The following is a 115,343-nucleotide window of genomic DNA, read 5'->3' on the forward strand; positions in this document are numbered from 1 at the left end:
GCGCAGCCGCTCGGGACCGTGTGGGTGCAGGAGGGCAGCCATCCGCTGGCCGAGCACGCCGACCGGGCGCTGCTCGGCGCCGCCCGGATCACCGCGCTGTACCTCGTGCAGCACCGCAACACCACCAGCGCCGGCCTGCGGCTGCGGGAGAACCTCCTGGCCGGGGTGCTCGACGGGCGGATCACCGGCGCCTCCGTGGCCGGCCAGATCGGCGCCGACCCCTCGAAGCCCGCCGCTGTCGTGGCTTTCCTGTTGCGCAGCACCGATCGCACCCGTAGCGAGGTCGAACTCCACCGGGCGGAGATGGTCAGCATCATCTCCGTGCACGCCGCCTCGTATCGACGCTCCGCGCTCGTCACCCCCATCGGCGGCCGGGTGTACGTGCTGCTGCCCGAGGTCACCGACGCCGCCACCGTCACCGCCATGACCCGTGACGCCGTCGCCGCCACCCGGCGGCACCTGGGCGTCTCCGTGCAGGCCGGCATCGGCTCCGTCGTCGCCGGGCTGGAGGATGTGCCCGTCTCACGACAGGAGGCCGACCGGGTCCTCGACGCCATCGCCGGCCGTCCCGAGGTCGACGTCGCCGCCCTTGCCGACGTGCGGACCCAGGTCCTGCTCAGCGAGACCCTGACCCTGCTCGCCGAGCATCCCCGTATCCGCGACCCCCGGCTCGATCCCTTGGCCGGCACCGACATCGGCCGTTCCCTGCTCGCCTACCTCGACGCCTTCGGCGACGTCCGCACCGCCGCCGCCGGCCTGCACGTGCACCCCAACACCCTGCGCTACCGCGTGCGGCGGGCCTGCGAGCTCAGCGGCCTCGACCTCTCCGACCCCGACCAGCGCCTCGTCGCCCAACTCCAACTCAGGCTGACCAGGCCGTGAACGGACGCAACAGGACCTCCAAGAAGCGCCCACGTAGTCCCGAACGACGTGGGCGGCCCTGCTGCTCGACCCGCTTCGCCACGCGATCCTGACGTCGGTGCGAGCGCAGCAGGCGCACCAGCCGGCGGTGGCGAGCGCATCGCTCCGCTTCACGCATGTGGGCCTTGACCAGATCCTCGTACAGCATCATCTCGAACATCACGGGAACCTCTTCCGGGGCTGGATCAGCAATCGGCCATGCGCCGTACGGTGTTGGTCGCGTGGTATTCATGCGGCGGCCTGCCGGCGGGCGCTCATCAGTGCCGCGAGTACGACGTGGCCGGGGGCGGTGAGTTCGGCGGGAACGCGCTGCCCCTCCTGGGCGGGGCCGGCGGCGCGCACGAGACCCGCATGCGCGAGGTGGTGGGCGGCGCTCTGGTCGCAGCAGGCCAGACCGTCGATGAACAGGTCGGGTTCGCAACTGGTGGTGGTCTCGGCACGGCCGGCGGCGATGGCATGGAGCATCGCCAATTCACGGTGAGACAAGCTCACATGTGTCGGCGTCGCGGTGAACACTGGCCGACCTCCTCGGAGTTGTGGTGTTTCCCGGGAACGACGGCGAGCGCCCGGCGAACTGTTCATGGATCACTCCTCTGCGAATGGGACACCGCACTTTCCTCGGCGCCCCGGAATGAGCGACGCCAGGATGCCGTTGCCGCCGATGTCAGGTCGACAACCTTGAGCGAGGCGGAAAACGCTGTGGCCACCAATGGCCGTAGCGGATGTCGCACACCTGCGCCACGCTCACTGGCAAGCCCCACCCTTGTCGGCGGAGAGGAGAAGTCCCGGCGATGGCGTCCCAACCGCTCACGTTCGCTCCGGGCGACGACCCGATCGGCCGTGTGCGCGAGTTCGTCGGCAACCCCGCGCTGCGCGCGTTGGTCGAGCAGTTCGGCGGGAGCTGGCCCGCGGGAGACCTGCCGGAGATTCTGCGGGCACTGGTCGAGTTCTCCGCCGTGTGGGACCGCCGCAGGGGCGCGAGTCGGCTGGACATCCCGGACGATGCCGACTCCGACAGCGAGCGGGCCATGGCCGCGGTCGAGCAGCTGGGCCTCTGCGACTGCGCACCACCGCAGGAAAGGTCCTACGACTGGGTGCTCGTTCTCGGCGGCCTGGCAGCGGGCTGCCACAGGCGAACCAAGCACTTGGCCGGACTCCTGGCGGAGGGCGTCATCGAGACCGGCGGCATCTGCCTGCTCGGCTCGTTCCGTGCCCTACGGAAGGACGAACTCACATCGAGCACCCGCTTCGCCTCGAGCGCCACGACCGAAGCGGACCTGCTGCTGGAGTTGGCCACGCGGGAGTTCCGGTCCGAACGGACGTGGACGGTCGACGTTGACGGCGATCGGACAGTGACACCGCGCGTGACTCAGCTGCACGCACGGCGCGCCGGCAAACCCGAGGTGCACGTGTTCGCTGCCCGTAGCAGCCGGCCCGAGCAGCGCGCCGCCAACACCGCTGACACCTACGAGCAGGCCGCCCACGCGTTGAGGTTCCTCCCGAAAGCACGACTGCTACTGGTGACAACGCACTTATATGCGCTCTACCAACACTTCGATGCCGTTCGCGTGTTGGGCCTACCGCACCAGGTGTGCCTGGAGACCATCGGCACGCCACCGAGGACCGGCGACAGGATCTGGCCCGCCACCTGGTATCTACAGGAAGTTCGCAGCACACTCCAAGCAGGTCTTCGACTTGTCACCGCGGCCGAGTCGAGAAGGCCAACGCGATGAGCGACTCCGCCGGGCCTGCGCTCTGGCCGCCATGGTCCTCAGTGGGCTGATGCGTTGCCGCCGCAGTGCCGGTGGGACAGGGCGGGCCAGGCGAACTTGAGCCGCTGTCGCGTCTGGTTCCGGCGCCCCCCTCGGCGCGCCGGAACCAGACTCATGACAGGTACGTCGCAGGGGACACACTGTCACGTCCGGCTCCGGAACTCCCCCTCTGTCTTCAGCCCTCGGAACCGGCCACACCAGAGTGCCGCTGCATCCGATTGGAGGTCGACAACGTTGAACGAGATGGAAAAATCGTTGGCCACGAACGGTCACAGAGGCGCACCGAAGGATCCTGATGGCGCTGCGGCTGCATTTCACCGCGGATGACCTGGCCCGTACCCGCATCATCAGCCACCCGCATCCGACCTGGGAACTGGTGAACAGCCTGCACATCGTCCAGGCCGGTCACACCGTGTCCCGGCACGCGTTGTGGCGGGAGTCGTCGCTGGCACGGTTGACCCGCCACCCCGACGCTCGCCGCCACCTGGACCTGCTGACCGCGCTGGTGCCGCCACGGGGAAGCTTCCCGGACTTCCTCACGCCACACCAGGACTGCGACGACTTCGCCACCTCGTTGGACATCGTGCTCAGCACGCCGACCAGCCGCCTGGCCGTCGAGGTGGCACCGTCCTACCTCATGCGGCAGCCACCAGCCGTGACCCGCGACCTCGCCACCGGCGGTCTTGACGCGCTGCACGCGCTGGGCGACGCGATGTCCTGGTATCACAACCTGGTCTTGGCACCGCACTGGCCCGGCATCGACCGGGCGGTCCGCGGCGACCGAACCGTGCGCGCCGAGGACGTCGCCGCCGGTGGTATCGAAGGACTGCTCAGCAACCTGGCGGAATGCATCCGATGGACACCCCCTGTCCTGCATGCCCGATACCCGGTCGACCACGACATCGAGTTGGCCGGCCGGGGCCTGACGCTCATCCCCTCCTACTTCTGCCACGGCACACCCGTCGCGTTCATCGATCCCGGACTCCCACCCGTTCTGGTCTATCCGGTCAGCGAGGTCCAGACCCCAGCCGCCGACCTCGCCGCACTGGCCAGTCTCATCGGCGACACTCGCGCACGCGTCCTGTACGCCTTGCGCGTGCCACGCTCGACGACCAACCTCGCGGAACACATCCACGCCTCGCTCGCCGCCGCCAGCAAGCACGCCACCGTCCTGCGCCAAGCCGGCTTGATCAGCAGCACCCGACGCGGCAACACCGTGCGCCACTTCGTGACCGCTCTCGGGGAACAGTTGTTGGACACCTGCCACGAGCAGACCGCCAGTGGCCTCCTGCTCGCCTCAGCCTCCGGCCGTCGCAGGTGGGCCTGACCGGCGTTGCCGGACACCGACCACGCCGGCAGTCGGCGTCAGCCGAGGCGGGATCGGAACACGTCGTAGGCGTGCTGTCCGAAGAGGACGAAGCGGACCGTCCACACGGGGCGGTGATGTCGCCCTCGACGACCTCGATGCCCACCTCAGGCCTCGAGGACCTGGCCGCGGCGCTGGACGACCGGGGGCAGGGTGGACCAGGGGAAGTTGATCCAGCGGTCGGTGTGCCGCCACACGTACTCGCACTTGACGGTGGAGTGCGGCTTCTCGTAGACGACGGCGCAGCGGACGTCGGCGACCTTGTCGAGGCAGAAGTCGCGGACGAGTTTCAGCGTCGCTCCGGTGTCGGCGACGTCGTCGCAGACGAGGACCTTGGCGCCGTGGAGGTCGACGGCGTTGGGCACCGGGGGAAGCATGACGGGCAGGTCGAGGCGCTGGTCGACGCCGGTGTAGAACTCGACGTTCATGACGTGCAGGTTCTTGACGTCCAGCGCGTAGCCGAGGGCGCCGGCGACGAAGAGGCCCCCACGGGCGATGGACAGCAGCAGGTCGGGCTCGAAGCCGTCGGCGGCGACGGTCTCGGCCAGCTCGCGGCTCGCGGAGCCGAACAACTCCCAGGTCAGCACCTCACGCTGATCGTTCATGGCGGTCAGCCTATCCACCCGAAACAGTTATAGCTTTACAACCATGGGTTAGGTCAGGCTAAGCTGGGGCAATGCCAGCGACCCGCATTCTGGTCCGCCGCACCGAGCGGATCACGCCGCACATGGTCCGAGTGACCTTCGACGGCGAGAACCTCGCCGTCGACAACGGTTTCACCGACCGCTACGTCAAGTTGCTGTTCCCGATCGACGGCGGCTACCCCGACAACCTCGACGCCCTCCCCCGGGATCAGATGCCGCCCCGCCGCACGTACACCATCCGATCCGCCACGGCCACCGAGCTCACGATCGACTTCGTCCACCACGGCGACACCGGCCTCGCGGGGCCGTGGGCGGCCAACGCCAAGCCGGGCGACGAGCTGTACTTCCTCGGCCCGGGCGGCGCGTACGCCCCGGACCCGGCCGCGGACTGGCACCTGCTGGTCGGCGACGAGAGCGCGCTGCCGGCGATCGGCGCCGCGCTGGAACAGCTCCCGGCCGACGCCAAGGTGATCGCGGTGGTCGGCAGCGCGGAGCCGCAGCGGCTGCCGCACGACGTCACCTGGGTCGACCCGGCGGACGTCGTCGACACGGTGCGCAAGCTGACCTTCCCGGCCGGCCGCGTGCACGCCTTCGTGCACGGCGAGGCGGGCCTGGTCAAGCAGCTGCGCGACCACCTGACGGCCGACCGCGGCGTCACCCGCGAACAGCTGTCGATCTCCGGCTACTGGCGCCGCGGCCTGCACGAGGACGCGTTCCAGGCGGAGAAGCGCGCTACAGCCGCCGCAGCCCGCTGAGCACCCGCTCCATCAGCCCCAGGTTGGGCACGCCGTCGCCGGTGCTGTCGGCGGCGTGCACGAAAACCAGCCCCAGGCTGGCCATGTCGCCGACGAGCACCTTGGACACGCCGAGCGGGATGGACAGCAGCGCGGCGATCTCGGCCACCGACCGGGTCTGCGCGCACAGGTCGGCGATGGCCCGGTACTCGGCCTGCAGCGGCTCGCTCGTGGTGCTGCCGTGCTCGCTCGTCGAGACCAGGGTCTCGATCTGCAGCGGCACCTCGGACCGTGTTCGGCCGCCGGTCCAGGCGTAGGCGCGCACGATCGCGGCCGACGACTCTTCCTGCTCGGCGGCCTGCTGGTCGGGCGGCGGCTCGGGCGCCGCCGGCTGCTGCTCGACGTGCCGGCCGTCACGCTCAGGCCGGCCGCGGCGGCTCCGGCCGCTGCCACCGCTGAGCGTGAAACCGTTGAGCACGTCCGCGAACGTGCTCTCCGCGGGGTCTTCGCCCCAGTCCTCGGTGCTCATCTCCACCCTCAGACGGGCTGGCTGTCCATGGCCTGCTTGGCGACCTTCAGCTCGGCGCGCAGCTCCGGTGTGAGCAGCGGACCGACCTGGTCGACGAGGACGGTCATCTCGTAGGCCACCTGGCCGACGTCGCAGTTCGGCGCGGCCAGCACCGCCAGACACGAACCATCCATGATCGTCATCAGCAGCATGATGCCACCCTGCATCTCGACGACGGTGCGACGCACCGGTCCCCCGTCGAAACAGCGGGACGCGCCCTGGGTCAGGCTGACCGCGCCGGCCGCGATCGCCGCGACCTGTTCGGCCCGCTCCGCGGGCAGCCGCGCGGACGAGGTGAGCAGCACCCCGTCCACGGAGACGACGACCGCGTGCGCGACGCCCGGCACATGCTCGGCGAAGTTGTTGACCAACCAGCCGAACTGGTTCACCTGCCGCGACTGGGGTGCGGTCATGGGCTCTCCTGCCCCCGTTCGTTCTCACTCGACGCTGCTGCACCAGTGTGGTCCTGACGGATACCAGACTGGTAACTGGCAAGGAACCCGCGTGTCCGGTTGGGATCGCGGTGCGCGGCACCGGCCGCGGGACCGGCCGCCGGCGCGCCCGTGGCCGGGAACAGCCCCGCCTTGGGCACGCGTTTGGGCAGGCCAGCCCCGTTCTGGTTGCCCTGGGGACGAGGCTGCGGCGCGGGTGGCGCCGCCGGTTGCTCGGTCGGCCAGGCCGGCTCCGGCGTCGCCGTCGGGGCCGGATCGGGCGCGGTCGCGCCCGACGGGTTCACCTGAACGGGGGATCCGTTTTCCGGTCCCTCGGACATGTGCTCGAACCAAGCGTAGCTGGTGGGCTCCAGCGAAACCTCCGGTCGTAGGACGGATTCTGAGTCCTGACGCGTCGGCGGATCCGCGTTGGGGGGCGTGTTGGCCATGAACCAGCCCGACGCGGCGGGGGCGGGCGGCTGCACCGCGGGCGGCGGGCTGAACGTCCGCCGCGGCAGATCGCCGGCGGGCGCCGGCGTGGAGCCGGTCTGCAGCGTCGGCGGCTCGACGGGGTCGACGGGCCGCCGCGGCCCCTTGCGGGTGGGCAGCGGCGTCGGCGACGGGTCGATCGCCTTCACCACGTTCGGCGGGGTGTCGGGCACGACGGGCGTGTTCCGCTGCGGCGGGTCCCACGGCTCGTCCTCGACGTTGTCGGTCGGCCAGACGACCTCGTCCTCGATGCGGTTCAGGCGACGCGTGTCGTCGGGCACGAGGCGCGGCGCCGGGGCGTTGCCGGTCAGCGGCGCCGGGCCGTTCCCGTTCAGCGCGGCCTCGGGCGGCACGCCCGGCTTGGCCAGCGGCCGTTCCCGGTCGCCGCTGCCGCGGACGACCAGCTCGGCCGGCACGGTGACCACCGCGGCCAGGCCGTCGCCGCCCTGGCGCTGCTCGAACTGGACGCGGAAGGAGTGCCGGCTGGCCAGCCGGCCGACCACGAACAGACCCATCTGGCGGGACACCGGCACCTCGACCGCGGCGCCGGCGGAGACGCGCTTGTTGGCCTCGGACAGTTCGGTGTCGCCCATGCCGATGCCCTGGTCGACGACCTGGATGGTGATGTCGCCGTTGGGTTCGCGGTGGCTGTCGACGGTGACCTGGGTGTCCGGCCGGGAGAACGCGGTGGCGTTGTCCAGCAGCTCCGCGATCAGGCGCACGAGGTCGCCGGCGGCGTAGCCGACGACGGTCGCGGTCGGCGCGGAGCGGACGACCGCGCGCTGGTAGTGCTCGATCTCGGAGACGGCGGCGCGCAGCACGTCGCCCAGCGGCAGCGGCTTGGTGAACCGGCGGGACAGGTCGAGACCCGAGAGAACCATCAGGTTCTCGTTGTTGCGCCGCATGCGGGTGGCCAGGTGGTCCAGCTTGAACAGGTTGGCCAGCTGCTCGGGGTTCTCCTCGTGCCGCTCCAGCTGCTCCATCAGCCGCAGCTGCCGTTCCACCAGGCCCTGGCTGCGGCGGGACAGGTTGACGAAGATGTTGCCCAGGTTGCTGCGCAGGCTGGCCTGCTCGGCCGCGGACTTGACGGCCTGCCCGTGCACCTCGTCGAAGGCCCGGGCCACCTGGCCGAACTCCTCGGTGGTGTACACCGGCACGGGATCGATCGTGACGTCCTCGCCGCGGCCCTCGCGGATCTTGGCCACGGCCTCCGGCAGCCGGCGGGACGCGACGTCGAGGGCGGTGCGGCGGAGCACGCCGAGCGAACCCAGCAGGTAGCGGCCGACGACGAGGCCGATGCCGCCGGCCAGCAACACGGTCACGACCAGCACCACGGACTCGAGGCCGGCCCGGTCGCTGCTGGACTCCTGCAGGTCGGTGGCGGTGTTGCGGACCTGCGCCGCGATGCCGTTGGCGACCTTCTCCACCAGCGCGACGGTGGCGTCCGAGGTCCGGTTCCACTCGTCCTGCGGGATGGTCAGCCCGCTCGGCGGCGGCGCGCTGTGCACGCCGGTGGTCTTCTTGGCCGAGCCCTGCGCCGGGGCGGCCTGCCCGATCGGCTGGGTGGCGGCGAAGTCGAGCAGCTGCCGCCGGGTGCCGACGTCGACGCCGGCCACCGTCTGCTGGTACGCCTGCTGCCATTCGGGCGAGGCGACCGCCTGGAAGTTGGCGACGTTGTCGTCGAACCGGGTCTCGGAGGCGGCCAGCATCTTGGCCTCGGCGTCCACCAGGTGGCCGCGGGTGATGCCGACGAGCACGACGGCCTGCTCCAGCCGGATCTGCTCCTGCGCGCCCTCCAGGTCCAGCAGCGCGGTGGCCGGGCTGGACAGCGACGGGTCGCCGAGCTGCACCACCAGCGCCTGGTCGAAGTTCAGCGCGGTGCCGATGATCTGGGTGTACGCCGAGACGGCGTCGGTGTCGTTGTCCTGGGACTGCTCGACCGGGCGGCGGATGGCCGGCAGCTGGCCGAGCGACAGCTCCAGGTCGTTGAACCAGGCCGAGGCGGCCGGGGACAGGCCGGCCGTGCGGTGCGCGGTGTCGGCGAGCTTGCTCGCCGCGTCGTCCACGACCTTGGCCTGCGCGTGGTACGTGGTCACGCCCTGGGTGGGCACCTGGGCGGCCAGCGTGCGCTCGCGCTGCAGCTGCGAGGTCAGCGGCGTGATCGCGTCACGCAGCGCGATGACCCGCTGCACGGTGGTGTAGGTGTCGGCCTGCCGGATCTCGCTGCGCACCTGGAGGAAGCCGAGTGTCACGGCGACCACGACCGGGACCACCAGCACCGCGGCCAGCTTGACCAGCACCGGCCAGTTGCGCCACCGGGCGACCGTGTGCCACCACGGACCCGGGCTGGGCTGAACCACGATGCGTCCTTCCTCGTTTTCTCGGGGCGCGGCAGTCGCACCGCGGTCGTCCGGCTTCCCCTTGTTCGGTTGTCTGCCGAGACGGGAAACGTGTTACGGACTTCTGGCCGCTGCTGGGGTGTACTCCAGCGCGAATTCCGCTGTCAAGGCCGACACGTCCGCGGGAGCCATTACCGCGCACAGGAATGGGCCGGCCACCCCTTGTCACTACCCCGGTCGGCGGCGGGTCCGGCCTGCGGTTGACTCCGATCACACCCCCGTTACAGTTGGCCGTCTTCATCCGTGTCGGCTCGTCCTGGAGGACAGGTGACCACAGCGTCGACGACGGGTCGGCACGCGGCAGTCGAACCGGACCAGCCGGTGTTCGGCGGGCGGCCGTCCACCGGCCCGCAGCGTCCGGACTTCGGGGCCATCCAGGACAGCGCGGAGTTCACCGAGCTGCGTCGGCGGCTGCGCCGCTTCATCTTCCCGATGACGGCCCTGTTCCTCGTCTGGTACCTCACCTACGTGCTGCTGTCGGCCTACGCCCACGAGTTCATGGCCACGCCGGTGTTCGGCCTGGTGAACGTCGGCCTGCTGCTCGGCCTCGGCCAGTTCGTCTCGACGGTGCTGATCACGTTGGCGTACAACAGGTTCGCCCGCCGGCGCATCGACCCGCAGGTGGCCCTGATCCGCGCGCAGGCCGGGGTGGGAACGAAGTGAAGGTGCTCGCCGACGGGACCGCGACCGGGAACCCGCTGATCAACCTCAGCGTCTTCGTGCTGTTCGCGGCCGTGACGCTCTACATCGTCTACCGCGTCAGCAACGGCAACGCGACGACGTCGGACTACTACGCGGCCGGCGGCGCCTTCACCGGGGCCCAGAACGGCATCGCGCTGTCCGGTGACTTCCTGTCCGCCGCGTCGTTCCTGGGCATCGCCGGCGGCATCGCGGTGCACGGCTACGACGGCTTCCTGTACTCGGTGGGCTGGGTGGTGGCCTGGCTGGTCGGCCTGCTGCTGATCGGCGAGATGCTGCGCAACACCGGCCGGTTCACCATGGGCGACGTGGTGGCGTTCCGGATGCGGCAGCGTCCGGTGCGCGCCGCCGCGGCGATCTCCACGCTCGTCATCTCGTTCTTCTACATGCTGGCCCAGATGGCCGGCGCCGGCGGCCTGGTGGCGCTGCTGCTCAACGTCACCGACCGGGCCGGGCAGTCGCTGGTGATCGTCGTCGTCGGCGCGATCATGATCTTCTACGTGCTGGTCGGCGGCATGAAGGGCACCACATGGGTGCAGATCATCAAGGCCGTGCTCCTGCTGCTGTGCGTGACCCTGATCAGCGTGTTCATGCTGGGCAAGTTCGGCTTCGACTTCTCGGCGATCCTGGACCGGGCCACCCAGAACAACAAGCTCGGCACCGCGATCCTCGGGCCGGGCGCGCAGTACGGCCGCAACGAGCTGGACTTCGTGTCCCTGGCGCTGGCGCTGGTGCTGGGCATCTGCAGCCTGCCGCACGTGCTGATGCGGTTCTACACGGTGCCGGACGCCAAGCAGGCGCGGCGCTCGGTGGTGTGGGCGATCTGGACGATGTTCGTGTTCTACCTGTGCACGCTCGTCGTCGGCTACGGCTCGGCCGCGCTGGTCGGCTCCGACGCCATCCTGCACGCGCCCGGCGGCGAGAACTCGGCCGCGCCGCTGCTGGCGTTCCGGGTCGGCGGGGCCGTGCTGCTGGGCGTGGTGTCGGCGGTCGCGTTCGCCACCATTCTCGCCGTCGTCGCCGGCCTGACGCTGGCGGCGTCGGCCTCGTTCGCGCACGACGTCTACGCCAACATCATCAAGCACGGCAAGGCCGACCCGCGCCGTGAGGTCCGGGTGGCCCGGCAGACCGCCGTCGCCGTCGGCGCGCTGGCGATCATCGGCGGCATCGCCGCCAACGGCCAGAACGTCGCCTTCCTGGTGGCGCTGGCGCTGGCGCTGGCCGCGTCGGCGAACCTGTCGACCATCCTGTTCGCGCTGTTCTGGAAGCGGTTCAACACCACCGGAACGCTGTTCAGCATGTACGGCGGCCTGGGCTCGTGCCTGGTGCTGATCATCTTCTCGCCGGTGATGTCCGGGGCGTCGACCTCGCTGATCGCCGGCGCCGACTTCCACTGGTTCCCGCTGAGCAACCCCGGCATCGTGTCGATCCCGTTCTCCTTCCTGTGCGGCGTGGTCGGCACGTACGTCGGCGGCCGCAAGGGCGACCCCGACAAGCAGGCGGAGATGGAGGTCCGGGCGCTGACCGGCATCGGCGCCAGGATCTGACCGGTCAGCGGCCGGCGGCCACCAGCAGGGCGACGACGGAGACCAGCAGGCTGATCCAGGAGGCCAGCGGGAGCACGAAGTCCTTGACCACCTCCCAGCCCGCGGTTGCGCATCGGGTCGAGGTAGAGGATGTCGCGGTCGCCGCTGCCGTCGGGCCGGCGCGGAATCATGTCGTACCTCGCGCGGACGGCCGGAATCAGGTCCTCCCGCCGGGCGACGACCACGATCACGACGTCGTAGAGGAAGCTGAACAACGCCTCTCCACCGCTGCCCGGCCGCTCGTCCACCTCGATGTCGAGCAGGGGCCGGGTCAGTCGCAGCGCGCGGTCGGCCACGGCCGGCGGCGACACCCAGGTCCACCGCCTGCGTTGCAGTGAGAGGAACAGCCCGCGGGCCGCCAGCCCGATGACGTTCTGGGTGACGACCACGTGGTATCCGGTCGCGAACGCCAACCCGGCCGCGCGGAAGAACCGGTGTCGGGCGATCCGCTCGGTTCCCCGCATCCGGTACCACGTTCCCGGCGTCCTCACCCGGGTGTGGATGTTGAGTCCCAGCAGCACGGCGAAAAGCACGCCGACCACCGCCCACCAGACCCATGATCCCGGTCCCTCGCCCAGATAGGCCGCAACGGCCTCCTGGAGGCTGTTGCTCACCACGGCCTCCACGACCAGCGGCGCGACACCGAACACGAGGGCAACTGCCGCCACCGACACCTTTTCCGCCGACTGCCGGTCACGAAGCATGCGGTATTCGTTGAGCCGCCACTGAAGCGAGAAATCCTGCTCCGACACGCCGTACAGCTCCAGCCTCGTTCGCATGGTCTCCAGGTCGACGTGCGGATACCGGCCGAAGAACCAGGGCATCGTCGTCGGCGCGACCAGTGGAATCGAGGCGCCGTCGCCCGGCGCGCGAGGACGATCGACGTCTTCGGCCATCCGGTCAGGCTAGGGCCGATCCGCCGAGCTGCCGCGCAGGATCGCCACACCGTCGCCGATGCGGACCAAGGGACCGGAACCCTCGCCGACACGGCCCGCGCTGTCGGATTTCGACAATATCGACGACCGGGCCCGCCCTCACTCGATCGGCCCTCGATGGTCAACCAAGCGTTTGCTAGGTTTCCAGCATGATAGCCACGGTTGTCTGGGGCACAGGCAACATCGGCCGCGCGGCCATCCGTGCCGTCGAGGCCCATCCGGCGCTGAAACTCACCGCGGTCCTCGTGCACGACCCGGACAAGGTCGGCCGCGACGCCGGCGAGCTGGCCGGGCTCGACGTCGAGCTGGGCGTGGCCGCGACCGACGACGTCGACGCGGTGCTGGCCGCCAACCCGAGGGCCGTGGTGTACGCGGCCTCCGGCGACGTCCGCGGCCTCGAGGCGCTCGCGGACATCGTCAGGGCGGTCGGATCCGGGGCCGTTGTCGTCTCCCCCTCGCTGTACCCGCTCTACGACCACCGCAACGCGCCGGCGGAACTGCGCGACCCGGTGCTGGCCGCGATCGCCGCCGGCGGCGGCTCGCTGTTCGTCTCCGGCGTCGACCCGGGCTGGGGCAACGACGTGCTGCCGCTGCTGATCAGCGGCCTCGGCAGCACCATCGACGCGATCCGCTGCCAGGAGATCTTCGACTACTCCACCTACGAGCAGCCCGACTCCGTCCGCTACCTGGTCGGAATGGGGCAGCCGATGGACTACCAGGCGCCGATGCTGATCGCGACGGTGCCGACGATGGTGTGGGGCGGCCAGGTCCGGATGATCGCCCGGGCGCTCGGCGTCGAACTGGACGAGATCCGCGAGACCATGGACCGCCGCCCGCTGGAGACCACCGTGACCACCCGGACCATGGGCGAGTTCGAGGCCGGCACCCAGGGCGCGGTGCGGTTCGAGGTGCAGGGCATCGTCAACGGCGAGGCCCGGATCGTCATCGAGCACGTCACCCGCATCCACCCCTCGTGCGCCCCGGACTGGCCGATGCCGCCCAGCGGCGACGGGGCGCACCGCGTGATCATCGAGGGGCGGCCGCGCATCGAGGTCACCGTCGAGGCGACCGACGAGAGCGAGAACCGCTCGGCCGGCGGCAACGCCACCGCGGTGGGCCGGCTGGTCAACGCCATCGACTGGCTCGCCGACGCCGAGCCGGGCCTGTACGACGCGCTCGACGTGCCGCTGCGGCCGGCCATCGGCAAGCTGAACCGCCCCTGACCGCCGGCGAAAGGACATCGCGATGAACATCGACATCCCGCCGGGCAAGGACGCGATCGGCTACGTGTGGGGCGAGATGGTCCCCGGCATCGGGACGGCGGCCGCGAACTTCTCGCTGGCGGTGTACCAGCACAGCACGTTGGGGCTGCGGGAGTTCGAGGCGGCGCGCCTGCGGATCGCCCAGATCAACGGGTGCCTGTTCTGCCTGGACTGGCGGACCGAGCGGGACGGGCAGAAGGTCGAGGAGGAGTTCCTCGACGCGGTGGCCGACTGGCGCACCACCGAGGCGTTCGACGACCGCGCCCGGCTGGCCGCCGAGTACGCCGAGCGGTACGCCCTGGACCACCACAACATCGACGACGAGTTCTGGACGCGGATGTCCGCGCACTACAGCCAGCGGGAGATCGTGGAGCTGAGCATGAGCATCGGTTCCTGGCTGGCGTTCGGGCGGCTCAACCACGTGCTGGGCATCGACACCGTGTGCGTGCTGCCGGGGCACTGACGTGACCCCGGCGGCCGCGGCTACAGATCGGTGGCGATGATCTTCTCGATGTTGCGCTCCGCCAACGCCGTGATGGTGACGAACGGGTTGACGCTGGTGTTGCCGGGGATCAGCGAGCCGTCGATGGCGTACAGGCCGGGATAGCCGAGGAGACGGCCGTAGTTGTCGGTGGCCCGGTTCAGCACGGCGCCGCCGAGCGGATGGTAGGTGAGGTGGTCGCCCCAGGTCTTGTTGACACCGAACAGATCCGTCCGGTAGATCGTCGCCTCCGTCGCGTTGATCTTGTCGAAGATGGTTTTGGCCATGTCGATGGACGGCTGCTTCCACGCCGTCTGCCAGCTCAGGTCGACCTTGCTCGTCGTGGGATTCCACGAGAACTCGGCCCGGTTGGGGTTCTTGGTGATGGACAGGTAGAACGACGCGTACGTCTCGATGCCGGTCGGCAGCGGGGCCACCTCGGCGAACGCGCCGCCCGCGGCCCAGTTGTCGATGCCGCCACAGGGAATGGACGCCTGCACCGCGCCGGTCGCGTCCCACCACCAGTTGGCCCGGCCGACCATGACGTTGCCGTTGTCGCCCCAGCCCTTGCCGATCTCGTTGCTCAGGTTGGGCAGCTTGCCGGTGGCCTTGAGCATCGTCAGCAGCTTGCTGGTGCCGACGCTGCCGGCCGCGAAGAACACCCGGTCCGCGGTGACCGACTTGGTGGTCGTGACGTCGCCGGTGGTGTTCAACTGGTCGATCAGGACGGTGTAGCCGCCGCCGGAGGCCGGCGACACCGAGGTGACCTTGTGCAGCGGCGAGATCGTGACCCGGCCGGTCGCCATGAGCTTGGGGATGTAGGTCTTCTGCAGTGACTTCTTGCCGTAGTTGTTGCCGTACAGGATCTCCCCGGCCACCGCCGACTTCGGCACGGTGCCCGCGGCCTCCTGCTTCATGTAGTCCCAGTCGTACACGTCCGGCACGAAGACGAACGGGAAGCCGGACCGCTGGGCCTGCTTGCGGCCGACACGCGCGTACTGGTAGCAGTCCACGGTGTCGAACCACGCCGGGTCGACGAGGCCGACGCCGAGTTCGGCGTTGGCCCGCGGGTAGTAGGTGTTGTACATCTCGTCGGCGTTGACCGTCGGCAGGATGGCGCCGAAGTTCTCCCGCTTGGGCGTGACCGCCATGCCACCGTTGACCAGCGACCCGCCGCCGACGCCGCGTCCCTGGTAGACGATGATGCCGGCGAACTCCTCGGCGTCCAGGATCCCGGTGTAGCGCGGGATGTCCCGGTCGATCGGGAAGCCGAGGAAGTTGCTCAGCGGCTGCTTTGTCTTGGTGCGCAACCAGTACGACCGGGCGTCCGGATTGGTCGTGTTGGCGAAGATCTTGCCGTCCGCGCCGGGGGTGTCCCAGGCCATGCCCATCTCGACCATCTGCACGTCGACGCCGGCCTGGGCCAGCCGCAGCGCGGCCACCGATCCGCCGTACCCGGTGCCGATGACCAGCACCGGCACGTGCGTGCCGGACTGGATCGGCCCCGCCGCCTTCGCCGTCGCCGCGAGGGCCGGGCCGCCGAGGGCCATGGCCCCCAAGATAGAACCTGTTCCAGCTATGAACGCTCGTCGGGAGAACTGACCAGAATCCTTGGAACACACAGAGTCTTTGTCCATGTGATCTTCCTCACCGTTGAGGGATTAGAACAAGTTATACGTACGGTGAGCCGCCTAGTCACTACGTACTGGCGAGTAACTTCTGGTCAAGTCGCCGCAGCGTCGCCGACCGTCCACCGTGGACGGTCGGCGTTGTCCCCCGCCGACAAGGGCGAGGGTCGTTCGTGTTGTCCGACTACGCCAGCGCGGCGCGGGTGAGGGTGGTGGCGGTGTGCACGATGCTGGCGATGGCCGCCTCGGGAGCCATGCCGTGCAAGTCGATCAGGGCGAACAGGGCCTCGGCCGCGACCACGACGGCGAGGTCGTTCTTGAGCTGGGCCAGCGCCCCGGGATCGCGGCCGCCGAGCGTGCCGGCCAGCGGCGCCAGCGCGTAGTCGATGAGCCCGAAGCGCATGCCGGGACGGGCGTGGGCCTGCTCGGGCCGGACGATGGTGGCGGCGATCATGGCGCGGACGACGCCCTGCCGGGCCAGCACGTGGCGGAGCAGGAACTCGGTGGCGGCGGCGACCCGCACGACGGGGTCGACGGAGTCGGCCACCGGGGCCAGCGCCTCCTCGGGACTGGGCAGCTGGCCGGCGATGGCCTCCCGGAGCAGGCTGGCGAGGTCGGGGAAGTAGCGGTAGGCGGTGGCCTCCGAGACCAGGGCGACCTTGGCGACCTCGGACATGCTCACCTCACGGCCGGTGCGGCTGAGCTCGGCCGCCGCCTGCACGATGGCGTTGCGGGTCCGGGTCTTCTGGTTGACCCGACCGCCCGTGGTCTGCGTCATCGAAACCTCCCGTCGGGAGTTTACCTCATTCATGAGAGCACACTTGCATCACTGTGTGAGACACGCCTAGCCTCGTGCGAGTCAGCTATCACGAAGGAGATGGTCAGGTGAACAAGGTCTCGATCACCGGTCCGGACGGCGGCGAGGTCATCGAGCTGGGGCCGGCCCGGATGCGGATCATGGAGGACGGCGGCGTCACCGAGCACCGGCTGGGCATCGGGGAGATCACCCTGGCCCCGCGCAGCAGCGGCCCGCCGCAGCACCGGCACGCCGAGCACGACGAGGGTTTCTACGTCGTCTCCGGCACGGCCAGGTTCACGGTCGGCGACACCGATCACGACGCACCGAAGGGCACCCTGGTGATGGTGCCGCCGGGTGTGCCGCACACGTTCGCCAACCCGGGCGACGAGCCCGTGGTCATGCTGAACACCTTCACGCCCGACCTGTACGTGCAGTACTTCCGCGACCTGCGCGACACGATCGCCGCCGGCGGCGCGCTGACGCCGGCCGCGACGGTCGAGGTGATGGGCCGCTACGCGACCACGCCGGCCACCGATTTCGCTTAGTCGACCAGGAGCCCTGGAGCACCGTCCAGGGCTCCTCGCCGAGTTCAGAGTTCCTGCCGGACGAACTCCTCGATCGCCGCCGCGGTCAGCGCGGCCGCCTCGATGTGCGGGAAGTGCCCCGCCCCCGGCGCCAGCACGAACCGTCCGCGCGGGAACGCCTCCGAGTAGGACCGTCCATAGTCGACGGTCGCGATGCCGTCCTGCTCGCCCCACACCACCAGCGCCGGCGCCTGCACCCGGCGCAGCCGGCGGCGCAGCTTCGGGTCGTACATGAACGGCTCGCCCGCGTACACGGCCAGCGCCTGCTGATTGGCCGCGCCGACCGCTCGCTGCTCGTCGGTCAGCGTCGCGGGATCGAGTCGCAGCGCCGGGTTCACGAAGGCGAGTTCGCCGAGCCGGACCGGGCTCAGTCCGCGGGTGTCGGTCAGTTCGCCGGCGGCCGGGTCGATGCCCACGGCGTTGAGCAGCACCAGGCCGCCGATCCGGCCCCGGGTGTCGCGGTGCGCCATCTCGGCCGCGACCCAGCCGCCGATGGAACTGCCGACCACCAGCACGCGGTCGAGTTCCAGCCGGTCGAGCAGGTCCAGGTAGGCCACGGCGAGGTCGGCCACGGTGTCGAACCACCCCGGCCGCGGCTGCCCGTCGAAGCCGGGATGGGTGGGCGTCAGCACGGTCGGATCGCCGGGCAGCACACCGGCCACGCCGGCGACCGACCGCGGTCCGGCGCCGCCGTGCAGCACCAGCGCGGTCTCCCCCGAACCCTGGCGCTGGTCGACGGCCACGACCAGGCCCTCGCCGAGGTCGAACAGCCGGGAGGTGACGGCGGGCATGGTCATGATCGGTTCTCCTTCGTAAGAGTCAACTCTCACGAGTCTAGGAACAATGGCTCTCTTTATGCAAGGACGCTCTCACGAGTGCCAGCGATGACGAGCGGGGGCGCTGAGGAGCAGAAGCAGCGCATGCCGGTAGTGGTGGCCCCGCGAAGGGCGCGGATCGCCGATTCGGACGTCGGTTGGCTGGTGGTGAGCCGGTCGGGTGATGATTTGCGGTGTGGAGATCGCGGCGGAGATAGTTGCCCTGGTGGTGGCGGTGCTGGCCGTCACCGCGCTGGCGCGGAGGCTGGACTGGTCGGCGCCGCTGTGCCTGATCGTGGTCGGCGTCGCCGCGTCGTTCGTGCCGGGCATCCCGGACTACCAGCTCGACCCCGAGGTGGTGCTGGTCGGCCTGCTGCCGCCGCTGCTGTACTCGACGGCGATCCAGACCTCACTGGTGGACTTCCGGCGGCTGCGAGGGCCGATCGCGGTGTTGTCGGTGGGCCTGGTGCTGTTCACGACGGCGGGCGTGGGCCTGGTGGCCTGGGCGGTGATCCCGGGCCTGCCGCTCGCGGCGGGTTTCGCGCTGGGGGCGATCGTGGCGCCGCCGGACGCGGTGGCGGCGACGGCGGTGGCCCGCAGGGTGGCGATGCCCCGCAAGATGGTGCGCCTGCTGGAGGGCGAGAGCCTGTTCAACGACGCGGCGGCGCTGGTCGCGCTGCGTACGAGCATCGCGGCGATGGCGGGGGCGATCTCGCTGTGGCAGGTGGGCCTGGACTTCGTGTGGGCGGCGGTGGGCGGCGCGGTGGCGGGCGTGGTGGTCGGCTACGTGGCCTCGTTCGTCCGGATCCGGCTGCTGCAGGAGCCGGTGGCGGACACGGCGCTGTCGTTCGCGGTGCCGTTCGTGGCCTACCTGCTCGGCGAGGTGGTGCACGGCTCGGGCGTGCTGGCGGTGGTGATCGCCGGCCTGTTGCTGGGCCACAAGTCGCCGCGCGTGCTGTCGGGGTCGGCCCGCACGGCCAGCCGGCACAACTGGCAGACGGTGCAGTACCTGCTGGAGAACGCCGTATTCCTGCTGATCGGCCTGCAGCTGCGGCGCATCCTCACCGAGGTCGGGCGCAGCGGCCTGTCGGAGGGCATGCTGGTGCTGATCTGCGCGGCCGTGTTGGCGGCGACGATCGTGACCCGGCTGCTGTGGCTGATCGGCGTCGCCGCCGAGAAGCGGATCACGGCGGCGATGGGCCTCAAGCGCCGCAAGGCCTGGCCGTGGCGTTACTCGGTGGTGATCGGCTGGGCCGGCATGCGCGGGGTGGTGACGCTGGCGGCCGCCTTCGTGCTCCCGCCGGAGACGCCGGAGCGGGTGGTGCTGGTGCTCGCCGCCTTCGTCGTAGTGGCCGGCACGCTGCTCGTCCAGGGCACGACGCTGCCGATGCTGGTGCGGCGAATGGGCCTGCCCGGACCGGATCCGGCGCAGGATGCCTTGCAGGAAGCGGCCTTGCTGCACGACATGGTCCGCGCCGCGCTGGCCCGGCTGGACGAGATCACCACCCCGGAGGATCCGCCGGAGGTCGTGGAACGGCTGCGGGACCGGCTGCAGGGCCGCACCGACGCGGCGTGGGAGCAGCTGGGCCGGCAGAGCGCGCTGGTCGAGACCCCGAGCGACGCCTACCGCCGGCTGCGGCTGGACCTGCTCAACGTGGAGCGCGAGCACTGCCTGAAGGCCCGGGACAACGGCATGGCCGACGACGTGGTGCTGCGCCGGGTGCTGGAGCGGCTCGACATCGAGGAGTCCATGCTGGACCGGGACGAGGAGGAGCCGCCGCAGGACGACCGCGAGCTCAGCGCCCCGGCGTCGATGGCGAACGCGTGCAAGCACCTCGCCCACGACTGGCGGGACGTCGAGCCGAGCAGCGAGGACAGCTGCGCCGCGTGCGTCGAGGAGGGCCTGACCTGGGTGCACCTGCGGATGTGCCTGAAGTGCGGCAACGTGGCCTGCTGCGACTCGTCGGTGGGCAAGCACGCCGACAAGCACTTCCGCGACACCCGCCACCCGGTGATGCGCAGCTACGAGCCGGGCGAGAGCTGGCGCTGGTGCTTCGTGGACAGGCAGCTGGGTTAGTCCACCGGAACCGTGGCGTCGACGCCCGTGCCGACAATCCACTCGGGACGGTCACACCGCCTCGCCGCCATGCCGGAACGGGCTGATGCCGCGCCGGGACGGCCCGGCCAGGAACTCCACCAGCTGCGCGACGGGACCGTCGGCCCAGGAATCGAGCTCGTGCCCGTCGCGTAACAGGTCGAACACGCGCCGCAGCGCGTGGTACTCCTGCGGCGGCATGCCGGATCGCTTCAACCCCACCGCGTTCAGCGCGCGGTGCGTCGCCGGGTTGCCGTCCACGCCGCAGAACGGCAGCACATCCCTTGTCACCTTGGACATCGCGCCGACCATCGCCTGCCGGCCGATCCGAACATGCTGCTGCACCAGGGACATTCCGCCGACGACCGCCCCGTCGCCGATCGTCACGTGGCCGCCGAGCGTGACCGCCTGCGACACGATCACGCCGTCGCCGAGCTGGCAGTCGTGCGCCACGTGCGCCTGCCCCATGACCAGGCAGCCGGCGCCGATCCTGGTCGGCGTCGACGTGGTCGACCGGTGCACGATCGCCGCCTCACGGATCACCGTGTCCGGCCCGATCTCCACCGCGGTGGGGCCGCCGGTGAAGGTCAGGTCCTGCGGATCCCCGCCCAGCACGGCATGCGAGTCGACGCGCACGCCGGCGGCGAGGCGCACGCAGCCGTGCACCACCGCGTACGGACCGATGACGACGTCGTCGGCCAGCTCGGCCTCGGGCGCGACGACGGCCGACGGATGAACATGCACCAACAACCCCACCCCCGGGGCCATCATTCCACGGTCAATCCCGCAGCAGTCCCGACATCACCATGGTGGCCAACGAGTCCGCGGTAGCGCTGAGTTCCCGGTCGCTCACCGGCGGCGCACCGAACCGCCGGGCCAGCGGCCCCTGCGTCAGCGTCGCGATCGGCCCGGTGACCAGGGAGTACAACTGGAACAGTGGCACGCGCCGCATCCGGCCCGCCGCAACGAGTTCCTCCACCGACGGCTCGCACAGCCGCAGGACCGGCGTGAGGAACCGCTCGTGCAGATAGTCCAGTCGGGCCGAATCCCGTGTCCCTTCGTACGCCATCAGCCGGCTCAGCTGCGGGCTGCGCACCGCCACCTGGTAGAACCGCCGCACGATCGAGGCCAGCCGCTCGGCCGGGTCGGCGAAGTCCTGCAGCAGCACGGGATCCAGCTGCCGGCGGGCGTCGGCCAGCGCGTAGTCCACCGCCGCCTCCCAGAACGCGCCCTTGGAGCCGTAGCGGTCGTTGACGAAGTTGTGGCTGACACCGAGCCGATTGCCCAGCTCCCGCACGGAAGTCGCCTCGTAGCCGAGTTCGGCGAACGCGTCGAGGCCGCGGCGCAGTATCTCCGCCTCCGCGGGCAGCAGCACCGCCCGCCGCCGCTGCTCGATGGACATCCGCGTTTCCTTCCGGTGGTGAGGCCACAGATGCAACCACACGAACCGGCCGGTGGGACGGGAAAAACCGTCGAAACCGTCGAAAGTGACGGGTGAACCGATCCACCGCGTTTCGTCCGGGACTCGAACAAACGCGGACGACGATGTCCATTCCGGACCCGCGGTCGGTGTGCCAGGCTGCCGGGATGCGTCCCAGCCTCTACGAACACGCCGGCGGGGAGGCGGCCTTCCTGGCGTTGGCCGCCGCGCATCACCGGCGCTGCCTCGACGATCCCGAGCTCAACCACCCGTTCTCGCACCCGGGCCAGCATCCGCAGCACGTCGCGCGACTCGCCGCGTACTGGGCGGAGGTGCTGGGCGGGCCGCCCACGTACTCCACGACCATGAGCGACCACTCGTCCGTGCTGCTGATGCACGCCCACAACGGCGGCGGGATGCACGACCTGGGCCGCCGGTTCGTGGACTGCTTCGTGGCGGCGATGGACGACGTGGGAATGCCCGATGACCCGGAGTTTCGCGCGGCGATGCGGGCGTACATGGAATGGGCGGTCAGCGATGTCCTGATCTACGCCCCGGTGGACAGCGCGGTGCCGAGCAACGCTCCCATGCCGCGGTGGACCTGGGCGGGCCTTTCGGCGGATTGACGGATCAGGAAACCGAACACGTCCGAAATACCCGACTTTCGGCCGTGTTCGGACACGTCCGGCTGCTCCTACCTTGGGCGCACACCATCCGCTTGTGGCGCGCGGGAACCCTGACATCTCGCCCGGCGCCACCGGTCCCCTGTGGAGGCGTGCCCCTTGAAGATCAGCAGGCTTTCCGCCATCGCGGCGATGGCGCTGACGCTGCTCGGTTTCGCGACCGTGCCGGCGGAGGCCGCCAGCTCGCCGAACATCGTCGGCGGCAGCACCGTCACCACCGCCCCGTCCTGGGCGGCCGCGGTCGGCGACAGCTCCGGCATGTGGTGTAGCGGCGAGCTCGTCGCCAGCCAGTGGGTGCTCACCGCGGCGCACTGCGAAGGCGCCACCCAGATCCGCGTCGGCTCGAAGAACCTGAACAGCGGCGGCACGCTGGCCAGGGTCTCGAAGTGGGTGCGCAACCCCAAGTACAACGGCAGCGGCTACGACTTCTCGCTGTACAAGCTGACCTCGGCGGTCAGCCAGACCCCGATCCAGATCGCCAGCAGCTCGCCGGCGGTGGGCACCAAGGTCACGCTGTACGGCTTCGGCCAGACGTGCGGCACGCGCGGCTGCGGCCCGATGAGCTCCACGCTCCGGCAGCTGTCGACCACCGTGTCCAGCGACAGCAACTGCGGCGGCATCACCGGCAGCGTCGAGCTGTGCTTCGCCACGACGGTGTCCGGCACCGACTGCTACGGCGACTCCGGCGGCCCCGCCGTGGTCAACGGCCAGCTGGTCGGCAGCGACAGCCGTGGCGCGGACGGCCCCGGCGCCGACACCTGCGGCCGGACCAAGTCCATCTACGGTGACGCCTCCGTGACGGCCATCTCCTCCTGGGTGAAGTCGACGATCGCCGCCGGATGACCCGCCACCGCTCGGAAGGGGGCATTCCTGGCGTCCAACGCCAGGAATGCCCCCTTCACCGCGTCAGGCGTTGTCCGCCACGGCCTCCAGCCGGGTCAGGCGGGCCTGCCACCACTGCTCGTCCCGCGGCGCCATGAAGTCCTCGCCCCGGCGCAGGCCCACGGCCCCGTCGATCAGTTCCCGCACGATGTCGGCATGCCCCAGGTGGCGCTGGGTTTCCGCGACGACGTGGGCCAGCACGCGGTGCAGGGTCGCCCGCTGCTCCGGCCACCACACGACCGTGCCGACGGCGTCCAGGTCCAGCTCCTCGATCGTGGCATCGGCGTGCCGGCACGCCTCCTGGTAGGCCCCGACGATGTAGTCGCGGGACTCGTCCGCCGTCGCCCACAGGTCGCTGTTGGGCTCCAGGTCCGGCCGCAGCCACGGAACCGGGTTCGTCGGGGGCCGGTCGAACACGATCCCGAAGTACAGGGACTCGACCGTGGTGAGGTGCTTGACAAGCCCCAGCAGGTTGGTCCCGGTGCGCGTGAGCGGCCGCCGGATGTCGCGTTCCCCCAGGTCATCGAGCTTCCACAGCATCGATGCGCGGGCGTCGCGCAGGTAGTGGCGCAGGTCTTCCTTCATGGCGGATCCTCTCCTCGAAACGCGTGCGAGGAGTAGGACCGGCCGGGTCCGGCAGAATCATCGGACGTGAGCGAAGTTCCTCTCCTGGACACAGATCTTGCTGCCGCGCGCGGCGGGGACGACGCCGCGTTCACGCGACTCGTGCAGCCGTTGCGCGGCGAGTTGCACGCGCACTGCTACCGGATGCTGGGCTCCACGCACGACGCCGACGACGCCCTGCAGGACGCGCTGCTGCGCGCGTGGCGAGGCCTGGGCGGCTTCGAGGGGCGCAGCTCGCTGCGCTCGTGGCTGTACACGGTCGCCACGCGCGCGTGCCTGGACATGGTGGACGGCCGCAGCCGCCGCGCGTTACCGATGGACTTCACCGGGGACGAGGCGTGGCTGGGGCCGTATCCGGACGCGCGATACGAGCAGCGCGAGGCCGTCGAGCTGGCGTTCGTCGCCGCTCTGCAGCATTTGCCCGGCAACCAGCGGGCGGCGCTGCTGCTGTTCGAGGTGCTGGGCTTCTCCGCCGCCGAGATCGCCGACGTGATGGCGACATCGACGGCGTCGGTGAACAGCGCCTTGCAACGGGCCCGCGCGATCGTGACCGACAAGATTCCGGCGGCGAGCCAACAGCAGACCTTACGGAAGCTCGGCGACGCCCGGGTGCGGGAAATCGTCGCCGAATACGCCGGCGCGCTGGAACGCGGTGACGCCGACGCGTTGCTGGCGCTAATGACCGAAGACGTCACCTGGTCGATGCCGCCCATGACGGAGTGGTACACGGGGCGGGAGTCCGTGATGGACTTCGCGGTGCGGGTGCCGCTCGGCTCCTGCGGCAGCTGGCGACATCGGAAAGTGACCGCGAACGGACAGCCCGCGGTGGCGTTCTATCTCCGGCACGACGGCGACGGCCCCCATCTGGCCTGGTCGATCACCGTGCTGACGCTGCGCGACGACAGGATCGCGGAGTTGACCTCGTTCCTCGGCGCGGAGCATTTCCCTTTGTTCGACCTGCCGAACGAGTTGAGCTGAGAACCACCGCCTGACGGTGTCCTTACAAGCGACTGATAGACATGACACTCCGAACGTGAGGGGGTTGTCCGGCGTGAACGAGGAAGCCACGCATCCCGACATCAATTGGCGTCGAGTCCGCCGGATCGGGTACGTGGTGGCAGCTGTCATCGTCGCGGTCCCGCTCATCGCGTTCGGCATCACCTACGCCGCGGTCGGCGCGCCCGATCCGAAGGCGGTCGCCGACCAGCAGCAGACCGTGACCCTGTTCTACGCCGACGGCTCCGTGATGACCACGATCGGCCCGAGCACCGGCGGCACCCGCACCGTGGTCCGGATCGAGCAGATCCCGCCGGTCGTGCGGCACGCCGTCGAGGCCGCCGAGGACGAGGGCTTCGAGACCAACATCGGGCAGGGCGGCATCAGCACCCAGTTCGTGCGGCTGGCCACCGGCGAGGATGCCCAGTCGCCGCCCCAGCAGTGGGTGCAGCTGGTGCGAGCGATCAAGCTGGGCCAGCAGCAGTCCAAGGACGACATCCTGGCCGGCTACCTGAACCTGGTGTACCTCGGCCGCGGCGCGTACGGCATCCAGGCCGCCGCGCAGGCGTACTTCGGCAAGGACGTGGGCCAGCTCGACGCGTCCGAGGCCGCGTTCCTGGCCGGCTGCATCGACCAGCCGGCGCGGGACGAGGACGACAAGTGGACCGAGCAGCAGTGGTCGCACGTGCTGGACCGGATGGTCGCCAACGGCTGGCTCGGCCAGGACGAGCGGGCCCGGTACCCCAGGCCGCCCAAGCCGATCCCGCCCACCAGCGGCTCGCTGCCGCCGGCGCGGACGTTCATCGTGCGGCAGGTGCTGGCCGAGGCCAAGGAGCAGGGCTTCGACGAGGACGCCCTGCGGCACAGCGGGGCGCAGGTGCACACCACCATCGACCCCAAGGCCCAGGCCATGGCCGAGGTGGCAGCGCAGTCGTTGAAGTCGGCCGACCCCGACGTCGGCGCCGCGCTCGTGTCGATCGACCCCGGGACCGGGGCGATCGTGTCCTGGTTCGGCGGCGACAACCCCGAGCAGGCCATGCCCGACACCGCCGACACGGCCGCCCAGCCCGGCCCCACCTTCCAGCCGCTGGTGCTGATGGCCGCCGTGCGGGCCAACCCCCAGATCAACCTGTCCACCCAGTACAACGGCACCAGCCCGGTGGTGGTCGGCGGCGTCCAGGTGAAGAACTTCGGCGGCGCCGACTGCGGCCCGCAGTGCGCCGTCGCCGACGCCATGAAGAACAACACCAACACGGTCTTCTACAAGATGACCGACGACATCGGCCCGTCCCAGGTGCGCAACGCCGCCTTCACGGCCGGGATCGCCCCCACCCAGATCATCGGCGGCAAGTCCGGTCCCGCCCTCGTCTCCAGCGACGGCAAGCAGACCGCCGACATCATCGGCTCGGGCGGCTACCCCGTCCGTCCCCGGGACATGGCGCAGGCCTACGCCACCTTCGCCGCCGGCGGCAAGTACACACCCGCACACTTCATCACCAGCATCATCGGCACCGGCGGCAATGCCGTCTACGACGTCAAGGCCAACCCGAAGAGCGTGCCCACGCAGGTCTTCGAGCCGGCCCAGGCCCAGCTCGTCACCCAGTCCCTGCTCAGCGGGCCCGGCCTGGAGGGCGGCCGCCAGGTGGCGTCCAAGGCCGGCGCCACCGAGTTCCTCGACTCCCCCGACAACTCCGACGCGTGGGCCGTCGGCTACACCCCCCAGGTGGTCACCGCCGTCTGGGTCGGCCACCGCAAGGACCTCGCGCCGATGAAGGAGGGCGTGGACGTCCCCACCGGCATCTGGCAGCGCTACATGAACGCCTACCTGCGGGACAAGCCGGCCTCCCAGTTCTAGCGCCACCAGGGCCGGTGCCGCTGGGCCGCCACCACCCCGGCCGGCTCCACCAGCTCCATCAGCCTCGGGGTCACGTGCTTGAGGTGCTCACCCACCCAGAGCGCGGTCGACAGGTCGGGCACGGTCGTCCCGTTGGGCAGGACGGGCTCGCGCAGCTGGGGCGGCGCGAGCATGGGGACGCCGCTGTGGTCGGCGCGGTCCAGACGGGACGCCAGGTGGTCGAACCAGGCGGCGACCTGGCCGGCGTGGTCGCCGAGTTGCTGGCGCAGCGGGTCGGGTTCGCCGGGAGCGGCCGGCAGCCCGGCCAGGGAGTGCGCGGTGAGCCGGGCCCGCAGGGCGCCGGCGACGAGCCGCCACAGGTACTCCTTGGGCACCCGCTTGGTGCCCTGCTCGGCGAGGAAGCTGCGCAGGGCCTCGTCGAGCCGGATGCCGGCGGCGATGGCCGCGGACGCGGCCGGGGCGTCGGCCCGCAGGCCGAGCGCCCAATGGGCGGCGTCGGAGAGGTAGAGGCCGCCGGTGCGGAAGGCGTCGGCGAGGTCGTCGGCGACGAGCGAGCCGGCCCCGCGCGGCCAGAACAGCACGCCGACAACGAAGCTCACGGCACAGCCGATCGCGACGTCCTCGATCCGCACCACGCCGATCTCCCAACCGGCCGGCACCAGCAGGTTGAACAGGATGCACACGACCAGCGTGAACGCGGCCTGGCCGGCGGCGAACGGCAGCACGGCCGGGGCGTACGCGGCGATGAGCACGGACAGCGGCAGCGCCGTCCACAACGCGGCGGTGCTGGAGCCGATGGCGATCAGCAGCGCGGCGCCGATGACAAAGCCGACGACGGTGCCAAGCAGCGCCCGCAGCACCGTCGAGCCGGTGGACGCGGCGCTGGTGCGCAGCACCGACAGCGTGCCGAGCACCACCCAGAAGCCGTGCTCCACGCCCGTCAGATCGGCGACGGCGACGGCGGCCGCCAGCGCGATCGCGCCCCGCGCGCTGTTCAGGAACCACACGGACCGCGGGTTGGCGTGCCGTGACACGGCGTTCGCGACCGTCGTCAGGCCGGCGAGGCGGCTCTCGCTGAGGGTGGGATCCGTGCCGTACCAACGCCTGCGGCCGTTGGACACGATCGCCGGGTCGGCGCGGTGCGAGGCGATGAGGGCGTCCGCCAGCGCCGTGTGCGCGGCGACGGCCGCCGTGCGCGCGTGGAACGACAGGTGCACGGCCGCTCCGAATTCCGCGCTGTCGCTGCGCAGTCGGCGCAGGTGCTCCACGCTGTCGGCGAGGCTGCGCTCCAGACAGTCCAGCTCCGGCTTGGTCGGCTCCCCTTCCAGCAGCGCGGCGACGTCCCGCAGCACCGTGGCGGTGTCCGCGAGCAGGCGGCGCTCGACCTCGTCGATGTGCGTGAGGTCGTCGTACTCGCTGAGGCTGTCGCAGATCACCGAAGTGCACCACTCCAGCAGCCCCACCAGGCTGTCCAGGGCCTGGTCGGCCGCGGCGAGACCGGTCGGCCGGTACGGCGTCGAGGTGAAGGTGCTCAGCAGGTTGTGCTTGCAGTCCAGCGAGCGCTGCCGGTACTTCGGGTCCCGGTCGCCGCGCAGCGCCGCCCCGAGCTGGTCCGCCAGCGCCCGGGCGTTCCTGGCCACGGCCAGCCGCAGCTCCGCCCCCGGCGGCTTCGGCGACAGCAGCAGCACCGCCACCGTGCCGACGATCGACGCCAGCCACCAGCCCGCCAGCCGGGCCGGCACCATGTCCATCGCCCCCGGCGAGGCCGCCGGCAGCACGTACGCCAGCAGCGCCGCCGTGCTCCCCGACGCCGCGTTCGGACCGCCGACGCCCGCGAACAACACCACGAACACCACCGGCAGCGTCACCACCGTCGCCAGCACCACCGAGGTGTTCACCGCCGTGCCGATCACGATCAGCACACTGCCGGCCAGCGCCAGCCCCAGATGCGCCACGACCTTGTCCCGTGCCCGGCCGCCGAACGCCGCCAGCACCAGCGTCGCGAACCCGCCGAACGCCGCGAACGTGGCCACCTGGAGGTCGCCGAGCACCCCGTAGCAGAACGCGAACAAGCCCGGCACCACCAGCGTCGCGCGCACCGCGCGCAGCGCCGCCGGCGTCGACCACAGCCGCTGCAAGCTGGTCATTCGCCGAGCATATTTCCCGTCCCGGCCGAAGCACACGGTTCATCGCGCCCGGAACGGGCGTCCGTTCAGTCCAACCGGAACGGGCCGTCGGCGGACAGGCTGTCGGCATCCTCGGCCGGCAACGGCGGCAGGGGGCCGGTCGGGGTGCCGCGGAGCAGGTCGGCGAGCAGCACGAGGTAACGCCGCCAGCCGGCGCGGTCGTCGAACGGGATGGTGGCGGCGACCATGGCCAACAGCCGGGGCAGGTCGGCGGCGGCAAGGTCTGGGCGCACGCTGCCTTGTTCCTGTGCACGGGCGAGCAGGGCGCCGAGCCGATGGAAGAATGTCCGGGTGAGGTTGTCGGCGGCGGTGAGCCGCCGGGTGGTGATGACGACGCGCAGGTGCTGAGCGCGGATTTCCAGCGCGGCCTCGAAGCAGCGGAGCAGACCGCGCAATGCGTCGGGGTCGGCGTCCGCCTCGTCGAGGAGGGGAGCCACGTGTTCGTGATAACGCTCGCGGACCACGGCGGCGATCAGGTCGTCCTTGCTGGGGTAGTGCCGGTACAGGGTGGCGGGGCCGACGCCGGCGCGGCGGGCGATCTCCTCCAGCGGGACGTCGTGCCGGCCGGCGGCGAACACGTCCTCGGCGACGGCCAGGATGCGCTCGGCGTTGCGCCGGGCGTCCGTGCGGGGAGCCCGCTGACCTGCGGAGTTCCGTGACACCGGCACGCGGCGATGCTAGCACTGATAGCGCGCTCTCACTTTTGCTAGGCTTTTCTGAGAGTTCACTACCGCTTCTGGGGGCGCCCCGATGACCACTCCCCTCGAGATGGCCCGCGACCGCTTCGACCCCTCGCCCGCCCTGCGCGAGGTGGCGGCCCGCCCCGGCCTGCCCCGCATCACCTCGCTGTTCGGCCCGGCCCGGCTGGCCGTCCGGCACGAGGACGTGCGGACCGTCTACGGCAACTCCGTCGAGTTCAGCAACGGGATCCAGTCGCGGTTGCAGGGGACCGAGGACGTCGGCTTCATCCTCGGCTACGACCCGCCCGCGCACACCCGCCTGCGGCGGATGCTCACCCCCGAGTTCACGCTGCGCCGGATGCGGGCCATGCGCCCTCGCGTCGTCGAGATCGTGGACTCGGCGTTGTCGGCGATGGCCGCCGCCGGTCCTGGCGTGGACCTCGTCGCCGAGTTCGCGCTGCCCGTGCCGTCCCTGGTGATCTGCGAGCTGCTCGGCGTGCCGTACGAGGATCGGGCCACCTTCCAGCGCCTCACCAGCCGGCAGCTGGACTTCGCCGTGCCGCTGGCCGAACGCACCCAGGCCGGCGAGGAGATGGGGCAGTACCTGGCCGGGCTGGTCGAGCGGCACATGCGGGCGCCGGGCGAGGACGTGATCGGCACCCTGATCACCCTGCACGGCGACGACCTGTCGTTCGCGGAGCTGGTCGGCCTGGCCAACATGCTGCTGATCGCCGGCCACGAGACCACGTCGAACATGCTCGGCCTCGGTTCGCTGCTGCTGCTGGAGAATCCCGCGCAGCTGGCCCTGCTGCGGGACGACCCGGACGTGGTCGAGGGCGGCATCGAGGAACTGCTCCGCTACCTGTCGGTCGTCCACTTCGGCGTCCCGCGCGAAGTCGTCACCGACCTCACCGTCGGCGGCACCGCCCTCACCGCCGGCGAGCTCGTCCTGTGCTCGATCATCCTCGCCAACCGCGACCCCGCCCTCGTCCCCGACGCCGACCGCTTCGATGTCACCCGCAAACCCATGCCCCACCTCGCTTTCGGGCACGGCATCCACCACTGCGTCGGCGCTCCGCTGGCCCGCCTGGAGATGTCCGTCGCCTTCCCCGCGCTGCTCCGGAGGTTCCCCGGCCTGCGCCTCGCGGTGCCGTCCGCGGAGATCGAGTTCCGCACCACCAGCCCCGTCTACGGCGTCCAGGCCCTGCCCGTGGCCTGGTGAGGCTCGTCCTCGAGCCGGTCCGGTCCTCCCCGCCGGACACGGCCATCAGGCCGGCAAGCCTGCGTAGTGCCCTCCGGTGAAACCGGTCTGACACCGCCGCGGAACCGCCGGCCGGAACCGTGCGGGGCATGACAACCACCGGCAACGCATTCGTGCACCACGACGAGCGCTCGGGCACCTGGACCGTGTCCGGGCACCCGGAGATCCTGGCGGCGCTGAGCGATCCGGCGACCTTCTCGTCCAACGTGCCGCGACTCGTCGGCGGCGACGCCGGCGACGACGACGGCAACCTGGTCCAGATGGATCCGCCCGGCCACCGCAAGCTGCGCACCCTGGTCAGCCACGCGTTCACGCCGAAGGTGGTAGCGGGGCTGGAGCCGCGCATCGCCGCCCTGACCACCGAGCTGCTCGACGACATGGACGGCGACGTGGAGCTGGTGTCGCAGCTGGCCCACCCGCTGCCGGTGATCGTGATCGCCGAGCTGCTGGGCGTGCCGGCGAGCGACCGGGCCCTGTTCCGGAAGTGGGCGGACGTCCTGATCGCCGGCGACGCCGAGTTCACGGCCAAGGACGAGGACGGCGCGCAGAAGCAGCGCTTCGAGAAGCTGGCCAGGGACGTCCAGCCGATGGTCGAGTACCTCATCCGGCACGCCCACGAACGCCGGGCCGAGCCGCGCCATGACCTGCTGACCGCGCTGGTCCAGGCCGAAGTGGACGGGGAGCGCCTGACCGACGGCCAGCTGGTCAACTTCGCGACGTTGCTGCTGTTCGCCGGCCACATCACCACGACCCTGCTGCTGGGTAACACCGTGCTGTGCCTGGACGAGCACCCCGAGCAGGCCGCGAGGATCCGGGCCGACCGGTCGCTGCTGCCGGGTGCCATCGAAGAGTCGCTGCGGCTGCGGAGCCCGTTCACCGTGCTGGCGCGGGTCACCAACACCGAGGTCGAGCTGGGCGGACAGGTCATCCCGGCGGACCAGATGGTGCTGCTGCGGGTGCGCACGGCCAACCTGGACCCGCGGGTGTTCGCCCGTCCGGACGAGTTCGACCCGGCTCGCGACCCCAATCCGCACCTGTCGTTCGGCCGTGGCATCCACTTCTGCCTGGGCGCGCCGCTGGCCCGGCTGGAGGGCCGGATCGCCCTGAACCTGCTGCTCGACCGCTTCCCCGTGCTGCGCACCGACCCGGCCGACCCGCCGGTGCCGCTGCCGTCGCCGAACATGACCGGCGTGGCCTCGCTGCCGTTGCGAACGGCCTATTGAAACAAGATGTAAACGTTTGTAGCCTCCGTCACATGGACCGGGTGAGTCGTCGTCGCATCGTCACGCTGGGGGCCGCGGGCGCGGCCGGGATGGCCCTGCCGCTGGCCGGCACCGCCGCCGCGGAGCCGGCCAAGCCGGCCGGAAAACTGTTCGACGTCACGGAGTTCGGCGCCCGTGGCGACGGCGTCACGATCGACACCGCGGCGATCAACCGCGCCGTCGACGCGGCGGCGGCGCACGGCGGCACGGTGTTCTTCCCGGCCGGCACGTACGCCAGCTACTCCGTGCACCTCAAGAGCAACGTCGCCCTGTACCTGGGGCACAACGCGACGCTGCTGGCGGCCGCGCCGGCCGGCGGCAAGGGCTACGACCCCGCCGAGCAGCCCGGCGCCGGCAACAACTACCAGGACTTCGGGCACAGCCACTGGCACAACAGCCTGATCTGGGGCGAGAACCTGGTCAACGTGACCATCGGCGGACCGGGCACCATCGACGGCAAGGGCCTGGTCAGCGGCGGCAGCCAGGAGTCCCAGCCGCTGCAGGGCAACAAGGCGATCGCGCTGAAGCTGTGCCGCAACGTGGTGATCAGGGACGTCACCATGGTCAACGGCGGGCACTTCTGCGTCCTGCCGACCGGTGTCGACAACTTCCGCATCGACAACGTCGTGATCGACACCAACCGGGACGGCATCGACATCGACTGCTGCAGAGGCGTCCGCATCTCCAACACCACCGTCAACTCGCCCGCCGACGACGCGATCGTGCTCAAGAGCTCGTACGCGCTGGGCTACGTGCGGGACACCGAGAACGTCACCATCGACAACTGCTTCGTCAGCGGCTACGACCTGGGCACGCTGGTCGACGGCACGTACAAGACGGCCAACTTCGGCCGCACCGGCCGGATCAAGTGCGGCACCGAGTCCAACGGCGGCTTCAAGAACATCGCCATCTCCAACGTCGTCTTCGAGCACTGCCGGGGGCTGGCGTTCGAGACCGTGGACGGCGGGGCGCTGGAGGACATCACCGTCAGCAACATCACCATGCGCGACGTGCAGATGCCGATCTTCTTCCGGCTCGGCTCGCGGATGCGCGGCCCGGCCGGCATTCCCGTCGGCACGCTGCGGCGGGTCAGCATCGCCAACCTGATCGCGCACAACTCCGACCCCCGCTACCCGTCCGCGATCGCCGGCATCCCCGGGCACCGCATCGAGGACGTGCGGATCAGCAACGTGCGGCACCATATGGTCGGCGGCCTGACCATGGACGGCATCCCGGCCAACCCGCCAGAGGCGGAGAACGCCTACCCCGAGCCGACCATGTTCGGCCCGCTGCCGGCGTACGGGTTCTTCATCCGGCACGTCGACGGCGTCACCCTGGACAACGTCGAAGTCCGCTACGAGCAGCAGGACCTGCGGCCCGCGTTCGCCCTTCGGGACGTCGTCGACGCCGACTTCCACCACGTGAAGGCGGACAAGGCCACCGGCGCGCCGACATTCGTGCTCGACGACGTGACCGACTTCCGGGTCACGACCAGCCGCCCGGTGGCGGACACGCAACTGGACCAGGCCGGTCACTCAGAGCTCTGACAGCGCTGTCACCAGGCGATACAGCCGGTCACGCCCTATCGTGACCGGCTGTGGACCTTCCAGTGATGCCCCCGGTGCGGCCGATGCTCGCCAAGGCCGTGCACGAGGTGCCGACGGCGGACGGCTTGCTGTACGAGCCCAAGTGGGACGGCTTCCGCTGCATCGTGTTCCGTGACGGCGACGAGGTGGAGCTCGGCTCCCGCAACGACCGGCCGCTGACCCGGTACTTCCCGGAGCTGGTCGACCTGCTGCTCGAGGTGCTGCCGCCACGGTGCGTGGTGGACGGCGAGATCGTGGTCGTCACCGGCGACGGGCTGGACTTCGACACCCTGCAGAACCGGCTGCACCCGGCCGCGTCGCGGGTGCGCAAGCTGGCGGTGGAGACGCCGGCCAGCTTCGTCGCCTTCGACCTGCTCGCGCTCGGCGACGACAACCTGATGGACGAGCCGTTCACCCGGCGGCGTGAACTGCTGGAGAGCGTGCTCGGCGGCGACCTGGCGCGGATCCACATCACGCCGCTGACCCACGACCCGGCCGTCGCGCAGGACTGGTTCACCCGGTTCGAGGGCGCCGGCTTCGACGGCGTCATGGCCAAGCCCGGCGACCTGCCGTACGAGCAGGACAAGCGGGTGATGTGGAAGGTCAAGCACGAGCGGACCGCCGACTGCGTGGTCGCCGGTTTCCGGTGGCACAAGGACGGCAACGGTGTCGGGTCGCTGCTGCTCGGCCTGTACGACGACGAAGGCACCCTGCACCACGTCGGCGTGGCCAGCAGCATGACCGCCGCCCGGCGCAAGGAACTCGTCGACGAGCTGGCTCCGTTGCGGGAGAACGCTGTGGAGACGCATCCGTGGCGGGACTGGGCCGTCGCGCAATCCGAGGCCGGCGGGCGGATGCCGGGTGGGCAGAGCCGGTGGAGCGCCGGCAAGGACCTGAGCTGGGAGCCGCTGCGGCCCGAGCTCGTGGCCGAGGTGCGGTACGAGCACGTGATGGCCGGGCGGCTGCGGCACGGTGGCCGGCTCGTCCGGTTCCGCCCCGACCGCACGCCCGAGTCGTGCACCTACTCCCAGCTGGACCAGGTCGCGCCCGCCGAGTTGAAGGCGCTGTTCGGGACATGAGCGACGCCGTCGTGGTCGAGGGCGTGACCATCACGCATCCGGAGAAGGTGTTCTTCGGCCGGATCGGGGCGACGAAGCTGGACCTGGTCCGGTACTACCAGGCCGTCGCCGAGCCGTTCCTCGCCACCGTGCGGGGGCGGCCGCTGCTGCTGGAGCGCTATCCCGAGGGTGCCGGCGGCAAGTCGTTCTTCCAGAAGCGTGTGCCCAAGTCCGCGCCCGACTGGCTGCAGACCGCCGTCGTCTCCACGCCCAACGGCACCACCAGCGACGCCCTGGTCGCCGCCGACCTCGCGCACGTGCTGTGGGCCGTGAACATGGGCTGCCTCGGTTTCCACGTGTGGCCCGTTCATGCCGCGAACCCCTCGGTCACCGACGAGCTGCGGATCGACCTCGACCCCTCCCCCGGCATCGGCTTCGGCCAGATCCAGGAGGCCGCGCTACTGGTGCGGGACTTCCTGGCCGAATGCGGCATCAGGGCGTACCTGAAGACGACCGGTTCCCGGGGGCTGCACATCTACGTGCGTTTGCAGGAGCGTTGGGACGGCTACCAGGTCCGGGCCGGCGCCGTGGCCCTGGCCCGGGAGTTGGAGCGCCGGCACCCGACTTTGATCACCGCCAAGTGGTGGAAGGAGGAACGGGGCGCCCGGGTGTTCGTCGACTTCAACCAGAACGCCCCGCACAAGACCGTCTTCGGCGCGTGGTGCGCGCGGCCCCGGGTCGGCGGGCAGGTGTCGACCCCCATCGACTGGTCGCAGTTGGCGACGGTCGATCCGGACTCCCTGACCATTCTCACCGTGCCGACATTCGTTGCGGAGCACGGCGATGCGTGGGCGGGGATGAACGACGAGCCGCAGTCGCTGGAGCCTCTGCTGGAGCGGTCGGAACGGGACATGGCCGCCGGGCTGATGGATGCCCCGTGGCCGCCGGTGTACCCGAAGATGCCCAACGAACCGCCGCGGGTAGCACCGAGCCGGGCACGGCCCACGGACAGCTAGCGGTTCAGCACAGGCCGCACGTCCTCGGCGCGCAGCCGCATGGTCAGCCGGCCACGACACGTTCCAGCGTGGCGTAGCCCGCCGGTTCCCAGGTCGGCTTGCCCCCGGGCAGGCCGAGCCGGCCGTTCCGCCCGATCTCGATCAGGCCCACGGCGCGCAGGACGGCCCAGCCGCGGGCCCGGGCGATGGTCGCTTCGTCGGCCTGCTCGTAGGCGTCGAAGAACCGATGTGCCGCGCCTGCGGGCAGCAGCATCCAGGCGGCCGAAAGATCGGTCGCGGGATCGCCCGAGCACATCTCACCGAAGTCGATCACTCCGGCGAGCATCCCGTCCCGGACGACGACGTTGGCCGGATGCAGGTCACCATGCAGCCACAGCGGCGCGCCCGGCCAGGCGGGCGCCGCGACAGCCCGCTCCCACACCTCCCACACGGCGCCAGCGTCCGAATGGTCGCCGATGAGCTCGAACCAGCCGTCGACATTCGGCATGTCGGCGAGCGGAATGCCGCGCGAAGGGTTGGCCGGGGCGTCCGCAGGCGCTTCGTGATGCAGCGCCCGCAGGAACCCCGCGAGGACCTCGGCCGCCTCGACGCGGGTGATCGGCGCACGATCGGCCGGCTCACCCTCGACCCAACGCGCGATCGTCCAGGTGTGCTCGAACAGGTTCGAAGGCTTGCCGACGCGCACCGGGGTGGGCGTCGGCAGCGGCAGGCGTTCGGCCAACATCGGCAGCCACGTCTGCTCCGTGTGGAGAAGAGCCGGCGCGCGCTCGGTGCGCGGCAAGCGCACGGCCAGTTCCTCCCCGAGGCGCCACAGCTGGTTGTCCCAGCCTCCGCTGACGTCACGCAGTTCCATGCCGGCGAGATCCGGATGCTGATCCCACAGCAGCGCCCGCACCAGGTCCTGCTCGAACTTCAACTCGCCCGTCGATGGGGCTCCACTCGCTGGCATGCGCAGGCACGCTAGCACCGGCCAGATGCAGCAAGCGGAGCACGGCCCTGGTTCGGTCGACTGCCTACTGCACCGCCCCGGCGTTGGTGATCAGGGTCTGGTACCAGCTCGCCCAAGGGGTGTTGGTGGCCGGGTAGTTGGCCAACGGGTTGGTGGCGTCGCCGGCGGAGTCGAAGTCCCAGCCGCGGACGAGATGCCCGGACTGCCGGGCGGACACGATGAAGGACGAGTCGGTGGCGGGGGCGGCGTAGAACAGCGCTCCCTGCTGCAACACGGAATTGTCGCCGTCCTGGAACTCGTCGAAAGCGGTTTGCTGGTAACGGATGCGGCCGCCGGTGAGGGAAGCGGTGGTGTACCGCAAGGTCTGCGACTCGGTGGGGCCGTCGGCGCCGGTGTAGACGGTGATGCTCCGGCCGGCCGCGGCGGCGGAGGACTTGGCCAGCAGGGCGGCGGAGGTCCTGGCGTTGCCGGTCCAAGTCACGGTGGAGCCGGACAAGGCGCCCTGCCACGTCCAGTTCTGGCTGCTGCTCTGGCTCTTGTGGATCTCCACCAGCGTGCCGGCGCCGGTGAAGGCGACGGTGGGAGTGACGCCGTTGTCGTACTGGTGGCTGGCCTGCCAGGTGATCTCGCCGTCGGAACCGAGCTGGCCGACATGGGACCAGAGGGTGGTGGCGGTCTGCGACTGGTGCACCTCGACCAGCTGACCGGCGTCGTTCAAGGCCACGGCAGGAGTGATGCCGGTGTCGTACTTGCCGTGACGAAGCCAGGTGACGGTGCCGTCGGCGGCGTAGACGCCGGTCCAGTACCAGAGGGCCCCGGCGCCGGAGTCGTGGACCTCGACGATCTGGCCACGGCTGTTGATCGCCACGGCGGGGTGGTAGCCGACATCCCGCTTGTACTCGGTACGGCTGCCGGAGTCGCCGGAAAGCAGGGTGAGCACCCGGCCCCGCAGCGAATCGACGGAAGGCGAACCGACGTAGTCGGCGGGGTGCAGGAGGCTGGACCCGAAGGCGGCCTGCAGCTCCTGGTTGAGAGCGGTCAGGTTGCCGGCGGCGAAACCGGCGTTGTCGGTGAGGTTGTCCTTGAGGTCGAGCATGACAACCAGCGGCGCGTGCGTGGGATGGGCGTCGGACCAGCCGGCGATGACGCCGAGCCAGTCGTGCAGCAGGTTGGACGCGGGGTTGCCGGCATGGTCGACCAGGTCGCCAGGACTGCTGTGCCCGATGGAGTAGTCGTGGTTGGCGGCGTAGTCGTTGTCATGCACGTCGAGCTCGATGAACCGGGCGCCGTGGTCGAGCTGGTACGGGATGGAGTTCTTGGCGCCGTCCACGTTGCCGGAATAGCTGTTGTGCGTCGCCAGGAACACCGAGCTCACGAACGGCTGGCTCGCCTGCGGGCCGGCGACCAGGGCGGAGGCTGCGGTCAATGCGGTCAGTAACGCGCCGAGACGGTTCATCCTGCGTCCTCGCTGGGCCGAATGGTCATGGCGCAGCCCATCCTGACGGCCCGGGCGCGGCGGCGGCCATCGCCCGGATGAACAGTCACGGACCGGTGTGGATCAGCGACGCCCACAGGTCCGGGCGGCCGGGATGGGCCTCGCGGAGGTCCAGCGCGACGCGGCGCAGGGCGGAAGCCGGCGTGTCCTGGTCGACGAAGCGGTAGAAGGAGCGGGCGGCGACGGCGGCGATCCGGTCCTCCACCGGCCACAGGCTGGCGACGACGTGCCGGAAGCCGGCGAGCTGGAACGCGGACGCCGGATGGATCGCCTCGTCCTCGGCGCGAATGCCCCGGTTGCCGGTCGAACACGCCGACAGATACGCCAGTTCGGCGCTGCCCAGCCGCAGCTGCCCGATGGTCGGCGCGGAGAGCACGCCGTCGTGCAGGTGCAGGCCACCGGCGGTCGGAAACATCGGATTCGTGCCGGCGTGGCAGGCGAAGTGGGCCCAGGTGGCCTTGGGCAGTGCCGCCAGCACGGCGGCCACGGAAGCGCGATCGTCGCGCAACGGCGCCATGTTCCCCCACTGGTCTTGCAGTTCGTCGGCCTCGGCGACGGTGCCGGGAAGATCGGGCAGACCCGGCGTGTGGCGCAGGGCGACCGTGAGTTGCCGCCGCGCGCCGCTGGGGGTGCGCGTCCGCGCGTCGGCCAGGGTGCGCACGGTCGCGGTGTACGAGGACGTCACGGCATCCAGAGCGCCGGGCCGGCCGGGATGGCCGGCGGCGTGCAGCGGGAGGACGCCGAGCAAGCCGGTGGGCATCCACCACACCCGCCGCGTCGGCAACGCGTCGACCACCGGCGAGACCACGGTGTCCCACAACCACGCCAACACCTCGGGCACGATCCGCTGTCTGCGCAACGTGTTGACGAGACCGGGCACGTGGGTGACCTCGAGCAGCGAACCGGCGTGCCGCAGGACGTCCGAGAAGCGCAGTTCGGGCAAGGGAATGAGCCGCAAGTCGGACGGTGTGACGATCACGGCGTCCGCACGGTGCGAAGAAGCGTTGACGAGAACGATCGCGCCACCGGCCGCGGCCGAACGCAGGTCGGGCAGCGACGGCGCCAGCAGGAACTGCGCGAACCCCGGAAGCCGCCGGATTTCGGCCAGCAACTCGTCGTGCCGGAGCCACAGGGCACGGCGCTGCTCGGTGCGCGAGGCGAGCTCGACCGTCGACCGGCTGGGCCCGTCGATGGCGTTGAGCCGGTCTCGGACCTGGCCGAGCCGACGGGCGAGTTCCGGTTCGACGCGGGCGAGTTCGGACAGATCGGTGCGGAGATCCAGCCGGGACGCCAGCATGATCCCCCGGCCCGACTCCGCGACCGTCACAGCACCTCCGGCATCGCCGGTGGCGCAGTGCGCGCTGATCGCCGCGCCGATCAGTCCCGGATAGCTGCCGAGGCGAAACTCCTGGTCCACCCAATCGCCCTCGCGCGGCGGCACCGTCGACAGCAAGGCCACGGCGTCGTCCAGCAGCGACACCGCCGTTTCCGAGTCGCCGACGTCGAGCGCCAGCTCCCCCACCGCGTAGCCGAACCGGACCCGGTCGGCCGGCGCGGCGGCGGCGAGCTCATCGACCACGCGGACAAGACCGCGCAGCCGCACGGGATCGAAGCCGCCCGGATCAGCTTCATGCAGGGCCTGGTAGTTGTGCGCGAGATTGGCCACTGCGAGGGGGCGTTTCCAGTCGCCGTCCGGGAGAGCCGCCACGGACTGTTCACTCAGCTCGACCGCCCGGTCCAGGTCGGCCCGGTTGCCGTCGCGCCGGTGGCGAGCGCCGTAGCTGCCGGCCAGGTTGGCCAGTATGCCGGCTCGTTCGGTGTGGGTGTCGGGTATGGCGGCCAGCGCCCGTTCACCGAGTTCGACGGCCCGGTCGAGATCGGCGGGCAGGTGGTCCCGGAAGTAGCGCCTGACGTACCCGATGCTGAGGTGGGACAGCAGGTCGGGGTAGTCGTAGCGGCCCTCCGGCGTGCCCTCGACCGCTCGTTCGCCCGCCCAGATCGCCCGGTCGAGCTGCGCCGGCACGCCCGTGCGCTCGAACAGCTCGGTGTACGCCGGTGTGAGCCCGGCCAGCTGCCTCGCGTGGTCCGGATGGTCGGCCGGCGTCAGCCGCACCGCCAGCTCCGCCAGCTCCACCGACCGCACCAGATCGATCAGCACGCCCAGCCGCCCGTACCTGCTCCAGTGCGCCCTGCTGAGCCCGGCCAGGCGCTGTGGCCGGGCCGGGCTGCGTTGGGTCAGCGTCGCCATGCCGGCGGCCTGGATGTCCACCGCGAGGTCCAGATCCGCCGTGTCGCCGTCATGGGCGTAGTGCTGGAGATGGGCGTTGGCGACCGTGCTCGAGCCGCCGTGAGCGGTCTCCGCGCGCGCCTCCTCCAGGCGTTCGATGCGGCGCAGGTCCTCCGGGTCGCCGCGATGACGGTGACGATGCTGAAGCGACTGGACCAGGTTGCCCACGTACCTGGTCCAGACGGCGCTCCCCTCGGGCGCCGCCGCCACGGCCCGTTCGCCGACCTCGATCGCCCGGTCCAGGGCGGCGGTGTCGCTGGTGAGCTCGAACCGAGCCCGGTAGGCGAGGCCGAGGCTGGACAGGTTGTCCAGTCGGACCAGGTGCCGTGGCGGCGCCGTGGCGTCGATCTGCTCGCCGAGTTCGATGGCACGGTCGAGGTCGGCGAGGTTGCCGGTGCGTTCGTGCCGTTTTCGGCGGAGGTAGGCGAGATTGTGCTGGACACCCGGACGGTGGTGGTCGTTCTCGGGCGTTTCCGCCACCGCCCGTTCGGCGTGCCGAATGGCCCGGTCCAGGTCCCCCACGTCGCCGGCACGGTCGTAACGCTGCCCGTAAGCGGTGGCCAGGCTCGACCGATAGACCGCGGCGCCGCCTTTTCGGCCGGACACCGCCTGTCGGCCCAGAACGATGGCCCGGTTCAGGTCGGATCCGTTGTGCAGCAGTTCATACCGTTTCCGGTACACCACGGAGAGGTGGTACAGGGTGTCGGCCCAACCGTGGGCGCGGGGGGACAACGCCGCCAGCACCTGCTCCCCGTAGTAGACGGCGTTGCGCAGGTCGGCGGGGTCGTCTCCGATGTCGTACCGGGCGGAGTACGCCCGGCTCAGGTTGAACACGCAGCCGGCTCGACGCGGATGCCTTCGCGGGCAACGCCGAACGGCGTCGTCGAGCAGCGCGATGCAGGCGTCGAGCAGCGCCGGATCGCTGCCGAGCGACTGGCTCGCCGTCAGCAACTCGCCCGCGAGATCGGCCTGCCGGTCGACGGTCGGCACTTCGCCGGGCACGAGACCCGGGCCGGACGAGGAGAGGATTCCCTTCGCCAGTTCGGCGTAGTACTCCGGATCGCGCACCGGCGCGGCCGGCTGGTGCTCTTTCGCCGCCGGCCGTTCGCCATCGTTCCAGACGGTGTCGATGCGATCATTTTATCGCCGAGCGTCCCGGAAAGGAGCCGAATGGACGCACAGGAGCGGCTCGCGCTCACCACGCTGTGCTGCGAACTGGCCGAACTCCGGCGGGAGTGCGCGGAACAACCCGAACGGCGGCAACGCCTGCTCGCGCGGATCGAGGCCGAGGCCGCCGCGCGACGGCCGATCCTGCCGCTGTTGGCCGAACTGCTCGGTGTCGACGGGGAGGAAACCCTGCGCACGGCCGGCGCCGGCCTGCCCGGCGCCGGGCCGGGACAGGCCGACGAGGAGTCGTTCGCGTGCCCGGACGGCGCGTGCGATCGCGTCGAGGGCACGACCCCGGCGGGCCCGATCCCCCGTTGCCTGCTGACCGGCCGGCCGATGCGGCGGCGGTGACGGATGGGCGACTTCTTCAAGACCCTGGCGACAAAGCTGGCCGAGCGCTGGGTCACGCTGCTCGTGGTGCCAGGGGCCCTGCTCGTGTTCGCCGCCTGGGTGGGCGGGCGGCTGAGGCAGGCGCACGCGCTGGATTGGGCTGCGCTGCAAGGAGATCTGGCGGCGACCGTGGCCGACCTGACCCGCCAGTCCTGGGCGACGCAAGCAGTGCTCGTGATCGCGGCGCTGCTGGTGTCGACCGGCGTCGGTCTGGCCGTGCAGGCGCTGGCCGGCGTGACGAAGATCGTCTGGCTCGGCCAGTGGCCGCAACCGCTCCGGTGGCTGGCACGGTGGCGGACCTCTCGACGCGTCCGCCGCTGGTATCGACGGCTCGAACGGCGACGCGAGCTGGAACGGGCCCATCCGGCGGAACAGCGCACGCCGGAGCAGCAGCGGCAGATCAACGAGGCTGCCGCCCGCGTGAATCGATTGTGCTGGGCGGAACCCGGGCGGCCGACGTGGATGGGCGATCGGGGCCACAGCGTGGAAAAGATCATCTTGGACCGCCAGGGCCTCGATCTGGCCTTCGCGTGGCCCCGATTGTGGTTGGTGCTGCCCGAAACTCCGCGTGCGGAGATCACCGCCGCCAACGCCGCGTTCGCGGCCGCCGTGGCGACCGGCACGTGGGCGGTGCCGTACCTGCTGCTGGGAATCATGTGGTGGCCGGCCGCGGTGGCGGGCCTCGTCGTCGGCGTGACCGGCTGGGTCCGCGGCCGCAGCGCCGCCTCGGAACTTGCCCTGTTGACCGAGGCGACACTGGACCTGCACGGGCGGACGCTGGCCGTGGCGCTCGGCGTGGCCGCCGAGGACACGGTCGGTCCGCTCGAACTCGAGGAGGGTCAGCGGATCAGCACCATGGCGCGCAAGGGACGCTGATCACGACAGGAACTTGAGCACCTCCGCATAGAACGCCTCGGGCCGCTCGACGTGCCCGATGTGGCCGCAGTTCTCGATGACCCGCAGCCGCGAGGACGGCAGCCCGTCATGCAGCATCCGAGCCCAGCGCGGGCCGCAGATGACGTCCTTGTCCCCGGCGACGACCAGCGCCGGCGCGGGAATGGTCGGCAGCTGGTCGCGGACGTCGAACGGCACGTCCTGGCCTCGGGAGGGTGCGCTCCAGATGCGGGTGGCTGCCCGGAACGGCTCGAACTCCGCGCGCCAGTCGGCGAAGTACGCCGGCAGGATGGTGCGCAGCACGCCGGTCAGCTCCTCGTCGGTCATCTCGGCGTGCTGCGACGTGAACGCGGCGAGGACCTCGCTGCCGCTGTGCTGGATGTTGGCGACGGCGTCGCCGAAGAACTCGGCGCCGGTGACGGGCGAGGTGTCGTAGAGCACGAGCGCGTCGACGAGGTGCGCCAGCGCGTACTTCAGCGCGACGAAGCCGCCGTGCGAGTGGCCGAGGAGCGCGACCGGGCCGTCGTCGAGGTCCTCCACGACGGCGTGCAGGTAGCGCACGTAGTTGTCGAGCGTGTAGTCGGCGTCGTTCGCCAGCCGGCCGGACTCGCCGGTGCCGATCGGCTCGACGTACACCATGGTCAGGTGCTCCTCCAGCGGCCGCATCCGCATGTACTCCCAGCCGATGCCGGGGCCGCCGGAGTGGGCGACGCAGATCGGGCCGCGACCGGCCACGTGGTAGCGCTGCTCGACGCCGTCCAGCTCGATGGTGTGGGTGGTGAGGGTCATGGTCTCCGCCTCGATCGGTGCTGTGAACACCGGCAAGATGCGGAGCCGCGGGCAAAGTTCGACCCGTCTGCCGTGACCGTCGTCACACCGGATGGAACAGGCGGAGCCGGGCGATCCGCCCCTCGCGCCGGGTCATCACCCAGACCACGCCGGGCGGGCAGTGCTCGGGATCGTCCGGCGGGCTGATCAGGTCCATCGTCCAGATCGTCACGTCCCGGCCGGCGACCGCGTGCACGAACCGCTGCCGCACCCCTTCGGTCAGGTCCTTGTCCATCCCGTACATCGCCAGGTCCCGGCCGCCGCGGACCGTGCCGTTGCCGGCGATGAACTCGGACTCGGGCAGCCAGCGGTCGGCGACCAGGGTCGGGAAGTCGCCGCGTTCGGCCACCGCCAGCGTCTCGACGGCCTCGCGGGCGCTGGCGGCGTTGGCCGCGCCGGCGTCGGCGTGCGCCTGGTCGGCGGTGGCCCGCAGCAACTCGGCCAGCTTGCCGCGGGCCTGGTTGAGCCGGCTGCGCACGGTGCCGACCGGCACCTCCAGCACCTCTGCGATCTGTTCGTACGAGTTGACGTCGGTGAAGTAGCGCAGCAGCACCGCCTGCCGGAGCGTTGGCGAGAGTTCGTTCACCGCGTGCCAGATCCAGTCCCGGGAGGCGTGGCTGTCCAGGACGCGGTCCGGCGACAGCGGATCGGCCGGCGGCATCGGGTCCGCCACCGGCACCACGGTCCGGGCTGAGCGCAGCCGCAGCCGGCACGCGTTGCGCACGATCATCCGCAGCCACGGCCCGACCGACCCGGGTTCCCGCAGGTCGCCGATCCGTCGCAGGGCGGCCAGCGACGCGTCCTGCACGGCGTCGTCGGCGTCCGGGCCGTAGCCGAGGATGCTCAGCGCCACCGCGCGCATGCCAGCCTCGTGCCGGGTCAGCAGCAGTCCGAGCGCGCCGACGTCGCCGCCGCGTGCGGCCCGGACCAGTTCCACGTCAGAGAGCACTCGCCATCCTGTCGACGGCCAGCTCCAGGACCTCGACGCTGGTGCCGAAGTTCAACCGCACGTAGCCGCTGTGCTCACCGAACCGGGTTCCCGGCTCCAGCGCCACCCCGGCGCCGAGGAACAGGTCGCGTGGCTCGGTTCCGCTGCCCAAGCTGCGGCAGTCCAGCCAGGCCAGGTACGTGGCCTGCGGCGGCCGCCAGCTGACCGCCGGCAGCCGGTCGCGGACCAGCTTGGCGAGCAGCGTGCGGCGGTCGTCGAGGGTGACCAGCAGCCGGTCCAGCCACTGATCGCCGTGCGTGTAGGCGGCGGTCGTGGCGAGGACGCCGAAGTGGCCGGTGCGCCACGGCGTGTCCGGCGGCAGCTTCGCCACCACGTCCCGCATGCGCTGCGAGCCCGTCACGACCATGGCGCACTTGAGGGCGGCGAGGTTGAACGCCTTGCTCCCTGACACCACGGCCACGCCGATCTCGGCGGCGCCGGGCACGGAGAGGAACGGCGTGAAGGTGGCGCCGGGCAGCGCCAGCGGGGCGTGGATCTCGTCGCTGATCACCGGCACCCCGTGCCTGGTGGCCAGCTCGACGACGGCGGCCAGGTCCTCGGGCGTGTGCACGCGGCCGACCGGATTCTGCGGGTTGCACAGCACGAAGGCGGCCGGCTTGGTCGCGAACGCCCGGTCCAGCGCGGGCAGGTCGAGGCGCCAGCCGTCCTGGTCGGTGTGGGTGAGCGGCACCTCGTGCAGCTCGGTGCGGGCCTCGTCGAGCCAGTCGAAGAACGGCGGGTAGACGGGGGTGTTGATGACGACCCGGTCCCCCGGGTTCGTGAACAGGCGCAGCATCTCGACGACGCCCGCGCTGACGTCGGTGGTCGCCGTGACCGCGGTCGGGTCGAGCCGCCAGCCCCAGCGGCGCTCGGCGAAGCCGGCCAGCGCCTCGCCCAGGCCGTCGGTGGGCATCGCGTAGCCGGTGTCCGAGCGCCCGACCGCGTCGGCCAGCACGTCCCGGACGGCGTCGGGCAGGGCGAAGTCCATCTCGGCGATGGTCAGGGGCAGCACCTCCGGGCCGTACGCGCGCCACTTGGCGCTGCGCCGTTCCCGCAGCCGGTGCAGTGGTTCGACGGGGAGCAGCTCGGTCATGCGGCCATTCTCACTCGCGGTGCGTTTGACACGGCCAAGACGACTAGTCATATTGAGGCCATGCCGCGTCACAGCGTCCGGGACGTCATCGTCGAGACCGCGCTCGGCGAGTTCCACCGCATCGGCTACGCCGCCTGCTCGGTGGACACCATCACGCGGGCCGCCGGCGTGCCCAAGGGCTCGTTCTACAACCACTTCAGGAGCAAGGAAGAGCTCGCCGTCGAGGTCGTCGCCAAATACGCCGCCCAGGCCGAGTGGCACGGCGTCACCGATCCGGAGCTGACGCCGCTGGCGAAGCTGCGGGCCCAGTTCCGGGTGATGGCCGACGTGTTCGTGGGCAACGGGCACACGCGGGGCTGCATGATCGGCAACATGGGCGAGGAGCTCGCCGACCACAGCGAGCCGATGCGGGCCCAGGTGCGAGCCAGCCTCAGCGGTTGGGCCGAGGACATCGCGGCGACGCTGCGCGCGGCGCGGGAGGCCGGCGAGCTGACCGTCGACGCGGATCCGGACGTGCTCGGCCGGTTCGTGCTCGACGCCTGGGAGGGCGCGCTGCTGCGGGCCAAGGCCGTCAAGAACGACCAGCCCGTCGAGGACTTCTTCACCACGGTGTTCGTGCACCTGTTGCGCTGAGTTTTGTTCACGATCGCGTTGTCCGCCGCAGGTCGGCCGACGCCGAACACCGTCGTTCGGCTAGAAACGGTCGCGTCAGCACCAACTTGCGGGAGACAACGTGACCCTGTTCCGAGGACGGCGCGCGGCGGCCCTCGCGGTGACCGCGGTGTTGTTCGGCGGCGTGGCCGCGCAGGCGGCGCCCGAGGGCGGCAGCCACGGGCTCGCCGACGCGCTGCGACACGCCGTGGACGCCCAGAACTTCAAGGACGTCATCGACCTCACGCCGCCCGTGGCCGGGCAGTCCAGGCGCGTGCCCGCGGCGGAGAAGTACGACCCGACGACCATGCCCGTGGCCAGGCGGGTGTTCGGGCCCGCCGTGACGCCGCAGCCCATTCACCAGACGCCCAACATGGACGCCGCGGTGATCGAGCTCGACGACGCCGGCCGGCCCACCGCCATGGCCGACGTGCTGCTCAGCCCGCAGTACCCGCACGGCGTCTCCGTGCCGCTCGACCAGCGCCGGCTGGCCACCGACCAGGTCCGGTACCGGTGGTGGGACGACAACGAGTGGGACGAGAACGGTGGTAAGGGCACCCGGGACGTCCTGCCCGGCCGGGAAAGGGCTGCCCTCGACTTCAGCTCGCCGTATCCCGCGTCCGTGCTCAAGCTGATGGTCGGGTTCGGCATCATGCGGCTGTCCGACCAGCACCGGATCGACCTGGACGCCACCTACGACTACCGGCCGGCGACGATCAACCCCGTCTGCGGCGAGGCCACCAGCGAGCCGATCCGGCAGTACTTCGACGAGATGATCACCATGTCGAGGAACGAGTCGACCTGCGCCCTGCTCAAGCTGCTGCACGACCAGAAGTACGTCGACACGCTCAACGCCACCTTCACCCGGCTCGGCCTGCCGACCCTGATGATCACCGGCACCGATCCCGGCAACGGCGGGCACTGGATCGGCTCCAACATGAGCTCCATCGACACGGCCAAGCTGCTGCTCATCGTCAACGGCGGTCCCGGCACCCTGTGGACCAACGCCGACGGCAGCCGCGTGACCCGTGACGTGCTCAGCTCCTCGGCCCGGCAGTTCTATCTGAAGACCCTGGGCAACCAGGGCCACAACGAGATGCTGTCCACCACGAACTGGTGCGGACGGGCCTATCCGGCGCCCGGCATCCCGCAGGTCACTCCCCAGCGCTGGATCGACCCCACCGACGGCACCATGGACGTCGACGGCCTGTACTACGGGCAGGACGTTCGCCCGTGCAACGCTTCCGCCGAGGTCACCATGGCGCACAAGACCGGCTGGGTCGACACCACCGGCAGCGACGCCGCCATCGTGCACTCCCTGCCCGGGAAGGCGAAGCGGAACTACATCGTCGTCGTGTTCTGCAACCTCGGCACCGACTACGTCGACGTCAACCGCCCGGCCGACCCGCCCGGCGTGTACCCCGTGCCGTACACCCAGAAGTACGCGCAGCTCGGCAAGGCCATCGACGGCATCGTGACGAGCATGCGGCACTGAGCGTAATTCGGTTTACGGTCACGGCTTCCCCCGATATCCTCGCCCGCCGCGAATTCGGACGAGGGGGAAGCCGTGACCGCCGAGCAGGAACTGGTGTCCGAACGGGATTACCTGGACTACGCGCACGTGTGCCTGAGGCAGAGCCGCAAGCAGCTGCGGGAGCTGGCGGAACGGGCTCGCAAGCGGCCGGGTGACGAGTTGATGGTGGAGTGGCTGGAGTGGCGGGCGGACCAGCTGCGCGACGCCAACGAGTCGCCGCTGTTCTTCGGACGCATCGACGGCCCGGAGCCGAAACCGTGCTACATCGGCCGCCGCTACGTGAGCGACGAGCGCGACGAGCCGGTGGTGATCGACTGGCGCACGGACATGGCCAGCCGGTTCTACCGGGCCAGCCCGTCGAACCGGATGGAGGTGACGCGCCGCCGCCGGTTCGGCTTCGACGGCGTGGTCCTCACCAGCTTCGACGACGAGCCGCTGACCGAGGAAACCGCCGACACGGGCCTGAGCCGGCTGGTGATCGCCGAGATCGAACGCGCCCACTACGGCCCGATGCGCGACATCGTCGCCACCATCCAGCCCGACCAGGACGAAATCGTCCGCACGGAACTGGCCAGCACGCTGATCGTGCAGGGCGGCCCGGGAACCGGAAAGACGGCGGTCGGCCTGCACCGGGCCGCCTACCTGCTCTACGAACACAGCCGCCTGCGCCGCGAGGGCGTGCTGGTGGTCGGCCCGAACGACACGTTCGTCCGCTACATCTCCCGTGTGCTGCCGACGCTCGGTGAGAGCCAGGTGGTGCACAGCTCGGTGGACGGGCTGGTGGCGGACCGCGGGAAACCGGTGGTCGAGGAGCCGGAAGTCGCGACGCTGAAGGGCGATGCGCGGATGGCGGAAGTGCTGCGCCGGGCCGTCTGGTCCGGGCTGCGGCTGCCGACCGAGGACATCCTGGTCCGCGAGACCAGTCCGTACGTGCGGATCCCGCCGTACGTGGTAGCCGAGCTGTGCTCGGATCTGATCGACCGCCAGGTGCCGCTGGCCCGGGCCCGCGAGCACCTGCTCGAACGGGCCGTCAGCCACGTCCGCCGCAACCTGGAGGAGCGCGGCCACGCCCTCACCGACGGCGAGGCGCGACGGCTGCTCCGCGCGAAGTCGTTGCGGGACTTGGTGAGCACGGTGTGGCCGACCGTCACGCCGGCCCAGGTGCTGTTCACCCTGCTGACGGACGCCGACGCCCTGCACCGCGCCGCCGACGGCGTGCTGACCGACGAGGAGCAGAAGGCCCTGCTGTGGCCGACCGTGCCCGCGTCGGCGGGCCGGGCCAAGTGGTCCCCGGCCGACCGGTTCCTGATCGACGAGATCGCCGGCCTGATGACCCCGCCCGACCGCTACGGCCACGTGGTGATCGACGAGGCGCAGGACCTGTCGCCGATCCAGCTACGGGCGATCATGCGCCGCTGCGCCGGCTCCGCGACCCTGCTGGGCGACATGGCCCAGCGCACGACGCCGTGGGCCGCGGGCAGCTGGGCGGCGGTCGCCGAGCACCTCGGCGTGGCGACCGATCTCGTACGGCTGACGACCAGCTTCCGGGTGCCGCGCGAGATCATCGAGGTGGCGAACGCCCTGCTGCCCGCGATCGCGGACGACCTGCCGCCGACCGTCTCCGGCCGGCACGTGCCGGGCGCGCTGGCCACCGTCGAATGCGAGGACGTGCTGGCCGAGCTGGTGGACGTGCTGCGCGCCGCCGAGCAGCACCCCGACAGTGTCGGGATCGTGCTCGACGACGCGCGCTTCACAACCGTGGCCAAGCACCTGGCCAAGGCCGGCGTGCAGACCGGGCTGCCGCACGAGGACGGGGCCGACCACAAGGTGTCCCTGGTGCCGGTGGGGCTGGCCAAGGGCCTCGAGTTCGACCACGTCGTCGTGCTGGAGCCGGCGGAGATCGCCGCGGCCGGCGCGACCGGCCTGCGGCTGCTCTACATCGCGCTGACGCGGGCGATCTCCCGGCTCACCGTGCTCCACTCCCGGCCGCTGCCTCAGCTGTTGGCCAGCAGGTAGACCTGGTAGCCGCCGGCGGCGATGCCGCTGACGTGCAGCCCGTCCAGGCCGGGCACCTTGGACGGCTTCTGGGTGGGCTGCATGTCCGGCGTCTTGAGGGCATCGGCGAACGAGAGGGAACCCCAACCCCAGACGGCGCCGTCGGCGGTCTGCGCCAGCGCGTAGTTCCAGCCGCCGCCGGCCACGTCGACCACGTTCGACAGCGTCGGCACCTGCTTCGGCGTGCTGAACCGGTAGGAGCCGCCCGAGGGATAGTCCTGGCCGGACAGGAAGACGCTGCCCCACGCCCACAGCGTCCCGTCCGACTTGACCGCGTACGTCGACTCGTTCCTGGACACCGCCACCTTGGTCACCGAGTCGATGCCCACGACCTGGGTCGGCTGGTCGACGTTCGACGCGTCGGAGCCGACGCCCAGTTCGCCGCCGTAGTTCGAGCCCCACGCCCACAGCGTGTGGTCGTCGCGGATCACGAAGTAGGACGAGCTGTCCGTGGCGACCGAGATGATCCGGCCCGGCATCTGCACCGGGGCCGGGGCGTTGTCGAGGTCGCTCCACTTCCACACGGAGCCGTCACGGCGCAGCGCGAGGTGCGTGACCGACGTGCCGCTCACCTGGGTGACGTCCGACAGGCCGCCCACCTGGGACGCGGTCATCGCGTTGTCCCACCGCCACACGGTGCCGTCGCCCTTGACGGCGAAGCCCCCGCGATAGCCGCCCGTGATGGACGCGACGTTGTCCAGGCCGCGGATCTGCGTCGGCTGCGGGCTGAGCGCGTTCGTCTCGCCGGTGCGGCCGACCGCCCACACCGTGCCGTCCTGACGCAGCGCGTAGCCGGCGTCCATGCTGCCGGCGACCTGCTTGACCGCCGTCAGGCCGGGCACCTGCCCGGCGCCGCGCGACCGGTAGGTGGTGGCGGTGCCGTCGCCGAGCTGGCCGTAGTCGTTGCGGCCGAACGCGTACCAGCACGTGCCGGTGCACGGGGTCGGCGCGGGGCCGAAGTAGCCGGCGACGTCGGTGATCAGGTCGACCCGGCCGGCGTTGTTGCGCAGCGCCAGCTGGCCGCCCGCGCCGAGCTGGGTGACGGCCAGGTTGGACGCGGTCTGCCCGGCGACCAGGTTCAGGTTGGACGCGTTCGGCACGGACGTCCCGGCCGGGTAGGCGGTGACGAAGGTGGACCACGTCGTGTTGGTCGCGGTCAGGTTGTAGACCACGGCCTTGGCCGAGGACGGCAGCCACGGGGACAGGTCGACCACCCGGGACTCGCCGGGGCCGAACGACGGCCCGGTGCGGCTGTCCGTGGCCCGCGTCGGCGACAGCGTGAAGAACGCGTCGCCGCGGTCGGTCGCGTAGTAGCCGGCGACGTCCACGATCAGGTCGACGCTGCCGGCGAGATTGTTCAGGTCCACCACGCGGTCCGGGCCGACCGCGACCGTGACCAGGTTGGGCCGGATGTCGCCGGGCACCAGGTTCAGGTTGGACACCGTGGGCTGCGCGGTGCCGTGCGGCCACGCGGTGATCACCGTGGCCGCGGTCGGGCTCACGCCGGTCAGGTTGAAGGTGACCGCCTTGGCCGTGCTCGGCAGGACGTTGGACAGGTCCACCGAGATCGTGCCGTTCGGGCCCAGCGGACTGCTGTCACGGGTGTCGCGCACCCGGAGCGGGCTGATGGACGTGTACCGCGAGCCGGAGTTGTCGTCGACGTAGTAGCCGGCGAGATCGGCGATCAGGTCCACCGAGCCGGTGTGGTTGGTCAGGTACACGCCGCCCGCCCAGTCGGCCCGTCCGATCGCGACGGTCACCAGGTTGGCGCGGGTCTCCCCCGGCCGGAGGTTCAGGTTGGACGCGCCCGAGGCCTCACCGGCCAGCGTCGGCGTCGCCCGGACCGTCGTGGTGTCGGTCGGGTTGGTGCCGGTCAGGTTGAACACCACCGCCGTGGTGTTGGCCGGCACCACGCTCTTCAGGTCGAGCCGGACGTAGTCCTCCGCGCCGACCTTGCGGGTGTTCCGGGTGTCGAGCAGCCGCTTCGGTGTCACCGACACAAAAGTTGCCCCCGCCGACGGTGGCGGCGGGGCCGCGGCCGCGGCGATGCCGGGCAGCAGCGTCATGGTCAGCGCGGCGGTGACGCCGGCGACCGCGAGCGTGCGGAACACAGTCACTGTCCCCCCTCGGAACATGTGGTACCGAATCGCGCAAACCGTACCTCATGGACATGAACGCCTCACCGGGACGCGCGTCACAGGCGTCCGCGAGCCAGGCTCAGCATGCGCGGTCGCGACGGCGACTTTGGCTGGCGTTCAGGGAATTCCCGTCGGATCGGGTCGCGCAGCCCATGACGCCCGGGTCGGCGGGCGGGGAGATTGGGCCGGTCACCATCCCGATCACGAAAGGCGATCGAACATGGTCAACCGCAAGGTGTTCACGAGGGCGCTGGTGGGGCTCGCGGCGGCGGCCGCGGCGCTGACGGTGCTGGCGCCGGAGGCCGGCGCGGCGCCGGCACAGGGGGCGAGACAGGCGGCGGTGCAGCAGGCGCTGGCGGTGACGCCGAACGTGGCCGACTCGGGCTGCACGGGGCGGACGCTGCCGCTGGACTGCTGGGTGCACGAGCCGGTGGTCACGCAGCCGTCGACGACGTACCCGACGATCCAGTTCCTGCCGGGCGACCACGTGACGGTGGACGCGGGCGGCTGCGTGCAGACCGGCGGGCACGGGGCGACGTGGAAGCGGTACGTGGATCCGGCCTCGGACAACGGCCTCTACCACGGCCTGATCAACATCCCCGGCGCGACGGCCGGCACGCAGCAGATCTGGACGGCCGTGGGCCGCACGTTCACGGTCGGCGGCTCGGGTGGCTCGCTGGTCCTGGGCTACCAGGACGACGGTTACTCGGACAACGGCTACTACTCGCACGACGACGGCACCGGCAACCAGTGCAAGGGTGTCGGCAACGCATGGGTGCACATCGTCATCAGCTGACGGCGGGCTCCGTGTGCACCGGAGGGTGCACACGGAGCTTTTCCCTTGCCAGCCAAGCGGCTTCGGCCCGGGTCCGGGCGGGCAGCTTGACCAGGATGTTGGACACGTGGTTGCGCACGGTCTTCACGGTGATGCCGAGATGCCGGGCGATGGCGGCGGTTCCGGCGTCGCGCACCAGAAGTTCCAACACGTCTTGTTCACGCGGCGTCAACTGGGGGAAGAACGAGTCGACCCGGCCGGCGCCGAGCCGGTTGCGCACCAGCGGCGCCATGTCGGCCGTGACGAACAACCCTCCCCTTGCCACCACCCGGATCGCGGTGAGGATGTCCTCGGGACCGGCCTGCCTGGTGACGTATCCGGCGGCGCCCGCGGACATCGCGGCGGCGACGTCCTCCTCGCGGGTGGACACGCTCACGACCAGCACGGCCGCGTTTTCGGCGGCCCTTTCGACGAGGTCGAGGCCGATGCCGAGCACGACGACGTCCGCGTCCGTGGTGCGCAGCAGGTCGACCAGCTCGGCGTGCGTGCCGGCGACGGCGACGACGTCCAGGTCCGCGGTCCGGACCACGTGCGTGCACAGCCCGTCGACGAACACCGGCTGGCTGTCGGCGAGCAGAATTCTTGTCATACCCCGTTGGCGTGACGCGGCGTGTGCCGCGGGACGGCACGTATCCCGGCGAACCGGGCGTACTCCTGTCCCGGTGTGGACCGTTTCGTCGGCAGGACAGCGGAGTTACGCCGTCTGGAGTACGCCTGGCGCGACGCCGCGAGGGGGCGCCTGGTGGCGGTGACCGGCCCGGCCGGGGTGGGCAAGACGCGGCTGTGCGAAGAGGCGTCCGAACGCGCGCGAGCGGCGGGACTGCGCGTGCTGTGGGGGCGCTGCTGGTCGGACGGCGGCGCGCCGGCGCTGTGGCCGTGGCAGCCGCTGCTGGCCGAGCTGTGCGGTCCGCGCGGCGCGGAGCTGTTGAGCTCGGACGCGGAAACCGTTGACCCGGAACGGTTCTCGCGGTTCCAGGCGGTGAGCGACCAACTGGCCCGTTCGGTGGAGGGGAGGCCGACCATGCTGGTGATCGACGACCTGCACGCGGCCGATCCGGGGGCGCTGCTGCTGACCCGGTTCATCGCCAAGGCGAGGTTGCCGCTGGTCCTGGTCGTCACGCAGCGACATGCGATCACCGACCTCGGCGACGAGGCGTTGCCGATCACGCTGCGCCCGTTCGACCTCGACGAGACGCGTGATTACCTTGTCACGCACGGGATCGAGCGGCTCGACGCGCCGCTGACCGACACCATCCACCGGTTGACCGACGGCAGCCCGCTGTTTCTGCGGCGGCTGCTGGCGCTCGGCGCGGCCGACTTCGTCGGCGGGCTGCGGGAGGCGATCGACCAGTCGTTCGCCCAGCTCACGCCCGAAACCGTGCGGTTGTTGGCGACGAGCGCGATCCTCGGCGACTCCGTGTCGTCGGCGGAGGCGGCGGCGTTGCTGGACGTGCGGGCGGCGCAGGTGATCGACACCGTGGACTGTGCCGTGCAGGCCGGGCTGGTGACCACCGGCGGCACGGATTCGTTCGAGTACAGCCATGATCTCGTCCGGCAGGCGGCGTTGTCGCGGCTCACCGCGGCGGAGCGGCTGGATGCCCACGCCCGCGCCGTCGACATCGTCGGCCACAGCGCCCGCAAGGCCCATCATGCGATCAATGCCGCACCGCGGTCGCCGGCGGACGCCCGGCGGGCGATCGAGGTGTGCCGGTCGGCAGCGGCGACGATGGTGCGCCGGTTCTCGTACGAGCAGGCGGCATCGTTGTTGGCGCAGGCCGCCGCCTACGGCGAGCCGTCGGCGGAACTGTTGCTGGAGTGGGCCGACGCCGTGCTGGCATCCGGCCGGTTGGCCGAGGCGCGGGTGCTGTTCGACCGGGCGGCCGATGCGGCGCGCGACGAGCACGATCCCGTGCTGTACGCGCAAACGGCGCTGGGGTTGGGCGGCATTTGGCTCAACGAGCGCCGCGATCAGCTGGAACGGCATCGGATGCTGGGCGCGCAGCGGAAGGCGCTGGCCGAGCTGCCGGAGCACGAGGTGGCCCTGCGCTGCCGGCTGGAGCTGCGGCTGGCGGCGGAGCTGGTGTACAGCGGCGGCCCCGTCGCCGAGGTGATCAAAGCGGTGGACGAGATCCGGCAGCTGAACGACGATCGTGCGCTGGCGGAGGCGTTGTCGCTGTGCCATCACGCGTTGTTGACGCCCGAGCACGTCCGCGAGCGGCTGTCCATCGCCCGGGAGCTGATGTCGGTTGCGGCCGCCGCCGGTATCGACATCCTTGCCCTGCAAGGACTGTGCTGGCAGACCGTGGACCTGTTCCATCTCGGCGACCCGCGGGCCGAGCGGTCGCTGGCCGAGCTGCGGACCCGGGTCGACATGCTGGATTGCCGCAGCGTCAGGTTCATCGTCGCCGCGCTGGACGTGATGCTGCTGATCAGGGCCGGCCGGCTGGCGGAGGCCGAGGAGCAGGCGGAGCGGTGCCTGGCGCTCGGCAACGAGGTCGGCGACGCGGATGCCGTCGCCTACTACGGGGCGCACCTGTTGGCGATCCGCTGGCTGCAGGGCCGTGGCGGCGAACTCGTCGATCTGGCCGAGGACATGGCCAACTCGCCGACGTTGATCGAGGCCGAGTTCACGTTCCGCGCGACCGTCGCGCATCTCGCCGCCGACGCCGGCCGGCACGACCAGGCCCGATCGACGCTGGCCCGGCTGACCGCCGCCGGGCTGGACGCGCTGCCGCAGTCGAGCACGTGGCTGTCCGGGATGCTGGCGATCGTCGAGGCCGCGGCCTCGCTCGGCGACGCGCACGTGGCTCGGCAGGCCTACGACCTGCTGCTGCCGTTCGCCGACCTGCCCACGATGCCGTCGCTGGGCGTGGTGTGTTTCGGTGCCACGGAACGGACTCTGGGCCTGGCCGCCGCCACCTTCGGCGACCTGGACCTGGCCGCGGAGCATCTGCGCCGGGCCGTGGCGGCGAACCTGCGGCTCGGCAACAAGCCGATGACCGCCGTCAGCAAGGCCGACCTGGCCACCGTGCTGCGCCGGCGCGGCGATCACCGTGCTGCCGAGGAGTTGCTGGACAGCGCCGTGAGCGACGCGACGGTGATGGGGATGCGCCAGCGGGCCATGGTGTGGGCCGCCGCCCGGACGTCCCGGCACGTGGCGATGCGCCGGCGGGATAACCGGTGGCTCGTCGGCTTTCCCGGCCGGGAGGTGCTGGTCGAGGACCTGATCGGCATGCGGCACCTGGCCCGGCTGCTCGCCCACCCCGACGTGTCGATCCCGGCCGTGGAGTTGGCGCACGGCGGCGCGGAGCTGTCGTCCGAGCAGTCCGTTCTGGACGACCAGGCCCGGGCGGCGTACACCGCCCGGGCGCACGAGATCGCCGAGGAGATCCCCGACGCCGACCCGGCGCGGGCCGAGGAGCTGCGGCGGGAACTGGACGCCCTCGCCGCGGAACTGGACGTCACCACCGGGCTCGGCGGCCGCAGCCGCGCCTTCACCGGGCCCGCCGAACGCGCGCGGACCTCCGTGCGCAAGGCCATCAAGCGCGCGGTCGACGTCATCCGCGCCGCCGACCCGGAGGTGGCAGCCGTGTTGGACGGCACGATTTCCACCGGCTACCAGTGTGTTTACACGCCGGACCGCTGACCCGTTGGGGGTGGCCAGCGGTCCGGCGACCGCCTAACCGATGTTCGTCGCGAACAGGTGCAGCCGCGCGTTGCTCGGCAGGCTGATCGAGGCGACCTGCTTGCCCGCGGTCAGCGGAATCGAGCTCGCGTAGAGGCTCACCGGGTGATCCGCCGGCAAGGTGCTGCCGGCCGGGCGGTTCCAGTGCGGGGACGTGACCACCAGGGTGCAGCCAGGCACCGCGGCATTGCTGTACCAGTCGGCAAAGGTGATCGTGCCGGTGGACGTGGTGCCGTCAGCGTAGGTGACTGTCACCGATCCGGATTGTGTGCCGTTCGTACCAGTGCCGAGGAACGACAGGGTGCTCCCCGAGCCGGTGAGCTGCACCAGCTGTCCGGCGGTGGTGACGGTGTCGGCCTGCCCCGCCGGCACCGCGGGCCAGGTGAAGCCGCCGACCGTGGCACCGGGAGTCACACCCACGGTTGCCAGCGCTTGCGCCGAATAGCTGTAGCCGGAGCCGTCCAGATTGCCGGCGGCCGGGTTGGCGTCGTCGCTGACGCCGACATCGGTGTAGGCGGCGGCAAGGTTCTGGTACGCAACCTGCACGGTCGCCGAGCCGTCACCGGGCGAGGTGCGGTCGGAGCCCCGGTATCGAGTGCTGCCCTTCAACGTCGCCGAACCAGGCTTGGCGTCGTTGGGCACGGTCACCGACCAGGTGGTCGACACCGACCGGCCGGAGCGGACGACCCGGAAGTTCGCCGGCGACTTGGGGGTCGCCTTCCAGCCGTCCGGGACGCTCAGCGAGCTGACGGCGTCTCGGACGTCCTCGGTGGCGCCGTTGGTGAACGTCGTCGTCACGGACAGCGTGCCGCCGCCAAGAGCCGACGCGGGGGCGTTGACCTTGGTGTAGCGCGGGCCGGAGGTGCGGTCGACCCGGAAGCTGTCCGACAGCGGCAGGTTCCGCGACGAGTCTCCGATGTGGACGGTGTACTTGCCGGCGCCGAGCGTCCATTCCTGGGCATCGGTGTTCCAGTACGACGCGTCCTGGGCGCTGAGCTCGAAGGTGACCCGCCTGGTCTGCCGCGGAGCGAGCTCCACCTTCTGGAAACCCTTGAGCTGGTTGGCAGGTTCACCGACGGAAGCCGGGGCGGACAGGTACAGCTGCGCCACCTCGGCACCGGACCGCCTACCGGTGTTGGTGACGTCGGCGCTGACCCGGATCTTGCCGTTCTCCCGCAGCGTGGAGCCGTCCACGTGCAGGTGTGAGAACGCGAAGCTGGTGTACGACAACCCGTAGCCGAACGGGTAGGCCGGCGTGAGGTCCTTCGCGTCGTACCAACGGTATCCGACGTTCAGGCCCTCGGAGTACTGCACCTGGCCGCCGGTTCCGGGCCACTGCGCGGCGGTCGACGCCGGCACCTGCTCCAGCGAGGTCGGGAACGTGACCGGCAGCTTGCCGGACGGGTTCACGTCGCCGTACAGCAGCCGGGCGATGGCGTTGCCCGACTCCTGGCCCGGGTACCACGCCTCGAAGACGCCCTTCACCTTGTCCAGCCACGGCATCGTGACCGCGGACCCGGTGTTGAGCACGACGATGGTGTTCGGGTTGGCCGCGGCGACGGCCGAGATCAGCTGGTTCTGCGTGCCGGGCAGCTCGATGTCGCCCAGGTCGCTGCCCTCGGTCTCGAAGTCGTTGGCGTACACGATCGCGACATCGGACTTGGCGGCCAGTGCGACGGCCTCGCCCTGCAGGTCCTGGTCCGGTTGCGCCCAGCCGAGATTCACGGTCGCGTCGCCGCCGGACTGGTAGTAGTCCACCTCGATCTGCGCGGGCGTGCCGGCGGTCAGGTCGACCGTGGCGGTCTCGGTGTGGCTGGCCTGGTCCCGCCAGTTGTCGATGACCTGCTTGCCGTTGACGAACAGCCGGCTGCCGTCGTCGCTGGACAGGCCGAAGGTGTACGTGCCGGTGGCCGGCGGCGTGAGCGTTCCCGTCCACTTCACCGAATAGTTCGTCGTGGACAGCCCGGACGCCGGCGACTTCCCGGTCCAGTCGAAGGAAACCGTCGGGTCGGTCCGGGTGGCGGCGGGCGTGCCGTCGAGGGTCTTGTTGGTGAAGTACTCCCCCTGCAGGCCGTGCCCGGCGCCGGACGGTGGCGTGAGGTAGGAGCTGTCGATCGCCGGCAGCTGCCCGTTGGAGCTCAGGTTGCCCTGCGCGTACTGGACGTTCGCGGTGGAACCGGCCCGGGCCTTGATGCCGTCGAACGGCGTGACCACGCCCGTTCCGGCGACGACCGCACTGCCGCCGCCGGCGGTGAGGGCGTCCTTGCCGGCCCCGTCGCCGATCACGGCGATCGAGTGGACCTTCTTGGCGTCCAGGGGAAGCACGTTGTCCTGGTTCTTCAGCAACACCACGCCGTCCTCGGCGACCTTGCGCGCGGTGGCCACGTTGGCCGGCGTCGACGCGACCGCGGTGGGCGTGTCCGGGGACGGGTGGTCGAACAGCCCGAACCGGAACTCCTCGCGCATGATCCGGGCGACCATGTCGTCGACCCGGCTCTGCGCCACCTTGCCGCTCTGCACGGCGGCCTTCAGCGCGTCGCCGAAGTAGGTGCCGTCGGGCATCTCCATGTCCATGCCGGCGTTGGCCGAGGCGACGGTGCTGTGCGTGCCGCCCCAGTCGGAGGTGATGAAGCCGTCGAAGCCGAACTTGTTCTTCAGGATGTTGTTCAGGTACGCGTTCTCGCAGGCGAAGACGCCGTTGATCGCGGAGTACGAGCACATCGCCGAGGACGGCTTGGCCTGGTCGACGATCGTGCCGAACGCGGCCGTGTAGATCTCGTGCACGGTCCGGTCGTCGACGATCGCGTTGTCGGTGATGGTGTTGCGGTTGGTCTCCTGGTTGTAGACCGCGTAGTGCTTGACCTGCGCCATCACGCCCTGGGACTGGATGCCCTCGATGTCGGCGGCGCCGATCTGCCCGGTGAGGTACGGGTCCTCGCTGTAGCTCTCGAACGCCCGGCCCCAGCGCGGGTCGCGCACGATGTTGACGGTCGGCCCGAGGTCGACGTCGACGCCCTTGGCCTTGTCCTCGGCGCCGATGACCTGGCCGTAGCTGTGGGCCAGACCGGAGTCGAAGGTCGCCGCGAGGTCCGCGGCGGCGGGCAGCTGGGTGGTGTCGGCCATCCGGACGCCGACCGGTCCGTCCTGCATCTTCAGCGCCGGGATGCAGAGCCTGGTATTGCCGGGGATGTAGCCGGTGTAGGCGGAGCCGGCGGCCCCGTGCACCATGGTGATCTTCTCGTCGAGGGTCATCTTCCCGAGCACCCGCGACACCTTGGCGTCGACCGGCGCATGGGAGCCCACCCAGGGGCACGCCGGGTCAGGGCCGGAGTCCGGCGCGGCTGCCGCCGTGACCGGGACGGCTGTGCCCAGCACGAGCACGGCGCCGACCGCTAATGCTCTTCGCAGTTTCCGCATGAGGCCCCCTTGCCTGCCGCGACCACGTTCGCTGAATCGTTCTTACGACGTGGATCGGCGGCAGACAAGGCGGCGCGACCGACTTGTCCGGAACCGGTCACGGTACCGGTCCCGGTCACCACTTCCGGTGGCAGGCGAAGTGGGCGGCGTCCACGAGCGAGTCACGGCCGTGCGCCGCCATCGGCACCTCGTCCAGGGCGCTGACGGCCTGCGCCACCAGCGCGTCGATCTTGCACTCCAGTTCGTCGACCGCGCCGCTGCGGACCAGCAGCGAGCGGACCGTGGCCAGGTCGATGTCGTTGGCCTCCAACCGGGTCAGCAGCTCACGGTCGCGGCCGGTGGCGCGGGTGCGGACGATGTCCAGCAGCCGGGTCGCCTTGTGGTGCACGATGTCGCCGCCGACCGGTTTGCCGGTCTCGGCCTCGTCGCCGAAGATGTCCAGCAGGTCGTCGCGCAGCTGGAAGGCCTGGCCGACGGCCCGGCCGTAGGTTCGCAACTGCGAGGAGATCTCCATTCCGCGCGGGGCCAGCGCCGCGCCGATCAGCAGCGGGCCCTCCACGGTGTAGCTGCCGGTCTTGAGCAGCGCGGTGCGGGCCGCGATCTCGCTGTTGAACTCGCCGGACGCCGTCGTCTCCAGGTCCAGGTACTGACCGTGCATCAGCTGGGTCGCCGACCAGTAGAAGGTGCGCAGCGCGTGCCGCGGCAGCATGGTGGCCAGTTCCGTGCACATCAGAAAGGCGAAGTCCCCCAACAGGATCGCCATGTTCTCGCCGTAGCGCTTCGGGCAGCCGCGCATCCCCAGCGCGCGGTGCCGTTCGGCGAACGTGACCTGCAGCGTCCGCATGCCGCGGCGGGTCGGCGACTCGTCCATCACGTCGTCGTGGACCAGGGCGAAGGTGTGCAGCATTTCCAGCACCGAGCCCGCGTCGATGGCACAGTTGTCGTCGGGGTCGCCGCCGCCGGCCACGAACGCCCAGTGCACGAAGGCCGGCCGGATGCGTTTCCCGCCGGCCAGCGCCATGCCCCGTAGCTCCGACAGGCCGAACATGCTGGGACCGATGCCGTCCACCAGGGCCCGCTCGAACAGGGCGGACAATTGCTGGTCGACCCGGCGGCGGATGCGGTCGAGGTCGGTCTGGAAACGGTCGAGCGTGGCTAACTGGTTCACCCTTGCCTCCACGACTAGAGACTGGCTACAGCGACGCGACACAGGTTCGGACAATTCGAGGACGACCGCCCCCGACCACGTATTCGGAACTATTCCGACGAGATCCCCAGGGTTGTGCTGGCGAAAGCTATTACAGCGGTGTGCACCCCGCAAGCCGGTCGGGGTATCCACGTCCGCTGTGCGGTGCCCATAATTACCTACCGAGAGGGGCGCATACGCCACCCAGACTGGGTAAACGCATAGTTGTGCGACCCCAGGGGGTACACCCCCTGTTTCCCCAGCGTATGCCATACCCCCTGCTTCGGCGGCATCGAGGTGACGAAGGACCCGGGTCACGCCGCCGAACGCCGGAAGGCACTACCGAAAAAAGAAGGCCGGACCGCGCTAACTATACGCACGTACATACATCCCGCGAGTCCCGCCCAGCGTCACACCGAATCCCGCCGCGGCGCACATTCGAATGCCACATGACCGTCGTTGTCGCCGCCACGGGCCACATCCGGCCGCATGTGGCCGAACTTCGGTGGGCGGCGCGGGGGCGGAAAGCGGGGGTTCGTGCCTAAGATCACCGGCATGGCGAGTGTGGAGCCGCAGGCGGTGCTGACGCCGTTGACGGAAGCGGCGATCTTCCTGGTGGCGACGGTCGCCGACGGCGGCGAGCAGGACGTGCGTGACGTGCTGGGGGACGTCGCCGGCATCACCCGGTCGGTGGGATTCCGCATCCCCGACGGCGGCCTGACCTGCGTGGTGGGCATCGGCTCGGACGCCTGGGACCGGCTGTACCCCGGCATCGGCCGCCCGCGGGGCCTGCATCCGTTCGTGGAGCTGCGAGGGGCCAGGCACACGGCCCCGGCCACGCCGGGGGACCTGCTGTTCCACATCCGGGCCCGGCGCATGGACCTGTGCTTCGAGCTGGCGGACCGGCTCACCAAGAGGCTGGGCGAGGCGATCACCGTCGTGGACGAGGTGCACGGGTTCAAGTACTTCGACCGGCGGGACCTGCTGGGCTTCGTGGACGGCACGGAGAACCCGACCGGGAACGCGGCCGCCGCGGCGGTGACGATCGGGGACGAGGACCCGGACTTCGCCGGCGGCAGCTATGTGATCGTGCAGAAGTACCTGCACGACATGACGTCGTGGAACGCGCTGGCCACGGAGGAGCAGGAGCGGGTGATCGGCCGCACCAAGCTCGGGGACATGGAGCTGGCCGACGACGTGAAGCCGGCGGACTCGCACGTCGCGCTGAACACCGTGACCGACTCCAACGGCGAGGAACTGGAGATCCTCCGGGACAACATGCCGTTCGGACGGGTCGGCAGCGGCGAGTACGGCACCTACTTCATCGGCTACGCGTCCACCCCGGACGTCATCGAGCTGATGCTGCGCAACATGTTCATCGGCCGTCCCGAGGGCAACACGGATCGGGTGCTGGACTTCTCGACCGCGGTCACGGGAACGCTGTTCTTCGTGCCCACGGCCGATTTCCTGGAGGACCCGCCCGAAGCCGAACCGGTCGAGGAACAAGAACCGGTGACGTTCTCGCTGCGCGTAGGAAGCCTGAGAGGGAGTCAAACACTGTGAACAACCTGCACCGGGAACTCGCGCCGATCTCCGAGGCGGCGTGGGCCGACATTGAGGCGGAGGCGCGCCGCACCTTCACCCGCCACGTCGCCGGCCGCCGCGTGGTCGACCTGGTCGGCCCGGCCGGCGAGACGCTGTCGGCGGTCGGCACGGGCCACCTGCGGCAGCTGGACCTGGCCCCGGACGGCGTGCTGGTGCGCTGCCGCGAGGTGCAGCCGATCGTGGAGATCCGGGTGCCGTTCACGGTCAGCCGCCGCGCGGTGGACGACGTGGAGCGCGGAGCGAAGGACGCCGACTGGGATCCGGTGAAGGACGCGGCCAAGCGGATCGCGTTCGTCGAGGACCGGGCGATCTTCGAGGGCCTGTCCGGCGCGGGCATCGCGGGCGTGCGGGCCGCCACCACCAACGACGCGCTGACGCTGCCGTCGGACGTGCGCGAGTACCCGAACATCGTCGCGCAGGCGTTGAGCGCGCTGCGGCTGGCCGGCGTCGACGGCCCGTACACGCTGCTGCTGTCGGCCGACGACTACACCGCCGTCGAGGAGACCACCGACCACGGCTACCCGATCCGCGAACACCTCTCGCGGGTGATCAAGGGCGGCGACATCATCTGGGCGCCGGCGATCAACGGCGCGTTCCTGCTGTCGGCTCGCGGTGGCGACTACGAGCTGCACCTCGGGCAGGACCTGTCCATCGGCTACCTCTCCCACGACGCCGAGAGCATCCAGCTGTACTTCCAGGAGTCGCTCACGTTCCAGGTGCACACGGGCGAGGCCGGAATCGCCCTGCAGCACGGCTAGATCAGCTGGCGGCGGTGCAGGTCGTCCACGATGGCGTGGACGACCGGCGCCGTCTCCGCCATCGCCGAGTACTCGTCGTACGTGTGGTACCCGCACTCGGCGATCTCCGAGCTGGCCGTGGGCTCGCCGGTGAATTCCCCGAAATAACAGGTGATCCGGACCTCCGTGCCCGGCGGCTGGCCATGTGCCGTACCTTCGAACACGCCGTACGGCCGGACCGTCTCCGGCAGCAGCGCGCAGCCGGTCTCCTCGGCCACCTCCCGGGTCAGCGCCGCCAGGTCCGTCTCCCCCGGCTCGTACTTGCCGCCCGGCAGGTAGAACGCCTTGCGCCCGTGGGTGCGCACCAGCAGCACCCGCAAGTCCCGGACATGCACCAGCGCCACGGTCTCGATCACCCAATAGACGCTACCGGCCCCGGCGACTGGCTGTCGCCGGGGCCGGCACGCGCTCAGCCGCTAGAAGAAGGCCAAGCCGTGACCGTCCGTGCGGTGGAAGAACCCGTCAGTGGTCTGGTAGATCCCGGTTCTGTTCGCCTCCGCGCTGCCATAGGTGGAACGACTCGGTCCTCGCTGCGGGCCGAGGTTGTACGACGGCCTCCGCACCGGCGGACCGGCCACCCGCTGACCCCTGATCCGCTCGGCCGTCTCCGTGTCGACGCAGACACACATGCCGCTGGAGCTGCACCAGTTGTTGTCCAGCGGATCCGGCACCTTCTGCGCGCACGGCAGCGCCGCGGTCGGGCCGGGATCGATGCAGCTGTCGGCCACCATACCCTCGGCGACGGTCCCCATGCCGGCGAGGTTGGTGGCCCCGCTCAGCGCGGCGTGGTCCTCGGCCACACCCGCCAGTTTTCGCCCGGCCCCCATGTCGCGGGGGTAGATGGCCGCCGCGTCGTCGTGGATGTTGTTGCCGAGGCTGCCGTGCGCGGCGGACGCGCCGCCCAGCGCCAGGCCGACGGCGTCGACGCCGAACAGCAGGTCCTGTTTGGTCGTCGACAACCCGGCCTTCTCCCGGGCCCGCTTCTGCTCCGTGAGGTCCTTCATGTCCCACACGGTCAGGCCGGTGCTGGCCACCGCCAGTCCCATCGCGATCGCCGCCGGCCAGGTCGCCGGAATGCAGATGGCGAGCATGCCGAGGCCGATCGCGGCCAGGCCCTTGTTGTTCTTGACCTGGTTGTACACGTAGCTCGCGCCGGAGGCCACGGCGCTGCCCACTGCCTTGGCAGCGGTGCCCACCGCCGATGTGACGCTGTTCCACGCGCTGGACAGCCAGTTCTTGCCGGACGGATCCATCTTGCTGATCGGGTTGTTGTCGGCGTAGGTGTAGCCCTGCAGCTGCTGCGGGTCGGTCAGGTCCATCTGCGGGTCGACCGACAGGAACCGGCCCAGCGTGGGGTCGTACTCGCGGGCGCCGAGCTCGGTCAGCCCCACCGACTTGTCGATGGTGCCGCCGACGAATCCCTTGTCACCGGGGAAGTCCACCGCCCCGCCGCGGGGTTCGCCGAACGGCGTCTGCCGTCGCTGGGTCACCTTGAGCGTGTTGCTGTCGATGGAGATCTGCGCGGTGCCCTGGTGGTCGGAGGCCAGCCAGGTCAGGCCGGTGTGGTCCCGCACGGCCACGGTCGAGCCGCCGCACTGGTAGTACCGCGTGGTCGTGACGGCGCCGGCCGTGGTCAGCTGGAGCTCCTGGCCGTCGAGGAACAGCGTGCTGCCGGTGGCGTCGCGGCGGATCAGCCGGGAGCCGTCGGCGTCGTACACGAACTCGGTGACGTCGCTGCCCTGCGTGACCTTGGCCAGTCGGCCCTCGCCGTCCCACACCAGCTGCTGCGTCGTGCCCGGCAGCTCCCGGGTGATCGTGTTGCCGGTGGCGTCGTAGACGAACTTGCTGGTCTTCGGGCCGCCCGGGCCGGTGGTGGACACCGAGGTCAGGCTGTGCCCGGCGGCCGGGAAGGCGCCGGTGCTGACGGTGTCGCCGGCGGCCGCGTGCTGCGTCTCGGTGAGCCGGTTGCCGATCTTGTCGTAGGTGAAGGACTGCCAGTACGGCGCCGGGCCGGTCAGCCCGGCCGCCGTGGGAGCCGCCGAGCAGTCCCCGGCCGGGGTCCACGCCTCGGTGATCCGCTGCTGGTAGTCCAGCGTGAAGCACTGCACGTCGGCCGGCTTGCCCTGCGGCGTGTCGGCGATGGAGGTGATGTTGCCGGACTTGTCGTAGCTGTAGTGCACGTCCGACTGCATCGGCGACGGGACCTCGGCGTCGACGATGGCCCGGGTCAGCCGGCGGGTGTGATCGTCGTAGTAGTTGGACAGCCACACGCGCTTGCCGGTGTCGCCCAGCTGCGTGCGCGCGACCTCGCCGTAGCGCGTGTACTGCGTGTCGGTGACGTAGTCGGCCGTAGCGCCGTCGAGGCCGCCGGACAGCGTCGTCAGCTGGGCGAGATCGTCGTAGCCCAGGGTGAGCGACTCGGCCGGCAGGTCACCGGCCGCGGCGTAGCCGTAGCCGGACAGCGTTCCGTCCACATTGTACTTGCGGCTGGTGGTGTACGTGCCGGCCAGCGCGCCTTCCGAGTCCGGAATGGTGATCTGCGTGCTGATCGCCTTGTCCAGCGCGTTGTAACCCAGCACGGTCGAGGTGTAGGCCTTGCCGTTGACGTAGCGGGTGCTGGTCGCCGGCTGGCCCTTGCCGAACGGCGCGGTGTCGTAGGTCCACTGCGCCTGGATGGTCCCGGTGGCCGAGCCGGTGCGCTCGGTCAGCTTCCGGCCGAGCTTGTCGTAGTCGTAGAACAGGCTGGTGCCACGGGCATCCGTGCTGGACAGCAGCTCGTTGGCGGCGTCGTAGGTCATGGTCGACGTGCCCTTGTCCACGTCGTCGTCCCGGGTCTGGTTGCCCCGCAGGTCGTACGACCGGCGCCAGGTGTTGCCGGCGGGGTCGGTCGTGGTCAGGAGCTTGTCGTTGGGGCCGTAGGTGTAGGTGGTGACGTCGTAGTCGCCGGTCGGCACGTTGCCGTGGTACTGGCGCAGTTCGACCGTGTGCCCGCGGGCGTCGGTGATCGCGGTGCTGGCCATGCTGCCGGTGGGCGGCGAGACGGTCACCCGGTCGCCGTCGTAGGAGTTGACCGTGCGCCAGATCTCGTCGGCGCCGCCCTTGACGATGTCGGTCGCCTCGCGGTCAGCACCGTCGTACAGGGTCACGGTCTGCTGCGGAACGTCCACATCGGACGCCACCCACAGTTTGTCGTCGACCGGGGCGTCGTTGAAGTACGGATGCGTGGTCTTGTAGGTCCGGCCCTGCGAGTCGTACTTCGTGTCGGTGATGAGCCGACCGCCGCCCGTCGCGGGAGACTGCGTCTGCCGCAGCCGAAGCAGGCCGTCGTACAGCTCGTTGCTGACGGTGTAGTTGCCGTTGGGGCCCAGCGTCGAGGTGGTGACCACGCTCGGCGCGTCGTTGTGGTAGGCGTAGGAGAACTTCACGTTGCCGCTCTGGCTGGCGCGGGACCGGTTCGGGTACCACACCTCGGTCTTGTTGCCGAGCGCGTCGTACGCGGTCTCGGTGACCCGGCCGTTCTCGTCGACCTGCTTGGTCTGCTTGCCGGACACCGTGTCGTAGCTGGACGTGATGGCCTGGCCCAGCGGGTTGGTCACCACGGTCTGCGTGAGCGGTCCGCCGGTCGCCGGGGTGTAGGCGGTGGTGGTCGTGCGCCCGAGCGCGTCGGCGGTAGCGGTCTTGCGGCCCATGGCATCGAAGGCTGCGGTACCCGAGGTGATGTAGACGGCCCCCGTGGCGGGATAGCTGTCGAGCACCTCGGTCTTGGTGACGTCGCCGGCGCTGGGCGCGGTGCCGAAGGCGTTGCCGTCGTACGAGTTCCGGGTGCCGGAGACGGCGTTGTCCGGGTACTTGGCCGTCGCAGTGCAGGCGACTGACACCGTTTCCGTCTGGGACGGGTAGGAGATCAGCCACTTGTCGGTGTTGCGGGCGTAGGTGGTGCGGGTGCACCGGTCGTCGGCGGCGGTGGCGACGTCGCCCAGGTCGTTGGTGGAGACGACCTGGCCGAGGTCGTCGTAGCCCAGCTCGGTCCTGGTCGTGCGCCAGCCGCCGGCGGACAGCGCGGCGTAGCTCACGGTCGTGCCGGTCTTGACGAGGTACGCCTTGAGGTTGCCGCGGGTGGCGGTCGGTCCCTGCACGGACGGCGTCATGACGGACTTGGACACGATCTGCTCGCTGGTGCCGTTGTGGGCCTGCGACTCGTACTCGAAGCCCTGCAGCCAGGCGTCGTCCTTGCGCACGCCGCCCTCGGAGTCGGTGACGGTGACCGACCGGGCGCCGGTGGGCAGGTGGTCGCCGTCCATGCCGCGGTAGAACCGCTGCTCGGTCATGGTCTGCGGACCGGCCGGGTCGTCGGCCTTGCCCTTGGTGATCCGCACCCGGCCGTAGCCGCGGAACTCGTTCCAGTTCCGGTCGGCGTCCTTGGTGAACTCGGAGGTGTCGTACGCCCACGCCGCGCCGTCGAGGTAGGAGTAGCTGGTGACGTCCTCGGTGTTCGCGGCGATCATGTCGGATTCGGCGACCTGCGCGACGACGTACTTGTTGAAGTAGTCGGTGCGCTCGGAGAAGTCCTTCTTGGCCCACTTCGCCGGATAGCAGCGCTGGGTGTTGGTCTCCGGCTTGGCCGGCAGGGTCGTCGGCGAGCAGTCCGGGTCGGCGTAGGTGATGGTGGTGACGCCGCCGGTCTCCGAGACCACGGCCGTCACCCGGTACCGCAGCAGCGGGCCGAGACCGTCCACCTTGTCCACCCGGTTGGGGAACTTGGTGCCCTCGAAGCGCACCGACGGCAGGGTGATCGGGGTCAGCCCGTGGGCCTTGCCGGTGTGCGTGATGGACTTCAGCCACAGCGCGGGCTTCTCGCCGTCGCCGCTGGCCGGGAACTGCTGGTCCAGCGTCCACGACTCGACGTCCTGATAGGACGATCCGGCCAGCACCTGCGTGGTGACCTGGGACAGCCGCTTGGTCGACCAGAAGGTCGGCGAGTTCTTGTCCTTGCAGGTGGCCGTGTCGCACTTGTCGTCCCAGGCGACGTCCGGCCAGTTGTCCTTCTTGTCGGGCGTGCAGTCACTGCCGGGAACGCAGCGGTCCGCGCTGGTGAACACTACCCGGTCGGTGGCCTGCGCCCCGGAGCCCTCACGAAGACCGTACAGGGCCTCCTTCAGGACGCCGCCCCGGGTGTACGAGGCCGCCGCGTCCTGGTTGTTCAGGCCGTAGGAGTTGGTTTCCTTGTCGTAGTCGTACTCGATGACGTTGCCGTGCCGGTCGATCACCTTGTCCAGGTTCCACCGCCACGCCTGCACGCAGTGCGAGTCGGCGAAGGCCGCGGCGTGGCAGGGCTCTCCGCTGTCGTTGCCGAACACCGGGACGGTCCACGTGGAGTTCGACTCCGGCCGGGACCCGAACAGGTACTGGGTGCCGTCGACGGTGGTGATCTTCCACGACTCGCCGTCGTTGTCGCCGTTGGCCGTGCCGGTCAGGCGCTCGATGCGCGACCCGTCGTCGGTCTTGTTGCGCCAGGCCCCGGTCTTGTCGTCACGGATGAGCTGGCCGCCGCCACCGCCGTAGGAGGCGAAGGCGTTGTCGCTACGCCAGCACAGGTCGCCGACCTTGACCGGCGTCGTGTCGCCGGCGCACGGGATGTAGCTGCGCTCGATGAACCCGACCGACAGGTCCCAGCCGTCGCCGATCCACGACGCCTGGTTGTTCGTGGCACTGGTTCGACCGTCCACACTGGACGATGTGTAGCCGATGGCGAGCTTGGGGTCGAGCTGCCCGGCCGACGGCGGCACGCGCAGCGGGTAGGACCAGCTGAAGTCGCCGGTCTGCGCCGAGACGTCCCACGACGCCGACGGGGACAGCGGGCTGGCCTTGTCGGTGCCGCCGCCGTCCACCGTGCCGGTGCTGGCCGGTTGGTTGCCGTGCAGCTCGCTGCTGGTCGCCTGATCAGCCGGCCGGCTGCCCATCTGCTGCTGGCTGACCGGGGTCGACGGGGTGCCCGGCAACGGAACGGACGGCTCTCCCGCCCACGCCGCGGTCGGCGTGAGCAGCGAGAGCATGGTGGACACGAGCGCCACGGGCAGCACGCCCGCGACGACCCGGGTTCTTCTTCGCATGAATCCCCCTGCTGACGGTGCGGCGCCGGGACCAACGGGGGTGGTCCCGGCACCGCGGCTCGGGATTACTTGGGCCTGGCCTGGGCCAGGAACAGCTCGTACCGGGCACGGTCGGTCTCGACGTAGTCGAGGATCTCCTCGGCGTACTCGGCGTTGGCCGCGGACCCGTGCAGCAGCTCGCGGTAGAACAGCCACAGGCCGGCCCGCGCGAGTTCCTGGGCCTGCTCGGGCAGATCCGGCCGGCCCGCCTCGATCTCCGAGCAGTGGGTGTCACCGCGGACGATCTCGGCGATCAGCCGCAGCACCTCCGAGTGGGCCGCGACCGGCATCTCGTCGGCCAGCGCCGCGCACAGCACCGACACCAGCGGCACCGCCGCCTCGAACAGGTTGCCCTGCACCACGACCACGTTGTCGAGGCTGGTCTCGCTGTAGATGTGCTCGGCCTCCGCCTCGGTGGTGGCGGCGACCAGCGCCGCCACCGCCGCGGGCACGCCGTCGGCTGTGCCGTGGACGGTCCTGAGTGAACCCCAGTCGTGGCGGCTCAGCTCGATCGACACAGCAGACAACACGGCGTCCTCCTTCTCGTCAACGGGTCACCACTCCGGCGGATTCTCCTCGAACGGACCGCCCATCTTGGGCCCGGGGCCGTTGTTCGTCGATGCCTTGAACCGGCCGTCCCAGTCGCCGTTGGGCATGCCGAACACACCCCGGACGAACCGCCACGGTCCCCACTTGGTCTGGCAGACCGGGCACACGTACTTCGTGACGACCCCGTTCTTCTCCATCCGGATGGTCGAGATGAACCCGGCCCGCTCGCGGACCCCCTCGTCGCCGGTCTCCTTGGCGAGGTTGTTGAGCGCGTTGCCCTCGGCGCACTGACCGCCGCCGGAGCAGCCCACCGCCCAGGAACCCGTCTCCGGGTCGTAGGCCGCGGTGACCGAACGGCTCCGTTCCTTCTTGCTGTACTCGTCCGGGTTCTGGCGAGTCATCAGGGTCGAGTTGCGGGCGTTCTCCATCTCGCGCTGGATGTCCGGCGGGATCTCGAAGCGGAGCGCCTGCGGCGCCTCCTCGGTCGGCCCGCCGACCGAGAACGCCTCGTTGCCGGCCGCGACCACCGCCCGGGCGCCGCCGCCACAGCTGTTGTCGACGGAACAGCCGTTGAGGAAGATCTGCGTGCTGTCGCCGGGCAGCAGCAGGCCGACCTGGAAGAGGGTCGAGATGCCGTCGTCCTCGCACATCTTCGACTGCTCACGACAGATGTCGTTCCAGGCCTGGTCCTCGATGTCGCTCGGGATGGCCTCGCCGGGCTTGAGCGCCGGCGCGAGCTTGCCGACCTCGGCCGCGTACAGCTGCCGCAGGTGGTCCGCGACCTTCGCGTCGGCCGCCACGTGCGTGCTGACCGGCTTGTACACCGGGCCGGCGACGTGCGGCTCGACATGCTGGGGCGAGCCGCTGGGATAGATCCCGTAGCCGCTCAGGCCGGGGCTGTTCGCACCGGCGTCCATGCACGCCTGGGTGACGCACCAACTGCCGGCCGTCAGGCCGCTGGCGTCGGTCTTGTTGACCGGGTTGGCGTTGGCGTAGCCGTACGGGTTGAGCTGCTGCGGATTCCCCGTCTGCATGACCGGGTCGGCCGACAGGAACCGGCCCTGGCCCGAGTCGTATTCGCGGGCGCCGAGCTGGGTCAGCCCGATCGAGGAGTCGACGGTCCCGCCCAGGAATCCCTTGGTGCCGGGGAAGGTCACCGTGGGGCCGCGCGGTTCGCCGTACGGGGTCTGCCGGCGCTGGGTCACCTGGAGCGTGTCGCTGTTGATGGCGACCTGCGAGGTGCCCTGGAAGTCCGGCGCCAGCCAGGTCAGCCCGGTGGCGTCCCGCATGCCGATCGTGCGCGGGCCGTACTGGTAGTACCGCGTGGCCTTGCCGGCGGTGCTGCCCTTGGCGACGTGGAGTTCCTCGCCGCCCAGGTACAGCGTCGTGCCGGTGCTGTCGTGCCTGACGAGGCGGGTTCCCTCGGCGTCATAGACGAAGTCCGTGACGTTGCTGCCCTCGGTCACCTTCGACAGGTGGCCTTCCGGGTCCCAGTCCAGGGTCTGGGTGGAGCCCGGCAGCTTGCGGGACACGGTGTTGCCGGCGGCGTCGTACACGTACTGGCTCGACGACGTGCCGGCCGGGCCGGTGGTGGACGTCGAGCTGAGCTTGTGGCCGGTCGCCGGGTACGTGCTGGTGGTGACCGTGTCGCCGGCGGCCGCGTGCTGCGTCGCGGTCTGCCGGTTGCCGACCTTGTCGTAGCTGTAGGACTGCCAGTACGGGGCCGGGCCCGCCAGCTTCGCCGTCGACGGCGCGTCGGCGCAGCTGCCCGACGGCGTCCAGGCTTCGGTGAGTCGTTGCAGGTAGTCCTGCTTGAAGCACTGGACATCGGCCGGTTTGCCCTGCGGCGTGTCGGCGATCGAGGTGATGTTGCCGTAGTCGTCGTAGCTGTAGTGGGTGTCGGACTGCATCGGCGACGGCACTTCGGCGTCGATGATCGTCCGCTGGATCCGGCGGGTGCTGTCGTCGTAGTAGGTGGACAGCCAGGTGCGTTTGCCGGTGTCGCCGAGCTGGACCCGCTGGACCTCGCCGTAGCGGGTGTACTGGGTGTCGGTGACGTAGTCGTAGGTGTTGCCGTCGTAGCCGCCGCTGGTGGTCAGCAGCTCGCCGAGATCGTCGTAGGTGTAGGACAGCGGCTCCGCCGGCAGGTCGCCGGCGGCGGCGTAGGTGATGCCCTTCGCGCTGCCGTCCACGTTGTACGACATGTTCTGCGTGTAGCTGCCCGCGATCGCGCCTTCGCTGTCCGGCACGGTGAGGGTGACGGCGATCGGGTGGTACAGGGCGTCGTACCCGACGGTGGTCGACGTGTAGGCGTGGCCGTCGACGAACCGCGTGGTGGACGCGATCTCGCCCTTGCCGAAGGTGGCGGTGTCGTAGGTCCACTGCGACTGCACCGCGTCGCCGATCTTGGTGTCGATCTTGCGGCCGAGCTTGTCGTAGTCGTAGGTCAGCGTGACCCCGCGCGAGCTGGTGGTGCTGGCCAACTCGTTCGCGGCGTCATAGGTGCTGGTGGTCGTGCCGGTGTCGACGTCCTCGTCGCGCACCAGGCGGCCACGCAGGTCGTAGGTCTTGTGCCAGGTGTTGCCGGCGGGATCGGTGATCGTCGCCAGCTGACCGGCCGGCGTGTAGGTGTACGTCGTGGTGTCGTAGGCGCCGGTCGGTTGCGAGCCGTGGTACTGCCGCATCTCGACCGTGTTGCCGCGGGCGTCGAGCACCGTGGTGGTAGCGGTGCCGCCGGCCGGCGGGGTGACCGTGGACCGGTCGCCGTCGAATCCCGTTACGGTGCGCCACTTCTCGAACGCGCCGCCCTTGACGATCTCGACCGTGGCCCGGCCGAGGCCGTCGAACTCGTGATCGGTCTGCAACGGCACGTCGACGTCGCTGGCGATCCACAGCTGCTCGTCGACCGCGGCGTCGTTGAAGTACGGCTGCGTGACCTTGTACTGCCGGCCCTGCGAGTCGTACCTGGTGTCGGTGATCAGCCGTCCGCCGCCGGTGGCCGGCCGTTGCTCCTGGCGCAGCCGCAGCAACCCGTCGAACAGCGCGTTGCTGCTGACGTAGCTGCCGTTCGGGCCGATCTTGGTGGTGGTGATGACCGTCGGCGCGTCGTTGCGGACGTGGTAGGAGAACTTCGCGTTGCCGCCGACACCTGGGGTGCGGGCGCGGTTGGGGAGCCACACCTCCGTCTTGTGCCCCAACGCGTCATAGGCGATCTCGGTCTTGCGGTTGTTGGCGTCGACCGTCTTGACGGGATTGCCGTAGGCCGGATCGACGGTGGTGGTGACCGACTGGCCGAGCGGGTTGGTGGCCACCGTTTGCGTCAGCGGCCCACCGGTCGCCGGCGTGTAGGCCGTCGTGGCGGTTCTGCCCAGCGCGTCGGTTCTGGAGACGACGCGGCCGAGGGCGTCGTAGCCGGTGGTGCTGGCCGTGACGTAGTTCGCGCCGGACGCCGGGTGGCTGTCCAGCACCTCGGCCTTGGTGGCGTCACCCTTGTCGTTGTAGGAGGTCCGGGAGCCGGTGATGGCGTTGTCCGGATAGGACGGTGTCTTGTCGCAGGCGACGGACACGGTCTCCGACTGGTTGGGGAACGCGATGAACCACTTGTCGGTGTCACGCGCGTAGGTGACGCGGGTGCACCGGTCGTCGGCCGCCGTCGAGGTGTCGCCCAGGTCGTTGGTGGACGTCACCTGGCGGTACTCGTCGAAGGTCTGGTCGACCCGCGTGCTCCGCCAGCCCCCGCTGGACAGCGCCACATGGTCCACGGTGGAGCCGATGTTGACCTGGTATGCCTTGAGGCTGCCCCGCGTGGCCACCGGGCCGCGCACCGAAGGCGTGGTGATCGACTTGTCCAGCACCTGCTCACTGGTGCCGTTGTGGGCCTGGGACTCGTAGTTGAAGCCCTGGAGCCAGGCGTCGTCGGTGCGGACGCCGCCCTCGGAGTCGGTGACGCTGACCGACCGGGTGCCGCTGGGCAGCTTGTCGCCGTCCATGCCGCGGTAGTACCGGGTCTCGGTCATCGTCTGCGGGCCGGACAGGTCGCCCGGCTTGCCCCGGGTGACGCGGACCCGGCCGTAGCCGCGGAAGTCGTTCCAGGTGCGGTCGGACTCCTTGGAGAACTCCGAGGTGTCGTAGGCCCAGCCGGCCCCGTCGAGATAGTCGTAGCTGGTGACCTGCTCGGTGTTGCCGGCGATCATGTCGGACTGGGCGACCTGCGCCACGACGTACTTGTTGAAGTAGTCGGTGCGCTCGGAGAAGTCCTTCTTCGCCCAGGTCATGGGATAACAGCGCTTGGTGTTGCTCTCCGGCGCGGCCGGCAGGGCGGTGGCGGTGCAGTCGGGGTCGGCGTAGGTGACGGTGGTGACGCCGCCGGCCTCCGACACGATGCCGGTCAGGCGGTAGCGCAGCAGCGGCCCGAGACCGTCCACCTTGTCCACCCGGTTGGGGAACTTCGTCCCCTCGAACCTGACCGGTGGCATGGACAGGTCACCGGCGCTGTCGGTGACGGACTTCAACCACAGCGCCGGCTTCTCGCCGTCGCCGCTGGCCGGGAACTGCTGGTCCAGCGTCCACGACTCGACGTCGGTGTAGTTCGAGCCGCTCAGCACCTGCGTGGTGACCTTGGACAGGCGCTTGGTCGACCAGAACGTCGGCGAGTACTTGTCCTTGCAGGTGGCCGTGTCGCACTTGTCGTCCCACGGGACGTCCGGCCAGTTGTCCTTCTTGTCCGCCGTGCAGTCGCTGCCGGGGACACAGCGGTCGGCGGTGGTGAACTCGACCCGACCGGTGGCCTTCTGCCCGTCGCGGATGCCGTAGCGGGCCTCCTTGAGCGTGCCGCCCCGGGTGTAGGACGCGGCCGCGTCCTTGACGTCGAGGCCGTAGGAGTTGGTCTCGGCGTCGTAGTCGTACTCGATCACGTTGCCGTGCCGGTCGACGACCTTGTCCAGGTTCCACCGCCACGCCTGCACGCAGTGCGAGTCGGCGAAGGCGGCGGCGTGGCACGGCTCCCCGTCGTCGTTGCCGAAGATCGGCACCGTCCACGTGGACTTGGACTCCGGCCGGTCGCCGAAGAAGTACTGGGTTCCGTCGACGGTGGTGATCCGCCAGTACTCGCCGTCGTTGTCGCCGTTGGCCGCGCCGGTCAGGCGCTCGATGCGCGACCCGTCGTCCTCCTTGTTCTTCCAGACGCCGGTCTTGTCGTCACGGACGAGCTGGCCGCCGCCACCGCCGTAGGCCGCGGTGGCGTTGTCGCTGCGCCAGCACAGGTCCCCGACGTCCTTGACCGGCTTGACGTCGTTGGCGCACGGAATGTAGCTGCGCTCGATGAAGCCGACGGACAGGTCCCAGCCGTCGCCCACCCAGGAGGCCTGGTTGTTCGTCGCGCTGGTGCGACCGTCCACACTGGACGACTTGTAGTTGAGGGAGATCCGCGGGTCGAGGCCGCCGGCCGACGGCGGCACCCGCATCGGGTAGGACCAGCTGAAGTCGCCGGTCTGCGCGGCCACGCTCCAGGACGCCGACGGGGACAGCGGGGTGGCGGTGTCGACGCCGCCACCGTCCTTGGTGGTGGAGCTGGGCTGGTTGCCGTGCAGCTCGCTGCTGGTGGCCTGGTCGTTGGGACGGTCGGTCTTCTGCTGCTGGCTGACGGGCGTCGAGGCGACGCCGGGGAGCGGGACGGAGGGCTCCCCCGCCCACGCCACGGACGGCGTGAGCATGCAGAGCGCACCGGCCGCGAGCACCGCGGGCAGCACGCCCGCGACGCCGCGTCTCAGTCTTCGCACGAATACCCCTCGGGTGGAGGTCACGACGTGGGATCGGTCTGGAACTCGCCGCCGGTCGGGGCGGTCGAGCGGGCGTAGCCGAGCGCCTTGTCCACGGCGACGCCCTCACAGTTGGCGGCCAGCGACACCATGCTGTCCGCGGGCGGCACGACGCACCGGGTCAGCCGGACGCCGGCCGACGGGTCGACCGGAGCCGCCGCGAACACGTACCCCTGCGCCGACACCACGGTCTTGCCTTCGCAGGCGGTGTCGTTGGAGGCGAAGGAGTCCGGCCCGTTGCTGCACCGCATGAGCGGCTGCAACCCGTCACCGGGCACCAACGACACGTACCCCTGCCAGCCCTCGTTCTTGAAGGCGGCCGGCGCCCCGTCGATGGTCGTCACGTGGTCAAAGCCGGGGTTGGCGTACCGGGTCAGCACCGCGTAGCCCACGGTGTAGCCCAGCTGGCCCTCCACGGTCTTGCCGCCGCACGTGGCGTCCCGCGACTCGAAGTGGTCGTTGGTCCCGGAGTTGCACCGGTAGAGCGGAATCGTCGGAATGTTGTTGGGCTGCTGGGTGAACACCAGGCCGGCGGTGCCGATCTTGGTCTTGCCCTCGCAGTCGTCCCGCAACGACGTGAAGGAGTCGTTGCCGTCGGCGCAGGCGTACAGCGTCCGGGTGTTGTCGCCGGCCGCGGCGGGCATGCCCAGCGCGGACTCGAAGTGGTAGCCGGGGCGCACCGAGTCGGTCAGGCCGGTGTAGTGGTCCCCGGCGCTGTTGACGAAGCTGCCCAGCTGGCCCTTGAGCGGCGCGCCGAAGCTGCCGCGGTCGGTCAGCACGGCGTCGGTCGCCACGCCCTCGCCGGCCCGGACCTCGTCCACCGAACCCGGGAAGTACGCCGTCAGCTGCCCGTCGGTCTTGCCCCGGCCGATGACCATCTTGCCGGTCGCCTTCCACAGCACCACGTTGTTGCGGGTGCCGACCAGCTGGCCGTCCACGTAGAGCCGCAGCTGCCTCGCCGGGTAGTCGTAGACGCCGGCCAGGCTGGTCCACTGGTTCACCACCGGCGCCGCCACCGAGGCGGCGTACGCCTTGGCCGCGCCGTCGGTGTCCGAAGTGGACGAACCGAAGACCCAGCGCTTGATGTCGGCCCGGTAGCCCAGGGCGAAGCCGCTGTTGCGGTCGCCGTCCTGGCTGACGATCGTGGCGTCCTTGTCGTCACGGGACAACTTCGCCCAGCCCGACACCGTGAAGCTGTCGTGCATCGGCAGCCCGGACGGCGTGGTCAGCGCCCCGGAGGTGCCGTCGAGCTGCAGCGCCTTGCCGCCGCCCGCGTCCGGCCCGAAGCTGGTGCCGCCGCTGAGCGTGCCGGTGTAGCTCCGCCAGCTGGAGTCCTTGCCGGTGCCGTCGTTGAACTGGTAGTAGCCCCAGTCCGCGTCGTAGATGTCGTCGTGGATCTTGCGGGCCTCGCCGTCGCTGATTGCCTTGGCGTACACCCTTGTGTCGTCGACGACGCCGTTGAGCAGCGCGGAGGCGTTGCCGTTCCACTTGGCGCGGGCGATCGACATCGGACCGGTCGCCGGCAGCAGGGAGACGCCGACCTGCGCGCCGGAGAGCAGCCCGTTGACGTAGAGCCGAACCTGGTGCAGGTCGGCGTCGTAGGACATGGCCAGGTGCGTCCACTCGCCGGGGTGCGCCGCCTCGGACGAGTTGAGGATGGCGACCGCGCTGCCCGGGTTGTCCTTGTCGGCGGTGGGCATGATGACCGCCCACTTGCCGGCGGGACCGTTGTAGGCCAGCGAGAACGGACTGAGCCAGTTGCCGTCCTGGGCGATCACGGTCTGGTTGTCGGTGCCGCCCTTGAGCAGGTACACCCAGGACGCCAGCGAGAAGCTGTGGCCGGTGTCCACCACCGGGGCGGCGGTCTGCGCGAACGCGGTGGTGCCGTTGTAGTTGGTGGCGTACATGTCCCGGCCACCGATCCACGTCGTGTTGGTCAGCGTGAGGTCGAGGCCCCGACCGCTGCTGTCCTTCGACGTGGCCCCGGTGTTCTCGTCGAACTTCCACTGCGCCGCGTCCGCCTTGGGCAGCGCGGACGCGCTCACCGCCGGGTAGGAGTGGTACAGGGCGCTGACCCGGTCCTTGTCCAGCTGTCCGGTGTACATGCGGACGTCGTCCACGCTGCCCGGCCAGTACTCGGCGTTGGCGCTGTTGACCTTGCCGCGCCCGATGACCAGGCCGCCGCTCGGCTGCCACGGCGAGTTCAGCGTGCCGTCGCCGACGCGGGTTCCGTTGACGTACAGCCACACCTTCTTGGTCGCCGGGTCGTACACGCCGACCAGGTGCGTCCAGGTGTTCACCTCGGACGGCAGCGTCGACACCGCGGCCTTGGTCACCACGGCGTTGTCCGCGTCCGACTCGGGCATCTCGAACGTCCAGGCGCCGAGCTGGTTGTTGTCCGCGTCGATGATGTGCCCCAGCCGGAACTTGCTGGAATGCGCGCCATCGACGGTGACCGCGTCCACCTTGCACGCCGAGACGGTGCTCAGGTCGCAGTCCTTGTTCGGCAGCAACACCCACGCCGACACCGTGAACGACTGGTCCAGCCGCAGGTCGACGCCGGTGGTGGCGGCCGCGCCGTTGACGCCGTCGAAGCTGGCGGCGTTGCCGACCCGGCCCGGGACGAAGCTCGAACCGCCGGTCAGGGTCGCACCCCGCGCGCCGACCGCGTCGGCGGCGTTGCGGCCGCTGGACTCGTCCAGCGGATAGTTGTGCACCAGCGTCAGGTCACGGCCGGCCATCGCCTGGATCTCGCTGGCGAACAGCGCCCGCGAGTACACCGACACGTCGTCGATCGAGCCGGCGAGGTACTCCACCGGCGCGCCCGCCCACTTGGCCCGGCCGATCTGCAGGCCGCCGGAGGCGTTCCAGGTCTGCGTGTGCGCGACGGAGCCGACCAGCGAGCCGTTGACGTACAGCTGCAGCTGGTGCGCGCTGGAGTCGTACACCGCGACCAGGTGCGTCCACTGTCCGATTTGGACGGAGCCGCCGATCACCTCGTCCCGCTGCGTCCCGTCGTCGGGGGCGTCCTTGGCGAACATCACGAAGCCCCACCGGCCGTCCTGCCGGGCCCGGAGCTTGAACGCGCTGTCCTGCGTGCCGTCCTCGGAGACCACGGTCGCCAGCGCGGACGCGCTGTCCACCTTGGCCCACGCCGCCACCGAGAAGCTGCGGTCGACGTCGATCACGTGCGGCAGGCTGACCGCGGAGGTGCTGCCGTCCAGCCGCGCCGCGAGGTCGTTCGGGTCCGGCATGGACGACTGGCCGCCGGTGTAGTCGACCTGGCCGACGGCGGTGCCGTCGACGGCCTTCGGGGAGGCGTCCTTGAGGTTGCCGTCCAGCTTCCAGTTGCCCTGGGTGACGCTGGCCTGGCTGACGATGCCGCGGATCTCCTCGTCCGACAGCACGCGGCTGTAGGCCCGGACGTCGTCGATCGCGCCCCAGAACTGGTTGGTCTGCGTGCCCTGCCACATGCTGCGGCCGAACACCAGCGGTCCGGTGCCGTTGAACGCCGACGTCTGCGGCGCCGTGCCCGCGAGCACACCGTTGACGTAGATGCGGATCTGTTTGTTGGGCACGTCGTCCACGGCGGTGACCTGCGTCCACTCGCCGAGCTTGGCGGTGCCCGACGCGCTGTGCACCGACGCGTCGCCGGGGTGGGTCATCGTGTCGGCGCCGGTGGTGTAGAACTCCCACCAGTCGCCGGCGGAGTTGTTGCGGTAGCCGAGCATGAACGGGCTGTTCACGGCGCCGTTCTGGGCCACAACCGTGTGGAAGGCGTTGGTCGACCCGCCGTCCAGCCGGGCCCATGCCGAAACCGTGAAGCTCTGATCGGTACGCAGCACCGAGGAGCCGGTGGAGACGTAGTCGGCGTCGGCGCTCAGTTGCACCGCACCGTTGACCGCGCCGTTCGGGATGAAGTGCGCGCCGCCCTGAAGCACACCCGCGCTGCCGCCCGGAATGGTGTTGGCGGCGGTGTTTCCGTTCGGGTCGTCCAGCTTCCAGTAGCCGACCTGCACGTTGTCCCGGCTCACCGCGGCGCTGACCTCGCTGTCGGTCAGGCTCCGGTCGTACACCTTGACCTCGTCGACGGCCCCGGTGACGTAGTCGCGGTTCGGGTCGGAATCCCACAGCGTCCGGCCCACCCGCAGCTGGCCGGCGACGAACGGCACGACCTGGGTTCGCGGCACCGTGGTCGACAGCAGGCCGTTGACGTAGAGCTTGAGTTGCTTGCTCGGCGCGTCGTAGACGGCGGTGAGCTGTGTCCACACGCCCAACTGGGCCGCGCTCGGCGAGACGGCCATGTCGGTGCCGACCGGGTTGTAGACGCCGAACACCCAGTGCCCGCCGTTGTCCGGGCGGTACCAGAGGTCGAAGCCGGCGAACTTGTCGCCGTCCTGGCTGACGATCGCCTGCGCGCCCGCGGGGTTGGTGATCTTCGCCCACGCCGACACGCTGAAGCTGGTGTCGGTGCGCACGGTGTTCGCGGCGCTCATGTAGCCGGTGCCGTCCAGCGCCAGCGAGGAGCCCACCGCGCCCGGCGTGTAGGTCGCGCCGCCCGACAGCGTGCCGTTACGGCTGCCCAGGTAGGCGGTGTCGTTGGTGTTGCCCTCGAAGGACCACTGCGCCACCGGGCCGTTGCCGGCCCGCACGTAGATGTGCATCTTCTTGGTGGGGCTGCGGTGGCCGGCCCGGTCCACGCTCTGCACGTACAGGTCCTGCGGGCCGTCGCTCGGCGGCGCGATGCTCACGGTCGCCTTGCCGCCCAACGCGTCCGCGTCGACCTGGGTCGCCGGCGGGTCGCTCCAGCCGTACAGGTAGTGGTCGATGTCGGACACGCCGGCGGCGTCGAAGGTGAACGTGCCGGGCACGTCCTTGCCGCCGTGCCACTGGTTGTCCTCCTGGTACAGCCCGCCGGTGACGCCGGGGGCCGTGTTCACGCCGACCCGGTCCACGATGAACGGCCCGGGCCCGTTCTTCCAGTCGCCGCCGTCCGGCCCGTCGGTGCCCCACAGCGTCCAGCTGACGTTCTGGCCGTCCCGGTTGCGCAGGTCGACGTCCTGGGTGAAGACGCTGCCGGAGGCCAGCGTCGGCCCCCTGTGCTCCTCGACGCTCGGGCCGCCGTAGACGTCCCAGATCGCGGTCAGCTGGTCGTTGTCCGGGTCGGACAGCGTGCCCTGCAGCCGGATCGTGTCGTCGCCGACGTAGGCCTCGCCGCCGCACCACTTGCAGATGTGCAGCGGCGGCTGGGTGGCCATCGCCGACGGCGGGTTCGGCCGGGTGTTGTAGTTGACGATGATCCGGGTGGCGCCGGCGTCCAGCTTGCGCCACGCGTACTTGTCACCCTCGTCGGAGGCCTTGATGAAGTAGGCCGACCACCCGCTGGGGTTGATGTACTGGCCGACGTCGAAGCCGAGGCCCTTGTTGCCGGCGCAGCCGCTGTAGGCGCTGTCGCCGGGGCTGGTGTCGACGTGGGTGCCGGCCGGCTGGTTGTTCCAGGTGATGCCGGCGTCGAACGTGCTGTTGGCGATGAACAGGTCGTAGTTGCGGGTGTTGCAGCTCGGCCCGTACACGATGGTGGCGTCGAACTCGGAGCTGATGATCCGCTTGCCGGCCAGGAAGCTGGTGTCGAACTGCCAGAAGGTGCGCGCCGTGCCGACGCCGGAGCAGCCCGCCCAGCCGTTGCAGGTGCCGAGCTTGCCCCAGGTGTCCACGTCGTTCGCGCCGTACCAGTGGGTGCTGTTCGGCGTGGCGGTGAACACCTTGGCCCAGTCGCTGCGGTCGAAGGTGTGCCAGTCCGGGTCGATGACGATCGGGAACTGGGCCTTCGGATCGGTGAGCAGCTTCTGGTCCGGCACCAGGGTCAGCGAGGTCTGGTCCAGCTTGACGCCGACGGTCGCCCGGCGCTCGGAGCTGGCGTCCCACATCGTCGACGGCGGCGTCTGGAAGACGACGTCGCCCTTGGCGTCGAGCGCCCGCACCACGCCGTTGTCGGCGGGCTTCACGGTCAGGCCGTCGGCGGTCAGGCCCAGCCGGATGTCGCCGACCTTGGCGGCCGCGGCCGGGTTCTTCACCACGAGATGCTGGTTGAAGCCGGTGGCCAGGGCGGACAGCACGAGGTCGACGCCCGGCAGCACCTCGGCGTAGGTGGCCTCGCCGCCGTCCAGCTCGGGCTTGGGCAGCTTGCCGGGCCAGCTCAGCGTGAGCGACCGGCCGGGCGCGCCGAAACGCACCAGCGGCGTGTCCCCGCCCCCGGAGAACACGACGTCGGTGGTGACGGTCTTGGGCGCGACCACATTTCCGGCGGCCGGCGCGAGCTTGGTGTCGACGGGGGCCCAGGTGTTGCCCCGCTTGACCTGCATCGGCTCGCTGGACAGCTCCGCGACGAGGGAGCCGTCGGGCTTGGCGGACACCTTGCGGGTCGGCGTGCCCAGGGAGGTGACGACGATGTTCTGGTTCTGCCGCTTGGCCGCGGCGAAGGCGATCCCCGGATCGGCGGTCTCGGTGATCGGGGCGACAGCCTCGTGCGGGCCGTCCTGCGGGAACAACACTCCGGTGGGGACGCCCACCGCCACTGCCGCGGCAACCGTGAACGCCACGGTCGCGACCAACCATCTCAACCGGTGTTTCGGCGTAGATCTGCGCGTCAAAGCCCAGCCCCCCTGTCGGGTAAACAGATCCCAATGACAGCGCACGGATCGTGCCAGCCGGGGCGACGGCCGACATTGTGGAAACCTTGAATCCGCAGGTGACCGCGCACCCTCTGTGGGAATTTCTTGACCGTTGTCGGGCTTGTTTGCGCATGATCGTTGTAAACTTGCGAAATTTAATGCCGATATTGCATATCGTTGTCGAGCTGCCTACAGTTCGAGGTCCCTGCCCATCTCGTGCAATGACGGACGAGAGGAACACCCGTGACCATCTCCCGCAGGAGGTTCCTAGGCTCCACGGCGGCGGCGACCGCGTTGGCGGCGTTACCCCTGACCGCCGGCCGAGCCGGTGCGGCCAGTCCGCCGGGCGACGTCGTCGGCAAGATCACCGTCGGCTACCAGGGCTGGTTCGCCTGCGCCGGCGACGGCGCGCCGATCAACGCCTGGTGGCACTGGAGCAACGACTGGGGCCAGCCGCCGTCGCCCACCAACAACTGGATCAACGTCTGGCCGGACATGCGCGAGTACACCCGCGGCTACCCGACGGCGTACGCGAACCTCGGCAACGGCCAGCCGGCCACGCTGTTCTCCTCCTACGACCAGCAGGCCGTGGACACGCACTTCGCGTGGATGCGCCAGTACGGCTGCGACACCGCCGCGCTGCAACGCTTCAACCCCAACGGCGGCGAGGGCGCCACCCGGGACGCGGTGGCGGCCAGGGTCCGCTCGGCGGCCGAAAGCCACGGCGTGAAGTTCTACATCATGTACGACGTCTCGGGCTGGACGACCATGCAGCCCGAGATCAAGGCCGACTGGACCAACAAGATGTCCGCCCACACGGCGTCGTCGGCCTATGCCCGGCAGAACGGCAAACCCGTCGTCTGCATCTGGGGATTCGGCTTCAACGACGGCAATCATCCCTGGGACGCCGGCACCTGCCTGGACGTGATCAACTGGTTCAAGGGCCAGGGCTGCTACGTGATCGGCGGCGTGCCAAGGGAATGGCGCGTCGGCGGCGCCGGCACCCGCACCGGGTTCATCGACACCTACCACGCGTTCAACATGATCTCACCGTGGATGGTCGGCGCCATCAGCGACGCGGCCGGCTCCGACAACATCTACAACACCATCAACATCGGCGACCAGGCCGACTGCAACAGCCACGGCATCGACTACCAGCCCTGTGTGCTGCCCGGCGAGGTGCACGCCCGGCAGCGCGCGCACGGCGACTTCATGTGGCGGCAGTTCTACAACATGGTCCGCGTCGGCGCGCAGGGCATCTACATCTCGATGTTCGACGAGTACGGCGAGGGCAACCAGATCGCCAAGTCGGCGGAGAACTCCTCGATGCTGCCGACGAATTCGGGCATGCTGGCGCTGGACGAGGACGGCACGCCCTGCTCGTCCGACTACTACCTGCGGCTCACCGCCGACGGCGGCCGGATGCTCAAGGGCCAGATCGCTCTGACCCCGACGCGTCCGACGCCGCCGGTGATCGGCAGCGGCGACACGCAGGCGCCGTCCGTCCCGAGTGGACTGCACGTCACCGCGCACACGGCGACGTCGGTCAGCCTGGCCTGGACCGCCGCCACGGACAACGTCGGCGTCACCGGCTACCGGATCTTCGCCAACGGGACCCAGGTCGGCAGCACGGCGTCGACCTCCTTCACCGTCAACGGGTTGACGCCGTCGACCGGGTACAGCTTCACCGTCACCGCGCAGGATGCCGCCGGAAACTCCTCCCCTGCCTCGGCGGCCGCCTCCGTGACAACCGATCCCGGCGGCAACACCAACCTGGCGCTGAACCGGCCCACCGCCGAGTCCAGCCACACCCAGGTGTACGGGTCCGGCAACGCTGTCGACGGCAACTCCGGCACGTACTGGGAAAGCGCCAACAACGCGTTCCCGCAGTGGCTCCAGGTCGACCTCGGCGCGGTGACACCGGTGAGCCGGATCGTGCTCGCGTTGCCACCGTCACCGGCCTGGGGCGCCCGCACGCAGACACTGACCGTCGCCGCGTCGAACGACGGCGGCAACTTCAGCACCCTGGTCGGTTCCGCCGGCTACACCTTCGATCCCAACACCGGCAACACGGTCACCATCCCCGTGCCGGCCGGCAGCCGGCGGTACCTGCGGCTGACGTTCACCGCGAACACGGGCTGGCCGGCCGGCCAGGTCTCCGAGTTCCAGGTGTACGCCTAGCCGATCCACACCGCCTTGGCGTTGCAGAACTCCTTGATGCCCACGGCGGAGAGCTCCCGGCCGTAACCGGAGTTCTTCACGCCGCCGAAGGGCAGGTGCGGGTACGAGGTCACCATGCCGTTCACGAAGACCAGGCCCGCCTGCAGATCACGGACGAAGCGGTCGCGCTCACCGGCGTCGGACGTCCAGGCGTTCGCACCGAGACCGAAGGTGGTCGCGTTGGCCAGCGCGACCGCTTCGTCGTAACTGTCCACTCGGTACAGTGCGGCGACCGGCCCGAAGACCTCCTCCTGGAACATCCGCATCCGCTCGGTGACGCCGGTGACCACCGTCGGCGGGTACCACCAGCCGTCCTGTTCCGGCACCTCGCCACCGACCAGCACCCGCGCGCCGCCCTCGACGGCGTCCGCGACCAGCTCGGCGACGTCGGACCGGCCCTGCTCGGTCGCCAGCGGCCCCACGTCGGTGGACTCGTGCATCGGGTCGCCGACCGTCAGCTGGGACATCGCCTTCACGAAGTGCTCGGTGAACTCGTCGTAGGCGTCCTTGTGCACGATGAAGCGCTTCGCGGCGATGCAGCTCTGGCCGTTGTTCTGGCAACGCGCCGTAGCCGCGACCTCGGCCGCGCGGGCCAGGTCGGCGCTCGGCATCACCACGTACGGGTCGGATCCGCCCAGCTCGAGCACCGTTTTCTTGAGATGCTTGCCGGCCTCCGCGGCCAGCGACCGGCCGGCGCCCTCACTGCCCGTGAGCGTCGCCGCCTGCACGCGATCGTCCGCGATGATTCCGGCGACGGCCTGCGAGCCCACCAGCAGGGTCTGGAACGCCCCGTCGGGGAAGCCCGCCCGGGCGAACAGTTCGCCCAGGTAGAGGGCCGTTTGCGGGACGTTGGAGGCGTGCTTGAGCAGCCCCGCGTTGCCGGCCATCAGTGCCGGCGCGGCGAAGCGCACCACCTGCCAGAGCGGGAAGTTCCAGGGCATCACCGCCAGCACCACACCCAGTGGCTGGTACGTCACGTACGCGTTCTTCGCCTTCACCGCCTCGGCGTCCGCCGGCACGTCGGCGAGGAAGGCCTCCGCGTGCTCCGCGTAGAACCGCATCGCCGTCGCGCACTTCGTCGCCTCCGCCTTGGCCGCGGCCAGCGTCTTGCCCATCTCCGTCGTCATCGTCCGGGCGATGTCGTCCCCGTCGGAGTCGAGAAGATCGGCCGCCGCCCGCATCCAGACCGCGCGCTGGGCGAAGGTGGTTCGGCAGAGCTCCTCGAAGCCCGCACGGGCGTTCGCGATCCGGCGCTCGACCTCGGCGTCGGTGTGCGGCTCGAAGGTGCGTTCCGTCTGCCCCGTGGTCGGGTTCACCGTAGCGATCGCCATGCCGACGGGTGCCCCTCCGGCCGTTCGCCAAACCCCCACGCCTGGCGCTTCCGACCGATCTCGCTCACCATGGTGGGGACCGTCAGCCCTGGTCAGCGGCCGGAGGGGTGAGCACCATGCGGGCGATGTGGAAGGGGACGGTGGCCTTCGGTCTGGTCGCCATCCCGATCAATCTGTACGCGGCCACCGAGAACAAGGGCGTGCAGCTGCGGCAGGTGCACGAGAGCGACGGCGGCCGCATCCAGTACAAGCGGTGGTGCTCCGTCGAGGACGTCGAGGTGCCCTACGCCGAGATCGCCAAGGGCTACGAGCTCGAGGACGGGCGCATGGTCGTGCTCACCGACGCCGAGCTGTCCAGTCTGCCCCTGCCCACCCAGAAGACCATCGACGTCGTCGAGTTCGTGCCGCTGGCCGCCATCGACCCCCTCTTCTTCGACAAGGCCTACTACCTGGAACCCCAGAAGGCCGCCGTCAAGCCCTACGTGCTGCTCCGCGACGCCCTGCACAAGTCCGGCCATGTCGCCATCGCCAAGGTCGCCTTGCGGCAGCGGGAGGTGCTCGCCGTCCTTCGCGTGCACAACGACGTGCTGACCATGTCCACCATGCTCTGGCCCGACGAGGTTCGCACCCCCGACTTCTCCTTCCTGCAACAGGATCCGCCGCAGGTGCGGGAGCAGGAGCTCACCATGGCCGGGCAGCTCATCGACTCCCTCGCCGAGCCCGTGTTCGAGCCCGACCGCTACCAGGACAGCTACCGCCAGGCGCTGGAGAACCTGATCGAAGCCAAGGTCGAGGGCGAGGAAGTCACCACGCCGCCCGGCGTCGAGCAGACCGCCGAGGTGGTGGACCTGATCAGCGCCTTGCAGGCCAGCGTGAACGCCGCCAGCCGGTCCAAGACGCCGGCGAAGTCCCGCAGCCGCAAGCCGGCGGAGAAGAAGGCGACGCCCGAGAAGAAACCCCCGGCGAAGCGCCGCCCGACCCGCAGCGCCTGACCCCCGCGAGTCACGTTCTGGGGCACACCGAATGGAGGTTTCGAGCAGAACTGAGTCTCGAGGCTCAGTTCTGCTCGGTTCTTACATTCGGTGTGCCTGAAAGCGTGACTCGCGGGGGTTCCATACACCTACTCACCTCCGAGCCGTCGGGCACCCCGGCCGCGACACGCCGGGTGGTTGTGCGAGACTCTTCGGCCTCGCGGTGGTAGCAAGAAAACCCGTGAGAGCCAATCGCACGGAGGGCACAACGATGGAGTGCGTGAACTGCACTCGGGGTCTGGACCACTGCCACGGCACGCTGATCGTGCACACCACCGAGTTCACCGAGTGCACCGAGCTGATGTGCGAGAACCTGGACGGGTCGCGCCACCTGGCGATCGTGGACTGCAGCGCGGTGGACGGCGGCTGCGACTGCGTGTCGGTGCTGGACGTGGAGATCCACGAGCACCACGACAACGTGGCCTAGAACTACATCCGACGGCAGCGGGCGTCGCCGAAGCAGTAGACGCCGAAGGCGGCGAAGCCCAGGGCGACGGCGACGAGCAGCACGACGCCGAACGGCTGGCCGGCCAGGGTGTGCAGCGCCTTGTCCAAGCCCCCGGTCTGGCTCGGGTCGGCGGTGATCGCGGCGATGGCGGTGAGCACGCCGATCACGCCGTAGGCGACTCCCTTGGCGATGTAGCCGACGATGCCGAGCAGCTCGACGATGTGTCCGGTCTTCGGCGGCAGCTTCGTGAGCTCCAGGTCCTCGAGGAACTTCCGCGACGCCCCACGGTAGGCGATCACCCCGGCGGCGATCAGGATCACCACGGCCACGGCGACCACCAGCGCCTGCCCCGCGGGCAGGCCGAGCAGGGTCGCGGTCGCGTCCTGCTCTCCCTGGTTGCCGGAGCTGCCACCGCCGGAGACGGTCAGCTTGATCGCGTACGCCGCGAGCCCCAGCACCACCACGCCGCGGCCGGCGACCCCGAGCCGGCGCCGCAGTCGCTTCTTCTCGTCCTGCATCCACTGGTAACCGGCCGCCGCGGCGAGCAGCTGCCACAGGCCGAACCCGAGCAGGGCCACGGCCAGGATCCATAACAGCACCTCGCCGAAGGGCTGTGCGGCTATCGCCGACACCGCGCCCTTCTGGTCGGCCTCGCCACCGCCGCCGAACGCCACCTGGGCCGCGAGCCACGCGACCACCAGGTGCACCACGCCGTATCCGCTCATGCCGAGCCGGCCGATGATCTGCACCGGCCGGCTCGTCTCCGCCTGTCGCGCTTCTTGCGTCGCTCTACCCATGCCGCCGGGATTCCCTTGGCGCGACATGGCCAAAACGTCAACCAGGCAGAATGCCGCGGATGAACGCCGCCTGACCGGCGTGCTGGATGTCGTCGTCGAGCACGCTCACCAGGCGCACACCGAGCGTCACGGGCGGGTCCCAGTTGTCGTCGACGACGCGGTCCAGGTCGGGATCGGTCAGCTTCGCGACGTACGCGATGGTCCGCGCGTACACGGCGTCGAAGTAGCCGGCCAACAGGTCGGCGTCGACCGACACCGCCGCGACCTCGTCGGAGTCCTGCGCGTAGCCGGTGGCGTCCTCGGCGAAGGGCAGCGCGAAGCGGCCGGCCCAGCCGTCGGCGATCCACGCCTGCTCGGCGCCGGCGACCTCGGACACGTGGTCGTCCTGCACGCGCGTGAGGTGCCACACCAGCCAGGCGATGGAGTTGGCCTCCGGGGTGGCCCGCCACGACAACTGGTCGGCGTTGAGGCCGTCCAGCACCTCATGCACGACGCCGTGCACCCGGCCGAAGCCGTCGGTGAGCAGCTCGGCAACGTTCACTGCGTGTTCTCCCTCCCATGGGCCAGGAACACGGCGGACATGTCGCTGTCGCCGTGCCCGGCGGCAGCCGCGGCGCGGTACTGCTCGTGAATGGCGGTCATCAGCCGGTCGTCGGCGCCGGCGTCCCGCAGCGCGGCGGCGATCAGCCCGGCGTCCTTGACGGCGCCGTCGAGGCTGAACGCGGCCGGGAACTCGCCTGCGATCATCGCCTTGCCCTTGAGCTGCGCATACCCGTTGTCCAGGCCGCCGCCGGAGATCAGGTCCAGGAACAGTTGCGGGTCCAGCCCCAGGTTGCGGGTCAGCGCCAGCGCCTGCGCGGTGCCGGCGGTCAACGCCAGTACCCACGAGTTGGCGGCCAGCTTGAGCCGGTGCCCGTCGCCGGGCCGCGGCCCCACCCACAAGGTGCGCGTGCCGATGGCGTCGAGAACGGGGTCGAGGCTGCCTCGCAACGACGGGTCGCCGCCGGCGAGCACGATGAGCTTGCCGTCCTCGGCGGGCTGGCGGCTGCCGAGCACGGGGGCGTCCACGAACGGCACATTGTGCTTTGCTGCCAAGGCGGCAAGCGCGTCCACGCCGTCGAGGCCGACGGTGGCGCACTGCAGCCACACGGCGCCGGGCTTGAGCGAGCCGACGGCCTCGGCCATGACGGCGCCGACGGATTCGGCGTCGAACAGCATGGTCACCACGACGTCGGCGCCGGACACCGCGGAACCCGGGTCCTCGGCGACGGTCGCGCCGTCGGCGGCCAGCGGACGGGCCTTCTCCGCACTGCGGTTCCACACCGTCACCGCCAACCCGGCCCGGAGCAGGCTGCGGGCCATGCCGGCCCCCATCAACCCGGTCCCGAGCAGCGCCACTGCCTTCGTCACGACCACGACTCCTCTCCCACGCGAGCGGTACAGCTGTACCGCAGCGTCAGCGTCACGGGCAAGATCACTGCAGGGCCGGCGCGACGCCGTACGCGGCGCGAGCGTAGGCGCGTGACGTGTCCGCGGCCACCCGTTCCCAGGAGTAGCGGGCACAAGCACGGTCCCGGCCGGCGGCGCCGAAAGCCTCCCGCAGCGCGGAATCGGCCAGCATGTGTCGAACAGCACGCAGCAGGTCGGCCGGACGTAGCGGCGGCACGAGCATTCCGGTCACCTCGTGGACGACGGTGTCGACCAAGCCGCCGACCGCGGAGGCGACAACCGGCACACCGCTGGCCATCGCCTCCAACGCGATGGTGCCGAAGGTGCTTCGGGCCGGCGTGCACACGACGACGTCGGCGGAACGGTACAGGGCGGGCATGTCGTCGACCGGCCCCAGCAGGTGTACCCGGTCCTCGACGCCGTAATGTCGAGCACACCGCATCAACCGGTTGGCCTCGGGATTGGCGTCGACGGGGCCGCCGGCGATGACGAACTCGGTGTCCGCGAGGGCGGGCAGCACGCTGACGATGAGGTCGAACCGGTTGTGCACGGCCAGATCGCCGACGGCGAGCAGCCGAAAGTGCTCGCCCTTGGCCGCGGCCGGCCCGTACGGGGTGAACAGCTCGTGATCGACGCCATGAGGAACGATCGTGATCCGGCTGCGCGGCACTCCCAGCGCGGCGAGCCGCCGGACCTGCGCGCCGCCGGCCGCCAGCACCCGGTCGATCCGCCGGCACACCAGGCGTTCCAGGCGCCGTACGTCGGCGTCGCCGCTGGCGGCGGTCGGCACGGTCAGCACCTTGGCGATGGGCCGGTCCCCGATCGCCAGCGCGGCCGCCATGCCGGACAGCCAGGAATGCGCGTGCACCACCTCGGGCGGTTCCGTCCGCCAGCTCTCGCGCAACCGGTCCACGAGGTCGGCGTCCACCCCGTCGTGACCGTGCACGACCACCTCGTGTCCCTGCGCGGCCAGCGCCGAGGTCAGCGCGGTGAGGGGCCGCGACCGGTCGCCGACCATCGCCACTCTCACCCCGGCAGGCTTTCCGGTGTGCGGTCAGCCAAAACCTCGCGCAGGTCGAGGTCCATTGGAGACGGGTGTAAGCCGAGGCGGGCACGGGTAACCCCCGACCGTCATGAGAGGGTCGAATCTCACAGTCGAGGTGACGCATCGGGGGGACGCGGCGATCGTCCGGCTCAGCGGCGAGATCGGCCTGCGCACGGTGGCGCACCTGCGGTCCGCGCTGCTCAAATGCCTGGCCGACGAGCCGTCCGGGGTGATCGTGGAACTCGACGGGACGACCGTCGGCGCGCCGATCGCGCTGGGCGCCTTCGGCGCGCTGGCCCGCAAGGCCGCCCAGTGGCCGGGTGTGCTCGTCGCGCTGGCCGTCTCGGACGGGCCGGTGCGGGATCTGTTGCATCACATGGCTTTGGACCGTGTCGTGCCGACGTTCGCCACCGTCGCGGAGGCCCTTCGATCGCTGGGAGCGATGCCACCACGCCGGCACGCCGCCGTGGACCTGCCCGCCGATGTCTCCAGCGCGGCGCTGGCCCGCCGGTTCGTCACGGACACGTGCGCCGGCTGGGGTGTCGACGGGTTGGCCGCGGACGCCTGCTTCATCGCGTCGGAACTGGTGGAGAACGCCGTTCGGCACGGGCAGTCCCGCCCCCGGCTGCGAATGAACCTGCGCCGTGGAGTCCTCACCATCGCGGTCCGTGACGACGCTCCCGCGCGGCCGGAGCGCCGCGCGGTGGGCGCGGCGCCGACCGGTGGCCGCGGCCTGTTCATGATCGACGCCATCGCCCGGGCCTGGGGTTATGCGCCGACCTGGGCCGGCGGCAAGGTCGTCTGGGCGGTGCTCGCCGACACTGCTTGCGCCGACAATCACCCGTAAGGGTGGATTGGCCCGCTCTTCATCGGTCCACTTGGGACGGTGGTGCGACGCTGGTGATCCACGCGGAGGAGGTCGCCCATGCGAATCGGCCGCATCCTGTCCCTGTCCGTGCTGCTGGTCGCCACCGTGGCGGTGCCGGTCGTGCGCGCCGGCGCCGACCAGGGCCCGCCGGCCGCCGCCCCGCTGCCGGCCGATGCCACCGCGCCGCTGCCCGGCGCGCCCACCTCACCGGCCGCGCCGCCGCCGGCCACCGCGCCCTCCCCGTCCACCACCGCTTCTCCCCTGCCCGACCAGCCGCCCGCACCCTCCGCTTCCCCGCTGATCCCGCCCCCACCCGTGGCCGGCGGCTCGAACTACGACTTCTACTACCTCAACGGCTGCTACCGCGAGCCGTACAACGTGATCAGCGGCTTCGCCAAGGCGCCGGACATGATCCGCTACCAGCTCGGCCAGATGCGCGCGGCCGGCCAGGACCGGCTCACCATCGGCGTTTTCCACCACCACGGCGAGGAATCCGGCGCGGTGATGGACTCCTCCGGCGGCACGCTGTCCGAGGCGGACCTGAAGAACCTGGCCGACCTGCTGGCCACCGTGAAGACGGCCGGCTTCGCCGAGGTGACGGTGGCGTTCAACTCCCAGTACCCCAGCAATCCCGACGGGTGGCGCAGCTGGCAGCAGAGCCTGTACGACGAGAACTGGCAGCTGATCCAGAAGGTGCGGGACGTCGTGGTCGCCGCGAAGCTGCCGTACCGGATCGATCTCGGCAACGAGCTGACGCCGTCCACCGGGCAGAGCCTGGTCGTCCGCTACGACCAGCAGCTGTGGCGGGACTACACCGCGAAGTACGGCCGCGACGACACCGTCGGCTTCTCCGTCAACAGCAACGATCCCGGCCAGATCCCCAATGTCGCCAAGGTGTACGGGGACAACCCGCCGCCCGTCTTCGACCTGCACATCTACGGCGACGAGTACGACCAGTTCGTCGGCGACGACCAGCAGCTGCGCCGGCAGGGCTACGGCAGCCAGCCGGTGATCATCGGCGAGTCGTTCTACAACGACCCGGTGGCCGCGGACGGCTTCGCCCGGGGCAGCAAGGAGAGCGGCCGGCGGATCCTGTACCTCACCCAGTGGCCGAAGACCAGGGAGAACGCTCCGCAGTGCGACCAGGTCGACGTGGCGCCGCCGCTGGACTTCTCCGCCTACCGGGCCGCGGGCTTCTGAGCGCCGTCATATAGGCGGCCACTTATCATCGACACCGTGACCAACCGTCTCGGCGACTACCTGCGGGCCCGGCGCGAGCAGGTCCGGCCCGCCGACGTCGGCCTGCCCGCGGGCGGCGGCCGGCGGCGGGTGCGGGGGCTGCGCCGGGAGGAGCTGGCCCTGCTGGCCGGTATCAGCAGCGACTACTACATGCGGCTGGAGCAGGGCCGGGACCAGCACCCGTCCGGGCAGGTGCTGGACGCGCTGGCGACCGTCCTGCGGCTGGACCCGGAAGCCACCGCCTACCTGCACGAACTGGCCCGGCCGGTGGCACCGTGGCGCAGCGGGCAGGTGCCGGCCAGCATCCTGCAGCTCATCGCGAGCTGGCCGGCCACGCCCGCGTACGTGCAGGACCGGCTGACGAACGTGGTCGCGGCCAACCAGGCGGCCAACGCCCTGGCCCCGTGCTACTCGGTCGGCGTGAACCTGATGCGGACGGTGTTCCTTGACCCGGCCGAGCGGGAGTTCCGGCTGGACTGGGACGAGACCGTCGCCGACGGCGTGGCGATCCTGCGCGCCTCCTTCGGCGCCGACCTCGACGACCCGGACCTGGTGGAGCTGGTCCAGGACCTGTCCGCGCGCAGCGAGCGGTTCCGGGAGCTGTGGGCGTTGCACGAGGTGAAGGCCCGTGCCGGGCACATGGTCCGCTTTGCCCACCCGGTGGCCGGCGAGCTGGAGTTGCACAGCGAGAAGCTGCCCATCGCCAGCACCTCGCTGACACTCGTGGTGTTCCACGCCGAGGCCGGCACCACCAGCGCCGCCGCTCTGGAGCGGCTCACCGCGGGGCAGGCCTCGCCGGCGTAGGCGAGTCCAGCCATGGTGCACAGTGGACGCATGCGCAAGTGGGGGCTGGGGTTCTGGCGGTCGTGCGTCCTGGTGGCGGTCAGCTTGCTGGTGCCGGCCGTCTGGGCGGCGGCCGTGGGGCTGTGGCTGTGGTGGGGCGGCGGCCCGTGGTCGTGGATCGCGCCGTTCGTGTGGGCCGCGATCGGCACGCTCCTGCTGTGCCGCCCGGTGTGCCGAATGTTCCGATCGCTCGTCGCGAGGTGGACGGGCGTCGAGATCCCGGACGGTTACCGGCCGGCCGGCACGGTGACGCAGCTGTCGACCGGGTACTGGTGGAACGGCCACGCCTATCACCGCACCGCTCGGGACGCCCGCCAGGAGCTCTGGTGGCGGAGCCGCTGGACCGATCCAGCCGGCTGGCGCGACCTGCGGTTCGTGGGCATCGCCCCGTTCACGATCGGCCTGGTCGCGGCCGTCCCGCCGGCCGGCGTCGTGCTGGCCGGCCTCGGCTACTACCCCCTGGTCGTGACGGTCGTCGCCGCCCCGTACGCCTGGCGGATCGTCGAGCCGGTGACGGCCCGGTTCCTGCGCCCGTCGCCGACCATGGCGCTCGCCGACCGGGTCGACGAGCTGACGGCCCAGCGCGCCGACACGACCGTCGCCCAGGCCGCCGAGATCCGCCGCATCGAACGGGACCTGCACGACGGCGCGCAGGCCCGCCTGGTCGCGCTCGGGATGTCCCTGGCGACCGCGGAGAAGCTGATGCGGACCAATCCCGATCAAGCGGTCGCGTTGCTACGCGAGGCCCGTGCCGGCGCGGCCGCGTCACTGAGCGAACTCCGTGACCTGGTAAGGGGAATCAGCCCGCCGGTGCTGACCGAACGCGGGCTGGTCGACGCGGTGCGGGCGCTCGCCCTGGACAGCCCGCTCGATGTGAGTGTCGAGGCGGATCTCCCGACACGCCTCGATCCGCCGATCGAATCCGCCCTGTACTTCGGGATCGCCGAGCTGCTCACCAACGTCGCCAAGCACGCGCACGCGTCCCACGCGCGAATCTCCCTGGCCCGCAACGAAAACGCGCTCGTCGTCGAGGTCGAGGACGACGGCCGCGGCGGCGTCACCGAAGCCGGCGGGCTCACCGGCCTGCGCCGTCGACTCGCGGTCTTCGACGGGATTCTGGAGATCACCAGCCCCGCCGGCGGCCCCACTCAGGCCCGAATGATCATCCCCCACCGCGACGATCCGTAACCGCCACCCCCACGAGTCACCCCTCCTGACGGTCGGAACGGACCATTCCACAACTCGGAGTTGAGGAATGGTCCGTTCCCAGCATCACGGGCGGTTACTCAGGGTCAGCGGTATTCCTCGGGGTCCAGCGGCACGGGCTCGTCGAGCTCCTCGGGCGCGTCCGGGTCGTCCGGCGCGACCGGTCCCGAGCCGTGCCCCGGCCGGGGATCGGCGATGGGCCGGCTCTCGTCCGGCTGGGGCTCCGGGTCGATCGGCGGAACGGTCATGGCCTCACCTCGATCGGGATAGTCATGGCCTCATCACCACGATGGAACGCGAGGCCCCGCCGATGCTTCGCCCGGTTGGCGGATTTCGATCGCCGCCACCCAACGCACTCACCACATAAGCCGGCGCGGCGGTCGAAATCCGGCAAGGGCGAGGCATCGGCCCCCGAAGGGGCCGAGCCCCGCGCGGCACGCGCGGCACGAACACTGTCATGGCCGCATCCACGGGACGGCCGGGCCCGGCATGCCGGGGTAGATCGGCCGGTCCTCGGTGTCCGCCGGGTCGTGCTGGGCGGCCTCGTCGTCCCGGGCCGGCGGGTGTGGCATCGGCGTCTGCGGCGGCGGGTCGATGTTGCCGCGCCAGGCGCCCGTCTCGTGCCCCTGCTCCTCGATGTACTGCTTGAACCGCTGCAGGTCGCCGCTGATCCGGGTGCCGACGATGCCGAGCGCCGCGCCGGCCTTCTCGGTGATCGTCTCGGGCTCGAACTCCATCTGCAGGCTGACCCGCGTGGAGTGCTCGTCGAGCCGGTGGAACGTCACGACGCCGCCGTGCGAGGGACCCTCGGTGGTGTGCCAGGCGACCCGCTCGTCCGGGTGCTGCTCGGTGATCTCCGCGTCGAACTCGCGGTGCGCGCCGGCGACGGTGGTCTCCCAGTGCGTGTGGCGGTCGTCGAGCTGGATGACCCGCTCCACGCCCTCCATGAAGTAGGGGAACGACTCGAACTGCGTCCACTGGTTGTAGGCGGTGCGCACGGGCACCCGAACATCGATCGTCTTCTCGATGCTGGTCATCGCTCGCTGCTCCTCTCTTCGCAATTCGGGTACCCGGGTGGCCGCAGCTTTATCCCGGGCGTTTTCCCCGGTGCCGGACGCGGTACCCAGGAACCGGGTGGTCCGTGCGGTCGGGCCGGTGGGTGAAGTGGAGCTGTCGATGTTGAGCCAAAACGAGCGCCGCCAGTTGGAGGAGATCGAGCGGCGGCTGGCGAACGAGGACCCGCAGCTGGCGAGTCGGCTGACGCTGAACTGGGTGGTTCGTCACCGGTGGATCGTGCTCGCGACGAGTATTCTCGGGGCTGCCCTGTTCGTGCTGGGTTGCGTGTGCCTGAGCGGCACGCTCGCCATCTGGGGCTTCGTGATGGCGGCCGTGGGCTCCGGCCTGCTGTTCCGGTACCGCACCCGCAGGCGCAGCTGAGGGGAGTTTCCGCGTGCTCGGTGTCCCGGATACCACCAGGGCACTGCTGTTCGACATGGACGGCGTGCTGACGAAGACCGCGGTGGTGCACGCGAAGGCGTGGCAACAGGCCTTCGACGAGTTCCTCGCCTCCCGCGGCGACCCGTACGAGCCGTTCGACCCCGTGGACGACTACGACGAGTACGTGGACGGCAAGCCGCGAGCCGACGGAGTGCGCTCCTTTCTCACCTCCCGGGGCATCGAGTACGACGAGGAGACGGTCCGCCGCATCGGCGACCACAAGAACGACCTGGTGCAGGAGCTGATCCGCCGGGACGGCGTGGAGGCCTACGAGGGCTCCCGCCAGTATCTGGACGCGGCGGTGGCCGCCGGCCTGCCGAGGGCGGTCGTCTCCTCCAGCGCCAACACCCACGAGGTCCTCGTCGCCGCCGGCCTGGACGGGTACTTCCAGGCCGAGGTGGACGGCATCGTGGCCGCCGTGCGCCGGCTGAAGGGCAAGCCGGCGCCGGACACGTTCCTCGCCGCCGCCAAGGAGCTCGGCGTGGACCCGGCGCAGGCCGTGGTGTTCGAGGACGCTCTGGCCGGCGTCGAGGCCGGCCATGCCGGCGAGTTCGGATTCGTAGTCGGCGTCGACCGGGTCGGCCAGGCCGACGCGCTGCGCCGGCACGGCGCCGACATCGTCGTCAAGGACCTGGCGGACCTGCTGTGATCCCCAACCCCGACTTTCTCGTCGAGCCGTGGCGGCTACGCGAGTGCACGCTCAACCTGGACCTGCTGGCCCAGGGTGAGTCGCTGTTCGCGCTGTCCAACGGCCACATCGGCTGGCGCGGCAACCTGGACGAGGGCGAGCCGCACGCGCTGCCCGGCAGCTACCTCAACGGGGTGCACGAGGTGCGCCCGCTGCCGTACGCCGAACGCGGCTACGGCAACCCCGAGTCCAGCCAGACGGTCATCAACGTCACCAACGGCAAGGTGATCCGGCTGCTCGTCGACGACGAGCCGCTCGACCTGCGCTACGGCACGCTGGTCAGCCACGAGCGCACCCTCGACTTCCGCACCGGCACGCTGGTCCGCGAGATCCACTGGGTCTCGCCGGCCGGCAAGGCGGTCAAGGTCCGCACCACCCGGCTCGTCTCCTTCACGCAGCGGGCCGTGGCCGCGATCGGCTACGAGGTGGAGGCCGTCGACAAGCCGGTGCGGGTGGTGATCCAGTCCGAGCTGATCGCCAACGAGCAGCTCCCGGCGCAGTCGGACGACCCGCGGTCCTCGGCCGTGCTGGAACGGCCACTGACGTCGGTGATGCATGCGGCGCACGGCAGCAAGGCGGTCCTGGTGCACCGCGTCGAGCACAGCGGGCTGGGCGTCGCGGCGGCGATGGACCACACCGTGTTCGGCGAGGACGAGCTGCCCTGCCAGACCGAGATCGAACCGGACCTCGGCCGGTTCTCCGTCGGCAACCGGCTGGTCCCGGGGCAGAAGCTGGGCTTCGCCAAGTTCGTCGCCTACGGCTGGTCGAGCACCCGGTCCGTGCCGGCGCTGCGGGACCAGGTCGAGGCGGCCCTGGCCGCGGCCAAGGTGACCGGCTGGGACGGCCTGGTCGCCGAGCAGCGGGAGTTCCTGGACGCGTTCTGGCGGGACGCCGACGTGGAGGTGGTCGGCGACGCCGAGGTGCAGCAGGCGGTCCGGTTCGCCCTGTTCCACGTGCTGCAGGCCGGCGCTCGCGGCGAGCGGCGGGCCATCGCGGCCAAGGGCCTGACCGGCCCCGGCTACGACGGCCACGCGTTCTGGGACACCGAGCTGTACGTGCTGCCGGTGCTGACGTACACGTATCCGGAATCGGTCGCGCATGCCCTGTGGTGGCGGCACGACACCATGCCGCTGGCCCAGGAACGCGCCCAGCAGCTGGGTTTCGAGGGCGCCGCGTTCCCGTGGCGGACGATCACCGGCGCGGAGTGCTCCGGCTACTGGCCGGCCGGCACCGCCGCGTTCCACCTGAACGCCGCCGTCGCCGCCGCGGTCACCCGGTACGTGAGCGCCACCGGCGACGAGGACTTCGCTGCCACCGCCGGCATCGAGCTGCTGGTGCAGACCGCGCGGCTGTGGCGGTCGCTGGGGCACCACAACAGCGAGGGCCGGTTCTGCATCGACGGCGTGACCGGCCCCGACGAGTACAGCGCCATCGCCGACAACAACGTCTACACGAACCTGATGGCCAAGCGGAACCTGCTGGCCGCCTACGAGTACGTGCACAAGTTCCCGGACCGGGCCCGGGAGCTGGGCGTGGACGAGGAGGAGGCGGCGGCCTGGCACGACGCCGCCAAGGCGGTCCTCGTCCCGTACGACACGGCGTTGGGCGTGCACCCGCAGTCCGACGGCTTCACCCGGCACCAGGAGTGGGACTTCGCCACGTCGAAGTACCCGCTGCTGCTGCACCACCCGTACTTCGACATCTACCGCAAGCAGGTGGTCAAGCAGGCCGACCTGGTGCTGGCGATCATGCAGTGCCCCGAGGAGTTCACGGCCGAGCAGAAGGCCCGCGACTTCGACTACTACGAGCGGATCACCGTGCGCGACTCGTCGCTGTCGGCGTGCGTGCAGGCGGTGGTGGCCGCCGAGGTCGGGCAGTTGCAGCTGGCCCATGACTACCTGGCCGAGGCGGCGCTGATGGACCTCGCCGACCTGGAGCACAACACCTCCGACGGCCTGCACATCGCCTCGCTGGCCGGGGCGTGGATCGCGCTCGTCAACGGCCTCGGCGGCCTGCGCCAGGACGGCGACGGCATGCTGCGCTTCGCGCCGCGCCTTCCGCCGGGCCTGTCCCGGCTGCGATTCTCGGTGCGGCAGCGGAGTTCGCGGGTGCGGGTGACCGTCACCCCGTCCTCAGCGCGGTACGAGGTGGACGGCCCCGACGACCTGACGATCGTCCATCATGGACGGACGGTGCACCTCGCTTCCCCGCAGGAGCTGCCCATTCCGCCCGCGCCGCGGGTGCGCCCCAGCGAGCAGCCGCCGGGCCGCGCGCCGCGGCGCCGGGACCAGGCCGAGGACGGCTGATCGCATGGGGTGGAACGACCTGAGCCCGCACCGCCGCCGTCAGCTGGCGGCGCTGGGCATCGTGCAGGTCCTGCTCGCCGTGGCCGCCTGGGTGGATCTCGCGATCCGCCCGGCGGCCAAGGTGCGCGGCCCGAAGTGGGTGTGGACGCTGGTGATCGGCGTCAACTTCGTCGGGCCGCTGGCCTACTTCGGCTGGGGCCGATCTTCCGCACAACGTGATCTTCACGACGGTGAGGTCGCCTTTACCGATCAGTGATCGATCGGTCACTACCCGCCTCGGGTGCTCTGCTCCACTGTGACGCGCACGACGACGGTCAAACGGAGCAGTCCGGCTCCGTCCGCCGGCGTCACAGCGACAGCGGGGAGCTGACACGTGGCGACACGAATCTCCTTACGGCGCGAGCATGTGGTGGCCGCGAGCCTGGTCGGCTCGGTGGTCGTGGTCCTGGGATTCGCCTCCGGCCTCGGCATCCACCACACCACGAGCGCGGCGGCGGCGCCGCCCACCGCCACTGGCAGCGCCGAGCCGCCTACCACCGACACCAGCGGTGACCAGGGCGGCGGTGGGTACCAGTCGGCGGGTTACTCGGGCGGGGGCGGCCAACAAGGCGACAACCCGTACGTGGCAACGACAACGGCCCCGGTCGTAGTCGGGACAGCTACACCGACGGCCACCACGGCAGTGCCGACGACAACAACGACAGGCACCACGACGAGCGTGCCGACCTGCACGCCCGGCCTGGTGCCGCCGATCGTCGACTCGCTGACCACTGGCGTGCAAGGACTTCCGCTGCTCGGCCCGGTGGTGTCCGGAGTCGGCCTGCCGCCCCTGGTGGACACGCTGCTGGGCTCGTGCCCGGCCACGACCACGCCGACGCCCACCACCACCTCCCGGTGAACGTCGACGCGGCCCGGTCCTGGTACGTGCTCGCCAGGCTCGTCGACTACCTCGGCATCGCGCTTTTCCTCGGCGGCAGCGGCTTTGTCGCGTTGCTGTGGCCGGCCGGAAGCGCGGTGCGTGCCACCCGGCGCGTGATCACCGCCGGCTGGCTGCTCGGCGTCGCCGGCGCCGTCGCCACCATCGTGCTGGAAGGCGTCTGGGCCGGCGGCGGCCCCATCGGCTGGCCGCTGGTGACGCGGGTGCTGGCCACCGACTTCGGCCGGGTGTGGCTCGCCATCGCGCTGCTGTGGCTGCTCGCCGGCGTGGTGCTGGCGGACCTGTTGCAGCGCAAGGAGATCGCGGCGCGATCCGTGGCGTGGCGGGTCGGTGCACTCGCCGTCGGCCTGGGCCTGCTGCGCGCGATGGGGCTGACCGGGCACACCTCCGACGCCGGCACCCCGCTGGTGGAGATCGCCGACCTGGCGCACCTGCTCGGCATGGCGCTGTGGATCGGCGGACTGGTGGTGCTGCTGTTCGGCGTGCTGCCCCGGCGGCGGCCGGACGAGCTGGCCCGGGTGGTGCCGCGCTACTCGCGGCTCGCCATGGTCAGCGTGGGCACCGTCGTGCTGGCCGGCGTCGTGCTGGCCTGGCAGTCGCTCGGCTCGGTGGATGCCTTGCTGCACACCGACTACGGCCGGATCCTGCTGGTCAAGATCGGCGTGCTCGCCGTCGTGCTGGCCGCGGCGCAGGCGAGCAAGAGCTGGGTCGGCCGGCGGCTGGACTTCGCCGTGGTGCTGCGCGGCGACGCCCGCACGGTGCGGCCGTTCGTCTACTCCGTCACGGCGGAGACCGTCCTCGTGGTGTTCGTGCTGTTCGCCGCGAGTGTGCTCGTCACGGCCAGCCCCGGCCGCTGACGTTCCCCCCGGAAAGGAAACCGAAGTGGACCAACCATCCCTGCCGGCGCGCCGGCGCGGCCTGCTGCTTCCCGCGCTCGCGGTGCTCGCCGTCGCCGGATCGGTCTTCGCGCTGACCTCGCTGCGCGCCGACGACCAGCGCACGACGAGCCCGGAGCCGGCCGCGCAGACCGCCGCCCTGCCCGCATCGGTCGTGGACGCGCAGAAGGCCGCCGTGGCGCAGTACTCGCCGGCCGCGGAGACCTCGGCGATCGCCGTGGAGATCAAGAACTACGCGTTCTCCCCGGCCAGCGTCACGGTGTCGCCCGGGGCCACCGTGACCTGGACGAACGAGGACACCGCGCCGCACACCGTGACGGTGTCCAGCGGCCCGGTGACCTTCGCGTCGCCGACCCTGCAACAGGGCCAGACGTTCAGCTACACCTTCACCAAGGCCGGCACGTACTCGTACTACTGCGCCGTGCACCCGGACATGAAGGCCAGCGTCACGGTCCAGGGCTCGACTCCCCCGCCCACCACCACGACCCCGCCGCCGACGACAACCGCGTCGCCCACCACCACGATGACCATGCCGACCTCCACGCCGGGCAGCGGCTGCGTGGTCAAGGAGGCGCTGGCGCCGTTCATCGCGCACCTCAAGGCCGCGCACCTGGAGGAATCCGTCGGCCAGCAGGTCAGCGACGCGCTCAACCTCGACCAGTACATCAAGACGCACACCGTGCTGATCGAGAACATGCTCACCCCCATCCTCAACGGTGACGCCGACCAGTCGGTCAAGGACGTGCTCGCACCGCTGCTGGCGCATCTGAAGGCGGCCCACCTCGACGAGTCGCTCGGCCAGCAGGTGAGCGACCTGCTGAACGTCGACCAGTACGTCAAGACCCACACCGTGCTCGTGGAGAACATGCTCGAGCCGGTGTTCAACCAGCTGACCTGCTGACCGGGTCCGCAGCGGTCAGCGTGGCCCGCTGCGGCCCTTTCCCTGACACGAAAGGACGTCAATGCCCGACACCGCAGTCCTGCCGGTCGTCGACCACACCCTGCCGTCGCCCGGCGCCTACCGCCTGGGCGGCTGCGTCCTCGAATTCACGCCGTTCCCCTTGATACACCGCAGGATCCGACCGGACGGCGGCGAACTGGTCATCGGCGACGAATCGACCCTGACCCTGCCGGACGTGCTGACCGCGACAATCACCGTCGAGCGGCGCCGCCGACTGCGCATCAACGGCTGGCTCGACCTGCGCGGCCGGCGACACACGCTACGGCTGGCGGCACGCGTCGTGCACGTCGACGACGACGGCGTGGTGTTCGCCGCCGCCGGCACGGCCGTCGCGCCCGGCCGGCGGCGCGTGCGCGTCGAGGCCGCGATGGAGTTCACCCGATGACCCGCCGCCTGCTCTCGATACTGCTGACGATCCCGCTCCTCGCGGTGCTCGCACCGACGCCCGCCATGGCCGCGTCGCAGGCCGTGACGATGGCGCAGTACGCGTTCGCGCCGGCATCACTGACCGTGCACGTCGGCGACACGATCACCTGGACGAACCAGGATCAGGCGCCGCACGACGTCACGACGACGGCCGGACCGGTCGCGGTGCACTCTCCGATGCTGATGACCGGCCAGTCCTGGACGTACACGTTCACCCAGCCCGGCACGTACGCCTACATCTGCTCCATCCACCCCGACATGAAGGCGCAGATCACCGTGCTGGCCGCGCCGACCACGGCGCCACCGATCCAGCGGCCGGCGCCGACCACCGCCGTACATCACACGACGGCCGGCGGCGCGCCCGTCGTCGCCGCCCATCCGACCACGACGACCGCACCGCCGACCACCACTGCTACTTCCGCTGCGCCGCCGGTGATGCAGGCGATGGCGCCAACCGATCAGTCCACATTGGATCCCATGTTACTGGTCGCCGGGCTGGTCGCGGCCGTGGCGACGCTGTGCCTGCTGCTCATCGCGTCACGGGCCGCCGACTAGGCGGCGCGTCCCGTCGGCGAGTTCACCGCACAGTGCGCGGATCTCGGCGATGCCGGTGGCGGTGTCCGGCGCGTCGAGCATCCGCCGCACGATCGCCGAGCCGACGATCACGCCGTCGGCGAAGCCGGCCACCTCCGCCGCCTGCCGGCCGTCCGACACGCCCAGCCCCACGAGCACCGGCAGCTCCGTCACCTGTCGGATCCGCGCCACCAGCTCCGCACCGCTGACCTCCGAGCGCATCCCCGTGACGCCCAACGTGGACGCGGCGTAGACAAATCCCGTGCTGGCACGGGCAATAGCGGCCAGGCGCTGGTCGGTCGAACTCGGCGCGGCGATGAAAACACTGGCCAGTTCCCGCTTGTCCGCCGCCTCTCGCCACGGCCCGGCGTGCTGCACCGGCAGGTCCGGCAGCACACACCCCGCCCCGCCCGCGTCCGACAACCCGGCCGCGAACCGCTCGACGCCGTACTGCTCAATGGGATTCCAGTACGTCATCACCAGAATCGGCACGTCGGTCTTCGCGGCGACCTGCTCGACCGTGCGCAGCACGTCCTCGGTCCTGACCCCGTTGCGCAGGGCTGTGGTGCTCGCCGTTTGGATCGCCGGCCCGTCCATCACCGGATCCGTGTACGGCAGGCCGACTTCCAGCGCGTCACAACCGCTTTCGGCCATGGCCACCAGCGCCCGGACGCTGTCGTCGACGGTAGGAAACCCGGCGGGAAGGTAGCCGACGAGGGACTTCTCGTCGCGGGAGAACAGGGTCGGCCGCGGATCCATGACTCCGACGCCCCGGCCCTCGGCCGCCGTCATCTTCTCCTTGCGCGAAGCCATCTTCACCGCTCCCCCACCAGGTCGAAGTACCGCGCGGCCGTGTCCATGTCCTTGTCCCCGCGCCCCGACAGGTTGATCAGCACGACCTCCCCCAGCTCGGCGCCGAGCTTGACGGCGCCGGCGAGGGCGTGGCTGGACTCGATCGCCGGGATGATGCCCTCGGTCCGCGCCAGCAGCCGCATCGCGGCCATCGCCTCGTCGTCGGTGACGGGCACGTACTCGGCCCGCCCACTGTCCCGCAGGTACGAGTGCTCCGGCCCGACACCGGCGTAGTCCAGGCCGGCCGAGATCGAATGCGTCTCCACGGTCTGGCCGTCGTCGTCCTGCAGGAAGTAGGAGCGCGAGCCGTGCAGCACACCCACCCGGCCCCCGGCGAACGTCGCCGCGTGCCGGCCGGTCTCGACGCCGTCACCGGCGGCCTCGCAGCCGATCAGCCGCGTGGCGTCGTCCAGGAAGGGGTGGAAGGCGCCGATGGCGTTCGATCCGCCGCCGACGCAGGCCAGCACGGCGTCCGGCAGCCGGCCGGTGCGGCGCTGGATCTGCTCCCGCGCCTCGACTCCGACAACTCGCTGCAGGTCGCGCACGATCGTCGGGAACGGGTGCGGCCCGGCGGCCGTGCCGAACAGGTAGTGCGTGGAGTCCACGTTGGCCACCCAGTCGCGGAACGCCTCGTTGATGGCGTCCTTCAACGTGCCCGCACCCGTCGGCACGGCAACGACTTCCGCGCCGAGCATGCGCATCCGCGCCACGTTCAGCGCCTGCCGCTCCGTGTCGAAGGATCCCATGTAGACGGTGCAGTCGATGCCCAGCAGCGCACACGCCGTCGCCGTGGCGACGCCGTGCTGGCCGGCGCCCGTTTCCGCGATGACACGCGGCTTTCCCATGCGCTTGGCCAGCAACGCCTGCCCCAGCGCGTTGTTCAGCTTGTGCGAACCGGTGTGGTTGAGGTCCTCGCGCTTGAGGAACACCCTCGCGCCGACCGCCTCCGCGAAACGCGGCACCTCGGTCAGCGGTGTCGGCCGGCCGGCGTAGTCCGCCAGCAGGTTGTTCAGGTCCGCCGCGAACTCCTCGTCGGTGCGGGCCTTGTCGTAGGCGGCGGTGAGCTCGTCGATCGCGGCGACCAGGGCCTCGGGCACGTACTGGCCGCCGAAGCGGCCGAAGACGCCCGTCCCGTCGCCGTCGGCGGGATGGAAGAAAGAGGTGACCATATGGGGTTTTGTCCTTACGGGTGAACGAAAGCGGGCCGACGGTCGGTCAGCCGTGCCATCGCATCCCGCGGACCTGCCCGGGCTCGCAGCCGATGTGGTAGCGCACCCGGCGGCCCTTGATCCGACGTGCGGGCGCGCGGCACCCGCGGTGGGCACCTCCGAAGCGCACGTCGACGGTCACGTGGCGGAGAGTAATACCGTGACCGCCGGCGACACAACCGCTTCCGGGTTGCCGGCACCGCTGCGCCCGGGGATCGTGGTGGCATGGAACGGGACGGTGTCACGCTGACCAATCTCGACCAGCCGCTGTTCGACGGGGCCGAGGCCACCAAGGGCGACCTGGTCGACTACCTCGACGCCGTGCACCCGCAGCTGGTGCCCGTGCTCGCCGACCGGCCCCTCTCCGTGATCAGGTCGCTGCGCGACCAGCCGCCGTTCATGCAGAAGAACCTGCCGAAGTACACGCCCGCCTGGGTCCAACGGCAGCCGATCTGGGCCGAGGCGTCCAAGCGTGAGATCTCGTACGCGCTGTGCAACGACCGCCGCACCCTGCTGTGGTTCGCCAACCAGCGGGCCGTCGAGTACCACCCCACGCTGTTCCGGTTGGACCAGTGGGCTCGTCCCACCCACCTCGTGCTCGACCTCGACCCTCCCGCCGGCGATTCCTTCCGGCTCGTCGTGCAGGCCGCCCACCTCATCCGGCAGGCCCTCTCCGACTGCGGCCTCAGCGGCGCCGTCAAGACCAGCGGTTCCAAGGGCGTGCACATCTTCGTGCCCGTCGACCAGCAGGCCGCCGTCGAGGACGTCGCCGCCGCCACCCGTGCCATCGCCGCCCGCGCCGAGCGCCTCGACCCGGTGCTGGCCACCACCGCCTTCATCGTCGAGGACCGCCACGGCAAGGTTTTCCTCGACTCCACCCGTGCCGGCGGCGCCACCGTGGCCGCTGCCTACAGCCCCCGCCTCCGCCCCGGCGTCCCCGTCTCCTTCCCCGTCTCCTGGGACGCCCTCGACGATGTCACCCCCGCCGACTTCACCATCCGCACCGCCCCGGCCCTGTTGGGCACGTCCGACCCGTGGGCCGACGCCATGCCCTCGCCGCAGACCCTGCCCGCCGATCTCGTCGCCGAGGGCCACACCATTCCCGTCGCCCGCGTCCAGGCCATGCACGAGGGCAAACGCCGCGCCCGCGCCCGCCGCGGCTGAACCCCCGCGGGGTCAGCGCGGCAGCACCAGGGTCAGGTAGACCATTCCCAGCACGCCACGCCAGCCTTTGAGCCGCCATTCCCGCTGCTGGTCGGCACGCTCCCGCACCGCCGTGTCCTCCGGGTGGTCGAGCAGCCAGAGCTCCCGAGCAAGGGCGTGGGCCGACTCGAACTCGTCCCACTCGTCCTGGCTGGCCTGCGAGAGCCAGAGCAGCCGGTAGCCATGCCCGAGAGCGAGGTCGACGAGGTCCGCCACGGAGCCGTACTGCTCGCGGGGTATGGGCATGGCGGCAAGTTGGGCGGCGGTGGGTTCCCGTTCCCAGAACCCCTCGCCGAGCAGCAACCGCCCGCCGGGGCGCAGGAACCGACGGCCGGCTTCGAGGGCGTTCACGGTGTGCGAAGTGGGCTCACCGCCCCAGACCTGGCTGGCGCCGTTCACGATCACGACATCGGCCTCCCCCGACCACGCCCCGGCGTCCCCGACCGCCAAGGTGACGCGGTCGGAAAGGCCACGGTCGATGGCGAGCTTCCGGCCATGGGCGATGGCCTCGGCGTCCTGGTCGACGCCGTGACCGGTGGCCCCGGCGGCGACGGTCCGGAGCAGCAACTCGGCCCAGCCGCAGCCGAGGTCGACGACATGCTGACCGTCGAGCGGCCCGAGCGAGCGGACGAGCAGGTCGGCACGGGAGGACGACAGCGGCCCGTGAAAGGTCAGGTCTTCGTGCAGCGGAGGCAACGTCACGCCCCTAGCCTCGCGACGGACGCAACCGGATTTCAGCCGGTGACGACGGCGACGATCGCGGTGCCGGCGGCGAACTCGCCCTCCTGGACCCGGGTGAACACGCCGTGCAGCATCTTCGCCACGTACACCCGGTCGAGGTCGACGTCGTGCCGGACGCGGAAGTCGGTCACGAAATCGTCCAGTTCGGGGGTGCGTTTCGCGTAGCCGCCGAAGTGCGAGTCGAAATCGATGGACCAGTTGCCGGTCTCGGCCCCGAACGCGGCGATCTGCAGGCGGCGGACGTCACCGGCCAGGAATTCGCCGCCCTTCAGCGCGGAGAAGCCGAGCGCGTGCTGGCCGGGTCGTAGCCCGGCGGCGAGGCCGGCGAGGGTGCCGCCGGTTCCGCAGGCGCAGCACAGCACGTCGAAATCGGGTGCGATCTCGGCCGGCAACTCCATGCATCCCTTGAGCGCCAACGTGTTGGTGCCACCCTCGGGCAGCAGGTAGAAGTCGCCGAACTCGTCGGCGAGCGCGTCCAGCACGTCCGGCTCGGTCTTGCGGCGATAGGTCGTGCGGTCCAGGTAGGCCAGCCGCATTCCATACTGGACGGCCCGGGCCAGCGAGTCGTTGAGCGGCCGGTGTTCCTCGCCCCGGATGACGCCGATGGTGTCGAACCCGAACCGCGCGCCGGCCGCGGCGGTGGCCCGGATGTGGTTCGAGTAGGCGCCGCCGAACGTCAACAGCGTGTGCTGCCCCTGCTCACGCGCGGCGACCAGGTTGTACTTGAGCTTGCGCCACTTGTTGCCGGGGATGTCGGGGCTGATGAGGTCGTCCCGCTTGAGATAGAGGCGGACGTCCCTCGCGTTCAGCCGCTCGTCGCGCAACTCGGTCAGCGGGGAGGGAACCTGCACCCGCGACACTCTACGGCCGACCGGAAATGTCAGACCCCGCTGCGACGATGCTTCCGTGTCGGGACGAACCTGTCCCGCCGACGACGAGGAGCACCATCATGAGCGCTGTGGCGCCGGGCGTGCCCGGCTGGATCGACCTCGGCTCGCCCGACCTGGACGCGACCAGAGCCTTCTACACGGAGCTGTTCGGCTGGACCGCGCACACCGGCGGCGAGGAGTTCGGCGGTTACACGATCTTCAACCTGGGCGGCGAGCCGGTGGCCGGCGCGGGCCCGCTGTTCAGCGAGGGCCAGCCGACGGTGTGGACGACGTACGTGATCACCGACAGCGCGGACGACATCGCCGCCAGGGTGGAGGCCAACGGCGGCAAGGTGGTGATGGCGCCGGGCGACGTCGGCGAGAACGGCCGGATGGCGGTGTTCGTGGACGCCGGCGGCGCGGCCTTCTCGGTGTGGCAGCCGGGCACCATGCCGGGCGGTGAAGTGTTCAACGTGCCGGGCGCCCTGTGCTGGAACGAGCTGATGACCCGCGACCCGGCGGGCGCGAAGTCCTTCTACGAGGGCGTGTTCGGCTGGGGCCACGACGACAGCCCGTTCGGCGACGTCACCTACACGACGTGGACGCTCAACGGCGGCCCGGTCGGCGGCATGATGCCGATGGCGGGCGACATGTGGCCGGCCGAGGTGCCGGCGCACTGGATGATCTACTTCGCCGTCGAGGACACCGACGCCACCGCGGCCAGGTGCGTGGAGCTGGGCGGCTCGGTCGCGGTGCCGCCGACGGACATTCCGCAGGGCCGCTTCGCGGTGCTCGACGACCAGCACGGCGCGGCGTTCTCGGTCATCAAGATGTGACGGCGTGCCAGGGCGCTTCGCCCCGGCTGCGCACGGCACTGACCGTCGCGACGAGTCCGATGAGGACGGCCGCGGCGGCCAGCGCCCACACCGCGCGGGCGTGAAGCAGCAGCACGGCACCGATGACAGCGCCAACGAACATCGCCGACACGGCGAGTGCCCGCCGCGCGGCGGCGACCCGTCCCTGACGGCGGGCGTCGGCGGCGAAGCCGGCCATCATCGTGGTGAGCACGGTCGTGGTCAGGTCGGGCACGGCCAGCCGGCGCGCGATGGAGTTCTGCAGTCCCATCGCGACCGCCAGCAGCGCCGCCTGCACGACCGCGGCATCGGCCGGCAAGGAGAGGAGGATCGCCACCGCCACCAGCCCCAACTCGACAAGGGTGACGTTGCGCAGCAACCGACCCCGGTGCGTGTGCCGCCGGGCCAGCCGGCCGCCGAGGAACGCGCCGGCCAGGAAGCCGAGCAGCGCGACCACCGACGCGGCCAGCGAGAACCCCGGCACCCCCGTCAGCGCGAACGCCACGAACACGACGTTGCCGGTCATGTTCGCGACGAACACGCGGCCGAGGTCGAGGACGCTCACGGCGTCGACCAGACCGGTCGCGACCGTCAGCACCAGCAACAGCGCCGGCAGTGGGCCGTGCTTGTCGCCACGGGTCAGTTCGTGCCAGACACGCATGCGATCAGTCCAGCGGCGACGGCGCGGCGAGCGCGTGTCGCACGGTCGGTTCGCCCTCGGCCAGCCGGCGCGCCCGCTCCAACACGTCGTGGTCGGCGCCGGTATAGCGGGAGTGGTGCTGCGCCAGATGCTCGGCCCACGACGGCACCTGGAACGTCTCCAGGAACAGCGCCGGGTCGGCGATGTCCCGGTGCAGGCCCCAGCTGGTCGCGCCGGTGCGCCGGCGGGAGCGTTCCACCACGGTCATCGCGCGGGTGAAGTCGTTCACGTTGTCCTCGGCCACCCGGTACTCGATCTGCACGAGCACAGGGCCGTCGGTCGGCCGGAGTTCTAAAACCAGCGACGGGTCGGCCCAGCTCGCGGCGACCGACCGGTCCAGGTTGCCGCCGTCGTGGAGCGGCCACCACCAGCCGGTGGCCGCGCCGAGCACCAGCAGCCCGGCGGCGACGAACAGCGTGATCGTCAGGCCCGCGTAGCCGGCGACGATGCCCCAGATCGCGGCGCCGAACGCCTGGCCGCCCATGAACACGATCAGGTAGAAGGCCAGGCCGCGGGCCCGGACCCAGCCGGCCAGCGTCAGCTGCATGGCCGCGTTCAGCGTCGACAGCACGCCGATCCACGCCGCGCCGGCCAGGGTCAGCGGGATCGCGGCGACGAGTGCGTTCGGGCACAGCGGCAGGACCGCCGTCACCGCGGCGAACACCGCGCCGGAGACCATCAGCATCGCGGTGCCGCTGACCTGCCGCGCCGCCGCCGGCAGGCCCAGCGCCCCGGCGACAGCGCCGACACCGAGCGCGCCCAGCATCAGCCCGTAGCCGCTGGAGCCGAGGTGCAACACCTGGGCGGACACCGTGGGCAGTAGCGCCCACAGTGCTGAGGCCGCCGGCACGAACAGCAGCGCGCGGAGCAGGATCCGCCGAATGCCCGGTGCATGGCGCAGGTAGCGCACGCCCGCCCGCACGGCCGCGACGGCGTGCTCGCGTTCGGTCTCGTTCGGCCGGGCTTGCGGGGCCCGCCGCCACATCTGCAGTGCCAGCAGGATGACCACGAACGACACCGCGTTCAGCGCGAACGTCCAGCCCACGCCGGCCAGCGCTACCAGCAGGCCGCCCAACGCCGGCCCGACCGCGCGGGCGATGTTCATGTTGACCGCGCCCAGCGCCGACGCCTGCTTGAGCTGCTCGCGTGGCACCAGCTCCGGCTGGATCGCCTGCCATGCCGGGCCGACCAGGGCGCTGCCGCAGCCCAGCAGGAACGTCAGCGTCAGCAGCAGGCCCGCTGTCATGCCGCCGGTGAACGTCGCCACCGCGAGCAGCGCCGCCACCACCGTCATGCCCAGCTGCGCCCACACCAGCAGACGCTTGCGGTCCGCCAGATCGGCCAGCACGCCGGCCGGCAGCGCGAACAGGAACACCGGCAGCGAGCTCGCCGTCTGCACCAGCGCCACCACCGTCGGGCCGTGGTCCAGCAGCAGCCACTGTGCCCCCACCGACTGCACCCATGTGCCCACGTTCGAGGCGAACTGCGCCAGCCACAGCGCTCGGAACGATCGGGCGGCCAGCGGCGCCCAGGCGGACGTGGTGCTGCTCGATGCCAACGTCGGCTCATTTCGGTGACGGTCGGGGCCATCCAACCTACTGGTCACCCCCGTGAGTCCCGCCCACAGTCACACCGAAGGTGTGAAACCGTTTCGTACATTCGGTGTGACGCTGAGCGGGACTCGCGGGGGTCAGGGGCGGTAGCCGGGGCCGGGTTCGGGGGTGACGGCCGTGGTGGTGATCTCGCCGCCGCAGTGCCGGCAGGCCAGGAACGGGTCGGCGTGCTGGCCGCAGTCGTTGTGCCGCAACACGACCGGGGGCCCCTCCGGGGCGGGCAGGTGGGTGTCGCCCCAGTTCATCAGGGCGACCACGGCCGGGAACAGGCCCTTGCCGGCCTCGGTGAGCCGGTATTCGTGCTTGTCCTCGTCGTAGGCGACCTTCTCCAGCAGCCCGGCCTCGACGAGCCGCTTGAGCCGGGTGGACAGGGTCGGCCGCGGGATGCCGAGGTTGCGGGCGAGTTGCCCGTACCGCCGCACGCCGAAGAACGCCTCGCGCAGGATGAGCAGGGTCCACCGCTCGCCGACGAGTTCGAGGGCGCGGCCGACGGACTCCGCCGTGAACCGGTGTCGGAACTCCTGTTCGGCGGTCATCGGCGGGCCAACTCGGCCAGCAGCCGCGCGCCGCTCGGGTCCTCGGCGGTCGTCGGGACGATGCCGACGTGGTCGGCGCCGGCGGCGTGGAACTCGGCGATCCGGGCCAGCACGTCCGACTTCGAGCCGACGGCGCCGACCGAGGCGATGAGCGAGGCGGGGATGGCGGCGGCGAGGTCCTTCCGCGGCTCACCGGCCCGGGCCCGCTCCACCAGCGAAGAGTAGCCGAGGGCGCTGAACATCTCGCCGTAGCCGGGCGGGCTGAGGTACACGGCGGTCTGCGCGGCTGCTTGGGCCAGCGTGGCCGGCCCGGGGTCGAGGGCGACCGGGATCCACACCGCCAGCCGGGGCGGGGTGCGGCCGACACCAGCGGCATGGGCGTCCACGGCCTTGCGGACGGAGGCGACGTGCTCGGGCGACACGAGGTTGAGCACGACCTCGTCGGCCACCTCGGCGGCGACGCGGGTCATCGCCGGCCCGAACGCGGCGACGGTGATCGGCAGGCCGGGCAGGGGCCGCCGCAGGCGGAATCCCTTGCTGCGAACGTGGTCGCCGGCGAAATCGGTGCGTCCACCGTCCAGAACGGACCGCAGGACGCCGACGGCCTCACGCATGCGGCTGGCGGCGTGCTGCCAGGGGCGGTCGTGCCAGCCGCTGACGATGAACGGGCTGGAGCCGCCGAGCCCGACGCCGGCGACGGGCCGGGCCAGATCGGTCACCGACGACACGCCGAGAGCCACGGACACCGGCGTGCGAACGGAAATCGGCAGCGGGCCGATGCGCAGCCCGATCCGCTCGGTACGCAATCCCACCGCCGTGGCAAGGGAAAAGGCGTCGTAGGTGGCCATCTCGCCGAGCCACATGGTGCCGAAACCATTTCGCTCGGCTTCGAGGGCGATGCCGACGACCTCGGTGTCCGGCCGGTCCAGCCAGTACGGCGCCACCACGCCGATGTCGCTCACAGCTGACCCGTCTCGGTCGGCAGGCCCAGCAGCAGCCGTCCGGTCAGCTCGAACGTCGCCGGGTTGACCTGGAAGTGCGCGGTGGCGGTGTGTGCGTCCCGGAAACGGCGCTGCAGGGGGGAATCCTCGTAGATCGCGGAGCCGCCGCCGAGGTCGTACACGGCGCTGACGACCTCGGCCGAGGTCCGCACGGCGTGCGTGCAGGCGAGCCGCAGCGAGGTCCGAAGCTCGACGGAAACGGGCTCGTCCGAAGCGGCGGCCTGCCACGCGTCGTCGATCGCCTGGTAGTACAGGCCCCGCGCGGCGCGCAGCGACGCCTCGGCGGCGGCGAAGGTGCTTTGCGTCGCTGGCCGCTCGGCGGTGCTGCGGCTGGATCCGGTCGGCTTGCGCACGGTCGCCAGCTCGGCGAACTCGGTCATCGCGCCACGGGCGTTGCCCAGCGCGGCGGCCGCGATCGAGGCGGCGAAGAAGCCGAACAGCGGGAACCTCTGCAGCGTCCGGGCCCCGGCCGGCGGCCCGTCGAGCACGGAGAACAGGCGGTGGTCCGGGACGAAGACGTCCTTGGCCACGACGTCGGTGCTGCCGGTGCCGCGCAGTCCGGAGGTCTTCCAGGTGTCCAGGATCTCCAGCTCGGCGGTGGGGAACGCGGCCGTGCGCACCTGCCCGTCCTGGACGAAGCCGAGGAAGATCCAGTCGGAGTGCCGGACGCCGCTGCAGAACGACCACCGGCCGCTGATCCGCACCCCGCCGTCGACCATCTCGCCCTTGGCCCGCGGCGCCCACACGCCGGCGGCCACGGAGCCGGGGTCGCCGAACACCTCCTGAGCGCCCTTTTCCGGCAGGTACGCGCCGAGCAGGCTGCTGGTCGCGGCGATGGACACGCACCAGCCGGCGGACGCGTCACCGGTGGCGATGGTCTCGGCCGTCGCCAGGATCTCGGCGGTGGTCGGCTCGGCGCCGCCGAGGTCGGCGGTCAGCCCGATGCGCAGCAGGTCGTGCGCCTTCAGCTCGGCGACGACGCCGGGGGCCAGCTGCCGGCCCCGCTCGGTCTCCTCGGCCAGGTCGCGCGCGACGGCGGCGGCCTTCCGTGCGCTCGACAGCATGCGCCCTCCAGACGGTTCAGTTCTCTTACCGGTTCAATATTGTTACCGGGCGGACGGACGTGTCAACAGTGATGTCCGTAAGGCGCGGGACAACGGACCGGGCGGCCGACCGGCGGTACCGTGCTTGACATGACCGCCACACATGTCGACGTCCTGATCGTCGGCGCCGGGCTGTCGGGGGTGAACGCCGCCTACCGGCTGCGCACCCGGACGCCGCGCCGGACGTACGCCATCCTGGAGGCGCGGGACGCGATCGGCGGCACCTGGGACCAGTTCCGCTATCCCGGCATCCGGTCCGACTCCGACATGTTCACGCTCGGCTACCCGTTCCGGCCGTGGCCCGACCCACAGGCCATCGCCGACGGCCCGTCGATCCTGCGGTACGTGCGGGAGACCGCGTCGATGTTCGGCATCGACCGCCAGATCCGGTTCGGGCACAAGGTTGTGTCCGCCTCATGGTCCACCGTGGACGCCAGATGGAGCGTCGAGGCCGTGCACGACGGCGAGCCGGTGACCTACACCTGCTCGTTCCTCTACCTGTGCAGCGGCTACTACAGCTACGACAGCGGGCACGTGGTCGACTTCCCCGGCCAGGACAGCTTCACCGGCCAGATCGTGCACCCGCAGTTCTGGCCCGAGGATCTCGACTACACGGACAAGAACGTCGTGGTGATCGGCAGCGGCGCGACCGCCGTGACGCTCGTGCCGGCGATGACCGACAAGGCCGCGCACGTCACCATGCTCCAGCGCTCCCCCAGCTACGTCGTGGCCCGGCCGCAGCAGGACGCGCTGGCCAACAAGATCCGCCAGAGGCTGCCCGGCCGGCTCGGGCACCGCGCCGTCCGCGCCAAGAACCTGGCGTTCAGCACCGTCTTCTTCCAGTTCATGCGCCGCTTCCCCGACCGGGCCGCCGCGCTGCTGCGCAAGGGGGCCGCCGCAGCGCTCGGCGACTCCGTGCCCGTCGACCCGCATTTCGTGCCGCGCTACAAGCCGTGGGACCAGCGGCTGTGCCTGGTGCCCGACGGCGACCTGTTCAACGCCTTGC

The 115,343-nt window shown here is 70.7% G+C and carries 93 protein-coding genes (2 of these 93 only partly in view); 47 read left to right on the forward strand and 46 right to left on the reverse strand.

Annotation, left to right across the window (positions count from 1 at the left end; genetic code table 11):
- On the forward strand, positions 1–882 hold the 3' portion of the coding sequence (locus BJ998_RS01580; RefSeq protein ID WP_312889867.1) for a PucR family transcriptional regulator. Its footprint begins 684 nt before the window's first position; the window shows 882 of its 1,566 coding nt (coding positions 685–1,566); the start codon falls outside the window, past its left edge; the stop codon is at positions 880–882.
- On the opposite strand, the gene BJ998_RS01585 is transcribed toward BJ998_RS01580, so the two are convergent.
- A complete protein-coding gene (locus BJ998_RS01585; protein WP_184857809.1) occupies positions 863–1,081 on the reverse strand; it encodes a hypothetical protein in 219 nt (72 codons plus the stop codon). The two genes, BJ998_RS01580 and BJ998_RS01585, sit on opposite strands and share 20 nt — an antisense overlap.
- A 68-nt stretch (positions 1,082–1,149) precedes the next feature.
- Complete coding sequence (locus BJ998_RS01590; RefSeq protein WP_184868347.1) at positions 1,150–1,386, reverse strand: hypothetical protein; 237 nt, start codon at positions 1,384–1,386, stop codon at positions 1,150–1,152.
- Between the two features lie 326 nt (positions 1,387–1,712).
- On the opposite strand from BJ998_RS01590, the gene BJ998_RS01595 reads away from it, so the two are divergent.
- Both BJ998_RS01595 and BJ998_RS01600 read left to right on the forward strand, forming a co-directional pair.
- Positions 1,713–2,654, forward strand: coding sequence for a hypothetical protein (locus BJ998_RS01595; protein WP_184857810.1), 942 nt, complete (start codon positions 1,713–1,715; stop codon positions 2,652–2,654).
- A 334-nt stretch (positions 2,655–2,988) separates the two neighbouring features.
- Complete coding sequence (locus BJ998_RS01600; RefSeq protein WP_184857811.1) at positions 2,989–4,020, forward strand: ArsR/SmtB family transcription factor; 1,032 nt, start codon at positions 2,989–2,991, stop codon at positions 4,018–4,020.
- 146 nt (positions 4,021–4,166) lie between these two features.
- Here BJ998_RS01600 and BJ998_RS01605 read toward each other — a convergent pair whose 3' ends face one another.
- Positions 4,167–4,664 (reverse strand): phosphoribosyltransferase, encoded by a 498-nt coding sequence (locus tag BJ998_RS01605; RefSeq protein WP_184857812.1) that lies wholly within the window; start codon positions 4,662–4,664, stop codon positions 4,167–4,169.
- A gap of 71 nt (positions 4,665–4,735) precedes the next feature.
- On the opposite strand from BJ998_RS01605, the gene BJ998_RS01610 reads away from it, so the two are divergent.
- Positions 4,736–5,458, forward strand: coding sequence for a siderophore-interacting protein (locus BJ998_RS01610; protein WP_184857813.1), 723 nt, complete (start codon positions 4,736–4,738; stop codon positions 5,456–5,458).
- Here the strand turns inward: BJ998_RS01610 and BJ998_RS01615 are convergent.
- The 3 genes from BJ998_RS01615 to BJ998_RS01625 are packed head-to-tail and all read right to left on the reverse strand — an operon-like array spanning position 5,436 to position 9,285.
- On the reverse strand, positions 5,436–5,966 hold the full coding sequence (locus tag BJ998_RS01615) for a DUF742 domain-containing protein (protein WP_184857815.1): 531 nt from the start codon (positions 5,964–5,966) through the stop codon (positions 5,436–5,438). The two genes, BJ998_RS01610 and BJ998_RS01615, sit on opposite strands and share 23 nt — an antisense overlap.
- 8 nt (positions 5,967–5,974) lie before the next feature.
- The gene (locus BJ998_RS01620; RefSeq protein ID WP_184857817.1) at positions 5,975–6,418 is read right to left on the reverse strand and encodes a roadblock/LC7 domain-containing protein; all 444 of its coding nucleotides are present in this window, start codon (positions 6,416–6,418) and stop codon (positions 5,975–5,977) included.
- On the reverse strand, positions 6,415–9,285 hold the full coding sequence (locus tag BJ998_RS01625; protein ID WP_184857818.1) for a nitrate- and nitrite sensing domain-containing protein: 2,871 nt from the start codon (positions 9,283–9,285) through the stop codon (positions 6,415–6,417). The genes BJ998_RS01620 and BJ998_RS01625 overlap by 4 nt, the downstream gene beginning before the upstream one ends.
- Positions 9,286–9,591: 306 nt before the next feature.
- On the opposite strand from BJ998_RS01625, the gene BJ998_RS01630 reads away from it, so the two are divergent.
- The 4 genes from BJ998_RS01630 (at position 9,592) to BJ998_RS01645 (ending at position 14,269) form a co-directional block, all read left to right on the forward strand.
- Positions 9,592–9,987, forward strand: coding sequence for a DUF485 domain-containing protein (locus BJ998_RS01630; RefSeq protein WP_184857821.1), 396 nt, complete (start codon positions 9,592–9,594; stop codon positions 9,985–9,987).
- Positions 9,984–11,570: a monocarboxylic acid transporter gene (locus BJ998_RS01635; RefSeq protein ID WP_184857823.1), complete on the forward strand. Its 1,587-nt coding sequence runs from the start codon at positions 9,984–9,986 to the stop codon at positions 11,568–11,570. The genes BJ998_RS01630 and BJ998_RS01635 overlap by 4 nt, the downstream gene beginning before the upstream one ends.
- A 1,123-nt stretch (positions 11,571–12,693) precedes the next feature.
- The gene (locus BJ998_RS01640; RefSeq protein ID WP_184857825.1) at positions 12,694–13,767 is read left to right on the forward strand and encodes an NAD(P)H-dependent amine dehydrogenase family protein; all 1,074 of its coding nucleotides are present in this window, start codon (positions 12,694–12,696) and stop codon (positions 13,765–13,767) included.
- Positions 13,768–13,789: 22 nt separating this feature from the next.
- On the forward strand, positions 13,790–14,269 hold the full coding sequence (locus tag BJ998_RS01645; RefSeq protein WP_184857826.1) for a carboxymuconolactone decarboxylase family protein: 480 nt from the start codon (positions 13,790–13,792) through the stop codon (positions 14,267–14,269).
- A 20-nt stretch (positions 14,270–14,289) separates the two neighbouring features.
- Here the strand turns inward: BJ998_RS01645 and BJ998_RS01650 are convergent, their stop codons facing one another.
- On the reverse strand, positions 14,290–15,837 hold the full coding sequence (locus BJ998_RS01650) for a GMC oxidoreductase (protein ID WP_246488495.1): 1,548 nt from the start codon (positions 15,835–15,837) through the stop codon (positions 14,290–14,292).
- 262 nt (positions 15,838–16,099) lie between these two features.
- Positions 16,100–16,693 (reverse strand): TetR/AcrR family transcriptional regulator, encoded by a 594-nt coding sequence (locus BJ998_RS01655; protein WP_184857830.1) that lies wholly within the window; start codon positions 16,691–16,693, stop codon positions 16,100–16,102.
- A gap of 107 nt (positions 16,694–16,800) precedes the next feature.
- On the opposite strand from BJ998_RS01655, the gene BJ998_RS01660 reads away from it, so the two are divergent.
- Positions 16,801–17,259, forward strand: a complete 459-nt coding sequence (locus BJ998_RS01660) for a cupin domain-containing protein (protein ID WP_184857832.1) — start codon at positions 16,801–16,803, stop codon at positions 17,257–17,259.
- A 44-nt stretch (positions 17,260–17,303) separates the two neighbouring features.
- Here the strand turns inward: BJ998_RS01660 and BJ998_RS01665 are convergent, their stop codons facing one another.
- A complete protein-coding gene (locus tag BJ998_RS01665) occupies positions 17,304–18,095 on the reverse strand; it encodes an alpha/beta fold hydrolase (RefSeq protein WP_184857834.1) in 792 nt (263 codons plus the stop codon).
- Between the two features lie 202 nt (positions 18,096–18,297).
- On the opposite strand from BJ998_RS01665, the gene BJ998_RS01670 reads away from it, so the two are divergent.
- On the forward strand, positions 18,298–20,190 hold the full coding sequence (locus BJ998_RS01670) for a Na+/H+ antiporter (protein WP_184868348.1): 1,893 nt from the start codon (positions 18,298–18,300) through the stop codon (positions 20,188–20,190).
- Between the two features lie 51 nt (positions 20,191–20,241).
- Here the strand turns inward: BJ998_RS01670 and lpxA are convergent, their stop codons facing one another.
- On the reverse strand, positions 20,242–20,952 hold the full coding sequence (gene lpxA, locus BJ998_RS01675) for an acyl-ACP--UDP-N-acetylglucosamine O-acyltransferase (protein ID WP_312890534.1): 711 nt from the start codon (positions 20,950–20,952) through the stop codon (positions 20,242–20,244).
- A 34-nt stretch (positions 20,953–20,986) separates the two neighbouring features.
- On the reverse strand, positions 20,987–21,610 hold the full coding sequence (locus BJ998_RS01680) for a TetR/AcrR family transcriptional regulator (RefSeq protein WP_221337839.1): 624 nt from the start codon (positions 21,608–21,610) through the stop codon (positions 20,987–20,989).
- A gap of 185 nt (positions 21,611–21,795) precedes the next feature.
- On the opposite strand from BJ998_RS01680, the gene BJ998_RS01685 reads away from it, so the two are divergent.
- Both BJ998_RS01685 and BJ998_RS01690 read left to right on the forward strand, forming a co-directional pair.
- Positions 21,796–22,254 carry a globin domain-containing protein gene (locus tag BJ998_RS01685; protein WP_184857837.1) on the forward strand — a complete coding sequence of 153 codons (459 nt, stop codon included), beginning with the start codon at positions 21,796–21,798 and terminating at the stop codon, positions 22,252–22,254.
- A 156-nt stretch (positions 22,255–22,410) separates the two neighbouring features.
- Positions 22,411–23,154, forward strand: coding sequence for a S1 family peptidase (locus BJ998_RS01690; RefSeq protein ID WP_184857839.1), 744 nt, complete (start codon positions 22,411–22,413; stop codon positions 23,152–23,154).
- A 63-nt stretch (positions 23,155–23,217) separates the two neighbouring features.
- On the opposite strand, the gene BJ998_RS01695 is transcribed toward BJ998_RS01690, so the two are convergent.
- Positions 23,218–23,778, reverse strand: a complete 561-nt coding sequence (locus BJ998_RS01695) for a DinB family protein (RefSeq protein WP_184857841.1) — start codon at positions 23,776–23,778, stop codon at positions 23,218–23,220.
- A gap of 66 nt (positions 23,779–23,844) precedes the next feature.
- Here BJ998_RS01695 and BJ998_RS01700 point away from each other — a divergent pair, with 66 nt between their 5' ends.
- On the forward strand, positions 23,845–24,795 hold the full coding sequence (locus tag BJ998_RS01700; protein WP_184857843.1) for a sigma-70 family RNA polymerase sigma factor: 951 nt from the start codon (positions 23,845–23,847) through the stop codon (positions 24,793–24,795).
- 55 nt (positions 24,796–24,850) lie between these two features.
- The gene (locus tag BJ998_RS01705) at positions 24,851–26,668 is read left to right on the forward strand and encodes a transglycosylase domain-containing protein (RefSeq protein WP_184857845.1); all 1,818 of its coding nucleotides are present in this window, start codon (positions 24,851–24,853) and stop codon (positions 26,666–26,668) included.
- Here BJ998_RS01705 and BJ998_RS01710 read toward each other — a convergent pair.
- Together BJ998_RS01710 and BJ998_RS01715 are read right to left on the reverse strand one after the other, a co-directional pair.
- On the reverse strand, positions 26,665–28,815 hold the full coding sequence (locus tag BJ998_RS01710) for an FUSC family protein (protein WP_184857847.1): 2,151 nt from the start codon (positions 28,813–28,815) through the stop codon (positions 26,665–26,667). The two genes, BJ998_RS01705 and BJ998_RS01710, sit on opposite strands and share 4 nt — an antisense overlap.
- Before the next feature lie 65 nt (positions 28,816–28,880).
- Positions 28,881–29,522 (reverse strand): TetR/AcrR family transcriptional regulator, encoded by a 642-nt coding sequence (locus BJ998_RS01715; protein ID WP_184857848.1) that lies wholly within the window; start codon positions 29,520–29,522, stop codon positions 28,881–28,883.
- Positions 29,523–29,604: 82 nt separating this feature from the next.
- On the opposite strand from BJ998_RS01715, the gene BJ998_RS01720 reads away from it, so the two are divergent.
- The 5 genes from BJ998_RS01720 to ligD all read left to right on the forward strand — a co-directional run bounded on the left by BJ998_RS01720 (position 29,605) and on the right by ligD (position 35,717).
- Positions 29,605–30,756, forward strand: a complete 1,152-nt coding sequence (locus tag BJ998_RS01720) for a cytochrome P450 (protein ID WP_184857850.1) — start codon at positions 29,605–29,607, stop codon at positions 30,754–30,756.
- Positions 30,757–30,884: 128 nt separating this feature from the next.
- The gene (locus BJ998_RS01725) at positions 30,885–32,018 is read left to right on the forward strand and encodes a cytochrome P450 (protein ID WP_184857852.1); all 1,134 of its coding nucleotides are present in this window, start codon (positions 30,885–30,887) and stop codon (positions 32,016–32,018) included.
- Between the two features lie 32 nt (positions 32,019–32,050).
- Complete coding sequence (locus tag BJ998_RS01730; protein ID WP_184857854.1) at positions 32,051–33,604, forward strand: rhamnogalacturonidase; 1,554 nt, start codon at positions 32,051–32,053, stop codon at positions 33,602–33,604.
- 50 nt (positions 33,605–33,654) lie between these two features.
- On the forward strand, positions 33,655–34,722 hold the full coding sequence (locus tag BJ998_RS01735; RefSeq protein WP_184857856.1) for an ATP-dependent DNA ligase: 1,068 nt from the start codon (positions 33,655–33,657) through the stop codon (positions 34,720–34,722).
- Positions 34,719–35,717, forward strand: a complete 999-nt coding sequence (gene ligD / locus BJ998_RS01740; RefSeq protein ID WP_184857859.1) for a non-homologous end-joining DNA ligase — start codon at positions 34,719–34,721, stop codon at positions 35,715–35,717. The genes BJ998_RS01735 and ligD overlap by 4 nt, the downstream gene beginning before the upstream one ends.
- A 43-nt stretch (positions 35,718–35,760) precedes the next feature.
- Here ligD and BJ998_RS01745 read toward each other — a convergent pair whose 3' ends face one another.
- The 3 genes from BJ998_RS01745 to BJ998_RS48950 form a co-directional block, all read right to left on the reverse strand.
- Positions 35,761–36,666 (reverse strand): aminoglycoside phosphotransferase family protein, encoded by a 906-nt coding sequence (locus BJ998_RS01745; RefSeq protein WP_184868350.1) that lies wholly within the window; start codon positions 36,664–36,666, stop codon positions 35,761–35,763.
- 64 nt (positions 36,667–36,730) lie between these two features.
- Complete coding sequence (locus BJ998_RS01750) at positions 36,731–38,122, reverse strand: PI-PLC domain-containing protein (RefSeq protein WP_184857861.1); 1,392 nt, start codon at positions 38,120–38,122, stop codon at positions 36,731–36,733.
- An 85-nt stretch (positions 38,123–38,207) separates the two neighbouring features.
- The gene (locus BJ998_RS48950; protein ID WP_184857863.1) at positions 38,208–41,516 is read right to left on the reverse strand and encodes a CHAT domain-containing protein; all 3,309 of its coding nucleotides are present in this window, start codon (positions 41,514–41,516) and stop codon (positions 38,208–38,210) included.
- Positions 41,517–41,618: 102 nt separating this feature from the next.
- Between BJ998_RS48950 and BJ998_RS01760 the strand changes: the two genes are divergently transcribed.
- Together BJ998_RS01760 and BJ998_RS01765 are read left to right on the forward strand one after the other, a co-directional pair.
- The gene (locus BJ998_RS01760; protein WP_184857865.1) at positions 41,619–41,966 is read left to right on the forward strand and encodes a hypothetical protein; all 348 of its coding nucleotides are present in this window, start codon (positions 41,619–41,621) and stop codon (positions 41,964–41,966) included.
- 3 nt (positions 41,967–41,969) lie between these two features.
- Positions 41,970–42,881, forward strand: coding sequence for a hypothetical protein (locus BJ998_RS01765; RefSeq protein ID WP_184857867.1), 912 nt, complete (start codon positions 41,970–41,972; stop codon positions 42,879–42,881).
- Here BJ998_RS01765 and BJ998_RS01770 read toward each other — a convergent pair whose 3' ends face one another.
- The 3 genes from BJ998_RS01770 to BJ998_RS01780 are packed head-to-tail and all read right to left on the reverse strand — an operon-like array spanning position 42,882 to position 45,808.
- The gene (locus BJ998_RS01770; protein ID WP_221337840.1) at positions 42,882–43,718 is read right to left on the reverse strand and encodes an alpha/beta fold hydrolase; all 837 of its coding nucleotides are present in this window, start codon (positions 43,716–43,718) and stop codon (positions 42,882–42,884) included.
- A gap of 52 nt (positions 43,719–43,770) precedes the next feature.
- Positions 43,771–44,676 (reverse strand): RNA polymerase sigma factor, encoded by a 906-nt coding sequence (locus tag BJ998_RS01775; protein WP_221337841.1) that lies wholly within the window; start codon positions 44,674–44,676, stop codon positions 43,771–43,773.
- Positions 44,666–45,808 (reverse strand): MalY/PatB family protein, encoded by a 1,143-nt coding sequence (locus BJ998_RS01780; RefSeq protein ID WP_184857869.1) that lies wholly within the window; start codon positions 45,806–45,808, stop codon positions 44,666–44,668. The genes BJ998_RS01775 and BJ998_RS01780 overlap by 11 nt, the downstream gene beginning before the upstream one ends.
- Positions 45,809–45,868: 60 nt before the next feature.
- Between BJ998_RS01780 and BJ998_RS01785 the strand changes: the two genes are divergently transcribed.
- From BJ998_RS01785 to BJ998_RS01795, 3 genes are all read left to right on the forward strand, one after another.
- On the forward strand, positions 45,869–46,441 hold the full coding sequence (locus BJ998_RS01785; protein WP_184857871.1) for a TetR/AcrR family transcriptional regulator: 573 nt from the start codon (positions 45,869–45,871) through the stop codon (positions 46,439–46,441).
- Positions 46,442–46,541: 100 nt separating this feature from the next.
- On the forward strand, positions 46,542–47,954 hold the full coding sequence (locus tag BJ998_RS01790; RefSeq protein WP_184857873.1) for a serine hydrolase: 1,413 nt from the start codon (positions 46,542–46,544) through the stop codon (positions 47,952–47,954).
- Positions 47,955–48,026: 72 nt separating this feature from the next.
- Complete coding sequence (locus tag BJ998_RS01795; protein WP_184857875.1) at positions 48,027–50,009, forward strand: HelD family protein; 1,983 nt, start codon at positions 48,027–48,029, stop codon at positions 50,007–50,009.
- On the opposite strand, the gene BJ998_RS48955 is transcribed toward BJ998_RS01795, so the two are convergent.
- The gene (locus BJ998_RS48955) at positions 49,988–52,165 is read right to left on the reverse strand and encodes an RCC1 domain-containing protein (RefSeq protein ID WP_184857877.1); all 2,178 of its coding nucleotides are present in this window, start codon (positions 52,163–52,165) and stop codon (positions 49,988–49,990) included. The genes BJ998_RS01795 and BJ998_RS48955 overlap by 22 nt on opposite strands.
- A gap of 241 nt (positions 52,166–52,406) precedes the next feature.
- Here BJ998_RS48955 and BJ998_RS01805 point away from each other — a divergent pair, with 241 nt between their 5' ends.
- A complete protein-coding gene (locus BJ998_RS01805; protein WP_184857879.1) occupies positions 52,407–52,982 on the forward strand; it encodes a hypothetical protein in 576 nt (191 codons plus the stop codon).
- Here the strand turns inward: BJ998_RS01805 and BJ998_RS46440 are convergent.
- Positions 52,975–53,610, reverse strand: coding sequence for a LuxR C-terminal-related transcriptional regulator (locus BJ998_RS46440; protein ID WP_221337842.1), 636 nt, complete (start codon positions 53,608–53,610; stop codon positions 52,975–52,977). The genes BJ998_RS01805 and BJ998_RS46440 overlap by 8 nt on opposite strands.
- A 75-nt stretch (positions 53,611–53,685) precedes the next feature.
- Between BJ998_RS46440 and BJ998_RS01815 the strand changes: the two genes are divergently transcribed.
- Complete coding sequence (locus tag BJ998_RS01815; RefSeq protein ID WP_184857881.1) at positions 53,686–56,667, forward strand: ATP-binding protein; 2,982 nt, start codon at positions 53,686–53,688, stop codon at positions 56,665–56,667.
- Positions 56,668–56,700: 33 nt separating this feature from the next.
- Here BJ998_RS01815 and BJ998_RS01820 read toward each other — a convergent pair whose 3' ends face one another.
- Entirely contained in the window at positions 56,701–60,123 is a 3,423-nt protein-coding gene (locus tag BJ998_RS01820; RefSeq protein WP_184857883.1) for a glycoside hydrolase family 3 C-terminal domain-containing protein, read from the reverse strand.
- A 115-nt stretch (positions 60,124–60,238) separates the two neighbouring features.
- On the reverse strand, positions 60,239–61,291 hold the full coding sequence (locus BJ998_RS01825; RefSeq protein WP_184857885.1) for a polyprenyl synthetase family protein: 1,053 nt from the start codon (positions 61,289–61,291) through the stop codon (positions 60,239–60,241).
- A gap of 573 nt (positions 61,292–61,864) precedes the next feature.
- Between BJ998_RS01825 and BJ998_RS01830 the strand changes: the two genes are divergently transcribed.
- Both BJ998_RS01830 and BJ998_RS01835 read left to right on the forward strand, forming a co-directional pair.
- Complete coding sequence (locus BJ998_RS01830; protein WP_184857888.1) at positions 61,865–62,872, forward strand: Dyp-type peroxidase; 1,008 nt, start codon at positions 61,865–61,867, stop codon at positions 62,870–62,872.
- On the forward strand, positions 62,869–63,672 hold the full coding sequence (locus BJ998_RS01835) for a family 1 encapsulin nanocompartment shell protein (RefSeq protein WP_184857890.1): 804 nt from the start codon (positions 62,869–62,871) through the stop codon (positions 63,670–63,672). The genes BJ998_RS01830 and BJ998_RS01835 overlap by 4 nt, the downstream gene beginning before the upstream one ends.
- Here the strand turns inward: BJ998_RS01835 and BJ998_RS01840 are convergent.
- The 5 genes from BJ998_RS01840 to BJ998_RS01860 form a co-directional block, all read right to left on the reverse strand.
- Positions 63,669–64,067, reverse strand: coding sequence for an NUDIX hydrolase (locus tag BJ998_RS01840; RefSeq protein ID WP_184857892.1), 399 nt, complete (start codon positions 64,065–64,067; stop codon positions 63,669–63,671). The two genes, BJ998_RS01835 and BJ998_RS01840, sit on opposite strands and share 4 nt — an antisense overlap.
- Positions 64,068–64,127: 60 nt before the next feature.
- Positions 64,128–69,821 (reverse strand): RHS repeat-associated core domain-containing protein, encoded by a 5,694-nt coding sequence (locus tag BJ998_RS01845; protein WP_221337843.1) that lies wholly within the window; start codon positions 69,819–69,821, stop codon positions 64,128–64,130.
- A gap of 65 nt (positions 69,822–69,886) precedes the next feature.
- Complete coding sequence (locus tag BJ998_RS01850) at positions 69,887–70,390, reverse strand: hypothetical protein (RefSeq protein ID WP_184857894.1); 504 nt, start codon at positions 70,388–70,390, stop codon at positions 69,887–69,889.
- 24 nt (positions 70,391–70,414) lie between these two features.
- Positions 70,415–76,186 carry an RHS repeat-associated core domain-containing protein gene (locus BJ998_RS01855; protein ID WP_184857896.1) on the reverse strand — a complete coding sequence of 1,924 codons (5,772 nt, stop codon included), beginning with the start codon at positions 76,184–76,186 and terminating at the stop codon, positions 70,415–70,417.
- A 20-nt stretch (positions 76,187–76,206) separates the two neighbouring features.
- Positions 76,207–82,824, reverse strand: coding sequence for a LamG-like jellyroll fold domain-containing protein (locus BJ998_RS01860; protein WP_184857898.1), 6,618 nt, complete (start codon positions 82,822–82,824; stop codon positions 76,207–76,209).
- A gap of 315 nt (positions 82,825–83,139) precedes the next feature.
- On the opposite strand from BJ998_RS01860, the gene BJ998_RS01865 reads away from it, so the two are divergent.
- Positions 83,140–85,077: a discoidin domain-containing protein gene (locus tag BJ998_RS01865; protein WP_184857899.1), complete on the forward strand. Its 1,938-nt coding sequence runs from the start codon at positions 83,140–83,142 to the stop codon at positions 85,075–85,077.
- Here the strand turns inward: BJ998_RS01865 and BJ998_RS01870 are convergent.
- Positions 85,074–86,447 carry an NADP-dependent succinic semialdehyde dehydrogenase gene (locus BJ998_RS01870; RefSeq protein ID WP_184857901.1) on the reverse strand — a complete coding sequence of 458 codons (1,374 nt, stop codon included), beginning with the start codon at positions 86,445–86,447 and terminating at the stop codon, positions 85,074–85,076. The genes BJ998_RS01865 and BJ998_RS01870 overlap by 4 nt on opposite strands.
- Before the next feature lie 116 nt (positions 86,448–86,563).
- Between BJ998_RS01870 and ku the strand changes: the two genes are divergently transcribed.
- On the forward strand, positions 86,564–87,439 hold the full coding sequence (ku, locus tag BJ998_RS01875; protein WP_184857903.1) for a non-homologous end joining protein Ku: 876 nt from the start codon (positions 86,564–86,566) through the stop codon (positions 87,437–87,439).
- A 250-nt stretch (positions 87,440–87,689) separates the two neighbouring features.
- Positions 87,690–87,905, forward strand: a complete 216-nt coding sequence (locus BJ998_RS01880) for a hypothetical protein (protein WP_184868354.1) — start codon at positions 87,690–87,692, stop codon at positions 87,903–87,905.
- A gap of 2 nt (positions 87,906–87,907) precedes the next feature.
- On the opposite strand, the gene BJ998_RS01885 is transcribed toward BJ998_RS01880, so the two are convergent.
- From BJ998_RS01885 to BJ998_RS01900, 4 genes are read right to left on the reverse strand one after another with little or no spacing between them, the layout of a single operon-like run.
- Complete coding sequence (locus BJ998_RS01885) at positions 87,908–88,723, reverse strand: DUF1206 domain-containing protein (protein ID WP_246488497.1); 816 nt, start codon at positions 88,721–88,723, stop codon at positions 87,908–87,910.
- A 37-nt stretch (positions 88,724–88,760) separates the two neighbouring features.
- Positions 88,761–89,264, reverse strand: a complete 504-nt coding sequence (locus BJ998_RS01890) for a mycothiol transferase (protein ID WP_184857905.1) — start codon at positions 89,262–89,264, stop codon at positions 88,761–88,763.
- The gene (locus BJ998_RS01895) at positions 89,261–90,139 is read right to left on the reverse strand and encodes an NAD(P)-dependent oxidoreductase (RefSeq protein WP_312889868.1); all 879 of its coding nucleotides are present in this window, start codon (positions 90,137–90,139) and stop codon (positions 89,261–89,263) included. The genes BJ998_RS01890 and BJ998_RS01895 overlap by 4 nt, the downstream gene beginning before the upstream one ends.
- Positions 90,140–90,197: 58 nt before the next feature.
- Positions 90,198–91,202, reverse strand: coding sequence for a glycosyltransferase (locus BJ998_RS01900; RefSeq protein WP_184857909.1), 1,005 nt, complete (start codon positions 91,200–91,202; stop codon positions 90,198–90,200).
- Between the two features lie 130 nt (positions 91,203–91,332).
- Between BJ998_RS01900 and BJ998_RS01905 the strand changes: the two genes are divergently transcribed.
- From BJ998_RS01905 to BJ998_RS01920, 4 genes are all read left to right on the forward strand, one after another.
- On the forward strand, positions 91,333–92,064 hold the full coding sequence (locus BJ998_RS01905; RefSeq protein ID WP_184857911.1) for an ATP-binding protein: 732 nt from the start codon (positions 91,333–91,335) through the stop codon (positions 92,062–92,064).
- A gap of 78 nt (positions 92,065–92,142) precedes the next feature.
- The gene (locus BJ998_RS01910) at positions 92,143–93,285 is read left to right on the forward strand and encodes a hypothetical protein (RefSeq protein WP_184857913.1); all 1,143 of its coding nucleotides are present in this window, start codon (positions 92,143–92,145) and stop codon (positions 93,283–93,285) included.
- Positions 93,286–93,321: 36 nt separating this feature from the next.
- A complete protein-coding gene (locus BJ998_RS01915; protein WP_184857915.1) occupies positions 93,322–94,128 on the forward strand; it encodes a helix-turn-helix transcriptional regulator in 807 nt (268 codons plus the stop codon).
- Positions 94,129–94,158: 30 nt separating this feature from the next.
- Positions 94,159–95,355 carry a sensor histidine kinase gene (locus BJ998_RS01920; protein WP_246488499.1) on the forward strand — a complete coding sequence of 399 codons (1,197 nt, stop codon included), beginning with the start codon at positions 94,159–94,161 and terminating at the stop codon, positions 95,353–95,355.
- 104 nt (positions 95,356–95,459) lie between these two features.
- On the opposite strand, the gene BJ998_RS01925 is transcribed toward BJ998_RS01920, so the two are convergent.
- Both BJ998_RS01925 and BJ998_RS01930 read right to left on the reverse strand, forming a co-directional pair.
- Positions 95,460–95,621: a hypothetical protein gene (locus BJ998_RS01925; protein ID WP_184857919.1), complete on the reverse strand. Its 162-nt coding sequence runs from the start codon at positions 95,619–95,621 to the stop codon at positions 95,460–95,462.
- A 207-nt stretch (positions 95,622–95,828) separates the two neighbouring features.
- Entirely contained in the window at positions 95,829–96,410 is a 582-nt protein-coding gene (locus tag BJ998_RS01930; RefSeq protein ID WP_184857921.1) for an SRPBCC family protein, read from the reverse strand.
- On the opposite strand from BJ998_RS01930, the gene BJ998_RS46995 reads away from it, so the two are divergent.
- The 9 genes from BJ998_RS46995 to BJ998_RS01975 all read left to right on the forward strand — a co-directional run bounded on the left by BJ998_RS46995 (position 96,400) and on the right by BJ998_RS01975 (position 103,639).
- Entirely contained in the window at positions 96,400–96,810 is a 411-nt protein-coding gene (locus tag BJ998_RS46995) for a DUF3040 domain-containing protein (RefSeq protein ID WP_246488500.1), read from the forward strand. The genes BJ998_RS01930 and BJ998_RS46995 overlap by 11 nt on opposite strands.
- Before the next feature lie 13 nt (positions 96,811–96,823).
- A complete protein-coding gene (locus BJ998_RS01940; protein ID WP_312889869.1) occupies positions 96,824–97,519 on the forward strand; it encodes a beta-phosphoglucomutase family hydrolase in 696 nt (231 codons plus the stop codon).
- Positions 97,516–99,864, forward strand: a complete 2,349-nt coding sequence (locus tag BJ998_RS01945) for a glycoside hydrolase family 65 protein (protein WP_184857923.1) — start codon at positions 97,516–97,518, stop codon at positions 99,862–99,864. The genes BJ998_RS01940 and BJ998_RS01945 overlap by 4 nt, the downstream gene beginning before the upstream one ends.
- Before the next feature lie 4 nt (positions 99,865–99,868).
- Positions 99,869–100,120 carry a PLD nuclease N-terminal domain-containing protein gene (locus BJ998_RS01950; protein WP_184857925.1) on the forward strand — a complete coding sequence of 84 codons (252 nt, stop codon included), beginning with the start codon at positions 99,869–99,871 and terminating at the stop codon, positions 100,118–100,120.
- A 117-nt stretch (positions 100,121–100,237) separates the two neighbouring features.
- Positions 100,238–100,762, forward strand: a complete 525-nt coding sequence (locus tag BJ998_RS47000) for a hypothetical protein (protein WP_184857927.1) — start codon at positions 100,238–100,240, stop codon at positions 100,760–100,762.
- Entirely contained in the window at positions 100,717–101,658 is a 942-nt protein-coding gene (locus BJ998_RS01960; protein ID WP_312889870.1) for a CopD family protein, read from the forward strand. The genes BJ998_RS47000 and BJ998_RS01960 overlap by 46 nt, the downstream gene beginning before the upstream one ends.
- Positions 101,659–101,683: 25 nt before the next feature.
- Complete coding sequence (locus BJ998_RS01965) at positions 101,684–102,598, forward strand: cupredoxin domain-containing protein (protein ID WP_184857929.1); 915 nt, start codon at positions 101,684–101,686, stop codon at positions 102,596–102,598.
- A 61-nt stretch (positions 102,599–102,659) separates the two neighbouring features.
- Positions 102,660–103,043 (forward strand): hypothetical protein, encoded by a 384-nt coding sequence (locus tag BJ998_RS01970; protein WP_184857931.1) that lies wholly within the window; start codon positions 102,660–102,662, stop codon positions 103,041–103,043.
- Positions 103,040–103,639: a cupredoxin domain-containing protein gene (locus tag BJ998_RS01975; protein WP_184857933.1), complete on the forward strand. Its 600-nt coding sequence runs from the start codon at positions 103,040–103,042 to the stop codon at positions 103,637–103,639. Before BJ998_RS01970 ends, BJ998_RS01975 begins: the two co-directional genes overlap by 4 nt.
- Here BJ998_RS01975 and trpA read toward each other — a convergent pair.
- From trpA to trpM, 3 genes are read right to left on the reverse strand one after another with little or no spacing between them, the layout of a single operon-like run.
- The gene (gene trpA, locus BJ998_RS01980) at positions 103,622–104,416 is read right to left on the reverse strand and encodes a tryptophan synthase subunit alpha (protein ID WP_184868359.1); all 795 of its coding nucleotides are present in this window, start codon (positions 104,414–104,416) and stop codon (positions 103,622–103,624) included. The genes BJ998_RS01975 and trpA overlap by 18 nt on opposite strands.
- A gap of 56 nt (positions 104,417–104,472) precedes the next feature.
- Positions 104,473–105,678, reverse strand: a complete 1,206-nt coding sequence (gene trpB, locus BJ998_RS01985; RefSeq protein WP_184857935.1) for a tryptophan synthase subunit beta — start codon at positions 105,676–105,678, stop codon at positions 104,473–104,475.
- Positions 105,679–105,724: 46 nt separating this feature from the next.
- Positions 105,725–105,859 carry a tryptophan biosynthesis modulator TrpM gene (trpM, locus tag BJ998_RS49480; protein ID WP_376775832.1) on the reverse strand — a complete coding sequence of 45 codons (135 nt, stop codon included), beginning with the start codon at positions 105,857–105,859 and terminating at the stop codon, positions 105,725–105,727.
- Positions 105,860–105,942: 83 nt separating this feature from the next.
- On the opposite strand from trpM, the gene BJ998_RS01990 reads away from it, so the two are divergent.
- A complete protein-coding gene (locus tag BJ998_RS01990; RefSeq protein ID WP_184857937.1) occupies positions 105,943–106,881 on the forward strand; it encodes a DNA polymerase domain-containing protein in 939 nt (312 codons plus the stop codon).
- A gap of 12 nt (positions 106,882–106,893) precedes the next feature.
- Here BJ998_RS01990 and BJ998_RS01995 read toward each other — a convergent pair whose 3' ends face one another.
- Both BJ998_RS01995 and BJ998_RS02000 read right to left on the reverse strand, forming a co-directional pair.
- Positions 106,894–107,622, reverse strand: coding sequence for an SAM-dependent methyltransferase (locus tag BJ998_RS01995; protein ID WP_312889871.1), 729 nt, complete (start codon positions 107,620–107,622; stop codon positions 106,894–106,896).
- 32 nt (positions 107,623–107,654) lie between these two features.
- Positions 107,655–108,512 (reverse strand): 1-aminocyclopropane-1-carboxylate deaminase/D-cysteine desulfhydrase, encoded by an 858-nt coding sequence (locus BJ998_RS02000; protein ID WP_312889872.1) that lies wholly within the window; start codon positions 108,510–108,512, stop codon positions 107,655–107,657.
- Between the two features lie 98 nt (positions 108,513–108,610).
- Here BJ998_RS02000 and BJ998_RS02005 point away from each other — a divergent pair, with 98 nt between their 5' ends.
- Positions 108,611–109,366: a VOC family protein gene (locus tag BJ998_RS02005; RefSeq protein WP_184857939.1), complete on the forward strand. Its 756-nt coding sequence runs from the start codon at positions 108,611–108,613 to the stop codon at positions 109,364–109,366.
- On the opposite strand, the gene BJ998_RS02010 is transcribed toward BJ998_RS02005, so the two are convergent.
- The 5 genes from BJ998_RS02010 to BJ998_RS02030 all read right to left on the reverse strand — a co-directional run bounded on the left by BJ998_RS02010 (position 109,356) and on the right by BJ998_RS02030 (position 114,298).
- Entirely contained in the window at positions 109,356–110,045 is a 690-nt protein-coding gene (locus tag BJ998_RS02010; protein WP_184857941.1) for a YoaK family protein, read from the reverse strand. The two genes, BJ998_RS02005 and BJ998_RS02010, sit on opposite strands and share 11 nt — an antisense overlap.
- 4 nt (positions 110,046–110,049) lie before the next feature.
- The gene (locus BJ998_RS02015; protein WP_184857943.1) at positions 110,050–111,642 is read right to left on the reverse strand and encodes an MFS transporter; all 1,593 of its coding nucleotides are present in this window, start codon (positions 111,640–111,642) and stop codon (positions 110,050–110,052) included.
- A 132-nt stretch (positions 111,643–111,774) separates the two neighbouring features.
- Entirely contained in the window at positions 111,775–112,233 is a 459-nt protein-coding gene (locus BJ998_RS02020; protein ID WP_184857945.1) for a winged helix-turn-helix transcriptional regulator, read from the reverse strand.
- The gene (locus tag BJ998_RS02025; protein ID WP_184857947.1) at positions 112,230–113,195 is read right to left on the reverse strand and encodes an LLM class F420-dependent oxidoreductase; all 966 of its coding nucleotides are present in this window, start codon (positions 113,193–113,195) and stop codon (positions 112,230–112,232) included. Before BJ998_RS02025 ends, BJ998_RS02020 begins: the two co-directional genes overlap by 4 nt.
- Positions 113,192–114,298 (reverse strand): acyl-CoA dehydrogenase family protein, encoded by a 1,107-nt coding sequence (locus tag BJ998_RS02030; RefSeq protein WP_184857949.1) that lies wholly within the window; start codon positions 114,296–114,298, stop codon positions 113,192–113,194. The genes BJ998_RS02025 and BJ998_RS02030 overlap by 4 nt, the downstream gene beginning before the upstream one ends.
- 129 nt (positions 114,299–114,427) lie before the next feature.
- Between BJ998_RS02030 and BJ998_RS02035 the strand changes: the two genes are divergently transcribed.
- Positions 114,428–115,343: the 5' portion of a flavin-containing monooxygenase gene (locus BJ998_RS02035; RefSeq protein WP_184857951.1), read on the forward strand. The gene runs 539 nt beyond the window's last position; the window shows 916 of its 1,455 coding nt (coding positions 1–916); its start codon is at positions 114,428–114,430; its stop codon lies off the right edge, out of view.

The organism is Kutzneria kofuensis (genome assembly GCF_014203355.1).
GTDB lineage: Bacteria > Actinomycetota > Actinomycetes > Mycobacteriales > Pseudonocardiaceae > Kutzneria > Kutzneria kofuensis.

Coding starts and splice junctions, on each gene's coding strand:
- BJ998_RS01585 (WP_184857809.1), bottom strand. CDS start 1,081: ATGTTCGAGATGATGCTGTACGAGGATCTGGTCAAGGCCCACATGCGT.
- BJ998_RS01590 (WP_184868347.1), bottom strand. CDS start 1,386: ATGCTCCATGCCATCGCCGCCGGCCGTGCCGAGACCACCACCAGTTGC.
- BJ998_RS01595 (WP_184857810.1), top strand. CDS start 1,713: ATGGCGTCCCAACCGCTCACGTTCGCTCCGGGCGACGACCCGATCGGC.
- BJ998_RS01600 (WP_184857811.1), top strand. CDS start 2,989: ATGGCGCTGCGGCTGCATTTCACCGCGGATGACCTGGCCCGTACCCGC.
- BJ998_RS01605 (WP_184857812.1), bottom strand. CDS start 4,664: ATGAACGATCAGCGTGAGGTGCTGACCTGGGAGTTGTTCGGCTCCGCG.
- BJ998_RS01610 (WP_184857813.1), top strand. CDS start 4,736: ATGCCAGCGACCCGCATTCTGGTCCGCCGCACCGAGCGGATCACGCCG.
- BJ998_RS01615 (WP_184857815.1), bottom strand. CDS start 5,966: ATGAGCACCGAGGACTGGGGCGAAGACCCCGCGGAGAGCACGTTCGCG.
- BJ998_RS01620 (WP_184857817.1), bottom strand. CDS start 6,418: ATGACCGCACCCCAGTCGCGGCAGGTGAACCAGTTCGGCTGGTTGGTC.
- BJ998_RS01640 (WP_184857825.1), top strand. CDS start 12,694: ATGATAGCCACGGTTGTCTGGGGCACAGGCAACATCGGCCGCGCGGCC.
- BJ998_RS01645 (WP_184857826.1), top strand. CDS start 13,790: ATGAACATCGACATCCCGCCGGGCAAGGACGCGATCGGCTACGTGTGG.
- BJ998_RS01650 (WP_246488495.1), bottom strand. CDS start 15,837: ATGGCCCTCGGCGGCCCGGCCCTCGCGGCGACGGCGAAGGCGGCGGGG.
- BJ998_RS01655 (WP_184857830.1), bottom strand. CDS start 16,693: ATGACGCAGACCACGGGCGGTCGGGTCAACCAGAAGACCCGGACCCGC.
- BJ998_RS01665 (WP_184857834.1), bottom strand. CDS start 18,095: ATGACCATGCCCGCCGTCACCTCCCGGCTGTTCGACCTCGGCGAGGGC.
- BJ998_RS01670 (WP_184868348.1), top strand. CDS start 18,298: ATGATTTGCGGTGTGGAGATCGCGGCGGAGATAGTTGCCCTGGTGGTG.
- BJ998_RS01680 (WP_221337839.1), bottom strand. CDS start 21,610: ATGTCCATCGAGCAGCGGCGGCGGGCGGTGCTGCTGCCCGCGGAGGCG.
- BJ998_RS01685 (WP_184857837.1), top strand. CDS start 21,796: ATGCGTCCCAGCCTCTACGAACACGCCGGCGGGGAGGCGGCCTTCCTG.
- BJ998_RS01695 (WP_184857841.1), bottom strand. CDS start 23,778: ATGAAGGAAGACCTGCGCCACTACCTGCGCGACGCCCGCGCATCGATG.
- BJ998_RS01710 (WP_184857847.1), bottom strand. CDS start 28,815: ATGACCAGCTTGCAGCGGCTGTGGTCGACGCCGGCGGCGCTGCGCGCG.
- BJ998_RS01720 (WP_184857850.1), top strand. CDS start 29,605: ATGACCACTCCCCTCGAGATGGCCCGCGACCGCTTCGACCCCTCGCCC.
- BJ998_RS01725 (WP_184857852.1), top strand. CDS start 30,885: ATGACAACCACCGGCAACGCATTCGTGCACCACGACGAGCGCTCGGGC.
- BJ998_RS01730 (WP_184857854.1), top strand. CDS start 32,051: ATGGACCGGGTGAGTCGTCGTCGCATCGTCACGCTGGGGGCCGCGGGC.
- ligD (WP_184857859.1), top strand. CDS start 34,719: ATGAGCGACGCCGTCGTGGTCGAGGGCGTGACCATCACGCATCCGGAG.
- BJ998_RS01745 (WP_184868350.1), bottom strand. CDS start 36,666: ATGCCAGCGAGTGGAGCCCCATCGACGGGCGAGTTGAAGTTCGAGCAG.
- BJ998_RS01750 (WP_184857861.1), bottom strand. CDS start 38,122: ATGAACCGTCTCGGCGCGTTACTGACCGCATTGACCGCAGCCTCCGCC.
- BJ998_RS01760 (WP_184857865.1), top strand. CDS start 41,619: ATGGACGCACAGGAGCGGCTCGCGCTCACCACGCTGTGCTGCGAACTG.
- BJ998_RS01765 (WP_184857867.1), top strand. CDS start 41,970: ATGGGCGACTTCTTCAAGACCCTGGCGACAAAGCTGGCCGAGCGCTGG.
- BJ998_RS01780 (WP_184857869.1), bottom strand. CDS start 45,808: ATGACCGAGCTGCTCCCCGTCGAACCACTGCACCGGCTGCGGGAACGG.
- BJ998_RS01785 (WP_184857871.1), top strand. CDS start 45,869: ATGCCGCGTCACAGCGTCCGGGACGTCATCGTCGAGACCGCGCTCGGC.
- BJ998_RS01805 (WP_184857879.1), top strand. CDS start 52,407: ATGGTCAACCGCAAGGTGTTCACGAGGGCGCTGGTGGGGCTCGCGGCG.
- BJ998_RS46440 (WP_221337842.1), bottom strand. CDS start 53,610: ATGACAAGAATTCTGCTCGCCGACAGCCAGCCGGTGTTCGTCGACGGG.
- BJ998_RS01820 (WP_184857883.1), bottom strand. CDS start 60,123: ATGCGGAAACTGCGAAGAGCATTAGCGGTCGGCGCCGTGCTCGTGCTG.
- BJ998_RS01830 (WP_184857888.1), top strand. CDS start 61,865: ATGGCGAGTGTGGAGCCGCAGGCGGTGCTGACGCCGTTGACGGAAGCG.
- BJ998_RS01845 (WP_221337843.1), bottom strand. CDS start 69,821: ATGCGAAGAAGAACCCGGGTCGTCGCGGGCGTGCTGCCCGTGGCGCTC.
- BJ998_RS01870 (WP_184857901.1), bottom strand. CDS start 86,447: ATGGCGATCGCTACGGTGAACCCGACCACGGGGCAGACGGAACGCACC.
- ku (WP_184857903.1), top strand. CDS start 86,564: ATGCGGGCGATGTGGAAGGGGACGGTGGCCTTCGGTCTGGTCGCCATC.
- BJ998_RS01880 (WP_184868354.1), top strand. CDS start 87,690: ATGGAGTGCGTGAACTGCACTCGGGGTCTGGACCACTGCCACGGCACG.
- BJ998_RS01885 (WP_246488497.1), bottom strand. CDS start 88,723: ATGGGTAGAGCGACGCAAGAAGCGCGACAGGCGGAGACGAGCCGGCCG.
- BJ998_RS01910 (WP_184857913.1), top strand. CDS start 92,143: ATGCGAATCGGCCGCATCCTGTCCCTGTCCGTGCTGCTGGTCGCCACC.
- BJ998_RS01920 (WP_246488499.1), top strand. CDS start 94,159: ATGCGCAAGTGGGGGCTGGGGTTCTGGCGGTCGTGCGTCCTGGTGGCG.
- BJ998_RS01925 (WP_184857919.1), bottom strand. CDS start 95,621: ATGACCGTTCCGCCGATCGACCCGGAGCCCCAGCCGGACGAGAGCCGG.
- BJ998_RS46995 (WP_246488500.1), top strand. CDS start 96,400: ATGCTGGTCATCGCTCGCTGCTCCTCTCTTCGCAATTCGGGTACCCGG.
- BJ998_RS01930 (WP_184857921.1), bottom strand. CDS start 96,410: ATGACCAGCATCGAGAAGACGATCGATGTTCGGGTGCCCGTGCGCACC.
- BJ998_RS01950 (WP_184857925.1), top strand. CDS start 99,869: ATGGGGTGGAACGACCTGAGCCCGCACCGCCGCCGTCAGCTGGCGGCG.
- BJ998_RS01970 (WP_184857931.1), top strand. CDS start 102,660: ATGCCCGACACCGCAGTCCTGCCGGTCGTCGACCACACCCTGCCGTCG.
- BJ998_RS01975 (WP_184857933.1), top strand. CDS start 103,040: ATGACCCGCCGCCTGCTCTCGATACTGCTGACGATCCCGCTCCTCGCG.
- trpA (WP_184868359.1), bottom strand. CDS start 104,416: ATGGATCCGCGGCCGACCCTGTTCTCCCGCGACGAGAAGTCCCTCGTC.
- trpB (WP_184857935.1), bottom strand. CDS start 105,678: ATGGTCACCTCTTTCTTCCATCCCGCCGACGGCGACGGGACGGGCGTC.
- BJ998_RS01990 (WP_184857937.1), top strand. CDS start 105,943: ATGGAACGGGACGGTGTCACGCTGACCAATCTCGACCAGCCGCTGTTC.
- BJ998_RS02005 (WP_184857939.1), top strand. CDS start 108,611: ATGAGCGCTGTGGCGCCGGGCGTGCCCGGCTGGATCGACCTCGGCTCG.
- BJ998_RS02010 (WP_184857941.1), bottom strand. CDS start 110,045: ATGCGTGTCTGGCACGAACTGACCCGTGGCGACAAGCACGGCCCACTG.
- BJ998_RS02020 (WP_184857945.1), bottom strand. CDS start 112,233: ATGACCGCCGAACAGGAGTTCCGACACCGGTTCACGGCGGAGTCCGTC.
- BJ998_RS02030 (WP_184857949.1), bottom strand. CDS start 114,298: ATGCTGTCGAGCGCACGGAAGGCCGCCGCCGTCGCGCGCGACCTGGCC.